We start from the raw sequence: 113,950 nt of genomic DNA on the forward strand, positions 1-113,950 counted from the left end.
AATCTTGCTATCGAATTAGGAGAAGACCCAGAACCGTGGATGATTGCGGCAATGCTAGAGAACAAGCATGAAGCCGCATTGATAGACAGGCTGCGATCACGCAAGCCAGAGTGGCGGAAGCTGTGAGATTCGAACTCACGGAGGGGATAAACCCTCGCCGGTTTTCAAGACCGGTGCCTTAAACCGCTCGGCCAAGCTTCCAGAGCTGCGTATTCTAACTGCGCGCAGCCGGGTTTTTTGTCAGGCGGCTTTCAGCATGCCTTTGGTTTCGATGAAAGTGATCACTTCCTGCAGGCCGGTCAGGTCTTTGAGGTTGGTCATGGCAAAGGGCTTCATGCCTTTGGGCGTGTTGCGCATGCGCTCGGTGTCAGCGCGCATCACCTCCAAATTGGCGCCCACGTGGGGGGCCAGGTCGGTTTTGTTGATGACGAACAAATCGCTCTTGGTGATGCCGGGGCCGCCTTTGCGGGGAATCTTCTCGCCGGCCGCCACGTCGATCACGTAAATGGTCAGGTCGCTCAGCTCGGGGCTAAAGGTGGCGGCCAGGTTGTCGCCGCCGCTCTCCACAAACACGATGTCGGCATTGGGGAAGTCCACCAGCATGCGATCGATGGCCTCTAGGTTGATGGAGCAGTCTTCGCGGATGGCGGTGTGCGGGCAGCCGCCGGTTTCCACGCCCATGATGCGCTCAGCAGCCAGCGCGCCGCTCACGGTCAGCAGGCGCTGGTCTTCCTTGGTGTAGATGTCGTTGGTGATGGCGACCAGGTCGTACTGGTCGCGCATGGCCTTGCACAGCATTTCGAGCAGGGTGGTTTTGCCGGAGCCCACGGGGCCGCCTATGCCTACGCGCAGGGGGGGAAGGGTCTTGGTGCGGTTGGCGATGTGGTGCAGTGCGGACATAGTATTTGCTATAAAAAAGTGAGCTGCTTGCGCAATGAATACGAAGGCTATAGCCTGATTAGGACCTAAAAAGCCTGGAGTACTGCACTTCGTGCTGACTACTCAGGATGGCCAGCATGGGGCTGAAGGCTTGGCGGGTGTCGTCGGTCACGCTCAGGGCGTCATCGACGGCGGCAGGAATCTCTGCGGTTAAGGCAGACAGGATGCGCTGCCCGGCGCTCTGGCCCAGCGGCACCGCCTTGATGGCGGCCTGCATCATGTTCTCGGCCCAGCCGAAGGCAAAGGCGAGCAGGCACTCGCGCACCGGTGCTTGGGTCGCACTTGCGGCCAGCGCAAAGGCGACCGGGTAGGTGGGCTCCTGGCGGGCGAGCAGGGCGATTTGTGCGGGTGTGGCGGTGGTGTGGTTCTTCAGCCACTCCAGCAGGCTTTTGCCCATTTGCTCGGTCTGGGCGCGCAGTTCGGCGCTCTCGCGCGTCTGTAGCACCCAGGCGTTGAGCTCGGCAATCCGGGGCTGGTCGTCTGCGCGCCAGGCGGCAATCGCTTGCGCCACCACCGGTAGCTCCGAGCGGGCCAGTGTCATGTGCAGCTGGTCGACCAGCCAGACGGATGCTTCACTTTCTGTAGCAGCTCGCGCAGTATCTACCGCGGCTTCCAGGCATTCTGAGTATGAAAAACCGCCAATGGGCAAGGCCGGGGAGGCCAGCCACATGAGCTGCATCAGGCTGCTGTCGAGCATGGTGTGATTCGTTTACTGGTCGCCGTGGTGGTGACCATGGTCATGATCGTGCCCATGGTTGCAGTCGGGGCCATGCACATGCGGCTTGGCTTGCACCGCCACTGGAATGCCGCGCAGGGTGGCAGCTGGCTTGGGCGCATGGTCATGGTTATGGCCGGCGTGGGAATGGCCGTGGTCATGCCCATGATCGTGATCGTGATCGTGTCCATGGTGATGCCCGCCGTGGTGGCCGCCGGTGGCATACGCCCCGTTTTCGGGCTCAAAGGCCTCGTCCACCGCGTTCACGATCAGGTGCATGGCGCGCAGCATGTCGGCCAGCACGTGGTCGGGCTCAATCTTCAGGTGGTCGGGCTGCAGCTCGATGGGCACATGGCGGTTGCCCAGGTGGTAGGCAGCGCGGATCAGGTCAAACGGCGTGCCGTGGTTGCGGCAGTGGGTGATCTTCAGCACCGCTTGCGGCGCGGCGTGGGCCACGATGAGCGAGCCGTCCTCGGCCACCAGCACATCGCCACCGCGCACCACGGTGCCACGGGGCAAAAACACGCCGATCTGGCGGCCCGCGGAGTCGGTGGCGTCAAAACGGCTTTTCTGGCGCACGTCCCAGTCCAGCTCGACGGTGGTGGCGCGCTTGACGAGGACCGGTGCCAGGCCTTGGCCTTGGGGGATGCATTTGGAGACTTGGAGCATAAAAATTCAGGAGTTCTAGTAGTTGGCCGCATTGTGGCGCAGGGGCGCCAGCACACTCAGGTAAGGGCCTTCGTCATGAACCGACTCCAGGGATCAATCTGGTAGTCCGCAAAAGGACCGCACTCCGCAAAGCCCTCGCTTTCATACAAGCGGTGTGCCGGGAAGAACGGGGCGTTGGTGCCGGTTTCCAAGCTGATGTGCTGCACACCTTGTAGGCGTGCAGCGGCTTCCATATGGCGCAGCAGTGCGCGCGCAACTCCTTTGCGTTCATGGCCTGCGGCGGTGCGCATGGACTTGAGTTCGGCATGCGCGGCACTGTGCCTTTTGAGCGCGCCACAGCCCATGAGGGCATCCCCGTCCCAGGCCGTCCAAAAGGTAATAGACGGATGGCGCAAGGCGTCCAGATCGAGGGCGTGCACGCTTTCGGGTGGTGAGTGCTGGTGCATTGCATCTAGGTGCACTTGCAGCAAGGCGGCAATAGCCTTGCCCTGCAGGTCATCGATGCGAATGTCCATAACGTGCAATCGGAAACTTCAGAACAAAAAGTACCGCTGCGCCATCGGCAACTTGACTGCTGGCTCGCAGGTCAGCAACTGGCCGTCGGCGCGCACGCTGTAGGTTTGCGCGTCGATTTCCATGGTGGGCAGGTAGCTGTTGTGCACCATGTGCTGTTTGCGTACGCCACGGATGTTTTTCACCGCACTCACGTTTTTGGCCAGGCCAAAGCGCTCCTTGATTCCGTCGTTCAAACCCGCTAGCGACACAAAGGTGAACGAGCCGCGGTGCAATGCGCCACCGAAGCTGCCGAACATGGGGCGGTAGTGCACCGGCTGCGGGGTGGGGATAGACGCGTTCGGGTCGCCCATGGCGGCGTGGGCGATGAAGCCGCCTTTCAAAATCAGAGCGGGTTTGACGCCGAAGAAAGCGGGTTTGTAGATCACCAAGTCGGCCCACTTGCCGACTTCGATGCTGCCCACTTCGTGGCTGATGCCGTGCGAAATCGCAGGGTTGATGGTGTATTTGGCCACATAGCGTTTGGCGCGGAAGTTGTCGTTGCGCACACTGTCTTCGGGCAAGCTGCCGCGCTGCGACTTCATCTTGTCGGCCGTCTGCCAGGTGCGGATGATGACTTCGCCCACGCGGCCCATGGCCTGGCTGTCGCTGCTCATCATGGAGATTGCGCCCATGTCGTGCAGGATGTCTTCCGCCGCAATGGTTTCTTTGCGGATGCGGCTCTCGGCAAAGGCCAAATCTTCGGCAATGCCCGCGTCCAGGTGGTGGCAGACCATCAGCATGTCCACATGCTCGTCCAGTGTGTTCTGGGTGTAGGGCATGGTGGGGTTGGTGGAGCTGGGCAAAAAGTTGGCTTGGCCTACCACTTTCAAGATGTCCGGGGCGTGGCCGCCACCTGCGCCTTCGGTGTGAAAGGCGCACAGGCCGCGGCCCTTGGTGGCCTCGATGGTGTTTTCTACAAAACCGGATTCGTTGAGCGTGTCTGAGTGCAGGGCTACCTGAATCTCGGTTTCGTCGGCCACGTCCAGGCAGTTGCTGATGGCGGCCGGGGTGCTGCCCCAGTCTTCATGCAGTTTGAGACCGATCACACCCGCGTTGATCTGCTCGTGCAGCGCCGCGGGCAAACTGGCGTTGCCCTTGCCGAAAAATCCGAGGTTCATGGGGAATGCATCGGCCGCTTGCAGCATGCGCTCGATGTTCCAGGGGCCGGGGGTGCAGGTGGTGGCAAAGGTGCCGGTGGCGGGGCCGGTGCCGCCGCCCATCATGGTGGTCACGCCGCTGGAGAGGGCCTCTTCAATCTGCTGCGGGCAGATGAAGTGAATATGGCAGTCAATGCCACCTGCGGTGACGATGTTGCCTTCGCAACTGATGATCTCGGTGCCTGGCCCGATGATGATGTCCACACCCGGCTGGGTGTCCGGGTTGCCGGCTTTGCCGATGCCCACAATGCGCCCGCCTTTGAGGCCAATGTCGGCCTTGACGATGCCCCAGTGGTCCAGGATGAGAGCGTTGGTGAGCACGCAGTCCACGGCGCCTTCGGCACGGGTACGTTGCGACTGCGCCATGCCGTCGCGAATGGTTTTGCCGCCGCCGAACTTCACCTCTTCGCCATAGCTGCCCGCAGCCAAGGTGTAGTCTTTTTCGACCTCGATGATCAGGCCGGTATCGGCCAGGCGCACGCGGTCGCCCGTGGTGGGGCCGAAGATTTCCGCGTAGGCGCGGCGTCCAATCGTTGCCATAGTCAAAGACTCCCTTGGGTCAGGCCGCGAAAGCCGTAAATCATGCGGTCACCGGCAATATCGACCAGCTCCACAGTGCGTTGCTGGCCGGGCTCGAAGCGCACGGCTGAGCCGGAGGCGATGTTCAGGCGCATGCCTTGCGCAGCAACGCGGTCAAAGCCGAGTGCGCCGTTGGTTTCGGCAAAGTGGTAGTGCGAGCCGACCTGGATGGGCCGGTCTGACTGGTTTTGCACCACCACCGTTACGGTGCGGCGGCCGGTGTTGAGCAGGTGCTCGCCGTCGTCAAGAATGAGTTCGCCGGGGATCATGGTCGGTGCCTCAGAGTTGGCTGAACAAATAAACGCCCGCCACACCCAGACTGCTGCCCACGGTAGCCAGCACAGGGGCGCTGCGCGCTGCCAACCAGCGGCGGATCGACAGGCCAACGCCCACACCGCCGAGGTGCAGTACCGCAGTGGTCAACACAAAGCCTGCTGCATAGCCGGCAAAGCCGGTCTGCGGGGTTTCCGCACCATGGGCCAGACCGTGCAGCGAGGCTGCGACCGCAACCAGGCCCAGCCCGAAGGCGGGGGGCATTGGCTTGGCGGCCACCACGAGCATCAGGCCGAACAGCGACACCGACAGGGCAATCGCATGCTCTAAGTAAGGAATCGTCACGCCGCTCGCACCCAGCATTGCGCTGATTAGCAGCGCCATCAGAAAGGTGGCGGGGCCTTGCCAGGCCTTGTGGGCGGGGAAAGCGCTCACCGACCACAGGCCTACGGCCACCATGGCGAGCAAGTGGTCCAGCCCGAAGGGGTGGGCCAAGCCTTCCATGAGACTATGGGTTCCATGGCCTGTATGGGCCATAGCCCCGGTAGATACTGCACCAGCAGCTATGAAAAGAAGAGCGGATTTCAGGATTTTGGACATTGCTTTCTCCGGGAAATGGGTGTTCATACGATCGGCTGGTGCACGGTGACGAGCTTGGTGCCGTCGGGGAAGGTGGCTTCCACCTGAATGTCCGGAATCATCTCGGCAATGCCCTCCATGACATCAGCGCGGGTGAGCACGGCGCGGCCTTCACTCATGAGCTGGGCCACGGTCTTGCCATCGCGGGCACCTTCCATCACGGCGGCGCTGATGAGGGCAATGGCTTCGGGGTAATTGAGTTTCACGCCACGCGCTTTGCGCCGCTCCGCCAGCAAGGCGGCGGTGAAGATGAGCAACTTGTCTTTCTCGCGGGGAGTGAGTTCCATGATCGGTCCGGTGTGTCTGCAGATGGTGCATCGTAAGCAAAGCCCGTGCCCTGTGGTGGTGCCATACGCCAAAGGCCGCAGGCCGGTGGCATGGAAACTGCACCCTGCAGGGGGTGCCTATCGACCTCCCCCCCCCGCCGACCCCTGAAGCGCCCGCCCAGCGGGTGGTCAAAATCCGTCGCGACTACAACAACTGGGTGGCCAGCGAGACCATGGAGGATTACGCCCTGCGCTTCACGCCGCAGCGTTTTCGCAAATGGTCGGAGTGGCGGGTGGCCAACACGGCGTTCGGCGCGGCATCGTTCTTGATTCTGGAAGCCGTGGGCGCCACGCTGCTGGTGCAATACGGGTTTGTGAATGCCTTTTGGGCCATTCTGATGACGGGGCTGGTGATCTTTCTGGCGGGCTTGCCTATCAGTGTGTACGCCGCCCGCTACGGGGTGGACATGGACTTGCTCACGCGTGGCGCGGGCTTTGGCTACATCGGTTCCACGCTCACCTCGCTCATCTATGCCTCGTTCACCTTCATCTTCTTTGCGCTGGAGGCGGCTGTTATGGCCTATGCGCTGGAGCTGGCGCTGGACATACCGCCCACCTGGGGCTACCTGATTTGTGCGGTGGTGGTGATCCCGCTGGTCACCCACGGCGTGTCCACCATCAGTCGCTTGCAGATTTGGACGCAGCCTATCTGGCTGGTGATGTTGGTAGTGCCATTCGGCTTTGTTTTGGTGCGCGACCCGCAGGCTTTTGTGGGTATCACGCACTATGCTGGTGAAAAAGGTCCGGCAGGGGGTTTCGATCTGCACTTGTTTGGTGCTGCACTCACGGTGGGTATTGCCCTCATGACCCAGATGGGCGAGCAGGCCGACTATCTGCGCTTCATGCCCCAGCGCACAGCCACTAACCGGGTCGCTTGGTGGACCGGGGTGCTGGTGGGGGGGCCGGGTTGGGTCGTGCTGGGCGTTATCAAAATGCTGGGGGGCGCCTATCTGGCCTATTTGGCCATTCAGCACAGTGTGCCGACCGACCGCGCCGTGGACCCCAACCAGATGTACCTGGCCGCCTACGAGTACGTGTTCCCCACACTGGGTTGGGCGGTCGCGGCGACGGCGGTGTTTGTGGTGGTGTCGCAGCTCAAGATCAATGTGACCAATGCCTACGCCGGCTCGCTGGCTTGGAGCAACTTCTTCTCGCGGCTCACGCACAGCCATCCCGGCCGGGTGGTGTGGGTGCTGTTCAACAGCGTGATTGCGTTCATGCTGATGGAGATGAATGTGTTTCAGGCGCTCGGCGAGGTGCTGGGCTTGTATTCCAACATCGCCATCGCGTGGATCATGGCCGTGGTGGCGGACCTGGTCATCAACAAGCCGCTGGGCCTCTCGCCCAAGGGTATTGAATTCAAGCGGGCGCACTTGTACGACATCAACCCCGTGGGCGTGGGAGCCATGGCCATGGCGTCGTTGTTGTCCATCCTGGCTTACCTCGGCCTCTTTGGGGAGCTGGCCAAGGCATTTTCGGCGGTGGTGGCCTTGGTCACCGCCATGGTGACGTCGCCCTTGATTGCGTGGTGGACTCAAGGCAAGTACTACCTTGCGCGCGCAAGCACCGGAAGTTTGGTCGGCCATGCGTTTTGCGCAGGTCAAGGAGGAGCCTGCGCAGCAGGCGGGGGACACGGAGCAAAGCGCATGGTCGTCCAAACTCCAGCGCCCGGTGGGGCGCCCCAAGTGCAGCGTTGCGTCATCTGCGAGCGCGAATACGAGGGGCCGGACATGGCCCATTGCCCGGCTTACCAAGGTGCCATTTGCTCGCTGTGCTGCACGCTGGATGCCCGCTGCGGCGACATGTGCAAACCGCACGCCAATCTGGCGACCCAGTGGTCGGGGGCACTGCGCTGGCTGCTCCCACGCCGCGTGTGGCCTTTTCTGGATACGGGTCTCGGGCACTTTTTGTTGCTGATGCTGGTGATTCTGCCGATCCTGGCCACCGTGTTTGCCATGTTCTACCAGCAGGAGCTGGGCAATCTGGCCAGCTGGTCCGGTTCGCGCGACGGAGTGGCAGCGGTGCTGCGCTCCGGCTTCAGCAAAACTTTTGCAGCACTTATGTTGATGTCGTGCATCGTGGCGTGGTGGCTGGTGCTGGCGCACAAGAGTCGCCAGGTGGCCCAGGAGGAATCCAACCGGCAGAGCCATTTGTTGTTGCAAGAAATCGAGTCTCACCGCCAGACCGATATGGCCCTGCAAGAAGCCAAGCGCGTGGCCGAGCAGGCCCGCCAAGCCGCCGAGGCTGCCAATCAGGCCAAGAGCCGCTACATCAGCGCCATCAGCCACGAACTGCGTACTCCGCTCAACAGCATCCTCGGTTACGCGCAGCTCATGGGGGAAGACGCGGCCATCCCACCCCACCGCAAGCAGGCGGTGAGCGTGATCAAACGCGGGGGCGAGCATCTGCTCTCGTTGATTGAAGGCACGCTGGACATGGCGCACATTGAGAGCGGCAAGCTCACACTCAATGTGAAGCCCATGCAGTTCGCCAACGGCATGGCCGAGCTGGCCGGCATGTTTGAGCTGCAAGCAGCGGCCAAGGGCCTGCAGTTTCAGTTCGAGGTACTGGGGAATGTGCCGGAGTGGGTGCGGGCGGATGAAAAACGCTTGCGCCAGATCTGTATCAACCTGCTGGGCAATGCCATCAAATTCACGGCCACGGGGAGCGTGCGCTTGGTGCTGCGCTATGCACGGGAGATGGCACACATCGAGATTCATGACACCGGGCCGGGCATGCCGGCCCAGGAGCTAGACCGCATTTTCGAGCCCTTCACCCGGGGCTCCACGGCGGCTTCGGGGGCTGCAGTGGCGTCCGGTGGCTCGGGCTTGGGGTTGACGATTGCCAAGATGCTCACCGACCTGATGGGTGGCGAGTTGTCTGCCACCAGTGTGCTCGGGCAGGGCTCGGTGTTCAAGGTGCGCTTGTTTTTGCCGGACCTGCACATGCCTGCTGCCAGCGCCCAGCGCTTGGCCGCCCACAGCAAGCCGCGCGTGGCCTACGCCGGGGCACGCCGCAAAGTGCTGGTGGTGGACAACGAAGAGGCCGACCGCGAGTTGCTGGTGAGCCTGTTGGAGCCTTTGGGTTTTGAAGTGCGCACTGCGGCCAGCGGTCACGATTGCCTGGACCTGTTGGCCGCCGGCCTGCAGCCTGATGTGGTGTTGCTGGACCTGGCCATGCCCGGCATCGATGGCTGGGAAACCCTACGTCGCATTCGGGGCTATGCGGCGCTGGGGGGCAGCCAGCCACAGGTGGCCATTGTGTCGGCCAATGCCTTTGACCGGGGGCTGGACAACGGTTTGGGTCTGCCGCCCGAGGACTTTATCGTCAAGCCGGTGCGCCACAGCGAGCTGCTGGACTGGCTGGAACGCCGGCTGGAGCTGGTGTGGGTGGACAAGCCCGCGCCTGAAACTCCCCGGCACACCGCCCCGCAAGTGGCAGACGGTGTGCAGCCTGTGGCGGTGGGCGCGTTGCCTGCCAGTGCCTGCCGCGCTTTGCTGGAGGTGGCGCGCTTGGGCTACTACAGGGGTGTTTTGAACCAGCTGCAGAGTCTGCAGGTGCAGCACCCCGAGTGTGCGGCCTTCATTGCGCAACAGGAGGCGCTGGCCCGCCAGTACCAGTTTGAAACCATGGCTGAACAACTGCAGAAAGTGCTCGATGCAAGCCCCGCTGATGAACTCCGTTGACCCGAGCGATGTTGCCCGTCTGGATGGCACGCTGGACCGTGCCAATAGCGATGTGGTGCTCATCGTGGACGATGTGCCCGACAACCTCTCGGTGCTGCACGATGCACTCGATGAATCCGGCTACACGGTGCTGATTGCCACCTCCGGCGAGGCTGCCTTGATGCGCGCCATGCAGGCGCTACCGGATGTGATTCTGCTGGACGCGATGATGCCCGGCATGGACGGGTTCGAGGTGGCTCGCCGCCTGAAGGCAGCCCCGCAAACCACCCACATTCCTATTATTTTTATGACGGGGCTTACCGAAACCGAATATCTGGTGGCGGCACTGGAGAGCGGCGGGGTGGACTACGTGACCAAGCCCATCAAGCCTAAAGAGGTACTGGCCCGCATGGGGGTGCACCTGACCGGCGCCCGCGAGCGGCGCCAGACCCGCAACGCCCTGGATGCCTTCGGCTACGCCACCATCACGGTGCGGGCTGCCGACGGGTGCTTGATGTGGCAGACCCCACTGGCGCGGGAACTGCTGGAGCGTTACTGCGGCACCCAGGCGCCCAACACGCCGCCTGACGTGCTGGGTTGGCTGCAAGGGTGTTTGCAGACACTCGCCCGGGGGGATGCGCCGGGCAAGCTCAGTCTGGAGCGCGGCCCCAAACGCTTGACCTTCCGTCTACACCAGCAGATCGGCGATAGCGATGCCGGGGGGGACTGGCTGATCGTGATGCGTGAGGTCTCGGACACCGCCGTCATTGAGGCCATGAGCCTGTCATTCAAACTCACCGCCAAAGAGGCTGAAGTGCTCTACTGGGTGGTGAAGGGCAAAACCAACAAAGACATTGGCGACATTTTGGGCAGCAGCCCGATGACGGTGAAAAAGCACCTGGAGCGCGTGTTTGTGAAGCTGGGCGTGGAAACGCGCACAGCGGCCGCGGGTATGGCCATGACACGGATACGGCAGCTGCATCCGCAGTTTGAGGGGTAAAAACGCAGGCCTAAAATCGGCCGCAAGGCGGGGCAATTTGCTCGCGCCAAGGGCTTGATGCCCTTTCCTTGGGGTGCAAATTCTCTTGAACTTTTCAACGCTAACTCGCATGAAACGCATTGCCCTCACTGGGTTGGTCTTGTTCGTTGTGTTCGCGGCGGGAGTGCTGACGGCGATCCAACGGGGCTGGGGATCAAAATTAGTGGAGGTGTCCGTTGAGAACAGAACTTCAGCTCAGGTCCAACTCGTAAAACTCAGCTACACCAGTTGTGGCGGCACGGGTTTGCTCCAACTGCAGGAACTCGCTTCCGGGACAAATCACGTTTTCAAGTTTTTGGTTTGCGGCGAGGGTGAATATGTTGTCGAGGTGGCCCTGGCCGATGGTCGTATTCTCAAATCCGGTGCGTATGTTGAAAGTGGCTATGCGACCATCGAGCAGATCGATGCAACCCAGATTCAATCCAAGTACAGAAGCTTTTGAGATCCCAATCGCTTTTTGTAGCGGCTAGGTGTCTGGGATCGCTTCGGCTGCGCTGACACTGCGACAATCCCGCCATGAGCACCGATTCCGCCCCGCCAAACCCGCCCGCCAAGCAAGCCAACAACCCGCTGCATGGCAAAACCTTGGAGGCCATCGTGACCGAGTTGGCCGATTACTACGGGTGGGACGGGTTGGGCGAGCGCATTCCGGTGCGCTGCTTTACTTTCGAGCCCAGTGTGGGCTCCAGCCTCAAGTTTTTGCGCAAAACCCCCTGGGCCCGTGAGAAGGTGGAAGGGCTGTACCTGTTCATGCTGCGTGAAATACGCCGTTCAGGGCGCTAGGCCGCACCGCTGGTCGCTTTAGATAGGTTTTAGCGGGCGGCTCCGGGAACTCGACAATTCAACTTTTTTGAATCAAGTCATCAATTTGATTCAAAAATGAGAAATTGATGCGCCCCTAGACTGCAGGGCATGGCATCTAACCACACCTCCTCTTTCGACGCAGGCACCAAGCGCTATAGCCTTACAGCCATCGTGCTGCATTGGGTGCTAGGGCTGGCCTTGATCGGCATTTTTGCAGTCGGCATCTACATGACCGATCTGCCGTTCTCACCGACCCGTTTGAAGCTGTACAACTGGCACAAATGGGCCGGCGTCACCATCTTGGCACTGTCGGTGTTGCGCTTGTTGTGGCGCTTGACGCACCGTCCTCCGGCATTGCCCGGCAAGATTGCCGCAGCCATGCCAGCTTGGCAGCACTGGGCCCACCACGGTACCCACCATGCCTTGTATGCGCTGTTTTTTCTGGTGCCCCTGATCGGCTGGGCTTACAGCTCTGCTGCGGGCTTCCCGATTGTGGTGTTCGGCGTGCTGCCCTTGCCTGACTTTGTTCCGGCGGACAAGGCGCTGGCTGAAATGATCAAACCTTTTCATGAACTAAGTGCGTTTGCCTTGATCGGACTAGCCGGTCTGCACATTGCGGCAGCGCTCAAGCACCAGTGGGTTGACCGCGACGGCCTGATCAACCGCATGTTGCCGGGCCGGAACTGACCTCTTTATTTGATTGGATTTGACATGATGGTTTCCCGCGCATTTCTGGCCACAGCCTTTGCAGCTTCTTCCTTGATGGGCGTCTCTGCTTTTGCCCAGCAGAAGCTGGTGCCCGCACAGAGCGAGATTGTTTTTGTGAGCAAGCAAATGGGCGTGCCGGTGGAAGGCCGCTTCAAGAAGTTCGACGCGCAAATCTCCTTCGACCCCGCCAAGCCCGACACCAGCAAGATCGCCTTCACCGTAGACATTGCCAGCGCCACGCTGGGCGTGCCGGAAACCGATGCCGAGCTGCCACGCCCCAACTGGTTCAACACCGCCAAGTTCCCGCAGGCCACCTTTCAGTCCACCGCCGTCAAAGGCTTGGGCGGTGGCAAGTTTGAGGTGAGCGGCAAGCTCGCCATCAAGGGCAACAGCCGCGACGTCGTGGTGCCCGTAGCCCTCACGCAGAGCGGCGCCAACACCACCGTGACCGGCACGTTTGCGCTCAAGCGCCTAGCGTTCAAGATCGGCGAGAACGAGTGGGCTGACACCTCCATGGTGGCCGACGACGTGCAAGTCAAATTCAAGCTCGCGCTGACCGGCGTGGGCAAGCTGTAAGTTGTTTTTTGTTTTTTCCCCAACCGTAAATCAGGAGTTTTCTATGCGTACTTCCCTCATTGCTGCCGCTTTGGCACTGTCTGCTTTCGCCGGTGCTGCCAGCGCCCAGTCCGCGACTTACGCGCTCGACTCTTCGCACACTTTCTCCAGCTTTTCGTACAACCACTTCGGTTTGTCCAATCAGCAAAGCCGTTTCAACACCACTACCGGCACCGTGACTTTTGACAAAGCTGGCAAGACCGGCGCAGTGGACGTGGTCATCGACATGAAAACCGTGGACACCGGCTCTACAGTGTTCAATGGCCACATTCAGGGCGAAGACCACCTCGACACCGCCAAGTTCCCGACTGCCACTTTCAAGTCCACCAAGGTGGTGTTTGAAGGCGACAAGCCGTCTGCAGTGGAAGGCAACCTGACCATCAAGGGCATTACCAAGCCAGTGACCCTGAAGCTGACTAACTTCGTGTCCACCACCCACCCGATGAACAAGAAAGAAGTCATCGGCGCCAACGCCACCACCATGATCAAGCGTACCGAGTTCAACGCCGGTAAGTTCGCTCCTTACGTGGGTGACGACGTGACCATCACCATCGCGCTCGAAGCCATCAAGCAGTAATTTGCCGACAGGCCGCGCTTGCGCGGACTGACAAAGAGGCCCGCCGGAAGGCTGGCCTTTTTTTATGGAAAATAGAGCGTTAGCCCTTGATTTATATGCGTATATAGCTATATATTTGATAGCAAAAACTCTCCCGCCGGATCTCCATGACGCTCTCAGATTTCCCCCAAACGGCTCCTTTGCTGCTCGCGCGTGCACTGCGCTGCAGCGCAGGCCCCCAGCGCTTGTGGGGCCCGATGGATGTGCAATTGACGGCGGGTGTGACCTGGGTCACGGGCGGGGAAGGGCGTGGCAAAACCAGCCTGCTGCGCATGCTGGCAGGTGACCTGGTCGTGCCGGGCAGCCACTTGCAGCTTGCCGGCACCGGCCTGCAAAAGGAACCCGCCCAGTACCGCAAGAAGGCGTTCTGGATGGACCCTCGCACCAGCGCGTGGGACCAGTCCTCGCCTTTGCAATTCTGGGAGCAGGGCAAGCGCCTGTGGCCGCTTTGGAATGCCGAAGTCTGCCGTGCGCTGGCCACGACCCTGGGGTTGGACGAGCACCTGGCCAAGCCGCTGTACATGCTGTCTACCGGCTCCAAGCGCAAGGTCTGGATTACAGCCGCCTGCGCCAGCGGCGCAGAACTGACCTGTATGGATGAGCCGTTCGCCGCGCTGGACAAAGGGTCCATCCGCGCCATTAGCGGCTTGCTGGAAGAAGCGGCCAGCGGCAGCTCGCGTGCCTGGGTTGTGGCCGACTACGAGCCGCCTGCGGGAGTGTCTCTCGCAGCCACGATTGATTTGGGCGAATAAGCCCGCAGAACAAGGAGTTGATGATGACCACCCGCATGCCCACCTATTTCATTTCCCACGGCGGTGGCCCCTGGCCCTGGATGGACGACATGCGCAGCATGCTCGCCACACTGGAGCAGAGCCTGGCCGATATGCCGGCGCAAATAGGGCGCACTCCCAAAGCCATTCTGATGGTGACTGCGCACTGGGAGGAGCGGGCTTTTACATTGGGTTCCAACCCGGCACCCGGCATGGTGTACGACTATGGTGGTTTTCCGGCGCACACGTATTCGGTGGTCTACCCCGCACCCGGAGCCCCTGAGTTGGCAGCGCGGGTACAAGGCCTGCTTGAAGCCGCCGGCTTGCCGGTGGCGCTGGATGCGCAGCGCGGCTACGACCATGGCACCTTCGTGCCCTTGGCTGTGATGTACCCCGAAGCCCGGGTGCCCGTGTTGCAAATGTCACTGCGTGCTGGCCTCGACCCCGCCGAACACATTGCCCTGGGCCGCGCATTGGCGCCGCTGCGTGATGAAGAGGTGTTGATTGTCGGCAGCGGGCTGAGCTATCACAATTTGCGCAATTTCGGGCGGCAGGCCCAGCAGCCCTCGCAGGCATTTGACGGTTGGTTGCAAAGTGCCATGCAGGCCGCGCCGGACGCGCGGGCTCAGGCGCTGGTGCAGTGGGAGTCGGCACCGTCAGCCCGCCTGTGCCATCCCCGCGAAGAGCATTTGCTGCCCCTGATGGTGGCGGTAGGCGCCGGCTACGACGATGCGGCCACCTGTGTCTACCACGACGCCCATGTGTTCGGGGGTGTCACAGCGTCGAGCTTTTGCTTCGGCGATATGGCGACCCGGACCTGATCCGCAAAGCCCTTGGTGGGCGCGACCCGGGAGCTACGGAAGAGGCGCCATTCAGGCAGCGACTTCTTCCGTCCTCTGCCTATCCAGCAGGCCCAATGCCAAGGCACAGATGTGTGTAGTGCGGGCGAGTTGCTGATTTCTCTCGGTCAGGGCTTGATGCTCCAGGATAACAGTTTTGACGTTCAGCCCCACAGCGGTAGAGCGACCCTTTTCGAGCTGGCTTTCGATCACCTTGATCTTGAGCTCATTGTTGAAAGCAATGTGCTTGGCGTCTGACATCCTGTCTTTGATGCGCTTGCGGCAAACCGCCAGCCAATCAGCATCGTGCTGCATTACGTCACTGAGTTGTTTGAGAATGAGCGCGCGGGCAGCTTGTTGGAGCGTGTCGGGGGCGCTGAGCGCTGGCGCGGGTTGGTCGGACATCATGTTAGATAGAGGCGGAGGTTAGCTCGAAGCACCTACCCTATCGCAAGCTCCCCCAAGCAGGAAGACCAAATGTTCCGGGTTGAACAATCAGAGTTTTTTTCCGGTGGATTGTGCGACTTAGTTGACAGTAACAGGCCAGCCGAGTCCTCAATCTGTGTGGCATTAGCCGCTGCGCTGTCCGCCCTGGGGCTAAGTCACAGGGCTAGTAGCTGCTGTCGGAAGATGACTTGTTGGCCATGAACGGCGGTTGCCGGCCCACGGTTTCTTCCAGCATGATCAGCTCGACATCGCGGTGGTTGATGACGGGGGCCGGGCGGAACACGGCGGGCCCCGTTTCACTCCCGATGTACAGCGGCATGTCGTGATAGCGGGTGGTCAGGCTTTTGACTTGGGTGGCGTCGGCCAGGGGCCGGATGTCTGCGGTGCCGTAACACAGGCAAAAGTAGAGGCGCTGCTCCTGCGTTTCCATGTAGCAGGCGGTTCCGCGAATGCCGATGGTCGCCACCGCGGTCTCAATGCGCTTGGGCCCCGGGCCGAACACGGCGAGCGCCTTGCCGGTGACAAGTCGTAGCACTCCCACCAGCCCTTCCTGCGCAAACTGCATGGTGCTCTTTTCCCGCATGAGGTAAGCGTTGTTGCCCATCACATAGACCACCTCGCTTTGCGCGCCGGTGCTGATGGTGTCGCCCGGCATGACGATCTGGTCTAACTTGGCGGGCTGCCCATTGAGTAGCACCTCGCCCACCACGCGCCGCACGCCAGTGACCAACGGGAGGCGGCCCATGGCCAGCGCATTCACTAGGCCCCCCAGGCTGCTGAAGGCGATGCTTTTGGAGATGAATTGACGTCGGGTCATGGTGTGGACTGAAGTTGCAATGGCGGGAGCAGAGATCGGAGTCAATGCACACAAAGAGCCCAACCCTACCCACTTTTAACGCGAGCGTCCAGTGAGCTGTTTGTCGACTCCTGTGAGTTACGGGTGTACGCCACTAGGCGTATTTCCGGTTCGGTCGGGCAAACCTACAGTCACTCCATCGCATCACAAAACCTCATCCCGAGAATGTTTTGCGACTTGCGAGTCTGTTTTGTTTAACCCCGGAGAAGCCCACATGCAACGTCGATTTACTTTGAAGGCACTCACCGCTGCCGTCGCTCTCACCACCTTGTCTGCCGTGCCTGCAATGGCTGCTGACACGATCAAGGTCGGTATCCTGCACAGCCTGTCCGGCACCATGGCCATTTCTGAAACCGTGTTGAAAGACACTGTGTTGATGGCGATTGACGAAATCAACGCCAAGGGTGGCGTGCTCGGCAAGAAGCTGGAACCCGTCATCGTGGACCCCGCTTCCAACTGGCCTTTGTTTGCAGAAAAGACCAAGCAGTTGCTGACCCAGGACAAGGTCTCGGTCATCTTCGGTTGCTGGACCTCGGTGTCCCGCAAGTCGGTGTTGCCTGTGGTGGAAGAGTTGAACGGTTTGTTGTTCTACCCCGTGCAATACGAAGGCGAAGAGCTGTCTAAAAACGTGTTCTACACCGGCGCTGCGCCTAACCAGCAAGCTATTCCCGCTGTGGACTACCTGATGAGCAAAGAAGGCGGCGGCGCCAAGCGTTGGGTTCTGTTGGGCACCGACTATGTGTACCCCCGCACCACCAACAAAATTCTGCGCGCCTACCTCAAGAGCAAGGGCGTGAAAGAGTCCGACATCGACGAGAAATACACCCCTTTCGGCCACTCTGATTACCAGACCATCGTGGCTGACGTGAAGAAGTTCTCTGCCGGTGGCAAGACCGCTGTGGTGTCCACCATCAACGGTGACTCCAACGTGCCTTTCTACAAAGAACTGGGCAACGCGGGCTTGAAGGCCAAAGACGTGCCTGTGGTGGCTTTCTCGGTGGGTGAAGAAGAGCTGCGCGGCGTGGACACCAAGCCACTGGTGGGTCACCTGGCTGCCTGGAACTACTTCCAGTCCATCAAGAACCCGGCCAACACCGAGTTCATCAAGAAGTGGTCTGACTACGCCAAGGCCAAGGGCATTGCCGGTCACAAAGACAAGCCTTTGACCAACGACCCGATGGAAGCGACCTACATCGGTATCAACATGTGGAAACAAGCCGTCGAGAAGGCCAAGTCCACTGAAACCGACAAAGTGATCGCCGCCATGGCGGGCCAGACCTTCAAGGCACCAAGCGGCATCGTGTCTAAGATGGACGAGAAGAACCACCACTTGCACAAGAGCGTGTTCATCGGCGAAATCAAGGCCGACGGCCAGTTCAATGTGGTCTGGAAGACACCCGGCCCCGTGAAGGCCAAGCCATGGTCTCCGTTCATCGAAGGCAACGATAAGAAGCCTGACGAGCCTGCAAAGAAATAAGGCGTAGGCAGGGAGAGGCTAGCGTTTAGCCAGAGCCGCCACAGCCTTGAAAAGGGCGTGGCGGCTTGTTGTTTTTACCCCGGAGAGATTGGCGTATGCCAAAACGAATACTTCAACTGCTCACCATCGCTATGCTTTTGATATCTGCTCGCGCACATGCGCTGAGCGCTGATGAGGCAAAAGCCATTACATCCGGTGAGAGCGATGCACGCGTGGCGGCACTGCAAAAAGCAGTGGAAAGCGCGGATGAACGCACCGTGCGTTTCCTTCAAGCGCTCTCGGACGATGCGGTCAAACTCATAGGCGACGTGCCGGTCATGCTGGTGGACGGCAAGGGCGTAGACCCAGTCACCCAGGCCGAAGTCGCGGTGCCCGACACCGCTGAAGACGTGATGAATAACAACCGCATGCGCGGGGAGCTCGATACCGCCCTGGCGGCTGTGAAATTGCTGTCGCCCGATATCGCTATCCGGCGCGCTGCCATCCAGACTCTGGGGGGGCAGGTCGATGTTGACAAACTCCCTTTGCTGGAAAAGGCCTTGGCCTCAGAAACCCAGGCTGACCTGAAAGCACAGTTGCAGCAACTGCGTGCTGCCGCCATGCTGGGTAGCGAGAACACGGCCCTGCGGCTGGAAGCGGCCACCCTGTTAGGTAGCAGTGCCCAAGCCGCCACCAAGACTCTGTTGGTGGAGCGCCTGCAGGTCGAGACAGACGGAGCGGTGAAAGTGGCCCTCCAGAAAAGCCTGGGCGCGGTCGAGGCCCGTTTAGCTTGGGGCGACCGTTTGGGGGCCATCTTCAGTGGGATCAGCCTGGGCTCCATCCTGCTGCTGGTGGCGCTCGGTCTGGCGATTACCTATGGCCTGATGGGCGTGATCAACATGGCCCACGGCGAGTTGATGATGATTGGTGCCTATGCCACTTATGTGGTGCAGGTGCTGTTCCAAAAATACCTGCCCGGCGCGTTTGACTGGTACCTGCTGGCGGCCGTGCCGGTCGCGTTCATGGCGAGCGCCTTGGTCGGTGCGGCGCTGGAGCGCAGCGTGATCCGTTTCTTGTACGGGCGGCCCCTTGAGACCTTGCTGGCGACCTGGGGCATCAGCCTTATGCTGATGCAACTGGTGCGCACCCTGTTCGGCGCACAAAACGTGGGAGTTGAAAACCCGAGCTGGATGAGCGGCGGCGTGCAATTGCTGGGCAACCTGTCCTTGCCCTACAACCGGCTGGTGATCGTCGGCTTTGCGGTGGCGGTGCTGGTGGGGGTGTGGTTTCTGATTGAGAAGACACGGCTCGGCTTATTTGTCCGCGGAGTTACCCAGAACCGGCCTATTGCAAGCTGCATGGGCGTGAATACCGCCCGGATTGACACTTACGCCTTTGCACTGGGCTCCGGCATTGCCGGTCTGGCGGGTTGCGCGCTGAGCCAGGTGGGCAATGTGGGCCCGGACTTGGGGCAAGGTTACATCGTGGACTCGTTCATGGTGGTGGTGTTGGGCGGTGTGGGTCAACTCGCCGGCACCGTATATGCCGCCATGGGCTTGGGCGTTTTGAACAAGTTCTTGGAAGGCTGGACCGGCGCCGTGCTGGCCAAGATCGCCGTGCTGGTCTTCATCATCGTCTTTATCCAGAAGCGTCCGCAAGGCATATTTGCCATGAAGGGCCGGAGCGCAGAAGCATGAGCAATATCACCTTACCCACTCCCCAACCCCTGTTGACCCGCACCGGCTGGGCGGCTTGGCTGGCCGCTTTGATCGTGCTGTGCGCCCTGGTGCCGGCGCTGAACCTGATGGTGCCCGAGGGCAGCGCACTCCACCTGAGCGACTTTGCCGTCGCACTCACCGCCAAGATCATGTGCTACGCCATTTGCGCGCTGGCCATGGGCTTGATCTGGGGCTACACCGGCATTCTGAGTCTGGGCCACGGTTTGTTTTTTGCGCTCGGCGGTTACGCCATGGGCATGTACCTGATGCGCCAGATCGGCTTGGATGGCAACTACAAAAGCAATCTGCCGGACTTCATGGTGTTTCTAGACTGGAAAGAGTTGCCCTGGCACTGGGCGCTGTCCGGCAGCTTCGGGGCCACGCTGTTCCTGGTGGTGGCGGTGCCCGGCTTGGTCGCCTTTGTGTTCGGCTACTTTGCCTTCCGTTCGCGCATCAAGGGGGTGTACTTCTCCATCATCACGCAGGCGATGACGTTCGCTGCCATGCTGCTCTTCTTCCGCAATGAAACGGGCTTTGGTGGCAACAACGGCTTCACCGACTTCAAGCGGATTCTCGATATCCCCATCGCCACCACCAGCATGCGCATGACGTTGTTTGTCATGACCGCGGTCACACTGCTCGTGTTCTTCTTGATGGCCCGCTGGCTGGTGGGCAGCAAGTTCGGCCGGGTGCTGCAGGCCGTGCGGGATGCTGAAAGCCGTGTCATGTTCAGTGGCTACTCCACCTTGGGCTACAAGCTCACCATCTGGACCATCTCCGCCATGATGTGTGGTGTGGCCGGGGCGCTGTATGTGCCGCAGGTCGGCATCATCAACCCCAGCGAAATGAGCCCTGCCAATTCGATCGAGATTGCCATCTGGGCCGCAGTCGGCGGGCGTGCAACACTGATCGGCCCCATCATCGGCGCCTTCATCGTCAACGGCGCCAAGAGCTGGTTGACCGTGACGTACCCTGAGTTCTGGCTGTACTTTCTGGGGGCTTTGTTTATTGGTGTCACGCTGTTCCTGCCCGATGGGGTGGTGGGCTTGATCAAAAAAGTGAAGGGAGGGAAAGCATGACTCCCGATCTGTTGGAACAAGGCGCCCGCCGGGTCGAGGCCCGTATGGCAGCGATGTCGCAAGCCACAGCACAAACCGAGTCCGGAGGCCGCACAGCAGGCTTCGGCCGCCTGGCCAGCCAAGGCGAGGTGGATGTGACCCACGGGCGCATTCTCTACCTGGAGGATGTGCATGTCAGCTTTGACGGCTTCAAGGCCATCAACGGGCTGAGCCTGGACATTGCCCCCGGCGAGCTGCGCTGCATCATCGGCCCCAATGGTGCGGGCAAGACCACGATGATGGACATCATCACCGGCAAAACCCGCCCCGACACTGGCACCGTGTTTTTTGGCAGCACCATCGATTTGCTGCGCTACAAAGAGTCCGAGATTGCCCAGTTGGGTATCGGCCGCAAGTTCCAAAAGCCCACGGTGTTTGAGCAACTCACCGTGTTTGAGAACCTGGAGTTGGCCTTGAAGACCGACAAGGGGGTGAAAGCGTCCATGTTCTTCAAGCTTGACTCAGCGCAGCGTGACCGTCTGGCAGACATCTTGCACACCATTCACTTGGCAGACAGTGTGGGCCGGCAGGCCGGCAACTTGAGTCACGGCCAGAAGCAGTGGCTTGAGATCGGCATGCTGCTCATGCAAGACCCCAAGCTGCTGCTGCTAGACGAGCCGGTGGCCGGTATGACAGATGAAGAAACCGAGCGCACTGCTGAGCTGTTCTTGAGCTTGAAGGGCAAGCACTCGCTCATGGTGGTGGAGCATGACATGAGCTTTATCCGCACCATCAGTGACATCGTGACCGTGCTGTGTGACGGCTCGGTGCTGGCACAAGGCACGCTCGACCAGGTGCAAGCCGACGAGCGTGTGATTGAAGTCTATTTAGGCAGATGAAAGCCCCCACGCTCCACCGTTGCACGGGTCGCTGCCCCCCGCGGGGACTAATTTTTCTTGGGGCGGCCCTGCGAAAAATTGCACATGTAAGTGAACACTATGCTTGAAGTAAAAAACATCAACCAGTATTACGGCGGCTCCCACATCCTGCGGGATGTGAGCTTGGAGGCCGAGGTGGGCAAGGTCAAGGTCATTCTGGGGCGCAACGGGGTGGGCAAGACCACGCTGCTCAAGTCGCTCATGGGGCTGGTGCCTATCAAGTCCGGCACCATTTCGATGGATGGCAAAGACATCCACAAACTCACCCCTTACGAGCGGGCCCGATTAGGCATTGGTTTTGTGCCGCAGGGCCGCGAGATCTTTGCGCGGCTGACGGTGGAGGAAAACCTCCGCATGGGCCTGGCCTACAAGCCTGCGGGCACGCCGATTCCGGCGGAGTTGTTCGAGCTGTTTCCAGTACTGCAGCAAATGTTGCATCGCCGTGGGGGTGACCTCTCGGGTGGTCAGCAACAGCAGTTGGCGATTGCACGTGCGCTGGCGGCAGGCCCCAAGGTGCTGATTCTCGATGAGCCCACCGAGGGCATTCAGCCCAGCATCATCAAAGACATTGGCCGGGTGATCCGCATGCTGGCCGACCGCGGCGACATGGCCATCTTGCTGGTGGAGCAGTACTACGACTTCGCCCAGGAACTGGCAGACAACTACATCGTGATGGAGCGCGGCGCGGTGCTGGCGCGTGGCATGGGCCAGAACATGGAAGTTGACGGCGTGCGCGGCCTGGTGGCGATTTAGCCGCCGGGCACCACAACTTCGGGCGCGCTGACATCTGCCGGTGCAGGTGCAGCCGCCGACTTCATGTACTCCGGCGCTACGCGCTTGCCGGTGCGCAGTACCAACCCGCCGGCTTGCCGCTTCTGTTCGCCCATCGATGCGCGATTCACGATGGGCCCGCACCGGGTTTTGAGCAATTGCACCTGCTCTTGCAGCTCCTGCGCGGTCTTTATCTTGGCGGAGTGCTTATTGAGCAGTTGGTAGGCGTTGTCGATCAAGCGCGAGTTCAGGGTGTCCCGGCCATGCAGGATCAAATTTTTGACTGCGTTGGTCGGGTCTCCACCCAGGCTGAGTGCCATGGCGGTTTCGGCAAACTCCAGCACCTGGGTCTGGGCCAGGCGCAGGCGGTCGGCATAGGGTGGATGGGCCGAGGCGTTGGCCGCAAGCAATTCCGTGAGAGAACGGTTGCTGCAAAAACGGCGGCCAATGACATCAATGGTTTCTTCCAACTCATTGAGTTGAATGGCCTTGGCCGTGAGCTGCGACATCAGGGCCACCAGGTTACCCGCGGATTCAAAGTCAAATTGGGGTTCCCGCACCGCCTGGGTCATTTCCCGGACGGTGTCCACAGATTTGGCAAATTGATGCTGCTGAATCAGGTTCAGGGCCTCCACTACCGCAGCCAGCCGGTGCAAGCGCTGGTTGTTTTCGTCTTTGTCGATCAGGCGCAAGAAATCGTCGTAGCAACGTTGCAAACCCTTGCGATCTACTGAAACAAGGCGGGTGAAGGCCAACATCACCAGCGTCTGCGCATCAAACATTTTGGACTCCAAGCCCAAACGGGTTGTGCGGTCCAGCAGTTTCTCGGCTTCCTCCAAGTCTCCGGAGTAGTAGGTCATCATGGCCAGGTTTTGCAAGCGGCTGATGGAAGACGGTGTGAGCGTTGCCGCCATCTTGTAGGTCTCCAAGGCCTTGTCGAAGCGCCCCAGCTCAAACTGTGCACGGCCCATGACGTCGTAGGCGTCGGCATAGTTCGCGTCCTCGCCCAGTAGCTTTTCCAGCGTCGTAGTGGCTTGGTTGATTTGCCCTGCATCCAGTTGTGCCCGGGCTACGCCCAGCTTGGCCCACGGCAAAGTTTTCGCGGTGACGACGGCCTTATAGAGAGTTTGCGCCTCCAGCGGGCGGGCCAGTCGCAACAGCAACTCTGCCCCCACCCGGGCGGCATAGAGCCAGAAAGGGCCACGAGTCTCAAAGCGCTCCAGGCACAAACGCGCAGCCTCTTCAAATCTTTCTTCTTCAATGGCCGTGAATATGGCTTGCAAAGACACCTTGCGCAAGCGGGCGGCCACCAGGCGATCCCCCAGCTGGGTGGCCTTGTGGGGCTTGAGCATGTAGCCGTCCAGTGCGGACTCTGCGGCCTCTGCCACCTTGGTGTAGGTTGCCTCCGAGGTGATCATGATGAACACGGTGGAGAAAGGCAGTAGCTGGTTACGCCGGAGGTCGTCCAGCAAGTCCTGCCCCGACATGGCATCCGTGGGGAAGTGCTGCTCGCAGAGCACAAAGTCAAAGGTACGGAACTCCAGCTGGCGCCTGGCGTCCACGGCACGGGCGGCCTGGGCGACTGACGCAACACCGAAGTCGCGCAACTGCGAGACCAGAATGGAGCGGGACGTGGGGTTTCCATCCACGACCAGCGCGGTGCAGCTTGAGAAGTCGGTGTCAATCGCGGCCATTGGGAGCATTATGTGTGGCCAGACTGCGATTGACCAGCGAACTTACATGGCCCAGATCCGCGGATCCGTCCCCGCCATCTCCCAGGCATGGCGGCGCCATTGCTGGCGAACGGTGCGCAAGAGTTGCATGGCGGGCTCTACGGTGGGAGCCAGTACCCGCAGTACCAGCGTCCGGGTGTTGGGGCTGGTGACGCCGCCGGTGGGCGCCAGCACATGGTCTTGCAAACTGGCCCGCGCGAGGTCTATCAGCGCCTCTTTGTCAGCACGGCTCCAAGGAGTGCCGCTGGCAAAAAACAAGGTGGCCAGGCAGCGGTTGCCCGCGAGCCCGGTGGGGCCGTTCATAAGGCGCTGGTCTTCGGCATGCAGGCAACCACGCTCCAGCCAGATTCCGGGAATTTCCAGGTGCTGCTCAAGGCTGCCTTTCAGAAACGGTAATTGCGCATGGGGCAGGCCCAGTGCGGTCACATCCCAGCCGATACATTGCGCGCCGGGTGCGAGCTTGAGTTCTAGGCGGTTGATGGCGTTACACGCGTCGTAGCAGATGGCTTCCAGCGGCAGCCACTCCAGGCGCGCTCCGGCGTCAAGGTTCAAGCGTGTGGTCTGGGTAGCAACGGGTCCATCCGAGCGGTAAAAGCGGGTTGCACCCGGGGTGGTCACCAGCCCGTGTGCGCCCGGCCCGACCGATACATGAAGCTCCAGCGTGTCGCCACCCACCAAGCCCCCGGGCGGGTGCACCAATACGTTGTGGCAAATGCCATCGCCTTCAGGGTAGAGGCTCTGCAAAATCCGCAGGGGCCCGCTATGGTCATAGCGGGCCACGCAGCGTTGGTTTTCGACCTGGTAGTTAAGGTTTAAACGGGCATGCCAAACCATGGGTCAATGGTTCTGCGAGCCACGGTGCGCCCAAGCGGTAGTGTGCTTTTCAATGGCGCTAAACAGTTCATACATCACCATGGCCATGGCACCCACGACCACCAGCCCGGCAAAAGCCAGACCCATCTGCATGGCGGAGCCCGCGCTGATCAGCAGGTAACCGATGCCTTCATTGGCGGCGGTCATTTCGGACACGGTGGTGCCTACAAAGGCCAGCGTGATGGCAACTTTGAGCGAGCCATAGAAGTAGGGCATGGAGCGGGGCAGACCCACCTTCACGAGCACGTCCCAGCGCTTGGCACCCAGCACTCGCAACACGTCTTCCAGCTCGGGCTCCAGGGTGGCCAAGCCGGTGGCAATGTTCACCATGATGGGAAAGAAGCTGATGAGGAACGCTGTCAGGATGGCCGGGCCCACGCCGATGCCGAACCACACCACGAGGATGGGCACAAACGCCGCTTTGGGCAAGGCATTGAAGGCCGTCATGAGCGGGTACACCGCCGCATAAGCCAGGCGCGAACTGCCGATCACAAAGCCCAGCAACACACCCACCACAATGGCAATGCCGAAGCCCGCCATGGTGACCCAGAAGGTGCGCCACGCGTGGCCGGCGATGATGCCCTTAAACTCCCAGAACTGGGTCCAGATGCGCCAGGGGCTGGGGAATACAAACTCCGACACGTCCAGCACGCTGCACAGTAGCTGCCACAGCGCAATGAAAAACACCAGCAGCACCCAGGGTGCCCAGGCTTCAATTTTTTTACTACTCATGGGCTGCCTTATTGGGTGATTGCGCCAGAGGCCGCAGGCGCTGTCGAGCGCATGGCGCCGATGTGGCCGCGCAGCTCATGCACGATGTCGGTGAACTCTTTGGTGTAGGTGATCTCCAGGTCGCGCGGGCGGGGCAGATCGATCTCACGTTTCACCACAAAGCGACCGGGGCTCTTGCTCATCACGTATACCGTGTCCGCCAGAAACACGCTTTCGCGCAAATCGTGCGTCACCAGAATCACGTTGAATTGCTGCTCGGTCCAGAGGTCCCGCAAGATGCACCACAGCTCCTCGCGGGTGAAGGCATCCAACGCGCCGAAAGGCTCGTCCAGCAGCAGCATTTTGGGTTCGTGGATCAGCGCACGGCAAATGCTGGCGCGCTGCTGCATGCCACCCGAGAGCTGCCAGGGGAACTTGTCTTCATAGCCGCCCAAGCCCACTTTTTGCAAGAGTTTGCGTGCGCGTTCTTCGTATTCCTTGCGCTTGGCTTTGAAGTTGCTGCGGTAGGGCTCCACAATTTCCAATGGCAAGAGCACGTTGTCCACCGTGGTGCGCCACGGCAGCAGCGAGGGGGCTTGGAACGCCATGCCGGAAATCTTCAAGGGGCCGGTCACCGGCTCGTTGTCGATCAGGATCTTGCCCTTGGAGGGCATTTTCAAGCCGGTGGTCAGCTTCATGAAGGTGGACTTGCCGCAGCCCGAAGGGCCGACGATCGCGATGAACTCACCTTTGCGCACCTTGAGGTCGATGGCTTCGACCGCAAAGTGATTTTGTTTCAGCAGTTCATCGTTATAGGCAAGCCAGACATCCTGAAAGTCCACAAACCAGGGGGATGCGGGCGCAGTCATGCTTATTTCTTAGGCAGGATGTTGAGTTCTGCCTTGGAGGGCAGGTAAGCGGCGCTCCAAACCACATCGGGGTTGATGCGGGTCTTGGTGTTGAACGCATCAGACACTTGCGACGCCATCAGCGACAAGCGCGGCCCGTTGACCTGACCGAAGCCTTCAGCGCGGGCATTGGCGCTGTTGATCACCGTGTCAATGGCGAGCTTCAGGCGGCGGGTTTCGAGGTCGGCGTTGATGATGCCGTCACGCGCTTTCACATCGGCAATGGCGGCGCCGGGGTTGGTGATCACGTCTTTCGCGCCCTTGGTGAAGGCTTGCAAAAACGCCTTCACTGCCGCCGGGTTTTCTTTCAAAATTTTGGGCGATGCAATGATGGCGTTGCCGTACAGCTTGACCCCGAATTCCGGGTAAGGCAGCACCACCACGTCTTCGGCTTTGACACCGCGCGCTTCCAGGTTGAGCAAAGAGGTGAAAGTGAAGCCGGTGATGGCGTCCACATCGCCGCGCGCCAACATGGTTTCACGCAAAGGCGGGTCCATGGCCGTCCATTGCACGCCGGTCACATTGTTGGCTTTAGAAAAAATCGGGAAAGCGCGGCGGCCGGCGTCAAACACCGGTGCGCCCAGTTTTTTGCCATTCAGGTCCGCGGGTGTTTTGATGCCCGACTTCTTGAGTGCCATGACCGAAGCCGGGGTGTCGTTGTAAACCATCATCACCGCGATGGGCTTGTTGGGCGCGTCAGGGTTGTTGGCGTGGAACTCCATCAGAGCGGCCAGGTCGGCAAAACCCATGTCATAAGCGCCAGAGGCCACGCGGGTCACCGCGCCGCCGGAGCCGTTGCCTGCGTCAATGGTGACGTCGAGCTTGGCATCTTTGAAGTAGCCCTTGGCGGCAGGCGTCAAAAACAAGGCGGACGGCCCTTCAAAGCGCCAGTCGAGTTGGAACTTGATGGGCGTGCTTTGGGCCAAAGCAGAACCTGCAGCCAGCGTGGCTGCGGCGAAGGCAATGGCGTGGAGAAACTGGCGTTTTTTCATGGGTTTTTCCTTCAAGGTATGCGGATGTAAACGGACTAGCAAGAAGAATGCCCAATTCTGGGGCGTTTCGAATCCTGATTCAATGGTTCCGGCTCGGGAGCCCGCCGGAGTGGGTCTTAGTGAGCGTCTGATTGCTTCGCGGCCTCAACCGCTGCTGTTTCGTCAGCCTTGGCGCCATTGAAATACAAATTCAGCAGCACAGCGCTGAGCGAGGCGAGCAAAATGCCCGACTCGATCAGGGGGTGGATGCCGTGGGGCATCCACTGCAAGTACTTCGGTGCAATCAGCGGAATCATGCCGAAGCCGATGGAGACTGCAACGATAAACAGGTTGTTGCGGTTGCTCTTGTAATCCACCGCCGCCAGGATGCGAATGCCGGTGGCTGCCACCATCCCGAACATGACGAGGCCTGCCCCGCCCAGCACGAAGGTGGGCAGCGACTCCACCAGCGCCGCCATTTTGGGCACCAAGCCCAACAGGATCAAAATTACGCCGCCCGCCACACAGACGAACCGGCTTTTGACTCCTGTGACGCCCACCAAGCCCACGTTTTGCGAAAAGCTGGTGTAGGGGAAGGTGTTGAAAATGCCTCCGATCAAGGTGCCCAAACCATCGGTACGCAGGCCGGCGGTTAACATTTTTTGGTCTACTTTCTTGCCTGTCATGTCCCCCAGCGCGAGGAACATGCCGGTGGACTCGATCATGACCACGATCATCACCAGCGTCATGGTGAGGATCAGAATGGGGTCGAATACCGGAGTCGCAATTTCAAAGGGCAGCACCAGGTCAAACCAGCCCGCCATGGCCACCCGGCCAAAGTCCATCAGTCCGGCAGCAGTGGCGACAACGCCGCCGATGATGATGCCGAGCAACACCGAAATGTTGGCGAGAAAGCCTTTGGCATACTTGGCAATCAACAAGATGGATACCAACACGATGGCTGCGATACCAATGTGAGGGAGCTGCGCATACTTGGGATTGGGCACGGTGCCCACGAGACTCAGACCAGCAGGCAGCGGGGGGATGGCGCCTGAGCCAGCGGCTTGCTTGGCTGCAGCCAGCCAGGCCAGATGTTCTGGGCTGGGAATGCTGGGCGCTGTCGGCCCGAATGGATTGCCGAAGATCCAGTTGATGCCCACGCGCATCAGGCTGATACCAATGACTGCAATGATGGTCCCGGTGACGACTGGCGGAAAAAACCGCAGCATGCGGCTGATGACCGGCGCAATCAGGATAGAGATGACCCCCGCACCGATGATGGCCCCGAAGATCAGGCCCGCCCCCTGTGCCCCGGGGTTGCTGTTGGCCATGGCGACCATAGGTGCTACCGAGGCGAAGGTGACGCCCATCATGACCGGGAGTTTGATGCCGAACCATTGGGTCGCACCGAGCGACTGAATCAAAGTCACGATACCGCAGCAAAACAGGTCCGCCGAGATCAGCATTGCGACTTGCTCGGGGCTGAGTTTGAGGGCGCGGCCCACGATCAGCGGCACGGCCACAGCCCCCGCATACATCACCAGCACATGTTGCAGCCCCAGGGCCGAGAGTTTGCCTGCGGGCAGGACTTCATCCACGGGGTGGACGTTGTTGGACATAGCGATATCTCCTGGTGAGGTTGCCTTTGCCATGCGGCTTGGGCAGGTCTACGGGCTTGCAAAAAACTGTATACACATTTTGTATACAAAAATTACAAGCCCTTAGCGGGGAAACCCTCGGACCCGGAGCGGGCGTGTTTTACGCCGTGTGCAGCAAGTCCAACAGCGTGCGCGCCACCACCTTGGTGGCTTTACGCAGGTCGTCCAAGCTCACGCGCTCATCCGCCCGCTTGGCGTGCGACTCCAGCACCGTGCGCGGGCCCGCGCCGTAGATCACGCCGGGGATACCGCGCTCGGCAAACAGGCGCACATCGGTGTAGAGCGGGGTGCCCATGGCGGGGATGGCTTCGCCAAACAAGGCCTCGCCGTGTTTTCGTAGCGCATCCACCAAAGGCTTGTTGCCGGCCAGGGGGCGCATGGAGTTGGCCAGCAGCAGGCGTTTGATATCGACCGTAATGCCGGGCAGGTGGGCTGCTGCATCGGCAATCACCCGGCGCACCGAGGCTTCGACCTCTGCAGGGTTTTCTTCGGGGATCATGCGGCGGTCAAGTTTGAATACCACTTTGCCCGGCACCACATTGGTGTTGGTGCCGCCTTCGATGCGGCCCACATTCAGGTAGGGGTGGTTGATGCCGTCCACCTCCGAGGTCACTTGCTTGTAGAGCGTGTTCTGGGCGTACAGCGCGTTGAGGATGTGCACCGCGCCTTGCAGGGCGTCCACACCGGACTCGGGGATGGCGGCGTGGGCCATCTTGCCTTGCACGGTCACTTCCATTTGCAGGCAGCCGTTGTGGGCGGTGATGACTTGGTAAGAGAAACCCGCCGCCAGCAACAAGTCCGGCTTGGTGAGGCCTTTTTCCAGCAACCAGCCGGGGCCGAGTTCGCCGCCAAACTCTTCGTCGTAGGTGAACAGCAGCTCCACGCCGCCCTTCAGCGGCAGGCTCAGCGATTCGAGGGCGCGCACGGCAAAGGTGTAGCTCGAAAAGTCGCTCTTGCTCACGGCGGTGGCGCGGCCGTACAGTTGGCCGTCGGCGATCTCGCCGCCGTAGGGGTCATGGGTCCAGCCTTCGCCGGGGGGGACCACGTCGCCGTGGGCGTTGAGGCCGATGATGATGCCGCCTGCCGAGTAGGGGCGGCGCACCACCAGGTTGGTGATGCTTTGCATGCCGGCGGCCTGCACATCGCTGGCGGGTACGCTGTGTTTCTCAGCCTGCAGTCCCATGGCAGCCAACAGCTCGGCGGTGCGCTCGGCGTGGGGGGCGTTGTTGCCGGGCGGGGTGTCGGTTGGCACGCGCACCATTTCTTGCAGAAAGCGCACTTGCTCGTCAAAGTGCGCGTCAATCCAGCTGTCGAGTTGTTGGTATGGGGTGGTCATGGGGGGTCAAACATTCAGGCCGCGTGGGCCAGTTGGTGCAGCAGATGGCTAAAGGCATCGACGGCGAGTTGCATGTCGTCGCTGGTGGTGGATTCCAGCGGGTTGTGGCTGATGCCGGAGTTCAGGCCGCGCACAAACAGCATGGCCTGGGGCATGATTTCATGGAGCTTCATGGCGTCGTGGCCGGCGCCGCTGGGCATGCGGTGCAGGGGCACGCCCAAGGCAGACACGGCAGCCTTCCAGCGCTGTTGCCATTCGGGGGCGCTGGGCGCGGCGCTGGCTTGCATGGTGCGGGTCAGGCTGTGGTGCAGGCCGCGGCGCTCGCAAATCAGGCGCAAGCCGGTGAGCACCTTGGCTTCCAGGGCATCGCGCTGCGCATCCGACGGAGCACGCAAGTCCAGAGAAAAAGTGCAGCGCCCCGGCACCACATTGATGGAGCCGCTTGGAACATTCAGTTGGCCTACGGTGCCGACCGAGTCGCCATCTTGGGTGGCGCAGTGTTCCACCAACAGCATCAGCTCGGCCACCGCCACTGCCGCGTCGCGGCGCTGGCCCATGGGGGTGGTGCCGGCGTGGCTGGCCATACCGACGATTTCGCCCACATAGCGCACGCTGGCGTTGATAGAGGTCACGATGCCCAGCGGAATATCCAGCGCATTGAGCACCGGGCCTTGTTCGATGTGAACCTCGACAAAGCCCTGGTAGTCGGCAGGGTTGCGGCGCAGCGCGGGTATGGCGTTCACGTCCAGCCCGGCATGGGCCATGGCCTCGCGCATGGAGATGCCGTCCGCATCCGTCTGGTCCAGCCACGCGGGGTCAAAGTCGCCGGTGAGTGCGCCCGAGCCTAAAAAGGTGGCCTTGTAGCGCTGGCCTTCTTCCTCGGCAAAGCCCACTACCTCCAGTGCATAGGGCAGGCGCTGGCCTTGGGCCTTGAGCGCTTGCACGCAGGCCAGCGGCACATAGATGCCTAAGCGGCCGTCGTATTTGCCGCCGTTGCGCACCGTGTCATAGTGGCTGCCAGTGAGCAGAGTTTTAGATGTTTTAGGGCTTTGGCCCTCGTCCCGATTGTTCGAGTAGCTATCACTTTCATAGCGGCCGATCACATTGCCGACTGCGTCGATAGTGGCGCTGTCGCAGCCCGCGGCCAGCATGTCCGCCTGAATCTGGCGGGCGCAAGCACGGTGCGCGTCGGTCAGGTAGGTCACGGTCAGCTGGCCGGTGCCGGCGTAGGCCGCGTCGGTGTGCCGTGCCAGCGCTTCTTGCCAGTCCCACACCTGGTGGCCTTGCACTGGCGAGTAGCCGAACTTGTCGTTGAGGCGGATTTCGGCAATGCGGTGCACGTTGCGCAGGCACTCGGCCAGCTCAAACTCGGGGTGTCCCTGCACCCGGCGCTCCAGGGTGGCAATGATCTCGGCTTTGGGGAGGCCCATGCCGCGCGGGCCGCGCACCGCCAGAATGAAGGGGAAGCCGAACCGCGCGTTGTACTCGGCGTTCAAGTGCTGAATGTTCGCAAACTCCGCCGGTGTGCAGTGGGTGAGGCCGGCCTTGCTCTGCTCGTTAGTGCTCTCGGCGGTGAGGCTGTTGTCCACCATGGCCTTGCCCGCCAGCTCAGGGTGGGCGCGCAAGAGCGCAAGCTGTGGCTCGCGCCCGGCAGCGGCTACCACCTGCACCATGGCGTGCTTGAAGGCGGCGAGTGACACAAAGGGGCGCTGCTGGAGGGCGCTCTCCACAATCCACGGCGAGTGCTCGTACAAGCCGTCCAGCCGCTGCGCTGCCTCTGCGAGCGGCAGGGTATTGAGTTGCTCCAGAGTGAGCAAGCTGGTGGTGCTCATGCAGCCTCCCCGGGGAAGGGGTGCACGGTTTTCCAGTGGCGCGCAATATCAATGCGCCGCGCCACCCACACGTGCTCGTGTTGGCCGATGTGGTCCAGAAAGCGCTGCAGCGCCGTAATGCGCCCCGGGCGGCCCAGCAAGCGACAGTGCATGCCGATGCTCATCATCTTGGGGGCATTCAGACCGTCGGGGTCGCCTTCTGCGTAGAGCGCATCGAAGGTGTCTTTCATGTACTGGAAGAACGGGTCGGCATGCGAGTAGCCCTGGGGCAGCGCAAAGCGCATGTCGTTGCAGTCCAGCGTGTAGGGCACGATGAGCTGGGGCACCACGCTGCCGTCGGTCTTTTGCACCTGCATCCAGAAGGGCAGGTCGTCGCCGTAGTAGTCGCTGTCGTATTCAAAGCCGCCGTAGTCCGCCACCAGGCGGCGGGTGCGCGGGCTGTCGCGGCCGGTGTACCAGCCCAGCGCACGTTCGCCGGTCAACTTTTCGATGGCGGCCATGCCCAGTTGCATGTGCTCGCGCTCAGTGGCTTCGTCCAGGTTCTGGTAGTGGATCCAGCGGTGGCCGTGGCAGGCAATCTCGTGGCCCAGCTCCACCAACCTGCGGGTCAGCTCGGGGTAGCGCTCCAGCGCCATGCCCACGCCGAACACAGTGAGTGGTAGGCCACGTTTTTCGAACTCGCGCAGGATGCGCCACACCCCCGCGCGGGAACCGTATTCGTAAATCCCCTCCATGCTGATGTGGCGGTCGGGGTAGCTGGCGGGGTTGAACATCTCTGACAAAAACTGCTCAGAGCCCGCGTCGCCATGCAGCACGCTGTTTTCGCCGCCCTCTTCGTAGTTCAAGACAAATTGCACGGCCACACGGGCCTGGCCGGGCCACTGGGAGTGGGGCACGTGTTCGCCGTAGCCTTTCAGGTCGCGGGGGTAGGCTTGGGTGGTGTCGTAGGTGGGGTTCATAAAGATTCGTCAGGGGGCAAGGTCAGGCTGGCTTCTACATGGTGCAGGTGCTCGTCCATGAGCTGCAGGGCCAGGGCTTCGTCGCGGGCTTCGAGCGCGTCCACCAGTGCGGCGTGTTCTTCGTGAGAGTGCGCTGCCGACGCGGTGGACTGGTACATGAGCGTGATCAGGGAGCAGCGGGAGAGCAGTTCCATGAGCATCAGCGCCAGCACGTCATTGCCCAGCAACTCGGCCATGCGTACATGGAAGTCGCCCAGCAGCTCGGTGCGGGAACTGATGGACCCTGCCAGGACGGCTTTTTTCTCTTCCGCGATATGGTGGCGTAGTGCATCGATATGGTCGGGGTTGTCCGCCGCAATGAATGCACGGACCATGCCCGCTTCCAGCATGCGGCGCACGGCAAAGACTTGCCGGGCCTCTGCCGCAGAGGGCGATGCCACGAAGGCGCCCCGCGCCGGCTCCATACGGATCAGACGGTTGCGCGAGAGCTGAAAAAACGCCTGCCGCACCAGCGTGCGTGAGACGCCGAATTGATCTGCCAGCTTTTGCTCAGCCAGTTTGGTGCCGGGAGCGAGTTGGTGGTCCACGATGGCGGCGGTGATCGCCTGCACGATGAATCCGGTGGTGGTGGTCTCCATGCAAGCATGATACCGAGAATGCTTAAAAGTGTATACACTTTGCAATTTTCAACGCAAAGGAAGCGCCATGGGCTTGAGCACACACGTACTGGACACCATGCACGGCACCCCCGCAGCGGGCATGTCGGTGGCGCTCTACACCACGCAGGGCGAGGTGGCGACCCTGGTGAAAAGCTTTGTGTTGAATGCCGACGGCCGCAACCCGGACGGCCCGCTGTATGACAACGCGAGCTTGCGGGTGGGCACCTACCGGCTGGTTTTTGATGTGGCGGGCTACTTCAAAGCCCGCGGAGTCACCTTGCCGGAGCCCAACTTTTTGAACCGTGTAGCGCTGGACTTCGGCGTAGCCCATGTGGACCAGCACTACCACGTGCCCCTGCTGGTGAGCCCGTGGAGCTACTCCACGTACAGGGGCTCTTGAACATGGGAGCCAAGGTTTCGCTGCTGGGCCGCCCCGAGGCGAAACGCGCCCCCTTGGGGGGCAGCGACCCGTTCAGCGGCGGAGCGTGGGGGCTACAGTTGGCCTTCAGTCAGCGTATCCAATTGAAAACGCCCGCTTTTGTGCCACAACCAGGTGTCGGTGTAAGTGACCTTGCCCATGCGCACCGGCGCGGGGTAGGGAGCTGCCGCGCGCACCGAGCGCTCGATGTCGGCCATCACCTCCGGCGCATGGCTGGGCGCGCGCATCCAACGGATGTCGGTCACCTGCCCCATGCGGTCGATGTCGACCTGCAAGACGCCCACCGCATACAGCAAGGGCGGCATTTTGCCGGTGAAGATGCGTTTCGAATTCTTGGCGTAGAGGTGTCCGGCGGCATCGCGGCGGTAATCCCGTGGCGTAGCGGCTTGGGACTGCAGTGCAGGTTGGGCCTCCGGCGTTACTACGGGCGGCGGAGCCTTGGGAGCGGGTGCAGCTGCCACGGGGGGCACTACAGGTGCTGGAGCGGGCGGGGTGACATTGCAGGCGCTGAGCGCTGCCAACACAGTGGCGCCCAGTGCAAGACGGGCACTGTTCCAAGGGGAAGATGGCAGGGAACAGATCAAACGGGACATGGCAAAACTCCTAGTTTTTTTACGCTGGGGTACTGTGCCGCAAAAACCGGATTGCCGACCTATCGTAAGCCCTCAAAAGGTATCTGTTTGTGAGCAATTTGGCAGCTTTTTTGAGCGCATTGCAGCACCAGACCGCGGTGTTGGTGACTATTACTGCCGCCCGGGGCTCCGTGCCACGGGATGCCGGTGCCTGGATGGCTGTTTTGCCGGCCGCTCTGCTGGGAACGATCGGTGGAGGGCGACTGGAGTTGGATGCAGAAGCCAGTGCACGCGAAATGCTCGCTGCCCACGCGAGCGGACAGTTGGTGGCCCCCAGGGACTTGCGAATTGCCTTGGGCCCGAACTTGGGGCAATGCTGCGGCGGCGAGGTGATTGTGAGGTTTGAGCTCGTGCAGGCAGCCGATGCACACGAATTGCGCAGTCGGTTGGCGCCGGCCTTGTGGCCCTTGGGGCTGTTTGGTGGCGGGCACGTCGGTCAAGCGCTGGTGCAAGTCTTGGCACTGCTACCGTTTGAGGTGACCTGGGTGGACAGCCGCGACGGCGTGTTCCCCCCTGAGCTGCCGCCGCGGGTGCGGTGCGAGCACTCGGACCCCGTGCAGGCGGCGGTCGCAGATTTGCCCGCCGGTAGCCGGGTGCTGGTCATGAGCTTCAGCCATGCCGAAGACCTCGATATCGTGGCGGCCTGCCTGGCCCGCCAGCGTGTGCGGGGGGATTTGCCCTATATCGGACTCATTGGCAGCAAGACCAAATGGGCCACTTTCTCCCGCCGCCTCGCAGAGCGCGGCTTCACCCCGGAGGAGCTGGCGCATGTCACCTGCCCGATCGGGGTGCCGGTAGCCAAAGACAAACGCCCTGAAATCATTGCGGTCGCGGTAGCGGCCCAACTCTTGCAAGTGGTAGACGCCGGCACGCCCGAAGGGGCTGCGGGCGCTGCCGGAAGACCAAAAAACTGAGGAGATCACCGGATGGAAAGCTATTTACTCGACTGGGCCAACCTGCTGTTGCGCTGGGTGCATGTCATCACCGCAATTGCCTGGATAGGCTCCTCGTTCTACTTTGTGTTTCTGGACAGCAGCCTGACCCCGCCGGAAGACGAGGGCTTGAAGAAGCAGGGCGTGAGTGGCGAGCTGTGGGCAGTGCACGGTGGCGGCTTCTACCATCCGGTCAAGTTCGCCGGCGCCCCGCCTAAGTTGCCGGGCAATTTGCATTGGTTTTATTGGGAGAGCTACAGCACCTGGCTGACCGGCTTCGCCCTCTTCACGGTCTCCTACCTGTGGAGTGCGGGAACCTACCTGATCGATAAGTCGGTCATGGCCTGGCACCCGCATGCCGCCATTGTCGTGGCGCTGTCATTCCTGGTGGTGTTCTGGCTGGCGTACGACGGCATCTGCCGGGTCTTCGGGCAGCGCAAAAACGGCGATACGGTGGTGGGCGCCTTGGTGGCCGTGCTGGTGTGTATTGCGGCCTACCTGGCGTGTCACTGGTTTGCCGGGCGCGCGGCATTTTTGCTGGTCGGCGCGATGATGGCCACCGCCATGAGCGCGAACGTGTTCTTCTGGATCATCCCTGGGCAGCGCACCATGGTGAAAGACATGGCTGCAGGCCGGCCGGTTGACCCCATTCACGGCAAGCGCGGCAAGCAGCGCAGCGTGCACAACACCTACTTCACGCTGCCGGTGTTGTTCGCGATGTTGAGCAACCACTACAGCTTTACCTACAGCCACCCGCAAAATTGGTTGGTGCTTATCGTCATGATGTTTGCGGGCGCCGCCATCCGTCAGTTTTTTGTACTGCGCCACGGCTACAAGCTGGGTCGCAACAGCCACCCTTGGCCATACGCCGCGGCGGGTGTGGTCGCCATCATCGGCATGCTGGTGTGGCTCAAGCCAGCGCCACCCGCGAACCCGCCGGTTGCTATGAATTCAGGAGCTGCTAGCGTAGATTCGGCGGGGACTGCAGCCACTATTGGCTATAAAGAGATACAGCCGGTGCTGGAGCAGCGTTGCTACATGTGCCACGGCGCTGCGGTGCAAATGAAAAACGTGCGCCTCGACTCGCCGCAGGCCCTGAGCAGCCACGCCCAAGCGGTTTACCAGCAGGTGGTGGTGAGCAAGATCATGCCCATGAACAACTCCACCAACATCACGGACGCGGAGCGCGATACCGTGAAGCGCTGGTTTGAGGCGGGCGCGAAGGTCGAGTGAGTGTTTCAGCGTTGTGCGGTTGCCAGCCGGAGTGCCAGACCCACAAATACCACGCTGGCGATGCGATTGAGCACCCGCTGAGCGCGTAGTGATCGTTTGAACACTTGACCAAAACCCGCAGCAAACCACGCCACGGCGCTGAAGGTCAGCAGCGCCGCGAGCATAAAGACGGCACCCAGCAGCACGATCTGCCACGCCATGTCGCCACGGGCAGGGTCAGCAAACTGGGGGAGGAAGGCCAGAAAGAAGATCGCTACCTTGGGGTTAGTGACATTCATCACGACGCCCCGCAGATAGGTTTGCACAGGCGTCATGGCACCGGTGTCAGCGCTGTCCTGGATGCCGACGGGCGCATTCCAGGCACCCCAAGCCAGCCACAGCAAGTACCCGGCGCCCACTAATTTGAGTGCAGTGAAGGCGGTCGTTGATGCTGCGAACACGGCGGCCAGGCCCAAGGCCACTGCAGCGGTGTGGAACAGCAGGCCGCTGCACAAGCCCAGCACGACCAGCAGCCCAGCGCGCCGCCCGTGAACCGCGGAATGCAACAACACAAAGACATTGTCCGGGCCGGGTGACAAGGCCAGCAATACAGAGGCCGCAAAAAACGTGAGCGTGGTGTCCAGAGCTAGCATGGCAGAGTGCCGCAGGCGCGGCCAAGGAGGGCAGGGGCTGCCATCCTAACGCCTGACGCTGAGCTCAATTGCCGATGATGGAGAGCAACTCTTCGCGAGTGTTGGGATCCGCCATGTACTTGCCGTATAGCGGGGCCATGCGGCGCACCATGGGTGCCACGTCTTTCACGCGCACAAATTGCACGCCTTGTTTGCTGGCAGTCTCTACCGCCGAGGCCACGCGTTTGTTCCACAGCTCGCGCATCACCAAGGCGGACTCGCTGCCTGCCTTTTGAAAGGCCGTCTTATCGGCTGCGTTCAGACTGGCCCAGAGTTTGGTGGAGACCACCAGAGCTTCGGGTGAAATCACGTGCTGGGTCATATAGACCGACTTGGCCACCTTGTAGTGGCCGGTGGATTCGAAGGACGGCATATTGTTCTCAGCACAATCCACCTCGCCTTTTTCAAGTGCGGCCATCACATCTTTGAAGGGAAGGTCTACGGGAGTTGCACCCAAGAGCTTCACCATTTCCGAGAAAACCTCAGTGCGCACCCGTATGCGGGTGCCAGCTAGGTCTTTGAAGCTGTTGATAGGGCGGTTCACACAATAGAACGAGCGTGCTCCTCCGTCGTACCAGCCCAGCACCACAAAGCCGGCTGCCTGAAGCTTGGCGGCAAAGCGTTCGCCGAGTTTGCCGTCCAGGTGCTTGAACATGTGGGCTGAATCGGTGAACAAGAAGGGTAAATTCAAAGCTCTGATGCCAGGGGCGGCATCAGACAGAGGGCCTACGCTAAATTCCGCCAGATCGATCTCGCCGGACTTGAGCATCTGCACGGCCTTGGGCTGGTCACCCAAGGTAGCGTTAGAAAAGATCTCTACCTGGTAGCGACCTTGGGTACCTTGGGCTACCAGGCTGGCAAAGCGTTTCAGCGCTTCGGTCACCGGGTAGCCGTCAGGGTGGATGTTCCACGCACGCAATTTGGTTTGCGCTTGGCCGGTGGTGCCCACCAGCAGCAGGCAGGCGAGGACCAGGTATCGCCATGGTGTGCGCGGAATCATCGCATCAGCCCTTGGCGACTTCGTGGGCACCCATGATTTCGAGTGCGCGCACCAGCGCTGAATGGTCCAGGCCGGCCATGTCGTTGGCGGCACACACTTGCATCAGCTGCGCAGCACCAGCGGTCTGGGGCAATGCCAGGCCCATGGCTTTGGCGCCACTCAAGGCCAGGTTCAAGTCTTTCTGGTGCAGGCTGATGCGGAAACCGGGGTTGAAGGTGCGCTTGACCATGCGCTCGCCGTGCACTTCCAGAATGCGCGAAGCAGCAAAACCACCCATCAGCGCCTGGCGCACTTTGGCAGGGTCGGCACCGGCTTTGCTGGCAAACAGCAGGGCCTCGCCCACGGCGGCAATGTTGAGCGCCACGATGATCTGGTTGGCCACCTTGGTGGTCTGGCCGTCGCCATTGCCGCCCACCAGGGTGATGTTTTTGCCCATGAGTTGCAGCAGGGGCAGCACCGTGTTGAAGGTGGCTTCTTCAGCGCCCACCATGATGGTCAGGCTGGCCGCCTTGGCGCCGACTTCACCGCCGGAGACGGGCGCGTCCATGTACTGGCAGCCCAGCGCGTTGATCTTTTGGGCAAACACCTTAGTGTCAATAGGCGAGATGGAGCTCATGTCGACCACCGTCTTGCCAGCGCTCAAGCCCTCCGCTACACCGTCAGCACCGAACAGCACAAGTTCCACGTCGGGCGTGTCGGGCAGCATCAGAAAGATGATGTCGGCCTTTTGCGAGACCTCTTTGGCGCTGGAGCAGGGCTTGCCGCCGGCTTGCACCAGAGCCTCGGGCACGTCGCCCTTGGTGTTCAGGTAAACGGTGTGGCCGGCAGCCAGCAGGTGCGCCGCCATAGGGTTGCCCATGATGCCGAGGCCGATAAATCCGAGAGTAGTCATAGTGTTGAAGTGATGGAGTGAAAAAGAAGTGGTGGAGCCAAGGAGGCTGGATCGGAGCGCGTGCTGCGCAGGTCAAGGAGGAGCCCGAAGGGCGGGGGACACGGAGCAGAACGCGCTCCGACCCAGCCTCCGTCCCCGCGAAGAGAATCAGCCGAGGTATTTGTCCCGCAAAGCCTGTGTAGCGTTGCGGAACAGCCCGAGGTCGCTACCCACGGCCACAAAGGTTGCGCCCATCTCCATATAGCGGCGCGCATCAGCCTCCACGGGCGCGAGAATGCCCGTGGGCTTGCCGGCGGCCTTGGCCTGGGCAAACACACTGGCAATCGCCTCCTGCACCTCGGGGTGGTTGGCGTTACCCAAGTGGCCGTAGCCTGCTGCTAGGTCAGACGGGCCGACAAACACACAGTCCACCCCCGGCACTGCGGCAATGGCGGCCGTGTTGGCCACCGCCTGGCGGCTTTCAATTTGAACCGCCACGCACATGTGCTGGTTGGCTTCTTGAAAGTAGTTGGCAATCGAGTTGTAGCGGTTGCTGCGTTGGGCCACGGACACACCCCGCATGCCCTCTGGGGGATAGCGGGTGGCGGACACGGCCAAGGTGGCTTCGTCTGCGGTTTCTACAAAAGGCACCAGGAAGTTGTAAAAGCCCGCATCCAGCAAACGCTTTATTTCGATGGGGTTGTTGCAGCTGGGGCGCACAAACGGGGCGCTGGGGCTGTCCTTGAGCGCCATGAGTTGGGGCACGAAGGTGATGACATCGTTGGGCGAATGCTCACCGTCCAACAAAATCCAGTCGAAGCCGGCCACGCCCAGCACTTCGGTGGTGATGGGGCTGGCCAGCGATGCCCAGCAACCGATCAGGCGCTTGCCTGCGAGCAAGTCTTGCTTGAACTGGTTGGGGAAGGGGCGGTAAGGGGTGGGGTAGGACATGGTGGGGCCTTGTGGTGTCGGGGTGTGGGGTCGCTCAGTAGATGCGGCTCAGGTGATCGGTGCCGGGTTGAACAGCACCAGGGAGTTGTGCAATTTCCAGTGTTCAGCCCAGGTCTTTTTGCGGCCGCTGGCCACTTCCAGCATGAGGTGGAAGAGTTCCCAGCCGGTGTCTTCGATGGTGGCGTCGCCGTCGGCAATGCGGCCGGCGTTCACGTCCATCAGGTCGTGCCAGCGGCGGGCCAGGTCGGTGCGGGTGGCCACCTTGATGACCGGGCATTCGGCCAGGCCATAGGGGGTGCCGCGCCCGGTGGTGAACACATGCAGGTTCATGCCCGCAGCCAACTGCAGCGTGCCGCAGATGAAGTCGCTGGCGGGGGTGGCCGCATAGTGCAGTCCTTTGTGCTCCAGCTTCTCGCCCGGCGACAGCACACCGCTGATGGGCGCGGTGCCGGACTTGATGATGGAGCCCATGGCTTTTTCGACAATGTTGGACAAGCCACCGGCCTTGTTGCCCGGTGTGGTGTTGGCACTGCGGTCCGCCTGGCCGCGGCCCAGATAGGCGTCGTACCAGGCCATCTCGCGGGCCATGGCATCGGCAATCTCGGGACTGGTAGCGCGGGCGGTCATTTGTTCGATGGCGTCGCGCACCTCGGTGGTTTCCGAGAACATGACGGTGGCACCGGCCCGCACCAGCAGGTCGGTGCAATAGCCGACTGCGGGGTTGGCGGTCACGCCCGAAAACGCATCACTGCCGCCACACTGCACACCCACCACCAGCTCGCTGGCGGGAATGGTTTCGCGGCGGCGGGCGTTGAGGCGCTCCAGATGCGGCACGGCACTGGCCAGCACCGAGTCGATCATGCTCATGAAGCCCACATGCTGCTCGGCCTGCAGGCACACCACATCGAGTGCGGGGATGGTTTGACTGTAAAATTGACCTGTAGCCCCCGTATTGTCTGCATGGGTAGCTACTATTTCGATAGCGCGTTGCTCCGGTGGAAACAGCCTTTCGGGTTGCAGCTTTTCACAGCCGAGGCTCACCACCATCACCTCGCCGCCGAAGTTGGGATTTTTGGAGATGTTGCGCAGCGTGCGAATGGGGATGATGGCGTCGGGCGCGTCGATCGCCACACCGCAGCCATAAGCGTGCTCCAGCCCAATCACGTCGTCCACATGCGGGTAGCGTGGCAGCAGCTCGGCCTTGATGCGCTGCACCGCAAAGTCGACCACACCGGCCACGCACTGCACAGTGGTGGTAATAGCCAATATATTGCGCGTGCCCACTGAGCCGTCAGCGTTGCGGTAGCCCTCGAAGGTGTAGCCCTCCAGCGGCTCGGCCTTCCAGGCTTGCGCGGTGGCTTTGGGCAGGTCGGTCAGCGCGCGGGCCTCGGGCATGTGCAGCAGGCGCTCGTGCACCCAGGCGCCGGCGGCAATGTCCTTCAGGGCATAGCCGATCGGCACGTTGTAGCGCAGCACTGCAGCGTCTTTGGCAATGGCGCTCAGAGCGACCTTATGCCCTTGGGGCACGCGGTCTACCAGCGTCAGGCCATCGGACAAGACGGTACCCGCAGGCAGGCCACCATCGTTGGCCACAATGGCCACGTTGTCGGCCGCATGCATGCGGATGGTGAGCGGTGGGCGTGGGTTGGGTGCAGACATGGCGTTCAGAAACGGGGTTTGATTTGCGTCCACTCCGGGCGGTAGCGCTGCATCTGGGCCACATCGTTGCGGGTGCGAATGCGGCAGTTCTTGAAGGCCTCATGCAACTCGGCCAGCTTGTGCTGGTCCAGCTCCACACCCAAGCCTGGCTTGTCGGTGAGGTGGACGCAGCCGCCCACAATCGGCACCTTGCCGCCCACCAAGACCTCGTCGCTTTGCCACGGGTAATGGGTGTCGCAGGCGTAGCTCAGGTGCCCCACGGAGGCGGCCAGATGCGTCATAGCCATGAGGCTGATGCCCAGGTGCGAGTTGGAGTGCATGGACAGACCCAGCCCGAAGGTCTGGCAGGTTTGGGCTAGCTCCTGGGTGGCACGCAGGCCGCCCCAGAAGTGGTGGTCGCTGAGCAAAATCTGCACGGAGTTGAGCTCGATGCTGCGCTTGAGCTCCGCCCAATTGGTGATGACCATGTTGCTGGCTAAAGGCATGCCGGTGGCTTGGTGCAGTTCGGCCATGCCTTCCAGCGTGGGCGTGGGGTCTTCGTAATACTCCAGCGCGCCGCGCAGCTTATTGGCCACTTTCAGGCTGGTCGCCATGCTCCAGTTGCTGTTGGGGTCGATGCGCAGGGGCTGGTTGGGGAAGGCGGCCTTGAGCGCCAAAATGGCGTCGGCTTCCTCCATGGGGTCGAACACACCGGCCTTGAGCTTGATGCTCTCGAACCCGTACTGCCCAATCATCTGGCGTGCCTGCTGAACAATTTGTTCGGCATTCACCGCTTCGCCATAGGGGTCGGGTGCGTACTCGGGGTCCACCGCGGCATTCCACTTGTAAAACAAATAGGCCGAGTAGGGCACTTTGTCGCGCACGGCACCGCCCAAGAGTTCCACCAGAGGGATACCCAAGGTGCGCGCCTGCAGGTCCATAAAGGCGACCTCAAACGCCGAGAACGCGCTGGTCACCAGGTTGCTGGCGAGCGAGCCGGGTGCCAGCTCCATCTCGATGTGGCCGGTGTTGACTTTGGGCGCCAGCGCCTTGAGCCGGGCCAGCATGCCGTTGACATCAAACGCCGACAAGCCCACCAAGCTGGGTGCTGCACGGGTCAGCAGGCCCAGCACCGGTGCGTCGCCATAGGTTTCGCCTAGGCCCACTAGGCCGTTGGCCCCCACCACCTCAATGATGGAGCGCAAGCCAAAGGGCTCGTGCACCCCCGCCGCATTGAGCAAGGCGGGGTCTTTGATGGCGATCGGGGTGACCCGGACTGCAGCGATCTTCATGGTGGCTTACTTCAGCAGTAAGTTAGGCAGCCACAGGGACAGCGCAGGGATGTAGGTCACAGCCATCAGCACCAGCAGCAGGGCACCGAAGAACGGGAACAGTGCTTTCACGACCTTTTCAATCGGTAGCTTGGCGACCGCTGCACCCACGAACAGCACACCGCCCACGGGTGGGGTGATCAGGCCCATGCCCAGGTTCACCATCATGATCATGCCGAAATGCACCGGGTCCACGCCCATGGTTTTGACGATAGGCAGGAGGATGGGCGTCATGATCAGGATCAGCGGCGCCATGTCCATCAGCGTGCCCAGAACCAGCAGCAGGATGTTGATCATCAGCAGCACGGTGTACTTGTTGTCCGAGATACTGGTGAACAGACCCGTGATCATGGTGGGGATCTGCATCAGCGTCATGATGTAACCGAAGCTGGCCGCAAAGCCGATCAGGATCATCACAATGGCCAGCGTCTTCACCGTGCGGTGGACCAGCTTGGGCAGCTCATTCCACTTGTAGTCGCGGTAGATGAACATGGTGACGAAGAAGGCCCACACCACCGCAATGGCGGCGGACTCGGTCGCGGTAAACACGCCGGACAAAATGCCGCCCAGAATGATCACCATGGTCATCAGGCCCCACAGTGCGTCTACGCAGATGCGCAAGGCTTCTTTCATGGGGATGCTGCGGCCTTTGGGGAAATTGCGTTTCTTGGCAATGAACAGGCACATGATGGCCAGCGTTAGGCCCAGCAGCAGCCCAGGCAACACACCGGCCAAAAACAGTGCAGCAATGGACACCGAGCCACCTGCTGCCAGCGAATAAATCACGGCGTTGTGGCTGGGCGGAATCAAGATGGCCTGCACCGAGCCGCTCACGGTCACCGCAGTAGCGAAGTCACGGGGGTACCCTTTTTTCTCCATCTCCGGAATCAGCACCGAGCCGATGGAGGCCGTGTCCGCCATGGACGAACCTGAGATGGCGCCGAAGAAGGTAGAGGCCAGGATGTTCACCAGCGACAAACCGCCGCGCACGAACCCCACCAGCACTTCGGCAAATGCCACCAAGCGGCGGGACATGCCGCCTTCGGCCATGATGGCGCCTGCCAGCACAAAGAAGGGAATGGCCAACAGCGAGAACTTGTTCACGCCACCGGCAATGGCAATCATCACCGCGTCATAGGGCAGGTCAATCCACCAGGCACCAATCAGGGCCGACAAGCCCAAGGCATACGCCACGGGCATTCCAATGATCATGAGCACCAGGAAGGAGCCCAATAGTACAAGCGCGTCCATCAGATGGCCTCCGGTTCTTCAATAGCGTGGTCAAAAGTCACGATGGCACGTGCGTGCTGCGAGCCGAACACCAGGTGTTCGACGATGAAAATGAGGGTAAAAAATCCGCCCAATGGCACAGGTAGGTAGGTGGCGCCTACGGGCATCCACGGAATTTCTCCGATGTTCTGGCCCCAGGTCTCCATGCACAGCTTGGAGCCATAGAACGTCATGAACAGGGCCACGACCACCATCAGGGCGTGCACTACATAAGCAGATACTTGGCGCAGTGCGGGTGGCAGGCGGTCGGTGACCATGGCCACGGCAATGTGTGAGCCTGCGCGGTACGCCGCCGCAGCACCCAAAAACGTAAACACCACCATCAACAAAATGGAGATGGGCTCGGGCCACTGGGAGCCGGTTCCCAGCACGTAGCGGGCAAAAATGCCCCAGGGAATGATCAGCGACATCACAAAGATAGACCCGCCTGAGAGCCAGATACAGGCGGAGTAGAGCGCATCGCTCCAACGCAATAGAGTGTTTTTCATGGGATTCCAGAAGACGGTACCGAGGGTGCCCGGCTCTGCGGGCACCCTATCCAAAGTGCTTGGATTTACTTGGTCGCGGCGATGCGTTGCATCAGATCGGTGAACTTGGTGCCGTATTTGGCGCGCACCGGTGCGGTGGCGTCAAAGAACAGTTTTTGATCCACAGGTACGAACTCCACACCGGCAGCCTTGAGCTTGGCGGAGTAGTCTTCTACGCTCTTGTCCCACAAGACGCGTTGTTCCATCTGGGCTTCGCGGGCCAGTTTCTTGACCAGGGTCTTATCGTCAGCCGACAGCTTGTCCCATGCCACTTTGGACATCACCAACAGCTCAGGAATGATCAGGTGGTTGGTCTGGGCGTAGAACTTGGTGCCGGTGGTGTAGTGGTTGCTGGTGAACATGCTGGGTGGGTTGTTTTCCGCACCGTCAATCACGCCGGTTTGCAGCGCGCTGAACACTTCACCGTAAGCCATGGAAATGCCATTGCCACCCATGGCGTTCATGGTGTCCACAAACAGGGGGTTGCCCATCATGCGCACCTTGATGCCCTTGAGGTCAGCCGGTGTCTTAACCAATTTCTTGGTGTACAAGCTGCGGGCGCCGCCGTCCATCCAGCCCAAGCCCACCAGGCGGGCGGGGCTGGCAGTGACCTTGTCCAGCAATTCGGCGCCGATGGGGCCGTCGATCACTGCGCGCATGTGGGGAATGTCGCGGAACACGAAGGGCATGTTGAACACGTCAACATCAGGCACCACGGGGCCGACCACACCCAGGGAGATGCGCACGATCTGGATCGCACCGATCTGGGCTTGCTCTACAGCTTCTTTTTCCTGACCCAGCACGGCGCCGGGGAACATTTGCATCTTGATGCGGCCACTGGTGGCGGCTTCCAGCTTCTTACCCATGTTTTCTACCGCCACCACAGTGGGGTAGCCAGCGGGGTGGGTGTCTGTGGCTTTGAGCACCATGTTCTGGGCGTTTGCGCCCAGGGTGCTGCACAGGGCAATAGCGGCTACGGCGGAAGCCACAAAAGTTCTACGGAAAGTCATGCTTGTCTCCTCTTCGGGATGGTTGGTTTGAAAGAACGGAAAACTATCGAATGGGAAAACGGGAAAACAAAGGCTCCGGCAGGCCCTGCACACCGAGCTCCAGTACCAGCAAGGCGCCGTCTAGCGTGGCGTCGAAGCCGGCTGCCGGAGTGGCAGGGCGGATGGAGGTCACAAACAGGTGGCGCAATTCGGGGCCGCCAAAAGCGCACATGGCAGGTTTGCTCACGGGTACTGCAATGGACTGCAGTAGCGTGCCCTGTGGGCTGAAGCGGTGCACCAGGCCGGCGTCGTTGGCGCAGATCCAGTAGCAGCCTTCGGCATCGACGGCCGCACCGTCCGGCCTGCCGGGCAGGGCTTGCATGTTGACCCAGGGCTGTGCAGCGCCCCAGGTGCCCGATGTGGTGTCGAAGTGGTGCTGGGTAATCTGCTGGCGGGTCGGGTGCGAGTCCGACAAGTACGCGGTTTGTCCGTCCGGGCTGAATGCCATACCGTTGGGAGTGATGTAGCCAGTCAATACCGGTCCGCGCAGGCCTGATTCGTCGAGGCCGTAGATACCGCCGGCCGGGCTGGCAAGCCCTATATCGCGCACCATGGTGCCCACCCAGAAGCGGCCTTGGCGGTCACAACGGCCGTCGTTGAAGCGCATGCTGGGTTGCGGGTGGGTCACCGGTGTCAACAGGCTGACGCGGGCCAGCGGTGGGTCGCCGAGTGCCACTTCGAACACACCGGTTTCCATGGCGGCAATCAAAGTGCCGCGCGCACTTAAGGCAATGCAGCCCACTCGCTCCGGGAGCGTCCAGGTGCTCTGGTGGCGATTGGCCCAGCTCAGCCGGTGAATAAAAGGCCCTTCGATGTCAACCCAATAGAGGCACTGGTTGGCCACCGACCATACAGGGCACTCGCCCACTTTGTCGCGGCTGATACTGACGGCCTCTACGGCCACGGTGTGAACAGACACGGGTGCCTCAGGCAGTTTTCTTGGGTGGCAGGTGGGCCGTCATGGGCTCGCCCTGAAACAAGAAACCACCGCCCTGGTAAATGACGGCAGGATCGGTGATGTCGGGTTCCGGTGTGCGGGCATAGACGGCTTCGCGGAAGGGGTTTGAGCTGTCTTGCGGCACATAGCCCACATGGCGAGCGGCGCTGTTGTCATACCAGACCACGGCGTTATCGGACATGCCGAAAATCGCGGTGTGGCCCAGCACAGGCGTGGTCAGGCAGGCGGTGACCAAGCGGTGCAAATCGTCAAAGCTCAGCCAGCTGGCCAGCATGCGCCGGTCTTTAGGCTCGGCAAAGCTCGATCCGATGCGCACGCACGCGGTTTCAATGCCATAGCGATCGAAATACATGCGGGAGAGGTCTTCGCCAAAGGCCTTGCTCACGCCATACAGGCTGTCGGGGCGGGCGGGGTGGTTGAGCGTGATGGTTTCGCTCTGCTTGTAGTAGCCGGTCACATGGTTGGAGCTGGCGAATACCACGCGCTTCACGCCGTGTTTGCGGGCCGCTTCGTACAAGTTGTACACGCCCAAAATGTTGGCCTGCAAGATGGGCTCAAAAGGGCCCTCTACCGATATGCCGCCGAAGTGCACGATGGCGTTGACGCCTTGGACCATAGCGTCCACGGCTGCTGCATCGGCCAGATCGGCCAGAACGACTTCTTCCCCCGCTCCGGCAGGCCCGAAAGCGCTACGATCAGCGAGGCGCAAAACCTCGCAATTGGCCTTCAGCCGGTCGCGCATTGCAGTGCCCAAGCCGCCTGCGGCGCCGGTCATCAGCAAAGTGTGGTGTACTTTGATTGTCATGAAATGGTGCGCTGAATTGTCAGTTGTATGTTGTCTGATGTGTTAAATTGTGGTCATCGGTTCAGGCCGCGTCAAGGACTTTTCTATGGAACTAGTGCAAACCCCTAGAGCGCCGGCAGCGTCCGGCATGGCATCAGACGCCACGGAAGCGGTGCGCCCCCGCCGGGCCAAAGGTCTGGTGAATGAGGTCGTCGAAAGCCTGACAGCGAGCATTCGCGAAGGCGCTATCAAGCCGGGCGAAAAGCTGCCCACCGAAACAGAAATCATGGGGCGGTTTGATGTCAGCCGCACGGTGATTCGCGAGGCGATTTCGCGCCTGCAAGCCAACCGCTTGGTAGAAACACGGCACGGTGTGGGCACCTTCGCTCTGGCCCCGCAAAGCAGCGGCAATTTCCAGATTGCCGATTTCGACTTTGCGACGGTGGCCGACGTGATTGCCCTGCTGGAGCTGCGGATTTCGTTGGAGACTGAGGCCGCAGGCTTGGCCGCCCAACGCCGCACGGAGGCCAACTTGGCGGCCATGCAGGCCATGCTCGATGCGTTCCAGAAGTCCATTGAAGAAGACTCGGACGCGGTGCCCTCCGACTTCAGCTTTCACTTGGAAGTCGCCAAAGCCACAGGCAACCGCCACTTTGCCAACTTGATGACCTACCTGGGCACCATGATCATTCCGCGCACCCGCATCAACACAGCCAGCAGCGCGCCGGAAGGGCGTCTGGCTTATCTGCGCCGGGTGCATGGTGAGCACGAATACATCTTCAACGCCATCCGCAATCAGGATGCCGATGCCGCCCGTGCGGCCATGCGCACCCACCTGGCCAATAGCAAAGACCGGCTCAGAAAGTCACAAACTGAACCGGTTTAGTTGTATGATGTCCTATATGTAGGGGCGCCGCCTACCCATTCATCAGAGCGCCCCGCTGAGGAGACTGACCATGACTGCATCTGAATCCAGCGCCACTCGCGGCGCACCCACCGTTACCGCCTTGCGCGTCATCCCCGTGGCCGGGCATGACGGCATGTTGATGAACCTGAGCGGCGCCCATGCACCGTTTTTCACGCGCAACATCGTTATCCTGACGGACAGCAGCGGCAACACCGGCGTGGGCGAAGTGCCCGGCGGCGAGAAAATCCGCCAGACGCTGGAAGACGCCGCCGCCCTCGTTGTGGGGCAATCAGTAGGTAACTACAACGCCATCCTGAACCGCATGCGCGAAGCTTTTGCGGGGCGCGACAGCGGCGGCCGTGGCCTGCAAACCTTTGACTTGCGCATTGCCATTCACGCCGTCACCGCAGTGGAAAGTGCTTTGCTCGACTTGTTGGGCAAATTTCTGGGTGTGCCCGTAGCCGCCTTGTTGGGCGACGGCCAGCAGCGCAGCAGCGTGGCGGTGCTGGGCTACCTGTTTTATGTGGGCGACCGCAATGCGACTGACCTGCCGTACGCCAGCGAGCCCGACCAGGCCGATGACTGGAAACGCCTTCGCCATGAAAAAGCCATGGACGCTGACGGTGTGGTGCGCCTGGCCGAGGCCGCTTTTGCGCGTTATGGTTTTCAGGACTTCAAACTCAAAGGCGGCGTGCTGCGTGGTGAAGAAGAGGTGGAAGCCATACGTGCGCTGCATGCACGCTTCCCCGAAGCCCGCATCACCCTGGACCCGAACGGCGGCTGGCTCCTCAAAGACGCCATTCGCCTCACCCGCGACTTACATGGCGTGATGGCCTATGCCGAAGACCCCTGCGGTGCCGAAGGCGTGTTTTCCGGCCGCGAAGTGGTCGCCGAGTTCCGCCGCGCCACCGGCCTGCCCACGGCCACCAACATGATTGCGACCGACTGGCGCGAGCTGGCGCATTCGTTGGCCCTGCAGTCGGTAGACATTCCGCTGGCCGACCCGCACTTCTGGACCATGCAGGGCTCCGTGCGTGTGGCGCAGGTGTGTGAGACCTGGGGCCTGACCTGGGGTTCGCATTCCAACAACCACTTTGATGTGTCGCTGGCCATGTTCACCCATGTGGCGGCGGCAGCGCCCGGCAAGGTCACGGCCATTGATACCCACTGGATCTGGCAAGACGGCCAGCGCCTCACCAAAGACCCGCTGCAAATCGTGGGCGGCCAGATCGCCGTGCCCACCACGCCCGGCCTGGGTGTGGAGCTGGACATGGTGGAAGTGGAGAAGGCCCACCAGCTGTACTTGCAGCACGGCCTGGGCGCACGGAATGACGCCATGGCCATGCAGTACCTGATTCCGGGCTGGACGTTTAACCCCAAGAGCCCCTGCCTGGTTCGCTAGGCCTTTACCGGCTCCTGCTGTGGAGTTTGAAGCCAAATCGGCCTCTGGCCCTCGTGGAATATGCGCGAGTAGCTCCTATTTCAGTAGCAAAATCGCGTCATTCACGTGGGTTGCTGCGCGGCTGGGGTCAGTGGATGGCAGCCGCAGCCAGCTGCAGCGCCAGCCGGTTGTGCCTTTCCATCAGCGGGCCCAAGGCCACCGTTTCCAAATGCCCATCGCGCACCACCACCTTGCCGTTGACGATCGTGGTGTCAGCCTGCGGGCTGGCGCACAGCAGCAGGCTGCCCAGCGGGTCGTGCACCGCGCCGCCGGCAAAGCCCAGCGTGTCCAAGTCCCACAGCACCAGGTCGGCACACATACCCACCGCCAGGTAGCCAATGTCTTGGCGGCCCAGCACCTGCGCGCCGCCGCGCGTGGCCACGCCCAGGGCGTCGCGCACGGTCATTTCGGCGGGGCCGAGGTCGCAGCCAAAGAAGGTGCGGCGCTCGCCGTTGGGCAGCACACGTTCTTCAGGCGGCTGCATCGCGCGGCCCACACGGGCCAAGAGCAGGGCCTGGCGGGCTTCGTTGAGCATGTGCGCGGCGTCGTTGCTGGCGCTACCGTCTACGCCCAAGCCCACCGGCACGCCGGCGTTGAGCATCTTGCGCACGGGCGCAATGCCGCTGGCCAAGCGCATATTGCTGCACGGGCAGTGGGCCACGCCAGTGCGGCTGGCGGCAAACAGGCTGATGCCCTCATCGTCCAGCTTCACACAGTGGGCATGCCACACGTCGTCGCCCAGCCAGCCCAGGTCTTGGGCGTATTGGGTGGGTGTGCAGCCGAATTTTTCGCGGCTGTAGGCCAGGTCGTGGTCGTTCTCGGCCAGGTGGGTGTGCAGCCGCACGCCTTGGCCTTTGAAGCTTCGCGCCAGCAGCGCAGCCTCGCGCATCAGGTCGCGGCTCACGCTAAACGGGGAGCAGGGGGCCAGCGCCACATTCAGCATGGAGCCCCAGCTCGCATCGTGGTGCTGCTCGATCAGCCGCTGGCTCTCTTTGAGGATGAAGTCTTCGTTTTCCACCACCCGGTCAGGTGGCAGCCCGCCTTGGCTCTGCCCCACACTCATGCTGCCGCGCGTGGCGACAAAGCGCATGCCGATCTCGGCCGCCGCGCCAATGCTGTCGTCCAGCCGCACGCCGTTGGGGTAGATGTAGAGGTGGTCGCTGCTGGTGGTGCAGCCGCTCATCAGCAGCTCGGCCATGGCAATCTGCGTGCTCACCTGCACCATCTCAGGGGTCAGGCCGGCCCAGATGGGGTACAGCCCGCGCAGCCAGCCGAACAGCTCTGCGTTTTGCACGCCGGGTATGGCCCGCGTCAGGCTCTGGTACATGTGGTGGTGGGTGTTCACCAAGCCGGGGGTGACCAGGTGGTGGCAGGCGTCAATCACCTCGTCGGCCTGCAGCGCCTGCGGCGGCAGATCGGCCGAAGCGCCGATAAAGGCGATGCGGTTACCCTCGATGTAAATGGAAGCGTCCCGCAGCTCGGTGGATGGCGCCGGGTCAGCGGGGACGAACGTGGCCGCATCGAATGTCGCCTTATCAAATGTCGCAATAGCGCGCGCGTTGTGAATCAGCAAAGTGCCCATGAAAATGTTTCTCCGTCAAACAAGTGTCCCACCTTGAGAGGTGGCTCCTGTCGAGGCCGAATCCCACTGGCCGGCCGTATTGGCCACCAGAGGCGAGCACCACGTCGCCGCGCATCCCGGGCTGTGCTGTTGCGTAAAACGCCCCTGAATTCTGCCCCAATTGTTCTTGCCCCAACGACTTTTGCACCAAGCGATGACCATGCCAAGTACTGAAACTCACTCTTCAGCGCCTGCCCCCTCTCCAGCGCACTTCTCTGAACTCGCCCCCCGCGAGCTGCTAAGCCAGTTGTACTGGGCTGCAGTGCGCCAAGCACTGCCTGCGCACACGCTGGGCGCGTACCTGCCCGAGCCGCCCAAGGGGCGCACGCTGGTGCTGGGTGCAGGCAAAGCAGGTGGCGCCATGGCGCACGCGCTGGATGCGCTGTGGCCCCAAAACCTGCCGATGTCGGGGCTGGTGGTCACCCGCTATGGCCACACGCCACCGCTGCCCGCAGACGCAGCGCCCGCCCGCATCGAGGTGGTGGAGGCTGCCCACCCTGTGCCGGACGCCGCCGGCCTCGCCGCCGCGCAGCGCATTCTGGCGTTGACCGAAGGGCTCACCGAAGACGACCTGGTCATTTGCCTGATCTCCGGTGGCGGCTCTTCCTTGCTGACGCTGCCTGCGCAGTGGGAGGTGGATGGTGTGCAGGCCGGCATCAGCCTGGAGCTCAAGCAGCGTATCAACAAACTGCTGTTGGAGAGCGGCGCCAGTATTCAAGAGATGAACTGCGTGCGCAAGCACCTCTCCGCCATCAAAGGCGGGCGCCTGGCAGCGGCCTGCTACCCCGCCCGAGTGGTGACGCTGCTGATCAGCGATGTGCCCGGCGACGACCCCAGCGTGATCGCCAGTGGCCCCACGGTGCCTGACCCCACTACCTGTGCCGATGCGCTATCGATTTTGAAGCGACTCGCGCAATATTCATCGGGGCTAGAGGCCGATTTTGTCCTGAAAGCGCTGGAATCGGGCGTACTGGAAACGCCCAAGCCCGGTGATGCCGTGTTTGCCAACAACACCGTGCACCTGATTGCCACCCCCCAACAGTCGCTGGAGGCGGCGGCCGACGCGGCCCGCGCCATGGGGCTCCATGCCTACATCCTCAGCGATGAGCTCGAAGGCGAGTCCCGCGAAGTCGGCAAAGTGCATGCAGCCTTGGCCCGCACGGCGGCGCACCGCTCCGCATCCAGTCAGCAGCCGTTTGCCAAGCCATGTGTGATTTTGAGTGGCGGGGAAACCACCGTCACCATCCGCCCGCGCCGCGAAGGTGCTCCCCGTGGCCGGGGCGGGCGGGCCGGGGAGTTTTGCATGGGGCTGGCCCAGGGCCTGCAGGGCCAAGCCGGCGTGTGGGCATTGGCGGCTGACACCGATGGCATTGACGGCGTGGAAGACAACGCGGGAGCCATGGTCACCCCGGACACCCTGGCGCGCGCCGCTGCTGCTGGCGTGGCACTGGCCGACTGCCTGGACCGCAACGACGCCGTGGGCTTCTTCGAGCCGCTGGGCGACCTGTTCACCACCGGCCCTACCCACACCAATGTGAACGACTTCCGGGCTATGTTGGTGCTGTAGGCGCCGCCGAGTTGGGCGGTCGGGTCATCAAAGGCAGGTAAAGTTCAGGGGTTCACCACACTCGCGCGACGAGGGAGCCCCTAAAAATGACAACACCGACCACTATTTTGTTGACCGGCGGCGCCGGGTACATCGGCAGCCACACCTACGTAGCCTTGGTGGAGGCCGGATACCGCCCGCTGATTCTGGATGACTTTTCTAACAGCGACCCCGAGGTCTTGCAGCGTCTGCAGCAGATCACCGGGCGCGAAGTACTCTGCCACCGGGGTAATGCCCGCGATGCCGCGACCTTGGAGGCCCTGTTGACCGAGCACCAGGTGCAAGCCGTGATTCACTTTGCGGGCTTCAAAGCAGTGGGCGAGAGCGTGGCCCAGCCGCTCAAGTATTTCGAAAACAACCTGGGCAGCACCATTGCGCTGCTGCAGGCCATGGCCAAGACGGGTTGCCACAAACTGGTGTTTTCCAGCAGCGCTACGGTCTATGGCGACCCGGCCTCGGTGCCCATCACCGAGTCCTTTCCGCGCAGCCATACCAACCCCTATGGCCACACCAAGCTGGTCTGTGAGGACATGATCGCGGCGCAGTGTGCCGCACAGCCCGCGCTGCGCGCAGGTGTACTGCGCTACTTCAATCCGGTGGGCGCCCACCCCAGCGGGCTGATCGGTGAAGACCCCTCCGGTATTCCGAACAACCTGATGCCTTTTGTGACCCAGGTCGCAGTGGGCAAACGCGCCCGCTTGCAGGTCTTCGGCGGCGACTACGCCACACCGGACGGCACCGGCGTGCGCGACTACATCCACGTGCAAGACTTGGCCCAGGCCCATGTGGCCGCTGTGCGCAAACTACTCGCCGGAGGCGATTCGTTTACTGTCAATGTAGGCACCGGCCAGGGCTACAGTGTTCTCGATGTGGTGCGCGCTTTTGAGCAGGCCAGTGGCCAACCGGTGCCCTACGACGTAGTGGCCCGCCGCCCGGGCGATGTGGCGCAGTGCTATGCGGATGCGGCAATGGCCAAGGCCACGCTGGAGTGGGAGGCTGCGCAAAACCTCCAATCCATGTGCGAAGACTCTTGGCGTTGGCAGAGCCGCAATCCCGACGGCTACCGCAAGGCCTGAGGCGCGTGCCTTCCGGGCCCCGGGTGGGGCTTACTGGAGCATGAAGGTTTCATACTCCAAGCTCTCCAGCTTGCGGCTCAGTATCCAGATGCCGGTCAGCACGGTGACCAGCATCGCCAGAGCGAAACCATAGCCAAACCATGCGGCACCCAGGTGTAGGGTGATGCCGGTAAACACTGCGTTGCACAGGGGCAGCATGGCCGTCAGCAAGACCACCGCGCGGCGTTGGTCGAGGTAAAAGAGAATGTTCAAAATCCCCAGTAGCACGACCTGCAGGGCAGCGCCCACCACGTCAACGTACAGCAGCGGCAAATAGAGCGTTGAAATGCCCAGCGCCGGCAACACCACGCCGCCGGCCGCAAAGGTAGAGAGCACGGCAATGCCCTGAATTTTGGCAATATCAAACAAGCCCCGGCGCACGTGGTAGACCATGTGGTTGCGCATGCGCTCGATGTAGTCCAGGGTCGCACCTTCGCGAACAGCGTTGTAAAACTTGACGTAGTACTCCACGAAGTCGGTCTCAATACGCACCAGAAAAATAGCCATCCCCGGGATAACCGACAGGTAGGACAAAAAGATCGGGAAGTCGTAAATCACGGAGGCGTGCAGCGGCCCGATCACCTGCTGCCCGGTACCGGGGAAATACCAGAACATCAGCTTGTCAATCCACGCACCGAGGTTGAACAGGAATCCGGTGGCCATCAGGCTGGTGTACATGGCGCCGCGCTTCCAGATGTCAAAGGCCACAAAGCGGTCTGATTGGTAGTGCCGGTACACCAGGTAGACCATGCCCATCAGGAGCAGGTAGTGCCCGAGAACAAAGCCGAGCAACAGCCCCTCCAGACCCAGAGGTCCGCGCAGCAGCAAGGCGAGCCCCAAGGTCGCGCTGTAGCCCAGAAAAAACATGCCCACAATGGCGCGGTAATGCTTCAGCCCGGTGAGGAAAACGGTCGCAATCCAGATGGCCGACATGACCCCCAGGCCCATGACAAACAGCAAGCGGTAGAGCACCGATTGCTCGGGGAAAAAGAGCGCAACACAGGGCAAGGCCACCAGCATGCTGACCCCCATGACGACTAGGATCAGCCCGTTGAAATTGGGGAGTATGGCGGCCTCGTCTTTGGCAAAGGTGCGGTCGGCTACAAAGCGTGTGAACGACAGTTGAACCAGGCCGGTGCTGATCAGTGAGATCAGGAACAGGTAGGTCACGGTCACCTGAAACTGCGACACACTGACCCGGGGCGACGCCACCCCCGCACTCAAAAGGCCGATCAGCATGATGCCCACAATGGACAACACCCAAGGCCCGGAGCTGATGATCCCGGCGAAAGCATAGGCCTGTAGCAAACCTGCATAGGTTTGCTTTTTCAAGAGCTTGCGGAGTTCGAAACCTATGCCTGCCATGCGAAGTTCTTGTCGTAAAGGGACCGGTACCGGTCGAACATGATGTGCTGGGCGTAGTATTTTTCAACCCGCCGGATGCCTGACTCGCGGGCGCGTTGCCATTCGGCGGGATCACCCAGCAACTCCAGCGTGGCTTCCGCCATGGCCTGGGGGTCGGCAATCCGCACTACCCGCCCGGAGGCTCCCAAAGCCTCGTCGTCGCCCGGCAAGCCGTAAACGAGTTGGCGGCAAGAGCCCACATCGGTGCTCACGGTGGGCACGCCTGCGGCATAGCCCTCCAAAATGACCAGAGGAAGCGCCTCGCTGATAGAGGTGAGGACCACCAGACCGACTTGGGGAAGCAACTCGGTGAGCTTTTGGAAACCCAGAAACTTGACGGTGTTTTCGAGTCCGAGTTGGGCCACCAGATCGCGGCACTCTTGCGCGTATTCGGGCGACTCGTCCTCGGGGCCGGCAATCCAGGCTTCCACCCCGGGCATGCGGTTGGCAATGATGCGTGCCGCCCGGATATAGGTCTTGATGTCTTTGATCGGCACCACACGGCCAATCAGGCACAAAACTTGTGGCGGACCCTCCGGCCAGTCGCGGCGCAGGGCACCGAACTTTACAACGTCGATTCCGTTGGCAATGTTGGAGGTACGCTCTTGGGGTGCGCCGTCGAGCAACTGCCGTTGCCGGTTGGCCTCGTAGAGCGCCACGATATCGTTCGCCGCCTGGTACGTAACGTAGCCGAGGTGCTCGAAAAACCGGATCCACAACTGCCGGAAATAACTGACCCGTGAGGGGTCGTGCTCAAACACACTGCGGTTGTCTTTGATCCACTGCGCTTGGTAGAGGTCGATCTTGCGCTCTTTGACGTAGATGCCGTGCTCACTCAGCATAAAGGGGCGCTGGTTCCGGTGCTTCAGCAGGACACCCAGAATGCCGGCATACCCGGTGGAGACGGCGTGGTAGATACGCGCTTTAGGCGCACGAACCGCGACCTCGCGCAGCCCCCAGAAAGGCCGGTGGATGGTGCGCACGGTCCAGAAGTAGTCGACAAATGAGGGGTCGGTGCTGCGGCTGCGGTAGGTTTTTTTGATGTAGTTCCACGACTCCTCGCTGTAGAGGAACATGTCATGGCTGAGCATGCCGCCGGGGCCCGCTTCGTTCATCATGCTGGCGAAAAGGTGCGGGCACTCGGGGTGGCGCAGATCGTTCTCAAACATATGGTGCATGCGCTCCACCAGCTCCATGCTTTTGGCGGGGGCTTTGGCACGTACGATCGGCGGGGGAGCCTCTTCTTCGTAGAGGTAGGCAGTTTCCAGATGGACCAGATTGGGGGGCAATGCGTAGCGCATGGGCCCGTAGTCCTGTTTGCGGCTACCCAGAAAAATAGCGCCGAAGCGGATGTCGGGGAAACCCAGAATGATTTGCTGCACCCAGCTGGAGACCCCCCCGGACACAAACGGGAAAGTGCCCTCCAGGAGAAGCATGACGTCGACCTGATCTGCCTTTGGCAGCACGGGCTCAGATGTGGGGGAGGTAGTTGCGGTCACTGCGATGGGGGAAGTTGTCTCGTCCGGTCCAAATGTCTACAACGGCCCGGGTACGGGAGGCGACGTTGAGTTTCTCCAGGCGGAGCAGGGATTGTTTGACTTGGGTGAAGTCGCGCCGTTGGTAGGCGAGTTCGGCCACATAGGGCACGGCGGACACCAGTGGATGGCCCAGGGCTATCGCGTGTTCAATCGCGATCTGAGCGGGTGCATAGTCGCCGATGGCCAGCAAGATGCGGCCTTTGAGAAACAGCATGGCGGCATCCGGCTCAGGCTCCAGGGCGAGTGTGGCGTCGACGTACTGCAGCGTCTGGTGCAGGATGTGTTTTTTCAGCTCACCTTGGGCGAGCGAGGCGTAAATGAGCTCCCAGTGCAGCTCCGCCAAGTGCCGCAAGCACGTGTGTCGCTGCGCATCGCTTTCTGCCTGATCCAATTGGCGCCGTTCGCGCTGGATGTCTGCGTTGATCTTTTTTTCCTCGGCATCGAGCATGCCGAAGGCCACCAGACGCACGTCGTCGGATTGGTCACTCAGCAGCTCATCCAGGATGGGGTTGGCGACGCGGGTGGGAATCGACTGCAGCGTCATCAGCGATTGAAGCCGGATGGCGCTGGGCACATGGGCATTCAGGCGCGAGCGGATTGAGCCTTGACCGCTGCGGTTGACGTCTTTGGCTTGCATGTCAAATTCGGGGAGCGGTACTGTCACAGGCTCGGGCGGGGCATCGCCCAGCGACTCTTTCCGGAACGTCGTCCAGATGATGAGCAGCATCCCGACTGCGCCAATCAACGGCGCGACAAACGCAAAAAGAAACAAGAGCAACCACACGGCGACGCGGGGCCGCAGGTACTTGTGGGGCAGCAGCACATAACTGCCGGATGCCACGATGGCGCTGGCCAGTGCGTGCAGCGCCAGCATGGCCAGCAACGCTGGCAGGGTTGACTCATGCAGGAGCGGACTCAGGAACACGCCCACTTCAATGGCGATGGCCGCCCAGGCCCACTTCAGCGTGAACATACAGGCGCGCTCACGGTGCGAGTTGGGTGGTCAAGGCCTGGACCGGGTCTTCGAGGGCGAAGTCGATGGTGTGCAGGCGGACTTGAAGACTTTGGATGTTTCCATGAAACCGCTGTTGTAACCAGTCATCAATCCGTTGGATAAAACCCTCCATGGCCGAGTCCGAGGCAAACGGCATCAGCACGACCACCGCGGGCAGCCCGCGAATCTGCGTTTGCCAGTACAAATCCAGCCCCCGCTTGACACGTACAAACTCGGCTGTGATTTCGGGGCCGAGCGCTCCCTCAAAGGTCATGATCACTACATGACTTGACAGGCCCACCGAGTGATGAAGCCGATTCATGCGGACCAACTCCTCTGCAAACTGGGCCGGCATGCCCGTCAGCGCCTGTTGGACTTTGTGGGTATCCGGGCCGATCCGGACGTTGTCTGCGTAATAGGCCAGGATCACCGACATCATTTGCAGGTTCTCAACAGTCAGCGAGAAAAACGGGATGCGGGTCACCACCAGCACTCCCAATATGGTGTCGTTGCCGGCTACCAGCGGGGCCACTATCAAAGGGCTGTCGGGGTCAGAGGTACTAATGTCTTCGCCGGCGATGTGCACCAGAGCGCGCGTTTCCAGCGCCTTCTCAAACAACACATTGCCGGGCAGGAGGGGCAACGGGTCTCCAATTACGGCCAGAGCCGGGCCCAATTGAGGCGCCGTGTCCGGGTCCCTCACGGCATACAGTGTGGCGGATTCCAAGTTGACATATTGCGACAGCAACTGCAACAAGCTGTTGGCGGCCGGCATGGGCTCATCGTGCGGGGCAGGTTGCATGGCCATGCTGCGCAGGCGGGCAAGCGCATCGCGCAGTGAGCCCGGCCGGATCAGCATTTCCTGTTCAAGGCGATCGTGGGACAGGTTCAGCAGCAAATGCCGCTTGGTGAGTCGTGACAGCCGCTCGGTCACGTACAGGTAGGTTTCTTCCATGCGGGCATTGCGGTCCCGCCACACATCACTGAACTCTCCGCAGACCATGACCAGGACGCCGGCCCCGAAGAAAAACCGGAAGGCAAAGGCGTCTTCAACACGCCCTAAGGCGCTGGCCACCAGCCAATTGATGATCAGCGGAATACTGCTGAGCAAACCGGGGGAAACGCCGTAGCGCAGTGCGATCAGTACCGGTGCAAACCATAGCCAGGGGAAGTGGCTTTGAGAAAGCATGGGATCTTCCGCACTGATCCACCACCCCACGGCAATGCCGATCAGGGGGATAAGAATAACTTCGAGCCACTGGTCCCGAGCCATCACAGGATCGGGCGCCAGCCGATGGGCACTCACGAGTTTTCTGAACCAGCCGGTCGAAGAAGGCGCTCCCATAGACAACTTACTTGGCAGGTACTGCTGCGGGCAAAGGCAGGCTGGTCAGCGCATCGCGCATGACGGCCTGCGCCACACCGGACAGGGCTTGCCGGCTCCAGCCGCTGCTGGCGGCAGCGCTGCTCCAGACCACCTGTTCGGTGACCAGATCGGTAATTTTGAGGGTGATGCCGACTGCGGGCTCACCGTCTAAGCCCACCTTGTAGCGCCACTCTTCAACGCTCCCGCTCACCGCGTAGCGGACGCCTGAGCCCCGGGCCCACACGGTAGCTTCTTCAGAGAGTTTGCGCTCCGAGGGCTCAAACAAGCTGTCTCGCGACAGGGTGGCGGGATACATTTTGAGCCCGCTCACGCCACGCTTGCGCAACAGGTGCTCCAGCAAGGATTCAGCGCTCAGCGCTGCCTGGGGTGTATCGGTGTTGTTGGTCAGCGGAAGCACTGCCCAGGAGGCATTGGCATCCAGGCTGCCCCGACCGGTGTTGGATTCAATGGTGCTTGCGCAACCGGCCAAGGCCAGCGCAGCGGTAGACAGGAGTAAGTGAAATCTCATAATGTTGCTCTTGGTTAAAAGTAATTCCGGTATCGCACGGTTAAGGTTTTGCTGGGGCTGCTGCTGTTGGCCAAACCGCTACTGTGTTGAAGCTCTATGCGCATCAGGTCGCTACCGAGCAAAGAGCCGGCCACGCCGAATTGCGAGGTGTAGCCGTCGCCCGCCTGGGAGTCGTTGCGCACGCACATTTCCCCGAAGGGCCTCCAGCCGCGACTAAATCCGTTCTGTAAGCTTTGCCCGCCCAGGTTCTCGCCCATGCCCATGCACAGACCCCAGCTGGTGCTGCTTTCCGGTAGGAAGTAGTTGCTCGCGAGTACGGAGCCACTCGCGACAGCTTGCTGAAAGGCCGCGGGGTAGCGCAGCATTGCCGCCGCAGGAAGCGCGCTTGAGGGTTCGAAGATTTGGCGCTGCACCGTGGCCCGCAAGCGCCAGTCAGGGTAGTCCATTCGCAGGCGGTAGGCCATTTCCAGGTCTAGTGACTGTCCGTGCCCGAGTGACTCGCCGAACGAATCGTAAAACCGTTTGACCGCTGGAGTGGCCTGAACGCTGAAGCGCTTGTCCAGCGGGACACGCAAGCTGGAGCTGAGGCTGTCTTCCACGCCCACGACTTGCATGGCGGGACTCACTGCACTGGAAGCACCGATGTTCAGGTTGTTGGCCCATTGCCATCCGTGACTGAGCTGCAGTGTCTGTCCGAGTTGCAGGCCGCTCTGCAGCGCGAGCTCGCGGCGTTGCGTGAGGGCAAAACTCCCGGACTGCCATGGACTAGACCACTGAATTCCCAACCGTGTCAATTGGTCTTGGTCAGCGTCATTCACCAGGGTTTGTAGTGTCTCGTCGCCAGCGCTTTGCCGTGCCCGGCTCCATTCAGCGGTTGCCCGGTAGCCCGTCTGCAGGGGCCACTGGAGTGCAAGGCCAAGGCGGCTCTGGTGGAGCAAAGCGCTGCTTTCGCTGTTGATGGTGGTGTCAACAAAGGCCGCTTGGCCGCTGGCATGCTGGCGAAAGCGGTCGTACAAAGCTTCGTCATTCGGGCTGCGAACCATGCCGTCGAAAGCGGTGCTGATTGCCTGAGCGTGCAAATGTCTTGCCCGCTCCATGTCGTATCGGTTGTAAATCGGCAGGGTGTTGTCCCGAGACTGCAGCAAGGTGTCCATCTCGGCGATATCGCCGGTTTGCAACGCTACCTGTGCCCGACCCCACACCGGCGCCTGCTGTTGGAAGCGCCTGGCCATCCAAGTGCGCGCATTGGTGAACTGCTCACTGCTGATAGCCCACGCCAACACGAGCTCCGCAGCCTCAGTGTCGCTGGCATCGGCGGGTAGGGTCTTGAGCATTCCTACCCATTGGCGGACCTGCTTGAGTGCGGGGTCCCCCGGCCGGTTGAGCAAGGCAAGCCGTAGCATCGTCCGCCACTCCGCGCTCTGGTTCTCTCCGACTTTGGCAGCGTTCTCGCTCGGGAATTTTTCACGGAGGGTAAGCCAGGCATGGCGACGAACCCGTGCCGCCATACCGGCTTGTTGGTTGCGCTCCAGCGAGTCGGCATAGTTCAACAACAGAAAAGCGTCCTGGGGCGCTTTGGACAGACTGCGTTGGTACCAGTGCAAAGCCTCACGCTGCTGGCTCAGCGTCAGGTGGGCAGCCGCAAAGGCGGGCCAGTAATCAGCATCGTTTGAGCTTTTCTGGTAGTGCGACAGGACGTGGCTTAATTCTGCGGTTCTCCGTTGCTCTATCAAAAACCACAAGCTACTCAACCCTATGGCCTTGGACAGCGGGTCTATCGCCATGGCGCGGCGCAAATCAGTCCACGCATTCTCGGTCTGGCGCATGCCCTGTGCATAGCGAGCCCGCAAGAGAAGAAATTGGCTGGACTTCTCTGCTGCAGTGAGTGCAGGGCCTTGGAGCATGGCCATCGCTTCACCCATGCGGCGCCAATTGCCCATGCCGGCATACCGCTCCAGCGCCTGCACCAGCAGAGGAAATAAAGCAAAGCGCCGATAGCCCTCCATGGCCATGAGGGCCGCCTGTTCGGGTTCGGCAGGATCGATCAAGGACACCAGCCGCGACCAGTCGTCCCCGGTAGCCGAAGTACTTTTGACGTAGCTGCCATAGGCTGTGCGGGCGATATCGACCTGTTGCAAATCCCAGGCGACTTCGCCCATCAATCGCCAGAACTCGGATGCTTCCTGCGGCACGCGGGCCTGATTGCGCTGCATAAATGCAAGTGCCTCCGGTAGTCGATTGCTGCGCACATACAGCATGACCACATCCAGCGCCGCCGCCAGCGAAAACGTGTTGTTGGGGTTATCTAAAACCTGCAATTGAAGCTGCAGCGCGCGCGCGTCGTTGCCTTGATTTCCCGCCAGTCGCGCAGCGAATTCGAGCAGTTTCAGGTCACTATGCTGACGATATTGTTCTTCGAAGAACTGCGAACCCTCAGCAGGTTGTGCCGACTCCTCATAAAGTTTCAACACTTCAAGTGCTTCTGGTCCGCTGAGTGTGCGCCGCTTGGCCACCACAGCCCATGCATCGATGGGAACCTGGAGGTCCGCCATCTGCCACGCCAGCCGGGTGACTTGGGACAAGGTATCGGTATCCCGCGCCCCTTGCCGGAACAGAAAGGCCCACTGTTGCGCTGCGATCTGCGGCTGCTGGGTCCATTCGGCGACTCGTGCAAGACGAATTCGCCACTCGCGGTTCGAGGGCGAGCGCGTGACAGCAGCTTGTGCAATTTGCAGGGCCGGGGTCAGGTCGCCTGTACTCAGGAAGACGCTGTAGGCCAGAGCCATGTCGTCCGGATTCATATTGCGCAGCGGGGGCATCGAGGCCGGCTGATCCGCCCGTCGGGTCGGGCGCTCGGGAGTTTGCACAGGCGCTTGCGCCATGGCGGCCGGCACAGGCACGCGAGGGGTGGGTGCCGGGGGTGGCGAGTTGCTTGTGTCTCCTGTCGCCAGCGTGGGTGCAGCCGATGCGCCCACGGTCCAGTTGTTGCGGATCAATGCCTCCGGCCGCAGCACTGCGACGCGCAGCCGTGCGCCGGGAATTCCACCGCCCGAGAGGGCTTTGCGGGCCTCCTCGGTGTTATTCCAGAAACCCGCACGCAGCGTGAACTGGACACCACGTTTCTCAACCCGCAAAAAGGGCAGTTGACGGTACTGTTCGTACAGGGGCTGGAGGTCTTTGAGTTGCGTACTGCTGGCTATCTGCAAAGACTGATAGTCCTGCCCCGGGATGGGCGACTCTCGCGCCTCTTGCCCCGTGGCGGCGCCACACAGGGGGGCCCATATCAACACCCAGGCCTGATATCGGTTCACGGTTGAACTCCGTCGGTCTGGTACATCAGGGATTTGGCATAGGCATTGGCTTCAGCGGGGTTGCCGGCTGCCAATGCGATACGCGCGAGGTAGCGCAAGGTCGTGCGATCGTGGGCCAGTGACCCGATGTGGGTGCGGGCAGATGTCATGGCACTGTTGTAGAACCCGCCAGCCATTAAAGTGTCCACACCTGCCGCAAACAACACGCGTTGCTCAGCCAAGGTCTGGGTTTTGTCTTGCGCTAGAAAGTAGTACCGGGCAGCCTGCTCGTAGTTGCCAGTTGCCAACGCGTTGGCTGCATACGTTTTCAGGGCTTGGGCAACGTTGTCGATTTGAATTTTCTCGATAAATTTCAAGCCGAGATCTGGCCGGTCCAGCCGGAATGCCAGGTCAGCAAACTGTTGTGCCATGGGCTCCGACATTGTGTCGTCCAGTGCCGGGTTGATGAATGCCGACAAGCCTTCACGGAGGCTTGCAAGTTGAGCGTTGCTCCATTTTTTTTGCAAATGCGAGCTATACGCCTTCAGCAAAATTGTCCGTGCTGCGGTTCGCTGGCGCAGGTCCCCGTCGGCGGCGGTCGGAAGCAGCATCAACAGCAAGGTCGGGAGGTCTAGTTTTTCTTGTTGAACCCGTGCGAGAAGCAGCGCGACATCGAGGTTTCCCGCGCTCGCTTTGTACAGGTTCTGAATGTAGGACAAGGTGAGTTCATCGAGAGCTTCTTGCTCGTAAAGTTTGGCGACCAATTCTTTGCGTGGAAACACCACCACCAGCAAGGTGAGGACCATGAATCCGATCAACAGCAATTGCCAGCCTGTTGCGAGCTTCAGGCGGGGTATCTCGCCATCAATTCCGGCATAACGCTTCGAGCGAAGGGGCAGCATGTTCAGTCAGTTCAAAATGTGAAAGGGCACCGTCTTGCCGTTGGGGAGTGAGTTTTCTACCTCCGCTTCGAACCTCGCAGTGTTGGACGTTTTGCAGGGTGATTCGCAGTGGGGCATGACCACTCAAACCCCAGCGTGCGCTCTTGGCGCTGATGTCAGAAGTCGTCACCCTCGCATTGGCAGACACCAATAATGGGCGTTGATCCTGTCCATCGGCGTTGCTCACCCAGCTCACTGTGTCTGCAGACAAGTGGACGAACCGTTCTCCCGTACCGGTGGTGTGCCCTGCAATGCCTCGACTGGCCTCTAAGTTTGGGGTGGGCACTGAGGCAGGCAGCCGGAAGCTGCGCAGCGACTTGGCGCCACGAATCTGCCAACCGTCTGCGGTGCGGGCAATAGATAGATTTTGAAAATCTGCGACCTTGCGGGCATAGTCCGCAATATGGACAGGGGTCACCGGCTGGCCCATCGCGTATCGAAAAATCTTTTCTAAAGTCTGAATGCCGGCGCGCTTGGTGGCGAGATAGGTGTGGAAGTAAATGTTGATGGGCTTGAGCCGACGGGGTGACCCTGTGAGCTCAAAAGTCTCTATGACCCGTTCGAACTCGTAGTACGGGCCTTGCCAGTTATTGGTGTAAACATTTTCATTCTGGTTGGGGGCAAAGACTTGAAATCCCCCGTCGCGCTGCAGTCCCAGGCCTTCCATGTAGGTGACGCTGGGGTTGGACCGGGTCGCTACCGTATCTCCTCCGTTCATATTGACGAGGCCCGCCGCCGCCACGGCGCGTAGCGCCTCGCTGGTAGGTATGCAGTCCCCCGTCCATAAAAATACTTCCACTTTTTTACCGAGGGGCGCGAGGCGTCGTTCAATGTAAGCAATGGAGCCGTCTATTTCCCGTTTCACATTAAAGCGGTAGCCGGGAATTCGCAGGTTGTAACTGTCCACACCCTCTGCGCTGCTCGCCTTGTACCAAAAGAAGGGGTGGGAGTAACTGTGCGACGCGATGGCCACATGGGGTTCTGCAAAAATATCCCGGGCGACCTTCTCTGCCAGCCCGGACAGGCCCGGGTACAAACCATCTGGAGCCACTTCCGCCTCGATCACCGAGATGGTCATAGGTATCGGGTACTGGCGCACGATACGGTCCCGCACTACCTCGCCGGCGATAGGAAAGCCGGGTGTCTCTGAACGGCTGATGAAACCGTCGCCATCCATATGCACCATGAGCATGCGTTTGCCGGTCTCGGTGGTGGTGTCCGGGACGGGCATGTCCGGCAGTTGAAGCGCCTGACTCAGGAAATCAAAAGGATTGACGACCCAGCGGCTTCCGAGGTCTCCCGGCAACACCGAGGTAACAAATGGGGGGCTCACATAGCCGCCCCACGGGGTGATCGCTGCGGCCATTTGCGTCTGCGCGCCTTGGGCAAGGGTCAAGAGCGGCTGCGCGTCTTTGACGGCAAGCCCGACGAAGCTGTCCAGCGCTGGCGTAGGGCTTCGCTCAAACCCCATGATTCCACTTTGCTGGGTCACGGTGATAGGCGCGATCGCACCGGATGTCGGGGTGATCGAGATGCCGAGGCTGCTGCGCAAGCCGTTATCCAAAAGTGAGGCGGGCATGTTGAGCCAGGCGACCGGCACGGAGTCTCGGACCTGTTTCTGGAGCCAGTTCGAAAGGTTTTGCGCCTGGCCGGGAGTGCCAGCGGTGTTTTGCCAGATGGCAATGCCTGCATACCTGCCTTTGAGCGGGTAGGCCGGAAGCCGGCTGGCGTCCACGAACTCAGGCACGTACCCCAGGTAGTTCAGGGGGAGTGACAACATCCGCACTGGATCAAGGTAGCGCAATGCAGCTTCGTTGGTAGGCGTGCTATGAACCACAAGAACCTTGCGGGGCATGGCTTCCACATTCCCCACGCCGACGCTCATCAGATCCGGCGTCGTTACCCACGGGATGTAGCCCAGCGCTTTGATTTTGTCGGCGGTGCTGCGTGCCAGGGCCCGTTCATGGGCCGGAACATAGTCGATTGCAAGTACCGGTAGTTTGTAGGTGTCTTTGACGATATCGAGCTGGCCGAGGAGCCATTGACGATCAGCTTCCGGCACGATTCTGAAGTTACTTTTTCCTGCGTCGTACCCTTGAAACACGGATTCCGCAGCGACCATGCTGACGTGCTGGTGGGTTTTCCCCAGAATTTCAAAACCACGATTGAAAATCAGCCGCGCCTCGGGGTACTGCCGCTTGACTTCGCGCACGAGCTCCACCAAACCTGCCTCTTGGGCGGCACGGGCTTTCGGCGTTTTGGCAAAGAGGTGGTAGGAGTCCAATGTGTCAAAAAAGAAGCTCCGGTAGCCGGCCACCCACAGCGGCTTGATGACGCGGTCGGAAAAAAATGCTGGCCACATTGCTTGGGACTGGTCAATCAAGCGACTGCCCCAGTCTTTGTTTTCACCATTGAGCCAGCCCGTTGGAATGGCTCCGGCATAGGGGCGGGAAGGTTGTACTTCGCCGACGGACACATAAGCCGCCAATTCTCGGGGGCCGGACGCCACTGTGCGGGGGGACGGCACGTGGCCGGGATCCACCACGACCGTGTCAAACGATCGCAGGAGCTCCCAAGGCGGCGAGGCCCCGTAATACAGCGCGACGGATGGCACTGCAGCTTGGGCATAGGCGGCACAGGTACATACCGCGAGTACAAAGGCAAAAATTTTTTTCATTTGTGATGGAGGTCCGGATTCCCCGCAGGCCGTCCGGCCGACCCGACGCGGTGCGCTCTGAGGCGATCCGTCGCAAGTTGACAAGCTGATGTGTGACGCGCGCAATCTTACGTGTCGTTACATCTGGCTTTTTGTCGCCGGCCCTTCAAAAACCGGGTTTTTTTCACGTTGTGGCGATTTATTTTGCGCACCGGGCAGTCACTTCTCTTGATCTGTCTCAAAGTGAACGGCGTTGCGGGCGGGCACTATCAAGCCATCATGTCCATCCCCTCCCACTCTGTTGTTCCATTTCCTGCGACCGCCAACCCGGAGCGCTTCGCGGCGGGCAGCCTGCTCATGCGCCGTGGCGATGAGACCACCAATGCGTGGTTTCTGGAGAGTGGCTCGGTGCTCAGCGGCATCACCGGAGACATCGGCAACCGCGATGAACTCCTGGAGCACCAGCTGGGACAAATGGACGGACCGTGTTGGCTGAATCCGACGGCGGCGGTACTGTCCTTGCCGGCAGTCATGGACGTGGTGGCCTTGACCCCCGTGTCGGTGCGCAAACTCCCTCTCGCAGAGTTTCAGGCCGGCCTAGTGGCTAACCGGCAGCTTTGCGGCGCGGTGCTGCAAGGTGTTGCCCACGCCCACCGGGAACAGACCGAGTTGGCCGTGAGTCGTTTGGCCAAAGGGGCCGAAGCGCGCTGTGCTGAGTGGTTGTTGCAACATGCGGAATCCACCGACAAGGGGGAGTGCGCGGTGCAGCTGCAGCAGCGCAAACGCCTGATTGCCGCGCAACTGGGCATTGCGCCGGAAACGCTCTCCCGGGTGTTTCGCCACCTGCGGGAGCGCAAGCTGATCAATGGCTCGGGCCGCACGGTGAATCTCGTGGATCCCGGCGGTTTGCGGTCCTTGGCCGGGGTGTAGGCGTCGCTTACATGTCGCAGCATTTTTGCACGGGTGCGGCTGCGCATAGTTGCTACATTGCAGCAGTCTCACCTACCGATGCTTTTATGCACAAACTGCTCAAGCTGTGGATTTTTCTCTTAACCCTGAGTATCTGGCCCGTCGCCACCGTGATCTTCCTGGTCGCCGTGGCATGGTCGGCCCCGGGCAGTGAGGGATGGCAACTCTGGCTATTGCCGAGTGGCATGGGCATCGCCATGTGGGGCGGAGCCCGGGCATTGGGCGAGGGCGGAGTCCGCTGGCCGGCATTCCTGGTCGCTCATTTGCCGCGTGAAGCGTGGTTAGTCTGGGCCCGCTTTGGCGGGTGAAGAGCAGGCCCAAAGCTTTCGCGCTCAGTTCTTGAGCGCTTTCAACACGTTTTCAGCCGTAGCCGGTGCCGTGAGCTGCACCGTGGCTCCCGGGCCCTTGGCCTGGGCGACTGCAGCAATGGCACGGAAGGTGTCCGCTATCTCGCAGGCCAGCCGTTGGCTGAGCATGCCGCCGAGAAGCCTGCGCAGCAGGCTTTGGCCACGAGCCCATAGTTGTTGCCCTACTGCAGAGCTGATGCCATGACTCTCAATGGGGAGCATGTTTTATTGCTCCGTGGAATAGTCAAGAAAGGCTAGAAATGGACTTAGATGCCAAGTGCTCGATCGGTTCCGGCTTGTGCAAATAAAACCCTTGCGCAAAGTCAATCCCTAAAGCTTGCACACGTTGCAACACAGCGTCGCGGTCCACGTACTCGGCAACAGTCTTTACGCCCACTACGTGTGCCACATCCACAAAGCACCTAACAGCCGCATCATCCAAAGGGTCGTCCACCAGGTCCTTAATGAACTGGCCATCAATCTTGAGATAGTCCACTTTCAGTGTTTTGAGGTAGCCGAACGACGATGCACCCGCACCGAAGTCATCCAACGAGATACGCACCCCCAACGCCCGCACTTGTTCAATGAACAAAGCGGCATCTGCCATATTGGTAACCGCTGCGGTTTCTGTAATTTCAAAACACAAGCGCTGGCAAATGCCGGGTGCAAGGGCACTCAACTTTTCAATCACTTGCCGATGGAAAGCCCTGTCACCGACAGATTGGCCCGAAAAATTGACACTCAGGGTTTGTACATTGGCTTGGTCTGCATATTGCTCCAGCCAAGCTGTCGCATTGCGTAGCACCCATCGGTCAATGCGTGAAATCAAATTAAACCGCTCCGCCGCAGGAATGAAGGCTGCCGGGCTAATGATGCTGCCATCTTGGTCGACCATGCGCAGCAACACCTCTGCGTGCGTGCCGTGGTCACTATCGGCCAAAGGTGTAATGCGCTGGGCATACAGGACAAACCTGTCTTCATCCAATGCGTGTTCGATACGCGTGGTCCACTGCATTTCACCGTGCCGCTCGCGCAAGGCTTGGTCCGTGTCAAACCAGGTGTGCACACGGTTTCGGCCAGCCTCTTTGGCGGCATAACACGAGGTGTCTGCTGCTTGCATCACGGCCGCAACGGTGGCCAACGCATTGGTCACAGCGACCAGGCCGATACTGGTTCCGATACGGAAGCGCCGTCCATCGTGCAAAAACCGGAACTCCTCCATGCGGTCGCAAATCTGTTGCGCCACGCGCAGTGCCTGCTCGCTGGTGCAATGGTCCAACAGTATGCCGAACTCATCGCCCCCTAGCCGCGCAAGGGTGTCACGCGAGCGTACCGACTCACCCAGCAGTTTGCTGACCTGTTGCAGCAGTTGGTCGCCCGCCGAATGACCACAGGCGTCATTGACCAGCTTGAACTGGTCCAAGTCGATGAACATCAATGCGTGCTGGCTTCCGTCTTCGTGGGATAGCTGCAGAAGTCGGCGAAGGCGCACCTCAAACTCAGCGCGGTTGAATAAGCCCGTAAGCTCATCATGGGTCGCGCGAAATGTCATTTCACCCGACATGCGACGCTGCTCAGTCACGTCATGGAACACCAATACAACGCCCAGCACTTCTCCGGTCTCCGACCGGATGGGCGCTGCTGAATCTTCGATGCCGAACTCTGCGCCATGCCGAGAAATCAGCAAGGTGTGGTTTGCCAAGCCCACGATCTTGCCTTGCTTAAGACACGTATCCACCGGGTTCTCAGTGGGCAAGCGGGTCTGCTCGTTGACGATGTGAAACACTTGGGCGAGCGGACGGCCGATGGCTTCAGCGCTAGACCAGCCGGTCATGCGCTCTGCCACCGGGTTCAACCAGGTGACGCAGCCTACTGAGTCGGTGGTGATGACCGAGTCGCCAATGGACTGCATGGTCACCCGCAGCAACTCATTTTGTTGTGCCAGCGCTGCTTCTGCGTGGCGCTGCTCGGTGACATCCCAATTGACACCTACCATACGCACGGCCTGGCCTGAGGCATCACGCTCAACCTTGGCTGCCGATCGAATGAAATGAACGCTTCCGTCGCTCCAGACCACGCGAAACTCCGGCTGAAAGTCGCTCAAGCCATCAATGGCATCCTGCATAGCGGCCTCGGCTCTCGGTTTGTCGTCCGGGTGCAGGTGTTTGGCCCACAGTTCATAGGCGCCAGTTGCGTCGGTAGGCGGTAGGCCGTACAACTGGTACATCTCTTCACTCCAGATCAAAGATCCGTCAACCAGGTTGTAGTCCCAAACACCAATGCCACCCGCTTGTGTGGCGAGTTGGAGCCGATTGCGGATTTCGCTTAGCTTCTGCCGTTGCAGGTAAGTTGCGGTAATGTCCTGAAAGGCACCCACGATGCGTCGGGGCGCGTTATTCGCAAACTCCACATGCCCCACGGCACGTGCCCAAAGGCGTTTGCCGGTTGCAGTAATGAGTGGTAGCTCAAGGTCCCAGCCTTTTCCCGAAGACATGGCCACCTGCACCGCTTTTTCAATGACCGGGCGCGCATCTGGCGCATAGAAATTAATGGCTTCGCTCAAAACAGGCTGATACCCGGTTTCCACCTCGTGAATTCGGCAAGTCTCGTCGGACCAAACCACGGTGCCGGCAAGAATATCCACCTCCCAGCCGCCCACGCCGGCCAAGCGCCCGGTTTGGTTCAAAAACTCCTGGCTTTTGCGAAGCTCTTCGCTCTGGCGCTTGCGCGCTGTGATGTCAACGCGGATAGAAACATAACGTTCAATGGCGCCGTCCGCACCCCGCAGTGGCGCGATGGTGCTGTCAACCCAATACAGCTCGCCGTTTTTTGCGCGATTGCATATTTCGCCCCGCCAAGACTCACCGAGCTTTAAGGCGCGCCACATGGCTCCAAAAAAAGCAGAAGGTTGGGTGCCGGAATTGATGATGCTGTGGTTCTTGCCGATCAGTTCTTCCCGGCTGTAGCCACTGATAGCCACGAACGCATCGTTGACCTCGGTGATTGCCCCGTCAAGATCCGTAAAAGACACGATACTGTGCTTCAAAATAATCGAAAGCAAAGACTCGTTGACGTGCTTGGCCGCAGATTTCTCGGTGATGTCTTCCACAGTACCCACGTACCCGGTGCACACACCTTGCGCATCCACGGTCTGTTGGGCGGTGCTGTGCACCATACGCAAAGAAGCGCCGGGCTGGTGCAAGCGAAACTCCATGGCGAAGGTTTGGCCTGACTCAGCACCCGCTTGCCATTGGGCAAAAACAGCTTGTTTGTCTTCGGGGTGAATGCTGGCGGTCCAGCCGGTGCCAAGGCTTTGTGCCTCAGTTAGACCATAAATGGCTTGCCATCTGGCATTGGTATACACACAGGCCCCACTCGCATCGGTGGCATAGATACCCAAAGGTGACGCTTCACTGAGCGCACGAAACCTTGCTTCGCTCAGCCCTCGATCTAATGCGACCTGGCGGGACTCTAGGGCCAGTACTGCTGCACGCGCCAAATTGCCTAACACCTCACGTTGCATGGGACTCAGCCCGCCCGGTTCACGCCCAATGACGCACAAGGTTCCCATACGTGCGCCATTGCTGAGCGTCAATGGCGCCCCCGCATAAAAGCGAATGTTCGGGTCGCCGACTACCAGGGGATTGTCTGCAAACCGCAGGTCTGCCAGCGTGTCTTGCACCTCAAAAATGCCGTCCCCCAAAATGGTGTGGGCACAGAACGCAGCATCGCGCGGCGTCTGGGTTGCGGTGCCCAGACCGTAGTTGGACTTAAACCATTGCCGGTCAGAATCCACCAAGCTCATGAGGGATATGGGCATGCCGCAGACTTGCGCGGCAGCACGGGTCAAGCAGTCAAACTGCTCCTCCGCTTGGGTATCCAAGATACCCAATTGGCGCAGCGATTCAAGACGCTGCTGCTCATTGACTGGTATCTGCGCTGGTTGCATGCGAAAGCCTCTTGGTGTCTCGGTGTTCGCATGATCATAGCCAGAATCCCAATATTCGCGATGGGATCATTCCCCTGCACTTGGGTGGGTAGGGCCCGTGCTTCAAAATGAAACTTCAGTCTTCGAGAGCGCGCAGCACATTTTCTGCCGTAGCCGGTGCCGTGAGCTGCACGGTGGCGCCCGCGCCCTTGGCCTGAGCCACCGCATCGCGTAGGGCTTCGAACACGCTGATGCCGAGCATGAAGGGCGGCTCGCCCACGGCTTTGCTGCCGAACACGTTGTCCTCCACATTGGGCTCGTGCCAGAGGTCCACCTTGAAGTGCTCGGGCACATCCGCCGCGGTGGGGATTTTGTAGGTGCTGGGCGCGTGGGTGCTGAGGTAACCCTTGTCGTTCCAAACCAGTTGCTCGGTGGTGAGCCAGCCCATGCCCTGCACAAAGGCGCCTTCAATTTGCCCCACGTCGATAGCGGGGTTGATGCTGCGGCCCACGTCGTGGAGGATGTCTACTTTGAGTACACGGCTCTCGCCGGTCAGGGTGTCGATCACCACTTCGGTGCACGCTGCACCATAAGCGAAGTAGTAGAAGGGCCGGCCCGTCAGCGTCGTCTTGTCGTAATGGATTTTGGGCGTGCGGTAAAAGCCGTCGCTCCAGAGCTGGATGCGGTTGGCATAGGCCATTTTCACCACGTCGTCGAAGCTGCGGGTGGTGCTGGGCGAGAACACTTCGCCATGCTTGAAGCGCACTGCGCCTGCGCCACAGCCATCGAGCCCCGCCACAAAGGCGGCCAAGTTGTCGCGCACATTGCGGGCGGCAAACTGGGCGGCGCGGCCGTTGAGGTCGGTGCCCGCGCTGGCGGCGGTGGCCGATGCATTGGGCACCTTGCTGGTGTCGCTGGCGGTGCTGAGCACCCGGCTAAACGGCACACCCAATTCGTCCGCCACGATCTGGGCGACCTTGGTGTTCAGGCCCTGGCCCATCTCGGCGCCACCATGGTTCACCTGCACGCTTCCGTCGGTGTACACATGCACCAGCGCACCGGCTTGGTTGAACAGCGTGGCCGTGAAGCTGATGCCGAACTTGACCGGCGTGATGGCGATGCCGCGCTTGAGCACCGGGCTGGTCTGGTTCCATGCCGAAATGGCCTCTACCCGTCGCCGGTATTGCGCAGACAGCTCTAATTTTGATAGCAGGGGTTGGAGGATGTTGTCCTCTACCGTCATCTGGTAGTGGGTGGTGTCGCGGCGATTCGCAGTGCCGGGAATAGTCTCGTCGCTGTACAGGTTGCGCATGCGCACATCCAGCGGGTCCATCTGCAGGGCCCGGGCGATGTCGCCCATCACCGCTTCAATCAGCACCACGCCCTGCGGGCCGCCGAAGCCACGGAAGGCGGTGTGGCTCTGGGTGTTGGTTTTGCAGCGGTAGGAAATGATGTCCACATCCTGCAGGTAGTAGGCGTTGTCGGTATGGAAGATGGCGCGGTCCGCCACCGGGCCGGACAGGTCGGCGCTGAAGCCGCAGTTCACGGCCATTTGCAGTTTCAGGGCGGTCAGGCGGCCGGTATCGTCAAAGCCCGCGCTGTATTCATACGCAAAGGGGTGGCGCTTGCCGGTGACCATGAAGTCGTCGTCCCGGTCCAGCCGCAGCTTTACGGCGCAGCGGTTCTTGGCCGCTGCAATGGTCGCCCACACAGCCAGATGGCCGGCTTGCGTTTCCTTGCCGCCGAAGCCGCCGCCCATGCGCCGGCACTCCACCTTCACCGAGTGGTTGTCGATACCCAGCGCGTGGCTCACCCAGTGCTGCACTTCGCCGGGGTGCTGGGTGCTGCTGTAAACCAGCCACTGGTTTTGCTCTTGCGGCAGCACATAGGCAATCTGGCCTTCCAGATAAAAGTGCTCCTGCCCGCCCACCTCTAAAGTGCCGTGCAGGGTATGGGGTGCGCTTTTCAGGGCCGCATCCGCATCACCGCGCCGCACATTGACCGGTGGCAGCACAAAGCTCTTTTGCCGGATGGACTCGTGCACCGACAGGATGGCCGGCAAGGGCTCGATGTGCAGTTGCACTTTGCGGGCGGCGTGCCGCGCCTGCATCACCGTTTTGGCAAGCACCACGCCCACCACCTGGCCGACGAACTGCACCGTGTCCAGGGCAAACACCGGCTCGTCCCCCGCAAAGGCGGCCAGCATGGGGTCGCCGGGAATGTCGTCGGCCAGCACCACATCCACCACGCCGGGCATGGCGCGGGCGGCTGTGCTGTCCACGCCCAGCAGCTTGCCGTGCGCGTGGGTGGAGAGAATGGGCGCGGCATACAACGTGCCGCGCACCTCGGGCAGGTCGTCGATGTAGTGCACCGCACCGGCCACTTGGGCTACGGCGCTTTCATGGAACTGGTTGACGCCTGCGGCCGGGCCGCGGGCTTGGGGCGCGGCTTCCAACACCGTGGGCGAGAGGGTGGGCGCCAAAGAGGGCAGGGTGGATGGGGTGCTCATGCGGTTTCTCCTTGGAGCACAAAGCTTTCCAGATTAATGGCCGTGAGGCCCTGGCTCTCCAGCCAGTAGCGCTGCAACAGGTTGCCGAGCACTTCGGTACGGTAGGCGCTGCTGGCGCGCATGTCGGAAATCGGGCTGAACTCGCCTCGCAATGTGGCTTGGGCGGTTTTCACCGTGGCGGCGCTCCACACTTGGCCCAGCAAGGCCGCCTGGGTTTTAACGGCCCGTACCGGTGTGGCGGCCACACCGCCCACCCCGATGCTGGCGTGGGTGACGATGCCGCTCTCAATATGCAGGTTCAGCGCGAGACAGACGGCGGAAATGTCATCTTCAAAGCGCTTGGAAATTTTGTAGACACGTGACCGCTCATGGGGCAGGGCCTTGGGCACCTTGATCCAGGCCAGCACTTCGTCGCGCGCCATGACGTTCTGGCGGTAGCCGGTGTAGAGGTCTTCCAGGGGCAGTTCGCGATGCACGGCTTTAGCCTTGCTGCCTTTGCCGCGCCAGGCCATCAGCACCACGCTGGTACCCAGCGCAATCAGCAGGGGCATGGAGTCGCCAATCGGCGAGCCGTTGGCCACGTTACCGCCCAGAGTGCCTGCATTGCGCACCGGCAGTCCGGCAAAGCGGCTGGCAAAAGTGGCCAACTGCGGCCGGTCCGCCACCAGGGCAGCAAACGCGTCGGTCAGGGTGACGGCGGCGCCGATGGCCATGTGGTGCGGGTACTGCTCCACGCGCCGCAGCTCGGCGACTTGAGTCACATCGAGCACGCGGGGAAAGTCTTTGTGCATCTTGGTGACCCACAGGCCCACATCGGTGCAGCCCGCGACGATTTGCGCCTTAGGGTGCTGCGCCCGCGCTGCCAGCAGTTCGGGTAGGCTGCGGGGCAAAATATAAGCAGAATCGGCCTCTAGCCCTCGTATTTGTTGCGCGAGTAGCTCTAATTTTGATAGCGTTTGCGCCTCGTCAGAGGGCAGGGCGGGCTGGCCGAGCATGGTCTGGGCGGCGTCCAGAATCGGGCGGTAACCGGTGCAGCGGCACAAGTTGCCGCTCAGGGCGTGCAGCGCGTCGTCCCGGGTGATGGGTTGGCCGGCATGGGCATGGTGGCGGTACAGGTCAAACAAGCTCATCACAAAGCCGGGGGTGCAAAAGCCGCATTGCGAGCCGTGGCACTGCACCATGGCTTCCTGGGCGGGGTGCAAGCGCCCGTCGTCAGCGGCAATGTCTTCTACCGTCCACAAGGCCCGGCCGTTCAGGCTGTGGGCCATCTTGATGCAGCTGTTCACGGCCTTGGTGTGCAGTTCGCCGTCGACCGATTCGCCCACGACCACGGTGCAGGCCCCGCAGTCCCCTTCGTTACAGCCCTCTTTGGTGCCGGTGCAGTGCAGGTCGTCGCGCAGCACTTCCAGCAGGGTGCGGGTGGGGGGAACGTCGTGCAGCGTGACGATTTCGCCGCGGCGTACAAACTTCAGTGGAGTGGTGGTCATGGGTGTTTCCTCGTGCGGGAGGGTAATCCGGCTGTTGTTCCGTTTCCATACGCATTAGCATATGGGTCCAATTGAACGCTGTGTATGAGAGACCAATCCCTTTTCGACAAGATAGACCTTCATTTGATCAGGGTCCTTCATACCGTGTTAACTGAGCGCAGCGTATCCAAAGCCGCCATCCGTCTGGGCATGCACCAGCCGGCGGTCAGCGCGTCGCTCAAACGTTTGCGTGACTTTGCCGGCGACCCTTTGTTGGTGCGCTCCGGCTCCGGCATGGTGCCCACCGAGACGGCGCTGCGCATGCTGGAGCCCAGTGCCAGCATTTTGCGTGCCGCCGAAATGCTGTTCTCCGATGCGCGCGGTTTCGAGCCCGATGCCGCCCGCAACACCTTCCGGCTGGCGGCGAGTGACTACCTGGACCCTTTATTCCTACCCCGCCTGGTGGCCCAGATTAAAGAGAAGGCCCCGTTTGCAGAAATTGAGATCCACCCGCTCACGGGTGCCGCCGACTACCGCACCTTGCTGGCGCAGGGCGATATTGATGTAGTGATCGGCAACTGGCCGCAGCCACCGGATGATTTGCACCTGGGTCGCCTGTTTGGCGACGAGGTGGTGTGCCTGGTGTCCAACAAGCATCCGGCGGTGCGCAGGGGCTGGGACCAGACGCAGTGGCTGGAGGCTGAGCACATTGCCCCCGGAGCCACCCACCCGGGCGCCAAGGGCGTGATTGATGAGCATTTGACGGGCCTCGGTCTGCAGCGCCATATCGTGGCGCGATGCCCGCATTTCGGCCTCATACCCGGCATGGTGGCATCAACCTTGCTGGTGCTGACCACCGGACGCCAATACTGCGAACGCTTTGTCGACACGCTGCCAGTCACTATATTGCCTTGCCCTGTGGAGTTCCCCCGCATGATGTACTACCAGCTTTGGCATGCCCGCACGCACACCAGTGCGTCCAATAAGTGGTTGCGCGAGCGCATCAAGTCGGTGGCCGCTGAGCTCCGTAAAGAATAAATACAAACACAACTGTCCGTATGGAACCCCAAACCCCTTCGAATGCCGTGCCCCGGCTGCAACTCACCGGCATCACCAAGGCCTACCCGGGTGTCATCGCCAATAGCGATGTCTCGCTCACGGTGCTGCCCGGCCAGACCCATGCGGTGCTGGGCGAAAACGGCGCCGGCAAATCCACCTTGATGAAGATCATTTATGGCTCCATCAAACCCGACGCGGGCCAGGTGCTGTTCAACGGCAAGCCCGCCAACATCCGCAACCCCAAAGAGGCGCGGGCCTTGGGCATCAGCATGGTGTTCCAGCACTTCAACCTGTTTGACACCATCACCGTGGCGGAAAACGTGTGGCTGGGTCTGGACAAGGCGCAAAGCCTAGAGCAGGTCACCGCCAGCATCACCGCCAAAGCAGCCGAGTACGGCCTGGACATCGACCCCGGCCGCCCGGTACACACGCTGAGCGTGGGCGAGATGCAGCGGGTCGAAATCATCCGCGCTTTGCTGACCAACCCGCAGCTCCTGATTTTGGACGAGCCGACCTCGGTGCTCACGCCGCAGGCGGTGGAAAAGCTGTTTGTGGTGCTCAAGAAGCTGGCCGCACAGGGCTGCAGCATTTTGTACATCAGCCACAAGCTGCACGAGATTCGTGAGCTGTGCAATGCCTGCACCGTGCTGCGCGGTGGCAAAGTCACCGGGGTGTGCAACCCGGCCGAAGAATCCAACGCTTCTCTGTCCCGCTTGATGATCGGCGCAGAGCCACCTCAGTTGGAGCACCGCCCCCAGCAGGCGGGCTCACCGGTGCTCACGGTCAAAAACCTGAGTTTGGCCCGCGAGGACCAGTTCGGCGTCGACCTGAATGGCATTTCGCTCACGGTGCATGCGGGCGAGGTGGTGGGCATTGCGGGTGTATCCGGCAATGGCCAGAAAGAGTTGCTCTACGCCTTGTCGGGTGAAGATGTGCGCACACCCAAGGGCAGCGTCACCATGGGCAAAGCGGACGTGTCCGCCCTGCACCCCGGCGGCAGGCGCAAGCTGGGCCTGCACTTTGTGCCCGAAGAACGTTTGGGCCGCGGCGCGGTGCCGACGCTGAGCCTGGCCCAAAACATGTTGCTGACCCGCACCGAATCCATCACGGCGCCCAAGTTCGCTGGCGGCTGGATCCGGGTGCGCCAGCTCGAAGACCATGCGGCGCGCATCATCAAGTCTTTCAACGTCAAGGCCAACGGGCCCACGGCAGCGGCGCGCTCGCTCTCCGGCGGCAATTTGCAGAAGTTCATTGTGGGCCGCGAGATCGATGCGGCGCCCAAGCTCTTCATCGTGTCCCAGCCCACCTGGGGGGTGGATGTGGGGGCGGCCGCGCAGATTCGCGGTGAAGTTCTGGCGCTGCGCGATGCCGGCTGCGCGGTGCTGGTGGTGAGCGAGGAATTGGATGAATTGTTTGAGGTGAGCGACCGACTGCATGTGATTGCACATGGCAAGTTGTCTCCCTCGGTACCGGTGGCGGAAGCCACGGTGGAAAAGATCGGGGAATGGATGAGCGGACTGTGGGACAACTCGGGCGCAACGGCAAAGGTAATGGCCACGGTGGAGGTGGCCCATGGCTAAGTCCGGACTGAAACTGGAGGCGCGGCCTCAGCCTTCCAAAGCCTGGAGTTACGGCTCCCCCCTGCTGGCGCTGGTGGTCACCGTCATCATTGGCGTCATCTTGTTTGCGGCCCTGGGCAAAGACCCGGTGCGCGGCCTGCTGGTGTTCTTCTGGGAACCCATCAAAAGCGGTTATGCGCTGGGCGAGCTAGTGGTCAAGGCCACGCCGCTGCTGGTGATCGCTTTGGGCTTGGCGGTGTGCTTTCGCTCCAATGTGTGGAATATCGGTGCCGAAGGCCAGTACATCATTGGCGCGATTGCAGCGAGCGGCGTGGCCTTGTTGGCCGGGAAGACCACCGGTGGCTGGATCGTCGTGCCGGTGGTGCTGGCCGGCATCGCGGGCGGCATGGTCTGGGCGGGGCTGACAGCCTTCTTGCGCGACAAATTCAACGCCAATGAAATTCTGGTGAGTCTGATGCTGGTGTACGTGGCGGTACAGGTTCTGGGTTACCTGGTGTATGGCCCCTGGAAAGACCCCTTGGGCTACAACTTTCCGCAAACCAAGACCTTTGAGGCTGCCACCCGTATTCCGCGCTTGTTTGAGGGTTCACGCATGAGTATCGGGGTGGTGTTGGCCCTGATCGGTGTGGCCGGTGTCTGGATCTTTCTGTTCCGTACCCGTGCCGGCTTTGCCCAGCAGGTGGGCGGGCTGGCACCGGCAGCTGCGCGTTACGCCGGGTTTTCATCCCGCAAAGCGCTGTGGACGGCTTTGTTGGTATCCGGTGGCATGGCCGGTTTGGCCGGTGCGCTGGAGGTAGCCGGCCCGATCGGACAACTCACGCCCTATGTGCCGGCAGGCTACGGCTTTGCGGCCATCATCGTGGCCTATGTGGGGCGCTTGCATCCCGTGGGCATGGTGTTCTCGGCGCTGCTGATGAGCATGTTTTATATCGGCGGCGAGTTGGCCCAGTCCCGTTTGGGGCTCCCCAAATCGCTCACCGGCGTGTTCCAGGGCTTGCTGTTGTTCAGCTTGTTGGCCTGCGACACTTTGGTGAATTACCGCCTCAAATGGGTCTCCGCCGCAGGAGGTAAAAAATAATGGATGCCTACGCACTGCTGATTGCAGCCACCCTGAACGCCGGTACCGTGCTGGCCATTGCCTCGCTGGGGCTGCTGATCAATGAAAAGGCCGGTATCGTGAACCTCGGTGCCGAGGGCATGATGCTCTGCGCCGCCATTGCGGGTTTCGCCGCCGTGGTGCACACCGGGAGCGATGTGGCCGGTTTCATGGCCGGTATTACGGCGGGGGCTGTCATGGCTGCCATCTTTGGCGTGCTGGTGATCTGGCTCAACACCAACCAATACGCCACGGGCCTGGCGCTCAGCCTGTTTGGTGCAGGGTTTTCGGCTTTCGCCGGAATCTCCTACGTGCAAGAGAAAATGCCCGAGCGCCCCAGTTTTGCGATTCCCGGCCTCTCGGACATCCCCTTCATCGGTCCGGCCTTCTTTAAGCACCACCCTATGGTGTACCTGACGGTGCTGTTTGCGCTGGCTTTGATCTGGGTTTTGTACCGCACCCGGGCCGGTTTGATTTTGCGAAGCGTGGGCGAGAGCCCCGAGTCCGCCCATGCGCTGGGTTATCCGGTACGCGCCATCCGGCTGGGGGCGGTGGTGTCCGGTGGGGCCTTGTGTGGTTTGGCCGGTGCCTATATTTCCGTTATCTACACCCCGCTGTGGGTGGAGGGCATGGTGGCCGGCAAGGGCTGGATTGCGCTGGCGCTGACCACCTTTGCCACGTGGCGCCCGGCACGGGTGTTGCTTGGTGCCTATTTGTTCGGCGGCGTGACCATGTTGCAGTTTCACTTGCAGGGTGCCGGCGTCGAAGTGCCCAGCCAGTTCTTGACCATGTTGCCGTATCTTGCGACCATCGTGGTCTTGGCCCTGATTTCGCGCAACCCGCGCTGGATACGGATTAACATGCCTGCTTCTATCGGCAAGCCGTTTTATCCGGGCTCCTGATGCGCGAAAGTTTCGTTTTTCATCCCTCGTTTTTTTATAAGGAAGTGACATGACAGATTTGCACAAACGCTCCTTGCTGAAGGTAGCGGCCCTGACGGCCGTGGCCGGCGCTGCCTTGGTTGGCTGCGGCAAGAAGGAAGAGCCGGCTCCTGCGCCCGCACCGGCACCGGCTGCTTCGGCACCTGCGCCCAAGCCAGAGCCATTGAAGATTGCGTTCGCCTACGTCGGCCCTGTGGGCGACGGCGGCTGGACTTTTGCGCACGACAACGGCCGCAAAGCCCTGGAAGCCGAGTTCGGCGACAAAATCGTGACCTCTTTCGTCGAAAACGTGCCTGAGTCCGCTGACGCGGAGCGCGTTATCCGCGAAATGGCCAGCAGCGGCAACAAGCTGATCTTCGGCACCACCTTCGGTTACATGGAGCCCATGCTCAAGGTGGCTCCTGAGTTCAAGGACGTGAAGTTCGAGCACGCCACCGGCTACAAACAAGCCGAGAACATGCGCACTTACGACAGCCGCACCTACGAAGGCGCGTACATGGCGGGTGTGATTGCCGGCAAGATGACCAAGTCCAACACCCTGGGTGTGGTGGCTTCGATCCCAATTCCTGAAGTGATCCGCAACATCAACAGCTTCACCTTGGGTGCACAGAGCATCAACCCCAAAATCAAGACCAAAGTGGTCTGGGTGAACGGCTGGTTTGATCCACCGAAAGAAACTGAAGCCGCAACATCGCTGATCAACGGCGGTGCTGACGTCTTGTTCCAAAACACCGACTCTCCTGCTGTCTTGAAGACCGCAGAAGCCAAGGGCAAGCGCGCCTTCGGTTGGGACTCTGACATGACTGCCTACGGCCCCAAGGCCCACTTGGCATCTGCCGTGATCAACTGGGGTCCTTACTACATCTCCGCGACCAAGGCCGCGTTGGACGGCTCTTGGAAGGGCGGCACCGGTTCCTGGCTGGGCGTGAAAGATGGCGCGATCGACATCGTGTCTATTGCTGAAGACGTGCCTGCTGAAACCAAGGCCAAGGTTGAAGAAATCAAGGCCGGTCTGAAAGACGGCACCTTCTCCATCTGGAAAGGTCCTCTGAAAGACAGCGCAGGCAAGGAAGTCTTGAAAGACGGCGAAACCGCTGACGACAAGTTCCTCTCCGGCGTGAACTTCTACGTCAAGGGCGTGGAAGGCAAGGTTCCCGGCGCCAAGTAATGGTGACCCGGTAGCTGAAAGGGCCGCCCTGTGCGGCCCTTTTTTGTTCATGCGTCAACCGTAGAAAAACATGGAAATTTTGAAAGAGGCCAGCCTGTGGCACCCCGTGGCCGCAAGTGATGCCCTACAGGCTGACCCACTGGGCGTGCAATTGCTGGGCGAGGCTGTGGTGTTGTGGCGCGATGCCACAGGCCAGGCCCACGCTTTGGCCGACCAGTGCCCGCACCGCGGCGCTAAGTTGTCGCTGGGGCGTGTGTGTGGCGGGCGGCTGGAGTGCCCCTACCACGGCTGGCAGTTTTCTGGCGATGGCGCGTGCCGGCATGTGCCTGCACTGCCGGACTTTGTGCCGCCGTCGGGCCACGCTGCGCGCGTGTATGCCGCGCAAGAGCGCTACGGCCTAGTCTGGGTGCAATTGCAAGCAGACACCAGCCACACGGTGCCTGAATTTGCCGCCGAAACCGACGGCCAGTTGCGCAAGCTCAACTGCGGCCCCTACGATGTGGCTACCAGCGCGCCACGCATCATCGAGAATTTTTTGGACATGGCGCACTTCGGCTTTGTGCACGACGGCTGGCTGGGCATGCGCGCGGCCCCCGCGATTGACGACTACACCGTAGCGCCCACGCCCACTGGCTTGCGCGCGACCCAATGCAAAGCCTGGCAGCCGCAGAGCAATGTGCACTCCACCGCCCCTGCGCAGGTGGAGTACACCTATGAAGTGGTGGCCCCCTACACCGCCGTGTTGACCAAGGTACCCGATGCGGCCAGCGTGGCCTTGCAAGGGTTTCGTGAATCTATTGCGCTGTTCATTTGCCCGATAACACCAGAGACCAGCCGGGTCTGGTTTCGTTTGGCCATGGCCGACTTCGAGTCGCCCGACACCAAACTGCAAGATTTTCAGCACACCATCTTCATGCAGGACAAGCCGGTGCTGGAGTCACAGACCCCGAAGCGCCTGCCCTTGGATGTGCGCACCGAAGCACACACTGCGGCCGACAAAGCCTCGTCCGCCTACCGCCGCTTTTTAAAGCAAGAAACAATCACTTTTGGAGTCTGCTGATGACCACCTTTCCTACCGTTCCCACCGTTGCAGCGGACCGCATGCCCGCACTCCTGCGCGCCATGCCCAAAGCCGAGCTGCATATGCACATTGAAGGCTCGCTGGAGCCCGAGCTGATGTTCGCTTTAGCCAAGCGCAACAACGTGCCGCTGCGCTTCCCGAGCGAGCAGGCGCTGCGCGATGCGTATGTGTTCAACAACCTGCAAGAGTTTTTGGACATCTACCACGAAGGCACCATGGTGCTGAAGACCGAGCAGGACTTCTACGACATGACCTGCGCCTACCTGGCCCGCGCGCAGGCCGACAACGTGCTGCACACCGAAATCTTTTTCGACACCCAAACGCACACCGGCCACGGCCTGAGCGCCGACGTGGTGATCAAAGGCCTCTACCGCGCCTGTGCCGATGCACCGGCCAAGTTCGGCATGACGGCTTCGTTGATTTTGTGTTTCTTACGCCATCTGAGCGAAGAGGAAGCCTTTGAATGCCTGGAGCAAGCACTGCCCTTGCGTGACAAGATCGTGGGCATAGGCCTGGCGTCCAGCGAAGTAGGGCACCCGCCCGAGAAGTTCGCCAAGGTGTACGCGCGCGCCAAACAGCTGGGCTTCCGGCTGGTGGCCCACGCGGGCGAAGAGGCGCCACCCGCCTATATCTGGAGCGCGCTCGATGTGCTCAAGGTCGAGCGCATCGACCACGGCGTGCAGGCCATTCACGACGCGGCGCTGATGCAGCGCTTGGCTGCCGACAAGGTGCCACTCACCGTGTGCCCGCTGTCCAACCTCAAGCTGCGCGTGTTCCCCACACTGTCCCAGCACAACATTGGCACCATGCTGGACGCCGGCATTGTGGCCACCATCAACTCTGACGACCCGGCGTACTTCGGTGGCTACCTGAACGAAAACTTCACCCAGACCTTTGCGGCCCTGGGCCTGAGCGCCCAGCACGCTTACACCTTGGCCCGCAACAGCTTTGACGCCAGCTTCATTGACGCGTCGCTGCGCCAGAAGTATGTGCAGCGCTTGGATGGAGTGTTTGAAACCTTCCGTTAATAGTTAGTCCAGTGGCTCCCACCGGCCCCCGGGCTGCAGTTTGGTGCCAAATCGGCTTCTAGCCCATATAGCAACTGCGCGGGTAGCTATCAAATAGATAGTATTCGCCGCGCTGTATACCGTTGACAGGCCCGCACGGTAAAATCCCCCGCAAGGCCCGCTGCTCCGGCGGGCCTTGTTGTTTGTGTTCCGGAGCCATGTAGAGGACTACCATGTACAAAAACCTCGTGCCCCCACGCTGTGGGGTGTGCCAGCACGCGTGCCTTGGGGCCGCACCGCAGTCGCTTTCCTCCGGGAGCGCTGCATGACTTACCAGGTCAAAGAAATCTTTTACACCTTGCAGGGCGAAGGCTCGCACGCAGGGCGCCCGGCCGTGTTCTGCCGCTTTGCCGGCTGCAACCTCTGGACCGGCCGCGAGCAGGACCGCGCCACCGCCGTCTGCCAGTTTTGCGACACCGACTTTGTGGGTACCGACGGCACCTTGGGCGGCAAGTTCCGCACCGCGCAGGACTTGGCCGAACGCATTGCGGCGCAGTGGCCTTCTGACGACCATGCACACCGCTTTGTGGTCATGACCGGCGGTGAGCCGCTCCTGCAGGTCGACACCGCGCTCATCGACGCGCTGCACGCCTTGGGCTTTCAGATCGCCGTGGAAACCAATGGCACGGTGCTGGCGCCCGAAGGCATCGACTGGATTTGCGTGAGCCCCAAAGCCGGCTCGCAGTGGATTCAGCGCCAAGGCCATGAGCTCAAGCTGGTCTGGCCGCAGCCCGGCATCTCGCTCGAGGAGTGTGAGGCGGCGGACTTTCAGCACCGCTACCTGCAGCCCATGGACAACATCTTGCGCGCAGACAACACCCGCGCTTGCATCTCCCATTGCATGCAGCACCCGGCGTGGCGCCTGTCCCTGCAAACCCACAAAATCACAGGCATCCGATGACCCAAGCACCCGCCATACCGCTCCCCCGCAGCTGCGAGGTCAGCCAGAAGTTTTTCTTCGACGCCGCCCACACTCTGAAACGCACGGTGGATGACGCTGAAGAGATCGCCGGAAGCCGCCGCATCCACGGCCACACCTACCACTCCGAGGTGACGGTGACCGGCAACGCCGATGCGGACACCGGCATGGTGGTGGACCTGGGCCACCTGCGCAATGCGATTGCCGTGCTGCGTCCCCGCCTGGACCACCACTTGCTGGACGAGGTCGAGGGCCTGGGCCCCGGCACCTTGGAGAACCTGGCTGCCTTCATTTGGCGTGCAATGGCCGCTGAGTTTCCGGGCCTGTCGCAAGTGCGCGTCTGGCGCGATGGCATCGGCGACAGCTGCACCCTGCGCGCCCACTGATTGTCCGCGCTTGGTACAGACATTGCTGCTACGCCACCTCCTGCGTCTTTGAAGCTCACCACCATGAACGCCTACCGCGCCTCCCTCCTCTGGTTTGCCCCCCGCAGCGAGGGCGTGGCCCGTGCCCTGTATGAGCAAGACGGCCTGCTGGTCGTCGGGCCTGACGCCCACGGCCGCCAAGTGGTGCAGGCCATCGGTGCGTACAGCGCGGTGGCCCAGCAGTACCCGCAGGTGCCGGTGCAGCATTTTCCCGGCCGCATGATCGCGCCGGGCTTTATCGACCTGCACATTCACTACCCGCAGATCGACGTGATCGGTTCGCCCGCCAGCGGTTTGTTGCCGTGGCTCGAGAACTACACGTTTCCGGAAGAAAATCGCTTCTCAGCCCCCGAGCACAGTGCGCAAGCAGCTACGTTTTTTGTAGCGGAGCTGTTGCGCAACGGCGTCACCACCGCGCTCACTTTCGCTACCTCACACCCCGAGTCGGTCAATGCCTTGTTCACCGAGGCGCAAGCCCGACGCATGCGCCTGATCACCGGGCTGGTGCTGATGGACCGCCACGCCCCGGACTACCTGGTGAACCAGGGGCAGGGCGGTGTGAGCGGCACCGAGCAAAGCCTGCGCGATACCGAGTCGCTGATCCAGCGTTGGCACGGCGTGGACCGCTTGGGCTACGCGATTACCCCGCGCTTTGCCCCCACCAGCACCGACGCCCAGTTGCGCGGCGCGGGCGAGTTGGCCCAGCAATACGGAGATGTGTGGATCCAGAGCCATGTGGCCGAGAACAAAGATGAGATCACCTGGGCGCGCGAGCTGTTCCCGGCGTCCCGCTCCTACCTCGCCACCTATGACGATTTCGGCCTGATGCGCGAACGCGCCATCTACGCCCACTGCATCCACTTTGATGACGACGACCGTGCCCTTATGCGCGACACCGGCGCGGCTGCGGCCATCAGCCCGACCAGCAACCTGTTTTTGGGCAGCGGCTTTTTCGACTACGAAGGCGCAGACCGCGTGGGCTACCAGTACGGTCTGGCCAGCGATGTGGGCGGCGGCACCAGCTTCAGCCCCTTCCACACCATGCTGGCCGCGTACTACGTGGGCCGCGAAGGCCAGACCAAAACCGGACTCTCGCTCTCGCCCCAACACCTGTGGTGGCAGCACACCGCGGGTGCCGCGGCGGCCTTGGGGCTGGACGGCGCGAACGGCGGTCCCGCAGTGGGCAACCTGCTGCCCGGTTGCGAGGCCGACTTTGTGGTCCTCAACCCCCAAGCCACGCCCTTGCTGGCTCGCAAGACGGCGCTGGCGTCTAACCTCGACGAGCTACTGTTCAGCCTGATCGTGCTGGGCGACGACCGCCTGGTCGAGAAAACTTTGATTTCACAGGACTTGAAATATGCGTAAGTTCGCAGCTTGTTGGTCGGTTGTGTTCGCTTTAGGTTTGCTGGCTGGGTGCGGCCCCAGTAGCTTCCTCGCTCGGGCGCAAGAGATTTGCAACAAATACCCGACACCAGACGCCAGAGCCGAATGCGAGCAACGAGACAAGCAGACGCAAGCTGCGATGCAGCACCAGAAGGCGCAAGACGCACGCGAACAGCAAAGTCGAGAAGTCGGCGATGGCCAGCCGTCTGGCAGTTTGTGCTTTGTGCGAAAGTCAACCGGGGAGCGCGTCTGCCCTAACTGAGCCTTTGCACAGTAGCAGGTGGCATCGGGCACCGTCATGGCGCGCCAGTCGCGCCCAGATCGCCCTGTAGGCGGTGCTAGACTGCCCGAAACCACCGCATGCTATGAAAAACGACTCTCTGATTCACTGGCATTCCATGTTCATGGGCGTAGCGCTCCTAGCGGCCGCACGCTCCAAAGACGCCCGCAAGCGCAACGGCGCCTGCATCGTCGGCCCGGACAACAAAATCTCGGGCGTGGGCTACAACGGCCTGCCCCGCGGCTGCGACGATACCGACCCCCACTACTGGCAGGACGACGACACCGACCCGCTGAACTCGCGCCACAGCTACATCGTGCATGCCGAGCAAAACGCCATCCTGAACTGCACCACGCTGCCACTGCATGGTTCTACCATCTACGCAACGCAGTACCCCTGCCCACGCTGTGTGCAGTCCATCATCCAGGTGGGCATCAAGCGCGTCGTGTACCTCGACAAAAAAGCGCACCAGGACCGGGTGAACGGTGCCTCTGAAAAAATGCTGGCCGATGCGGGGGTGGAAATCGAGTCCTTGCAGGCTTTGCAGCCAGAGTCCGCTGAATGGTCAGCGGAACTGGCGAAGTTCATTGAAACCTCCACGTCTGCTAGATAGAGCAGATTAGAGCTCGACAGATCGTGACAGCGGAATTGAGATCCCAGACTTCAGCGCTTCCAACAACGAGACCTCAATACGGCCCTTACTCTGACAAGGCAGTTGTCGGACGGTTTGTATTGTTGGGGCCATTGCCTGCCGCGTTGCTGCCTTGGAGTGTTATGGGTTTCCTTGGCAATTGGAGCGACTGGCGCGTCGCATTCATGTGGATGCCTTCGACCTATTTGGCAGGCGCAATTCCTGCACTGATTGCCGGACTCATTTTCTGCAAAGTCCGTCAACTGATTCCTTGGGCAGGTAGACGTCGCAATGTGCTGCTTCATGCCGGTGTGGGTGCATTGGTGGGTTTGCTTACAGGTGCATCCGTCTACTTGATGTTTTTCGACCTAGGCTCCGATTTGACTTTGTTAGAACGCATGATTTCAGATTGGTGGCCGCTGGGAGCGCCCGGTCTTGCTGGCGGTGCTCTGGCTGGTACTTTCATTGGCGCTGGGCGGAGCCTGTTTTTTGCTGAAGATTCGACCTGCTGACGCTGTTTCCGCAAGCAGACCAAGAGATCACATAAAGGAAATTTCTATGAAATGGGAAGGTAACCGCCAGTCCGACAACGTCGAAGACCGCCGCAGCGGTGGTGGGGGCGGGGGCTTCAGTGGCGGCGGAGGGCTAGGCCCTTTGGGCGCGCTGCTGAGTGGTCGCTTGGGCGTGGGCACTATCGTCATCGCCTTGCTGGGGGGATGGGTGCTGGGTATCAACCCCCTGACCATTTTGAATGCCTTGAGCGGCGGCGGAGCGCCTACCGCGCAGGTGCAGCAGGCACCGGCCCAACGCCCGCCGGCCGATGACAAGATGGCTCAGTTTGTGTCCACCGTGCTCGCAGATACCGAAGACGTGTGGGGCGAAGTCTTCACCAAAGGCGGCGCCACGTATCGCAACCCCAAGCTGGTGCTGTTCCGCGGCACCACGCCAACGGCGTGCGGCCAGGGCCAGAGCGCCATGGGCCCGTTTTATTGCCCTGCTGACCAAAAGGTCTACATAGACCTCGGTTTTTACGAAACGCTGCAAAAGCAATTGGGCGCGCCCGGTGACTTTGCGCAGGCGTATGTGATCGCCCACGAGGTAGGCCACCACGTGCAAAACCTGCTGGGCATCAGCGCCAAGGTGCAGGAAGCCCGAGGCCGCGCGAGCGAGGCTGAAGGCAACGCCTTGAGCGTGCGCCTGGAGCTGCAGGCGGACTGCTTTGCCGGCGTCTGGGCGCACCACGCCAACAACGCCCGCCAGCTGCTCGAAGAGGGCGATGTAGCCGAAGCCATGAATGCCGCCGCCAAAATCGGCGACGACGCTCTGCAACGTGGCGCAGGCCGAGCGGTGGTGCCTGATAGCTTTACCCACGGCAGCAGCGCACAGCGCCAGCGTTGGTTCGACAAGGGCCTGAAAACCGGCAGCGTCAAGGGCTGCGATACGTTTTCCAGCCGCACTTTGTAGGACTAGGGGATAATCGGGGTTTGCCCTGACTTCCTTTGGGCGACCCGCTATCGGATGGATAGCACTCTTTATGGCTATGCCTTACCGATTTGATTACTGAATTGACTCCCACTCCCGTGAACTCCAACGAGCTCACCTCGGACACTCCCACCATGGCTTTCGCCCAGCTGCAGCTGGCAGACCCTCTTGCCCGTGCTGTGGCGGAGATGGGCTACACGACCATGACGCCCATCCAGGCGCAGGCCATTCCCGTGGTCCTGACCGGCAAAGATGTGATGGGCGCTGCCCAGACGGGCACCGGTAAAACCGCTGCATTCGCGTTGCCCCTGCTGCAGCGCATGATGAAGCACGAAAACGCTTCCACTTCGCCTGCACGCCATCCGGTGCGAGCCCTGGTATTGCTGCCCACCCGTGAGTTGGCAGACCAGGTGGCCCAACAGGTCAAGCTGTATGCCAAGTACACCAACCTGCGCAGCGCCGTGGTGTTTGGAGGGATGGACATGAAGCCTCAGACCCTGGAGCTCAAAGCCGGCGTCGAGGTGTTGGTGGCCACCCCGGGCCGTTTGCTGGACCATATTGAAGCCAAGAACGCCGTCTTGAACCAGGTTGAGTACGTGGTGCTGGACGAAGCGGACCGCATGCTGGACATCGGTTTCCTGCCGGACCTGCAGCGCATCTTGAGCTACCTGCCCAAGGCCCGCACGACGCTGCTGTTCTCGGCGACCTTCTCTCCCGAAATCAAGCGCCTGGCCAACAGCTACCTGCAAAACCCGGTCACGATTGAAGTGGCGCGCTCGAATGCGACTGCTTCCACGGTGGAGCAGCACTTCTACCGGGTGAACGACGACGACAAGCGCCACGCGCTCTTGCAGATCGTGCGCAGCAAGCAGATCAAGCAAGCCTTTGTGTTCGTGAACAGCAAGCTCGGCTGCGCCCGTTTGACCCGCTCCCTGGAGCGCGACGGCCTGCGTGCTGCAGCCCTGCACGGTGACAAGAGCCAGGACGAGCGCCTGAAGGCCCTGGATGCCTTCAAAAAAGGCGAGGTCGATTTGCTGGTCTGTACCGACGTGGCCGCCCGCGGCCTGGACATCAAAGATGTGCCCGCCGTGTTCAACATGGACATTCCGTTCAACGCAGAAGACTATGTGCACCGCATCGGCCGCACCGGTCGCGCTGGAGCCTCTGGCCTGGCGGTGAGCTTTGTCGGCGGCGGCAACGATGCCCGTCTGGTGGCGGATATCGAGAAGCTCATCAAGACCAAAATCGAGCTGGAAGCGGTGGAGTTTGACGAAGACCGCCCGGACATCCGCACCCAGGGCCGTATCAATGATGGCCGTCGCCTGTATTCCGAGAGCGGCGAGCAAGCTCGGGGTCCGCGCAGCGAAGGCCGCGGTGACAGCCGTGGAGATGGCCGTGGCCGCAGCCACAGCAATGAGCGGGACGACGCTTACCGGACCCGCGCTCACCGCGACTATGGCCGTCCGGCGCCCGCGCCACGGGATCCCTTTTTTGACAAGCCTTACGAGCCCACCGCACCGGCAGCCGAAGTGGCAGCACCCTCGTGGGAGTCATCCGGCAAGTCCGCTGCGCGGGGCATCTCGGCCAACATCAAGCCCAAGCGCAAGGTTGCTGCCTTGTTCAAGGCGGCCTGAAACCGGCGGGTGTTGCAGGTGTGCCTTAGTCCCCGGGCTCCTGGGACTGGGCGCACCGCACTTGCATCAATTCAGTCGACAGGCCTCCCTGCGCGGCTGCGCTAACCCGCAACGCGCTGAGGCAACCTCCCCACACACAGCCGCTGTCCAGAGCCCAGACATCCGGCCGGGCTAGCCAGCCCAGGGTCGACCAGTGCCCGAAGGCCACGATCTCACGGGTCGTCTGGCGTGCCGGGGTGTCAAACCACGGTACATATCCGTCGGGCGCAGCGTCCAGACCGCCGGAGTGCTTGAACTCCATCGCACCACCGGGCGTGCAGTAGCGGAGCCGGGTGAGTGCATTAACGATCACCCGCAAGCGGTCAGGCCCGGTGAGCGAGTCGCTCCACGCGTCGGGGCCGTTGCCGTACATGTCCTGAAAGAATTGGTGTGCGTCGGGCGCTTGCAGCGCTGCTTCGACTTCGCGTGCTAGTGCTATTGTTTTAGTAGCTGTCCAGGCAGGTAATACGCCGGCATGCACCATTAAGAGCTCTGAATTCCCGACCTTTTCCAGCAGGGCCATTTTTTGATGCCGGAGCCAGTGCAGCAGGGCGGGGGCATCTTCCGCTTCCAGCAAAGGCGCCAGCGTGTCGCGCTTGCCCGGTTTGCGAACGCCGTAGCTCACTGCCAACAGGTGCAGGTCGTGGTTGCCGAGCAGGCAGCGGGCTGCATCGCCGTAGCGTTGCAGCCGTCGCAGCACTTGGGCAGACTCAGGGCCTCGATTGACGAGGTCGCCCAACAGATAGAGCGTGTCACGGCTGGGGGAAAAGTCGATGGTGCGGGTGAGCTGTTCCAGCGCGCTGTCGCAGCCCTGAACATCACCGATAAGGTACATTGCCATGTCTCGATTCTCGCTTGCCCCTCATGGATTTTTTGCTCATTCTGGTTCTTACCTTGTTGAACGGCGTTTTTGCCATGTCGGAGCTGGCGCTCACGGCCAGCCGCAAGGTGCGTTTGCAAACCATGGTGGAGGCCGGGGACAAAGGGGCCAAGGCGGCGCTGGCCTTGTTGGACAACCCCACCCAGTTTTTGTCGGTGGTGCAGGTGGGCATTACCTCTATCGGTATGTTGAACGGCATCGTGGGGGAGGCGGCCTTTAGCGATGGGGTTGCCCGTTGGCTGGAGAGCCAGTTTTCGCTCTCAACCCGGGTGGCTGAAATTTCTGCCACCGCACTGGTGGTGACCGGCATTACGTTCATCACCATCTTGTTCGGGGAACTGGTGCCCAAGCGAATCGGGCAGCTGTATCCGGAAACCGTAGCACGGGCACTGGCCATTCCCATGACCTGGGTGGCCACGGGGGCCAAGCCTTTTGTGCGCTTGCTGTCGTATGCAACCCATGCCACCTTGCGCTTGCTGCGGCTCAACGCCAGCGACAACCGCGCAGTGACCGAAGAAGAAATATCTGCCAGCCTCGAAGAAGGGGTGGATGCCGGCATCATCGAGGAGCACGAGCACCAGATGGTGCGCAATGTGTTCCACCTGGATGATCGCCCGCTGACCAGCATGATGCTGCCCCGGGTCGATATCGCCTGGATGGAGGCCAACCTGACGGTGGCACAAGCGCTGGCGCTGGCCGGCGATACCCGCGACGGCAATGGCCACTCCTGGTACCCGGTGTGCCGTGGGTCGCTGGAGAATGTGGTGGGGCTGGTGAGCGTGTCCCGCCTTTTGGCCATGGGCGCGTCGTACACGGGCACGGTGGATTCGCTGGCCGAGCAGGCGGTGTTTGTGCCCGAAACCCTGACGGGTATGGAGCTGATTGAGCAGTTCCGGGTACGGTCTGCCCGCATGGTGTTTGTGGTCGACGAATACGGCGTGGTGCAAGGCCTGATGACTCCGCACGACCTGCTGGAAGCTATTACCGGCGAGCTTCAGCCCGACGCCAAAGACGACGCCTGGGCCACCTTGCAGGACGACGGCCAATGGCTGTTGGACGGCCTGATGCCGGTCGGCGAGCTCAAAGTCCGCCTCGACATTGAAGACGAACTCCCCGACGAAGAGCGGGGCCGGTACAACACGCTGGCGGGCCTGCTGATGGCGGTGACAGGCCAGCTGCCACAGCCCGGTGCCCGCATTACTGTAGGAGGCTGGGTGTTTGAAGTGCGAACCCTGGAGGGCCGCCGCATTGACCAAGTGCTGGCCTCCAAAGAAACACCTGCCTGACGCTGCAGGGCCTACAGGCGGCCCATGAGCCGGTAGGCGAGCCAACCGACGTACTCATTGAGTCCCATCTGCCAGTCTGTCACACCCTCTTGGAGGGAATAACGTGACCAGTTGATGGGGGACTCCGCCCGGAAATCTACCGGGTAGGCCGTGACATTCCAACCGGCTTTTTCGAACGTGGCCTTGGCGCGAGCCATGTGCCAGGCCGAAGTCAGCAGCAGCCACCGGTTCTGCGGATTCACGCCCGGCAGCTCTGCGCTCAGCACCGCGTTTTCGTAGGTGTTGCGGGAGGCAGCCTCGTAACGGACCTGCCCTTCGGGGATACCCAGGCTGTCATAAAACCTGCGGGCTCGTTCGGCCTCGCTCGGGCCGCCGCCTTGCGGGTCACCTTCACCTCCGGTGTAGATCAGCGGCAGGCCAGGGTTTTTCAAGGCCAGTGCGGCCGACACGGCCAAGCGCTCACCGCCGCTATTGAGCAGGGGGTGGCTGTGCTGCTCTTGCAAGCGCCCGGCGGCGGTGCCACCGCCCAGCACCACTACCCCTGCATAGCCGGAGAGGTCGGCGTTCAGCGCGATCTCAGGGTAGGGCGCCTCCAGCTTGCGGATGAGCAAGTCCGGCAGGGGCATCCATCCGGTCAACACCAATAGCACTGCACTCCAGCCCAATGCAGGCCGAGCGATGGCCGGGCGCCGGCGGGCCACCAGCCAGCTCACAGACAACACCAGCAGCAGCCAGAACAGAGGCTGGGTGACCCAGGCGATGAGCTTGGAAAGAATAAACATAAAAACTATCGAGATGAGATGTTGATAGAAAGTATTGTTGTCTGCGCTGAGGCAAAAACAACACTAAAAACGTAATTTTCGGTAAAGTCGCATTAAATGTTTATTTATATAATTTCAAATGAAGAAAACAATTCTGACAGTTGATGATGGCGACGGAATACGCCGCTTGATTCGTATGACTCTTGAATATATGGGTTTTGAGGTACTGGAGGCTTCTAGTGGAGCCCAGGGCCTGGCTATGGCGCGTGAGCACCGACCAGATTTGGTGTTGATGGATGTGCGAATGCCAGGGGTCAACGGAATCACTGCTTGTGAGGCTATGCGCGCAGATCCTTTTTTGAAGGCAATACCTGTCGTCATGCTATCAGCAGCCAATCAGCCGTCGGATGTGGATGCGGGACTCGCGAGCGGTGCGGCTGCGTACCTGATGAAGCCATTTGAACCCGTCGAAATGATTCAAATCGTCACACGGTTGATCGAAGAGGCTGATCCAGGTTTTGCCCATCTGCCGGGCATCGAGTAATGACGGCGCGATTGAAGTGAGTGGCGTGTTCAAGCGTTTTCCTCTGGTTCATGGGTTCAGCCCCGAGAGTCGAGGTCGGAGCAAAAGTGCTCTGGGGTTTTTGTTGAATAGTCCAAATTAACGCAATTAATGTTTTATTTAAATAGTCATTGCTTACCTCTCCTTGTCGATGTCTCGGCAGTGTTGGGCGATGTAACCGGAGTACGTTGACATGAACAATGAACGCGATGTTTTAACCACCCAGCAGGCAGCCAAAGTGTTGGGGCTCTCGACCACTTCGGTCCAGAAGATGGTGATCAACGGGGAGCTCGATGCGTGGATCACGCCGGGCGGGCACCGCCGCATCTTCCGCAGCAGCGTGGACCAGTTGCTCAACTCGCGCAATGTGGGTCTTGCGGGGGTTACCAGCACCCGGCCACTACGCATTTTGTTGGTGGAAGACGATGCGGTACAAATCGCTTTTTTCAAATCTCTGCTCGCTCGCATCGGGCACAAGGTGCAGCTCACCATCGTGAACCAGGCCAACCAGGCGCTGGCCCATGTGCGGGCCATGAAGCCCGACCTGCTGGTGACTGACCTGGTGATGGAGCCTATGGACGGCTTTACCCTAGTGGAGTCGCTTTTCAAGGAACCCGATCTGCTGGGGCTCAACATCATTGCCTTGTCTGCCATGTCGCCGCAAGACATGGAAGGCGCTGCGCGCCTGCCAGACCGGGTGGTGCGCTACCAAAAGCCCTTAGGTGCAGACCGCCTATGCGGCTATCTGGACGCACTCACCGTGCGGCTGCTGGAGTGTGAGGCCGAGTGAGTTGCTTAATTGCTATCAAAAAGGCAGCTGCTTGCGCATGTTCTATCTGGGCTAGAGGGCTATTTAATGATGAATCTGCATTGTCAACATTAGATAGCCGCAGCATTGCTCACGGTGGATGATGTCTCCCTGCTGCTGTGTGAGCAGCCCGAAGTGCACACCGAAGCCCACGCTCTGCGCGCGCAGCTGCACATGCTCCAACAATGTGTGGAGGGCATGGACGAGGCAGTGTGGACCTGGTCGCCGAGCGAAGGCCTGCAGCCCATGAGCCGCCGCGCGTCGGAATGGTGGGAGCACGCCGATGCTGCGGAGCAAGCGGACATGCTGGCGTGGGTGGTCTCGGTGCCGCTTAACGGTGCGGCATCCGCCGAGTGCGATCTGGAGTGGAGCGCGGCAGGCCGCCGGGTGTTGCACGCCCGCTGCCTCAGCGACGAGCACCCCGGCCCCAGACCCGCCGCGTGTACCTCCGCGATATCACCCAAGCCCGGGATGTGGACCGGATGAAGAGCGAGTTTCTGACGGCTGCGGCGCATGAATTGCGCACCCCGCTGGCCAGTATTTTCGGTTTCACCGAACTCATGCTGGTGCGCCAGCTGCACCCCGACAAGCAGAAAGAACTGCTGGGAACCATTCACCGCCAGTCCCGCTCGCTGATCGACCTCATCAACGAACTGTTGGACCTGTCCCGCATTGAAGCGCTGCAAGGCCAGGACATTCACATTGCATCCTGTGAGGTTGCCACGCTGGTGCAGAGCACCCTGGCAGCGTGGTACTACAAGCCGGAGCTGCACGAGCTGGACTGCGATTTGCGGCACGGCGCCTGCACGGTGCGGGCCAACCTCGAGAAAACCCGGCAGGCCTTGCTGAACGTGTTGTCTAACGCCGTCAAATACTCGCCACGCGGGGGGCGCATTACGGTGCGCACAGCGCTGCGGGGCGTGAATGGCTGCGCCCAGTTGGGCCTGATCGTGCAGGACCAGGGCATCGGCATGACAGAAGCCCAGTCGGCGCGCGCTTTTGAGCGCTTTTACCGCGCGCACCCCTTAGGCGACATTCCCGGCACCGGCCTGGGCCTGAGCCTGGTGGGTGAAATCATGCAACTCCAGGGCGGCGAGGCTGAACTCTCCAGCACACACGGGCAGGGCACCACCTTGACCTTATGGCTGCCTTTGCAAGAGCCTGACGGCGTGCACTGAACGCTATGCGAAAAATCACCAGCAACAGCGAACTGATGACCACCCGGGAGGTGGGCGAAGTGCTGGGCGTGGCCGTGCGCACGGTGCAGCTCTGGGCGGAGTCCGGGGTGCTACCGGCCTAGCGCACCTCAGGCGGTCACCGCCGGATTGCACGCAGTGCCGTCGAGCGTTTGACCCGGGAGCGCGCGGACATGTTGGCACCCACCGTGCACCAACCTGCATCCCCCAGCACGCGGCCTTTGCGCTTGCTGGTGGTGGAGGACGATGCGGACCTGCGCAAGCATTTCTCCATGGTGGTGGAGGGCTGGAGCTTTCCGGTCGAACTCAGCACCGCGCAAGACGGCTTTCAGGCTTTGGTGCGCATTGGCCAATGGATGCCCGACATGGTTATCACAGACCTCAATATGCCGGGCATGAACGGTTTTGAAATGGTGCGCTCCCTGCGCCAGGGCGGCCCCAGTTTTGCAGACCTGCAAGTGGGGGCTGTCACGGCGCTGAGCATGGGCGATGTGGCCGACCGCGGAGGCTTGCCCGAGGGCACTGTGGTGTTCCAGAAGCCGGTGGATTCTGGTGCCATCGAGGCGCTGGCCCGCACCCGACAGCAGCACCTGCGTATTGACTAGGCGGGGGGTACTAGCGGGATCCACAAGCTGGCCACAGTTCCCCGGCCCAGCTGGCTTTGCAACACCGCACGGCCCTTGTGCAGCTCGGCAATCTCTTTGACAAGGCTCAGCCCCAGCCCGGTGCCGGGAATATTCCCTGAAGCGTCTGCGCGGTAGAAGCGCTCAAAAGCGCGCTCGAGCTGTTCAGGGCTCATGCCGATACCCTCATCCCGCACATCAATCACGGCGTAGTGTTCGCCTTCCCACTGGTCGGTGCGCACTGCCAGTGTCACGTCGCAGCCCTGAGGGGAGTACTTGAAGGCGTTGGCCAGCAGGTTGGTGAGCGCCTGTTGCATTTTTTCAGGGTCCATGAGCACCTGCAGTTCGGGCAGGGGAGCCAAGAGGACGGGGCGATCGGTGTCCTTGAGTATCAGCCCCAGGACTGAGCTTTGCACCATGTCGGCCAAGGGTTGCGGTGTGATCTGCATGTCCAGCCCGCCGCGGGACTCGATGCGGGCGAGGTCGAGCAACTCGTTGAGCATTTTGACCAGCAAACCCGATTGTTTATGGATGGTGCGCAGCATGTCGTCCTGGCGCTCTTCGGTGAATTTGCGCCGGGTCAGCAGCTCCGAGAAACCAAAAATACTGACCATCGGAGTGCGCAGTTCGTGGGCGGCCGCGGTCAGAAACTCGCTCTTCATGCGGTCCACCTGGTCTTCGTGGGTGACATCTCTGAAGTACAAAATCGTTTCGCGCCGGCCCGCTTCGTTGCGGCGCGAACGGGCCTGCACCACGCGCCGCTGGGGGCGCGCCAGTTGCAGCTTTTCTTCCCAAGAAGCATCGGGCTGGTCGCCCCGCATGACGGGCAGGGCCTGGGTTTCATCGCACAGCGCGGTCAGCGCCTGTTCAAACTGCGAGAGGTTGACCGCGTTCTGCTGGTGCTTGCTCAATCCAGTCATGCGCTCAAACGCAGGGTTGGCAAACACCAGCTGGTCACGGGCATCAAACATCACAAAGCCATCTGGGCTGAGGCTGAAAATCGCATCCAGCTGGGCACGGCGCTCTGCCATGGCCTCTTCGGCCCGCACCCGGGCGGTGATGTCAGACACGATGCCCACAAAGTGGGTGAGGGTGCCTTTGTCAGACATCACGGGAGAGAGAGAAACCTCCGCAATCTGCAGCTCACCGTTCTCCAGCTCGCGGTGAATCGTGACATTGGTATTGCGGTGCTCCCGCACGGCCAGTGTGAGCTCACGCACACCCGGGTCGTCGGCGTTTTTGCCGCGAAGCAAGGCTAGGCTCTCACCCAGAATGTCCCAACGCGGGAGGTTGACGAATTTCTGGAACGCGTCGTTGACGTAAACGATGGGCTGATGCTCCATCTTCCCGTTGGTGATGAAAACCGCGTTGTGGCTACTGGCCAGGGCGCGCTCATAGAGCTCGGAGGTCTCCTGGGCCGCGCGCTCATCAGTCAGGTCGCGCACGATGCAGGCATAGCGCAAGGTTTTGTCGTCTTTCACCTCGCCCAAGCAGATTTCCACTGGAAACGGAGTGCCGTCCGCCCGGGTTCCCATAAAGTCGTGGCGGGTGATGCGGCTGATGCTCAGCACATGCTCCATGCCTTGGCCGAACATTTCGTGCAGAGCCCCGGCATTTAGGCCGGGCACGCAGCACTCGATGGATTGGCCCAAAATTTCTTCTTCCGAGCGACCGAAGATACTGGTGGCTGCGGGGTTGGTGGTGGTCACCCGGCCGAATTCATCGAGCCCGATGATGGCCTCAGCCGCCGTGTTCACAATCGCTTGCACCCGGTTGACCTGCGCGGCCATGCCCCGGCTGGCCTGGTTGATGGCCGATTGCAGTAGATGCACTTCCACGCTGGATTTGTGGAAGGTAACCTCTTCACCCATGTGCAGGGGAATCTGGGCTGCGAACTCGGTCAGCATCCGCACAGGCTCCAGCGCCTTACTAATGATGGTGTGCAGGCACAGCATCACCACCACCATCAGGCCCAGCGCCACCCACAAGGACTGCAGCCAGAGCCGCCGCAGGTCGTTGTTGCGCTCGTCCAGACTGGTGTCTACCCGCACCCACACGTTGTTGAGGGTGTTTTCTTTGTCGACTTCCTGCCAGGCGGAATAGCGCTCTACCTCCTTGCCGCCAACAGGCAGGCCCAGACTCACCTGGGCTGCGGGTAAGCGCTGGCCGGTGTCCACATGCACGCCATCGCGTGCGCGGGTCACCTCCATCAGGTTTTCACCGTTGGGCCGGTAAATGCTGATGCGCTCAATGCCGGGGAGCTGTATGGCATCAATGGCGCTAGACTGCAGGCCACTCACCCGCTCGGCAATCAAGGCGGCTGAACTGCTGCCGGCCACCATGCGGGCGACCGAGGTGGCGTTGGTTTGCGCGATGCGTAGCGTTTCTGCCGCAATGCGTTGGTAGGCGTAGGCGCCGTAGAGCAAGGTGAGCAGCAGCATCACCACAAGGGTGCCTGCCATGATGAGGCTACCGATCCGGTAGGGTGGCAGCACCCTGCGTCGGATAGCAGACAGGCCGTTGGCGGGACCCATGGCAGTGGCTCTGTGGAGTTAGGGAACCAGCCGGTCGACGGTGTCGAGCAGCTCTATCGGGCTGAAGGGCTTGACCAGGTAGGCGTCGCAGCCCGCCTCATGCCCACGCTCCACATCGGCCTTTTGCCCCCGCGCGGTCAACAGAATGACCTTGGTCATGCTGCCCAGCGTCGGGTCGGCTTTTACTTTTTCACAGACTTGGTAGCCATCCAATGCGCCGGGCATCATCACATCCAGCAGGATGAGCTGTGGGCGCAATTTCTGGGCGACTATCCAGGCGGTTTCTCCGTTGTCAGCCTCATAGAGGTCGAAGTCTTCGCTCTCCATGGTCATCACGATCAGTTTGCGGATATCGGGCTGGTCATCCACGATGAGGGCTTTGCGTTTCATGGTGCGTCTTCCTTCTTGCGACGTTGCATCAACTGAGCCAGGTCAGCGGCGTAGCGCTGGGCCTGTTCCATATCTAAATTGGCCTGGCCGCGCTGCGGCGCGCCGGTGGGAAACTGGATCATCACGCGGGTGTCTTCACCGTCGACGATGAACATCCGAATATTGCCGCCATGCAGGCCCACGATCCGGTTGACCAGCGGGAGCCCCAAGCGGCCGTTGGCCTGCGTCGGGCTGCGCGCTACAAACAGGTCGCGGGTTTCAATGCCTTTGTTCTCCGGGGCGATCGCACCCTGGTTGCGAACGCTGATCAACACATGTTCACCCGTGAGCGTGTAGCTGATCTGCACCGAGCAATCCAGCCCGCCTTTCACCTCGCGGCGTGAGTGGGTCATGGCGTTGTCAAAACACTCGTAAAGCGCCCGTTTGATCAGGCGCGCGTTGCCATAGAGCGCTGGGAGCGTGCTGCCGGGCGGCTTGACTTCGAAACGCACTTTGGCCTGCACGGCGCGAGGCTTCAGGTCTTCCAGAGTCTGGGTTACCAAGGCCCCGAGGTCCATGCGGTCATCCATCTGCATGGCTTCTTCTCCGAACACTGCCAGCAGGTCGGCCAGGCGGCGCAGTCGCTCTTTCAGCTCGTCGGCCGCCAGTTCGAGGCGATTGCCTTCTTCGCTCTCCGGCAAGGAGCCCAGCAGTCCGCTCAGCTTGCGCATAGGGGGGCCGACCTCATCTTGCAGCAGCTCAATGATCTGGTCGAGTCCCATGCGGCTTTGCACCCCCGGGCCGGCGTGGGCTTCTTCTTTTTCTTCGGCTTGCGCGACGAAGGCAATGTCCAGCCCGGAGGGGCCGGCCATGAACATGCCCTTGATTTTCTTGCCATCCGCCACCCCGACTTCTGCGGTGTAGGGCAGTTTGACCCTACCAAGGGCAATTGCCTGTGCGAGGTTTTTGATCACGACACGCCCGCTCATCGCCTCCACGGGCTTGCCCGGATGCAAGCGCGCTGCCCGGTTGGCAAAGGTCGCCATGCCGTTCACGCCAAAGGTAATCAATGGCAAGGGCATTGCGTCAAACAGCGCATTCACCGACGGTTGATGGAAGTTGGTAGCCATGGTGCAGGTCCCGTAAATCTGTCTGATTTTTCGCTAATGTATCAAATTTATCAAAAAATACAAGAAAGATGAAAAATAAACCATTTAAGTGTTTTTATTGCCTATGTCATCAGATAATTCAAGTCTCGGGCTTTATTTGTCGTTTTTTGTGTAATTTAAATATTTATACCAAATAAGTTGTATTTGGCGTATTATTCGGCATTGATGTCCAACAAGGAGTGATTCATGCGTGCTTTTGTGACCCGTTGTGTGCTGTCTTCGGTGGCGACTGTCTTGCTTTGGGGCACTGCGCCGGCCCATGCGTTGGAACCGGTAAAAGGCAAAGTCATTTTGACCATTTCCGGCAAGGTCGGGGAAAAAAACACTCCGGATGGTGCGGCCTTCGACATGGCCATGCTGGAGAAGCTCCCCATGCAAAAATTCAGCGCACAGACCCCGTGGGACAAAAAGCCGATTGCGTTTGAAGGCCCTTTGCTCCGCGACGTGCTGGCTGCAGCCAAGGCCAGTGGCACTACCTTGAAAGCTGCTGCACTGAACGACTACCAGACCACTATTCCTGCGGACGATGCCAATAAGTTCGACATGATCCTGGCCTACAAAATGAACGGCGAGTTGATTCCTGTGCGGACCAAAGGCCCCCTGTTCATCGTGTACCCCTTCGATACCAAAGCTGAGTTGCGCTCCGCAACCTACTACGAGCGCTCTGCCTGGCAGCTGAAGTCCTTGAAGGTCGAATAACGACACTTCGCCCACTCCCTGGAGTGCCTATGTTCAACACCACGCCCATGCGCCTGCGCCGGCTGCTTCTGCTGCTGGCCACTGTTGTGTCGGTGGCCATCGTCGGGGTGTTGATGCAGCAGGCCTTCGGTGAGCTCCGCGATGCCCAGCGGCGTCAGGCGGCGTTTAACGAGTCGTTTGTGCCTTCGGTGCACCAGTTGGAGCGCGAATATTTGCGCTTTTCGCACCAGCTCGCAGGGGCGAGTCAAAGCGCTGTGCCCGTGGACCTTGACGCACTAGAGTTTGGTTTGGACCTGTTGCGCAGCCGGATCGATGTGGTGGACAACGCACTCGCCGCTGCCGCCTTTCGCGAGACCCCTGAATTCATCGCTGCACGGACGCTCATTGCAACTTCGGTACGCAATGTGGGTAGCACTCTGGATCGCCGTGCTAGAAGCGCCGTGGACTGGGCCCCCACAGCCCTTGAAATGCAGGCCTTGGCCCCGGCCATGAACGCGCTCACTATGCGCGCCTCGGTGCTCGCGAGCAAAGAAGAGGAGGCTTTGTTACTCCATCAAGTGAACGATGCACGCAGCAAAATGACACTGATGGGCGCCTTGCTCGCGCTGCTGCTGGCCTCGGCAGCCACTATCGGTTTGCGTCAAACCCAGGTGGAGCTGGACCGGGTGCGCCAGGTAAAACTCAATGCGCAAATGCGCGAAGCCAATGCCCACGCCGATGCCGTCAATGCCGGCAGGTCCCGGTTTCTGGCCAATATGAGCCACGAATTGCGGACTCCCCTGAACGGCATGCTGGGCATGCTCAGCCTGCTGGGGTCCACCCCAGTGAACGCCCAGCAGGAGGACTACATCCAAACCGCCATGCGCTCGGCCAAACATTTACTGAGTTTGCTCAACGATATTCTGGATGCGTCTGCCCTCGAAGTCGGCAAGATGACGCTCAAACCGGAGAGCGTTCATCTCCCGTCATTGGTATCAGAAGTGTACGCGCTGATGCGGCCTGTAGCCCTCGAAAAGCGTCTGGTGCTGCACGTGAAGCAAGACCCGACCTTGCCCTTGTGGGTACTGGCCGATGGAACCCGCGTGAAACAGATTTTGGTGAACCTGCTATCGAATGCCCTCAAATTCAGCGAGCGAGGTACGGTGTTACTGGAGGTTTGGCCTGTGCTCCATGAGGGCAAGCTCGACACGGCTGAGCTTTGCCTGGGTATCCGGGTGACCGACGAGGGAATGGGCATGTCCGCAAAGGTACTGGACAAGCTCTTTCACCGTTTCGAGCAGGGTAACGCCAGCAGCGCACGCCGCCATGGTGGCACCGGTCTAGGCTTGGAAATTTCCCGCTGTCTCGCCCGCCACATGGGGGGAGATATAGAAGCTGCGAGTACCGAGGGAAAAGGCAGTGTGTTCACCGCCACTTTGCGGTTGCCCTTGAGCGCACCGCCTACCGAGCAGACCACGGACTCGATGGCCATACGCCGGGAGCCCGGCATTCCGGGACTGAAGCTGGTGGTCGCGGAAGACAACGCCATTAACCGCAAGTACATGGCGGCGCTCCTAAAGAACATGGGCCATACGGTGCGCTTTGCGGAGCACGGCGGATACGCGGTCCAAGAGGTTCAGAAAGAGCTACCGGACCTGGTTTTGATGGACCTGCACATGCCCGAGGTCGATGGACTGCAGGCTACAGAGGCCATTCGCCAATTGCCGGCCCCTTATGGAACTCTGCCCGTCATCGCGCTCACAGCGGACGTGTTTGAGCAGTCCAAAGACCGTGTCCATGCCGCAGGGATGGATGGCTTTTTGTCCAAGCCGGTGAATGTGCATGAACTCGAAAAAATGCTGGTGCGCCGGTTCGGCAGCCGGGGCGCGTCGCTCGCCGTGCAAGCGCCGGTGGTTCCGGTCAGACCGGCCGCCGCCGAGCCCGCCGCGCAGCCGGTGGCGCCCGCAGCAGACGCATCTCCAGCGCCCGCTGCAGAGCCTGTGGCAGCGGAGCTTTTGGCTGTGGAGCCGGCACCGGTTGCCCGGCAACCGCGCCGGCGCTTCCGTCCGGGCGATGTGGCAGAGCATTTGAATATGTCCATGATCGGCGACCTGTGTGTGGGGGTGACCTTGCAGGGCTACCAATCGCTGCTGGATGGCGCCATGCGCACCGACGCCCACTGCTATACCGACTTGTTTCGGGCGCTGGAGGCTGTTGAGACCACAAAGCTACTGGAACTGGGCCATTCGTTCAAAGGTGTGTCCGCCAGCCTCGGCCTGGCCGCACTCTCGCGCATGGCGCTCACCATTGAAAAGAAGGGCCATGAATTTACAGCCGAGCAGTGCCGCGAACATGCGGATGCACTGCAGGAATGCTGGAACACCACCCATGCCATTTGCGCCCGGATGGGGCTGATTGCGTAGTCTTGAAAGCACGGCGATGGTGAGTGCTCTTTTGGCAAGTGCGTCAGTGCCTACAGTTTTGGTGGTGGACGACAGCTCGGCGTTGCGGCAACTCACTGTAGGTGTGTTGCGGCGGGTGGGCTACACGGTGTTGGAGGCCTCCGACGGTCGCGAGGGGCTGGACACCGCTCTGCGCGAGCAACCGGATCTTATTTTGTGCGACATCCACATGCCGGTGCTGGACGGTTGGGACTTGGTGCGCGAGGCCCGCAGCAGCGAGGCCCTGGGAACCACCCCGGTGTTGATGTTGACCTCGGACAACGACCGGCTCAGCGTACGCCGCGCCATGGCAGCCGGTGCCGACGACTACCTCACCAAACCCTGGACCCAGGCGGAACTGTTGTCCGCGGTGACCTCGCTCCTGGAGAAAGCGGAGCGCTATAAAGCCGATGCCGTGCGCTCGCAAGACCAACTGCGCTCCGCCGTGTTGGCCACCATTCTGCACGAATTGCGCACGCCCATGGTAAGCCTTGTGGGGTCCACCGAGTTGCTGCTGACGCGTCGCAATCGCTATAGCCCGGAGCGTGTACAGGGCATGCTGGAAGACGTGCACCGAAGCGCGCAGGCCCTGACACGCACGATCAGCCGCATGATGGACTGGGCGGAGCTCAGTGGCGCGGGCGCAAGCAGTAACACGGCGCCTGTGCTCCACCACCTACCGGTTACGCAGGCCATCGAGGAGGTGCTGGGCAGCAGCGCTTTTGCCAAGGAGGTGCAGTCTGTGCTGAAGGTGCCGCCGGAGACGCAAGGTGGTGTCTTTGCCAGCCATCCCGTGCAAGTGCGTTTGGAGGCCTGTCACGTTCAGTGTTGGGGGCCGGACTTTTACAAGGTCATGACAGAGCTGTTGGTCAACGCGCTGCGCTTTTCAAAACCCGGCCGGCCAGTCGGCGTTACGGGGAAGGCCATCGGGCACGAGCTGTACCAACTGGAAATCGCTAACTTGGGCGTGGCCATGCCGGAGAGGTTTATTGCCCAGATCGGAGCCCTGTCCCAGGCTGATCGCGATTTGCACGAGCAACAAGGCATGGGCCTGGGCTTGGCGATCGGTCAACTGGCAGCCAAGCGCAATGGGGCCACCCTGCAAGTGACTCGGTTTGACGGCATGCCCACCGTCGTCAGGCTGGTTTTTAGAACTGCCAAAGTGCGCGCTGATGCCTTGCCGGGCAGCCAAGCCCAATCCATCAGCGATTGCGCATGACCCATAAAAAAGCCCGTTATCACCGATAACGGGCTTGCGATGCCGAGGGCTCTGAGGCTCAGGACTAGCCGGCGTGTTCTGCGTGATACCGCACGACGCGTTCCACTTCATTCTTCGAGCCCAGCACCACGCTCACCCGCTGGTGCAATTGGGTGGGCTTGATGTCCAGAATGCGTTCGGTACCAGTGGAGGCCGCGCCGCCGGCTTGCTCAATCAGCCAGCCCATGGGGTTGGCTTCATACATCAGGCGCAGCTTGCCGGGCTTGCCGGGTTCGCGCTTGTCCCAGGGGTACATAAACACGCCGCCACGGGTCAGGATACGGTGCACATCGGCCACCATGCTGGCAATCCAGCGCATGTTGAAGTCTTTGCCGCGCGGGCCTTCTTTGCCTTCCAGGCACTCGTCGATGTAGCGCTTCACAGGTGCGGCCCAGTGGCGCATGTTGCTCATGTTGACGGCGAATTCCTGGGTGTCTTCGGGCACGCGCACGTTTTCCTGGGTCAGCACAAAAGAGCCTTGTTCGCGGTCCAGGGTGAACATGTCTACACCATCACCCACGGTCAACACCAGCGTAGTCTGGGGACCGTAGATGCAGTAACCGGCAGCGACCTGGCGGTGACCGGCTTGCAGGAAATCCTGCTCGCTCACTGTGGGGCATTCGGGGTCTTTGATCAACACACTGAAGATGGTGCCGATGCTCACATTCACATCGATGTTGCTGGAGCCGTCCAGCGGGTCAAACATCAACAGGTACTCGCCTTGCGGGTAGCGGTTGGGCACGGTGTAGATGCCTTCCATTTCCTCGCTGGCCATGGCTGCCAGGTGGCCGCCCCATTCATTGGCTTCGATCAGCACCTCGTTGGCAATGATGTCGAGCTTCTTTTGAATCTCGCCTTGCACGTTTTCGCTTTCGGCGGCACCCAGCACGCCACCCAAGGCACCCTTGGTCACCGCCAGGCTGATGCTTTTGCAGGCGCGCGCCACCACTTCGAGCAGCAGGCGGAGCTGCGGAGGAATGGTGCCTTGGCTGCCATCGTTCTGGCTGCCGCGCTGTTTCTCGATGAGATAGCGCGTGAGCGAAATTCTTTGTGTCATGTGAAGTCCCTAAGTTTTTGAAAATCAGTCAGCCAAGGCGCGGTCTACGACTTCGCGCACATCGTTGCTCAAGTCGGCTTTGCCTGCTACCCGGGCCAGCGCTTCGCGGGCCGCAGAGCGGTAAGGTTCGGCGAGTTTTTTCCAGCGGTCCAGTGCGCGCGCCAGGCGGGCGGCGACTTGCGGGTTGATGGCATCCAGCTCCATCACCCTGTCGGCCCAGAACACATAGCCTGCTGCATCCGCCCGGTGGAAACCGCCGGGGTTGGCGCTGCAGTAGCTGAAGATCACGCTGCGGGCGCGGTTGGGGTTTTTGAGGTTGAAGTCTGCATGCGCCATGAGTTGGCGCACAGCAGGCAGCACCTGGCCACCGCGGTCGCTCGTGCCTGCTTGCAGGGCAAACCATTTGTCGAGCACCAGCGCTTCGTCTTTGAACAAGGCATGGAAGCGGGCCAGGGCGTTGGCAGCCAAGGCGTGGCCGCTGTTCACCAAGGCTTGCAGGGCGTTGAAACGGTCGGTCATGTTGCCGGCGTCTTTGAAGCGCTGCAGCGTCTTGCCGGGCCACAAGCTGTCACCACTCTGGGTGGCGGCCAGGCACAAGAAGTTGAGCGCCATGCCAGCCAGGGCGCGGCGGCCGCTAGAGAGCGGGTCGGGGCGGTAGCCGCCGTTGCCCTCGTGCTCGGCAAAGGCCCATTCCCAGTCGGCGTGCAGGGCGGTTGCCAGCTGCAGGCGCATGGCTTCGCGCACCGCGTGAATGCGCTGTGGGTCCACCACATCGAGCTGCTCAGCGATATAGGTTTCTGAAGGCAGGGTCAGCACCAGTTCCTTGAATGCCGCATCCAGAGTGGGGTGACGCAATACCGAGCGCATGGCGGAAATATAGGCATCATTGAGGGGTTTAGCCCCGGTGGAATCTGCGCTAGTAGCTATGGAATTGATAGCACTTCGCAGGGCCAAGCGTTGGCCGGCTTCCCAGCGGTTGAAGGCATCGGTGTCATGGGCCAGCAGGGCCAAGAGCTGCGCATCGGTGTAGTCAAAGTCCAGCACCACCGGTGCGGAGAAACCGCGCAGGATAGAGGGCACGGGCTCTTCGGCCACGTTCTGGAAGGTGATGCTCTGGCTGACTTCGGTCAACACCAACAGGTGGCTGTCGCCCGCCGTCTGGCCGTCCAGGGTCCAGGGCAGCGCGGTGCCACTAGCGGCACCCACGAGCCCCAGGCTCACCGGAATGACAAAGGGCTCTTTCACCGGCTGGCCGGGAGTGGCCGCGCAGCTCTGGCTGAAGCGCAAGGTGTAGGTCTGGGCCGCAGCGTCGTACTCGCCCTGTGCTGCCACGCGGGGGGTGCCCGCCTGGCTGTACCAGAGCTTGAACTGGGGCAGCAGTTTGGCCAACGCGGAATCCGGATTGGCGTCGGCTATGGCTTGCGCGAAATCGTCACAGGTCACCGCCTGGCCGTCAAAGCGCTCAAAGTAGAGCGCCATGCCTTTGGCAAAACCGGCACGCGAGGTCAGGGTCTGCATCATGCGGACCAGCTCGGCACCTTTTTCGTAAATGGTGACAGTGTAGAAGTTGTTGATTTCCAGGTAGCTGTCAGGCCGCACCGGGTGGGCCATGGGGCCCGCGTCCTCGGGGAACTGGGCGGTGCGCAGCACGCGCACGTCTTCAATGCGCTTGACCGCGCGGGCGCTGGGCTCGGCGCACAAGTCCTGGCTGAATTCCTGGTCGCGGAACACGGTCAGGCCTTCCTTCAGGCTCAGCTGGAACCAGTCGCGGCAGGTGATGCGGTTGCCGGTCCAGTTGTGGAAGTACTCATGCCCCACCACGCTTTCGATGTTGCTGTAGTCCACATCGGTCGCCGTGGCCTGGTTCGCCAACACGTATTTGGTGTTGAAGATGTTCAGGCCCTTGTTTTCCATGGCTCCCATATTGAAGTCACTGGTGGCCACTATCATGAAGCGCTCCAGATCCAGCGGCAGACCGAAGCGGGCTTCGTCCCAGGCCACGCTGGCCATCAGGCTGTTCATAGCGTGCTCGGTCTTGTCCAGGTCACCCGGGCGCACAAACACCTGCAGCAAATGGTCTTTGCCTGCGCGGCTGGTGATGCGCTGCTCGCGCGCCACCAGTTGGCCGGCCACGAGGGCGAACAAATACGATGGCTTTTTGTGCGGGTCTACCCACTTGGCAAAGTGGCGGCCGTCCTCCAGCGCGCCGCTGTCTACCAGATTGCCGTTGGACAGCAGCACGGGGTATTTGGCCTTGTCGGCACGCAAGGTCACGGTGTACATGGCCATCACGTCCGGGCGGTCCAGGAAGTAGGTGATGCGGCGGAAGCCCTCTGCCTCGCACTGGGTGAAGAAGGAGTCGTTGCTCACATACAAACCCATGAGCTTGGTGTTTTTCACCGGCACGCAGGTGGTGAAAATTTCCAGCGCAAAGGGCTCGTTGCCTTCGGGCAGGTTTTCCAGCACCAGCTGGTTGCCGTCCATTTTGAAACTGGTGCCTTGGCCGTTGACCAATACGCGGGCCAGGTTCAGCTCCTCGCCGTCCAGACGCAGCGGCTGGGCCTGCACGTCGGGGTTGCGGCGCAAGCTCATCTTATTGAGCACGCGGGTCTTGGACGGGTCCAGGTCAAAGCTGAGGTCGACGGTGTCGATCCAGAATGCGGGGGCGGTGTAGTCGCCGCGGTGAATCACGGCGGCAGGGCCCGAGGCCTCACGAAGATGCGACATGGTGTGTCTCCAAAAAGCGGGATGCCATCAAGGCGTGGTAATCGGGAACGACAGCCAGCACGTGCGGGCCCGTCAGTTCATCAGGGTGGTGGCTGCTGGCAATGCCCACCGCGCGCATGCCGGCGCGGCGCGCGGCTTCGATGCCCAGCGGCGCGTCTTCAAACACGATACAGCGCTCGGGCTCCACGCCCATGCGGCGCGCAGCTTCCAGAAAAATGGCCGGCTCGGGCTTGCCCGGCAAACCTTCGTCGCCCCCCACCGTGGTGAGCGGCGGAACGCGCATTTGCAGGTGCCGGTAGGCAAAGACCTGGTTCTGGCGGTCGCCCGCCGTACCCACGCCCAGCTTCAAGCCACGGGTGTGGGCGTGGTCAAAAAACGCCTTGAAACCCGCCACCTCAGCAAATATCGGAGAAAACAACTCGCGGTACACCGCTTCTTTGACGTGCACATGGGCCATAGCCTCATCTTCCGCCATGTCAGGCCGGCCGAACAGGATGCGCATGCACTCCACCCCGGTGCGGCCGGTGGTGCGGCGCATGACGTCGCTGATGTCGACGTCCAGCCCCTGGCGCTGGGCAAATTCTTCCCAACTGCGCTTGTGGGAGGGCATGGAGTCGATCATGGTGCCGTCCATGTCAAAGATGAGGGCTTGCACCATTTAGATACCTTGTTTCAGAGAGGCTTGGATGAACACATCCAGGTCACCGTCCAGCACCTTTTGGGTGGCAGACACTTCCACGTTGGTGCGTAAGTCCTTGATACGGCTGTTGTCCAGCACATAAGAGCGGATCTGGTGGCCCCAGCCCACGTCGGTCTTGGTGTCTTCCAGCTTTTGCTGCGCTTCTTGCTGCTTGCGCAACTCAAAGTCATACAAGCGCGAGCGCAAGCGTTTCCACGCCACGTCCCGGTTGCTGTGCTGGCTGCGGCCGTCCTGGCACTGCACCACGATACCGGTGGGGATGTGGGTCAGCCGCACCGCAGAGTCAGTTTTGTTGATGTGCTGACCACCGGCGCCGGAGGCGCGGAAGGTGTCGGTGCGCACGTCGCTGGGGTTGATCTCGATCTCGATGGAGTCGTCAATCTCAGGGTACACAAACACCGATGCAAACGAGGTGTGGCGGCCGCCCGAGCTGTCGAACGGGCTCTTGCGCACCAGGCGGTGCACACCGGTTTCGGTGCGCAGCAGGCCAAAGGCGTACTCGCCTTCGATCTTGATGGTGGCACCCTTGATACCGGCGGTGTCGCCGTCGGTGATGTCTTCCACCGTAGCCGTAAAGCCTTTGCGCTCCGCGTATTTCAGGTATTGGCGCAGCAACATGCTGGCCCAGTCGCAGGCCTCGGTGCCACCGGCGCCGGCCTGGATGTCCAGGAAGCAGGGCAGGGGGTCGGCCGGGTTGTTGAACATGCGGCGGAATTCCAAGCCTTCGATGATTTCCGCCAGCTTGGTGGTTTCGGCTTCGATGGTGATCAGGCCATCTTCGTCGCCGTCTTCCTTGCTCATCTCAAACAACTCGGTGTTGTCCGAGAGGTTGCTGGTCAGGTCGTTCAGGGTGACGACCACGCCATCGAGCATCTTTTTCTCTTTGCCCAGCTCTTGGGCTTTCTTGGGGTCGTTCCAGACCGAGGGGTCTTCTAACGAGGCATTGACCGTGCGCAGGCGTTCAGCTTTGGCATCGTAGTCAAAGATACCCCCTGAGTTCCTGGGTCCTGCTGGTCAGGTCTGCCAGGGTGGTGCCGATGAGGTTGATGCGTTCTGCTTCCATGGTGCGGGTCCTGCTTGCTGTGTATATGGTTAACCCGCTATTTTAGGTGCCATCACCCCACGCGAGTTTGGCTGGCAAAGGTGACCACGTGGTCGACCTCGGGCCGGATGCCGATCCACTCCCCGATCCGGTGGTCATGGTGGCTCGGCACATGGGCCATGACCGTCTCCCCGGAGCGCAATTCCAGGGTGTAAAGGAACTCATTGCCCCGGAAGGCTTTGTTCACAATGCGGGCCTGTACCTCGGAGGCATCGTCGTGCACGATGTCGTCGGCCCGCAGCAAAATATCGCAGGGCCCCAGGCTCAGCCGGTCCTGCTCATGCTGATGGATGCCATGCAGCTCCCCCAAAGGCGTCACCACATGTTTGTGGGTGACACCGTTTTCTTCGTGCAGCTCCACACGTGCTGCCGTAAACACACCGTGGCCGATAAAGTCCGCCACAAAGCGGGTGGCCGGGCGGTGGTAGAGCGTGTAGGCGTCCGCCCATTGGTGGAGCTGGCCTTGGTGCATTACCCCGATGAGGTCGCCAATCGCAAAGGCTTCCAGCTGGTCGTGGGTCACAAACAGGGCGGTGGCGCCCGCGGCTTTCAAAATCGCGCGGAGCTCCTGGGCCAGCCGCTCACGCAAGTCCACGTCGAGGTTAGAAAACGGCTCATCCAGCAACAGCAGCTTGGGCTGGGGCGCCAAGGCTCTGGCGAGTGCGACCCGTTGCTGCTGGCCGCCGGAGAGTTCGTGGGGGTAGCGGTGGGCGTGCTCGGCCAGTCCGACGAGGCGCAACACCTCTTGCACCCGCGCCTGGCGTTCGCCTGCAGGCAGGCTGTGAATGCCAAAGGCGATGTTCTTGCTCACATCCATGTGGGGAAAGAGCGCGTAGTCCTGAAACACCATGCCCATTTGCCGGTGCTCGGGGGGGAGGGCATGGCCTTCGCCGCTCACGGTTACTCCACCCAGCGAAATGCGGCCTGCGTGGGTGGCTTCCAAACCGGCAATAGCCCGCAGCAAGGTCGTCTTGCCGCAGCCGGAGGGGCCGATCAACACACCGATTTCACCGGCGCGCAAGCCGAAGCTCACGCCCTCCACCGCCAAAGGGCGGGAGGGCAGATAGCGGACGCTAAGGTCTTGGAGTTCGAGGTACATAGGCAAAATTGTAGATACTTACAATTCTCATTCCGAGCCGCGGGGTCCCCCGGGGTGCCTCATTCAGACCCGTCAGCCTGTGATTTCCCGCTTTATCCAACCTTACGCGCCGGGTCTCCGTCGTTTACCTGCCATTGTGGCTTTGTGCTTGATCGGCGGTCTGGTGTCTTTGCCCATCTTGGCGCTGGTCGCGGCCGTGTTGCAGTGGGATGGCCCCAGCGCGGCCTTGCTGCGGGAAATGGCGCAGTCGGTGCTGGGCGACTATGTGTGGACCACGGTGGTGCTGAGCGCCACCGTGTCCGTGGGGGTAGCGGTCGTAGGAACTGCATGTGCGTGCGCCGTGACCTTGTTTGACTTCAAGGGGCGCAGGCAGTGGGAATGGGCCTTGCTCCTGCCCCTGGCCATGCCTGCCTACGTGGTGGCCTATGCCTATACCGACTATTTGCAATTCAGCGGGCCCGCCCAGACCTGGTTGCGCGCGACCTTCGGGCTGGAGGGGCGGGTGCTGCCGGAGGTGCGCAGCCTGGGCGGCGCAGCGCTGGTGTTTGTGTGCACCCTGTACCCCTATGTGTATTTGCTGGTGCGTGTTGCGCTGCTGGAGCGCGCCGCCCACCTGATGGATGCAGCCCGACTCATGGGGGCCTCGCTAGGCCGCCGGGTGGCCACAATTGCGGTGCCGCTGGCGCGCCCTTCCATCATTGCGGGCGTGGCGCTGGCACTCATGGAGACGCTGGCGGACTACGGGGTATCGAGCTACTTTGGTATTCAGACCTTCACCGCGGGCATCTACAAAGCGTGGCTGGTGCTGGACAGCCGCATCGCAGCGGCCCAGCTGGCCACGGTGCTGCTGGTCTTGGTGGCACTGCTCCTGCGCCTGGAGCAGCACGCCCGTAAGCGCATGCGCTACGCCAGCACCAAAGGCCGCCGGGCAGCGGCCCAGCCGGTGGCTTTGAGCGGCGGACGTGCCGCCTTGGCGACGGCCGTGTGTGCGTTGCCCGTCTTGCTGGGCTTTGTGTTGCCGGTCCTGTTTATGTTGCGCCCACTTTGGCTGGCGTGGGGCGCGGAAGACACGCCCTTGCCGTGGGCCGGCTTTGTGGGCTGGAGCTTGAACAGTTTCAAGCTGGCGGCGAGCACGGCGGTGTTGGCCGCGGCCATTGCTTTGGCGCTGGCGTTTGCTGCGCGCCGCACGC

At 61.2% G+C, this 113,950-nt stretch carries 102 protein-coding genes and 1 tRNA gene (1 of these 103 cut by a window edge); 47 read left to right on the forward strand and 56 right to left on the reverse strand.

The features are described 5' to 3' along the window. Positions 1–111: 111 nt before the first annotated feature. The 9 genes from QZW03_RS13510 to QZW03_RS13550 form a co-directional block, all read right to left on the reverse strand. A tRNA-Ser gene (locus tag QZW03_RS13510) sits at positions 112–201 on the reverse strand. 39 nt (positions 202–240) lie between these two features. Further along, positions 241–900: an urease accessory protein UreG gene (gene ureG, locus QZW03_RS13515; RefSeq protein ID WP_296510532.1), complete on the reverse strand. Its 660-nt coding sequence runs from the start codon at positions 898–900 to the stop codon at positions 241–243. Positions 901–958: 58 nt separating this feature from the next. Beyond that, a complete protein-coding gene (locus QZW03_RS13520; protein WP_296510533.1) occupies positions 959–1,636 on the reverse strand; it encodes an urease accessory UreF family protein in 678 nt (225 codons plus the stop codon). A 12-nt stretch (positions 1,637–1,648) separates the two neighbouring features. Beyond that, positions 1,649–2,323 carry an urease accessory protein UreE gene (ureE, locus tag QZW03_RS13525; RefSeq protein WP_296510534.1) on the reverse strand — a complete coding sequence of 225 codons (675 nt, stop codon included), beginning with the start codon at positions 2,321–2,323 and terminating at the stop codon, positions 1,649–1,651. A gap of 56 nt (positions 2,324–2,379) precedes the next feature. Continuing rightward, positions 2,380–2,838, reverse strand: a complete 459-nt coding sequence (locus QZW03_RS13530; protein ID WP_296510535.1) for a GNAT family N-acetyltransferase — start codon at positions 2,836–2,838, stop codon at positions 2,380–2,382. 18 nt (positions 2,839–2,856) lie between these two features. Next, positions 2,857–4,575, reverse strand: coding sequence for an urease subunit alpha (gene ureC / locus QZW03_RS13535; protein WP_296510536.1), 1,719 nt, complete (start codon positions 4,573–4,575; stop codon positions 2,857–2,859). Between the two features lie 2 nt (positions 4,576–4,577). After that, on the reverse strand, positions 4,578–4,883 hold the full coding sequence (locus tag QZW03_RS13540; protein ID WP_296510537.1) for an urease subunit beta: 306 nt from the start codon (positions 4,881–4,883) through the stop codon (positions 4,578–4,580). A 10-nt stretch (positions 4,884–4,893) separates the two neighbouring features. Continuing rightward, positions 4,894–5,487, reverse strand: coding sequence for a HupE/UreJ family protein (locus QZW03_RS13545; RefSeq protein ID WP_296510538.1), 594 nt, complete (start codon positions 5,485–5,487; stop codon positions 4,894–4,896). A 23-nt stretch (positions 5,488–5,510) separates the two neighbouring features. Further along, positions 5,511–5,813 (reverse strand): urease subunit gamma, encoded by a 303-nt coding sequence (locus QZW03_RS13550; protein WP_296510539.1) that lies wholly within the window; start codon positions 5,811–5,813, stop codon positions 5,511–5,513. Between the two features lie 212 nt (positions 5,814–6,025). On the opposite strand from QZW03_RS13550, the gene QZW03_RS13555 reads away from it, so the two are divergent. The 9 genes from QZW03_RS13555 to QZW03_RS13595 all read left to right on the forward strand — a co-directional run bounded on the left by QZW03_RS13555 (position 6,026) and on the right by QZW03_RS13595 (position 14,890). Beyond that, on the forward strand, positions 6,026–9,538 hold the full coding sequence (locus QZW03_RS13555; protein WP_296510645.1) for an ATP-binding protein: 3,513 nt from the start codon (positions 6,026–6,028) through the stop codon (positions 9,536–9,538). Beyond that, positions 9,525–10,517, forward strand: a complete 993-nt coding sequence (locus QZW03_RS13560) for a response regulator transcription factor (protein ID WP_296510540.1) — start codon at positions 9,525–9,527, stop codon at positions 10,515–10,517. The genes QZW03_RS13555 and QZW03_RS13560 overlap by 14 nt, the downstream gene beginning before the upstream one ends. Before the next feature lie 109 nt (positions 10,518–10,626). Beyond that, positions 10,627–10,998, forward strand: coding sequence for a hypothetical protein (locus tag QZW03_RS13565; RefSeq protein WP_296510541.1), 372 nt, complete (start codon positions 10,627–10,629; stop codon positions 10,996–10,998). Between the two features lie 74 nt (positions 10,999–11,072). Next, positions 11,073–11,339, forward strand: coding sequence for a VF530 family protein (locus QZW03_RS13570; RefSeq protein ID WP_296510542.1), 267 nt, complete (start codon positions 11,073–11,075; stop codon positions 11,337–11,339). A 129-nt stretch (positions 11,340–11,468) separates the two neighbouring features. Next, positions 11,469–12,047: a cytochrome b gene (locus tag QZW03_RS13575; RefSeq protein WP_296510543.1), complete on the forward strand. Its 579-nt coding sequence runs from the start codon at positions 11,469–11,471 to the stop codon at positions 12,045–12,047. A gap of 27 nt (positions 12,048–12,074) precedes the next feature. Further along, on the forward strand, positions 12,075–12,644 hold the full coding sequence (locus tag QZW03_RS13580; protein ID WP_296510646.1) for a YceI family protein: 570 nt from the start codon (positions 12,075–12,077) through the stop codon (positions 12,642–12,644). 43 nt (positions 12,645–12,687) lie between these two features. Then, positions 12,688–13,260 (forward strand): YceI family protein, encoded by a 573-nt coding sequence (locus QZW03_RS13585; protein WP_296510544.1) that lies wholly within the window; start codon positions 12,688–12,690, stop codon positions 13,258–13,260. Positions 13,261–13,406: 146 nt separating this feature from the next. Next, positions 13,407–14,051: an ATP-binding cassette domain-containing protein gene (locus tag QZW03_RS13590; RefSeq protein WP_296510545.1), complete on the forward strand. Its 645-nt coding sequence runs from the start codon at positions 13,407–13,409 to the stop codon at positions 14,049–14,051. 20 nt (positions 14,052–14,071) lie between these two features. Further along, entirely contained in the window at positions 14,072–14,890 is an 819-nt protein-coding gene (locus QZW03_RS13595; protein WP_296510546.1) for a class III extradiol ring-cleavage dioxygenase, read from the forward strand. Between the two features lie 51 nt (positions 14,891–14,941). Here QZW03_RS13595 and QZW03_RS13600 read toward each other — a convergent pair whose 3' ends face one another. Next, on the reverse strand, positions 14,942–15,313 hold the full coding sequence (locus QZW03_RS13600) for a hypothetical protein (RefSeq protein ID WP_296510547.1): 372 nt from the start codon (positions 15,311–15,313) through the stop codon (positions 14,942–14,944). 205 nt (positions 15,314–15,518) lie between these two features. After that, a complete protein-coding gene (locus tag QZW03_RS13605; RefSeq protein ID WP_296510548.1) occupies positions 15,519–16,172 on the reverse strand; it encodes a FecR domain-containing protein in 654 nt (217 codons plus the stop codon). Between the two features lie 253 nt (positions 16,173–16,425). Between QZW03_RS13605 and urtA the strand changes: the two genes are divergently transcribed. From urtA to urtE, 5 genes are all read left to right on the forward strand, one after another. Further along, complete coding sequence (gene urtA, locus QZW03_RS13610) at positions 16,426–17,688, forward strand: urea ABC transporter substrate-binding protein (protein WP_296510549.1); 1,263 nt, start codon at positions 16,426–16,428, stop codon at positions 17,686–17,688. 95 nt (positions 17,689–17,783) lie between these two features. Further along, positions 17,784–19,364, forward strand: a complete 1,581-nt coding sequence (gene urtB, locus QZW03_RS13615) for an urea ABC transporter permease subunit UrtB (protein WP_296510550.1) — start codon at positions 17,784–17,786, stop codon at positions 19,362–19,364. Next, a complete protein-coding gene (gene urtC / locus QZW03_RS13620; RefSeq protein WP_296510551.1) occupies positions 19,361–20,464 on the forward strand; it encodes an urea ABC transporter permease subunit UrtC in 1,104 nt (367 codons plus the stop codon). The genes urtB and urtC overlap by 4 nt, the downstream gene beginning before the upstream one ends. Next, entirely contained in the window at positions 20,461–21,342 is an 882-nt protein-coding gene (gene urtD, locus QZW03_RS13625; RefSeq protein ID WP_296510552.1) for an urea ABC transporter ATP-binding protein UrtD, read from the forward strand. Before urtC ends, urtD begins: the two co-directional genes overlap by 4 nt. A 99-nt stretch (positions 21,343–21,441) precedes the next feature. After that, the gene (urtE, locus tag QZW03_RS13630; protein WP_296510553.1) at positions 21,442–22,134 is read left to right on the forward strand and encodes an urea ABC transporter ATP-binding subunit UrtE; all 693 of its coding nucleotides are present in this window, start codon (positions 21,442–21,444) and stop codon (positions 22,132–22,134) included. Here urtE and QZW03_RS13635 read toward each other — a convergent pair. From QZW03_RS13635 to QZW03_RS13680, 10 genes are all read right to left on the reverse strand, one after another. Then, positions 22,131–23,846 (reverse strand): response regulator, encoded by a 1,716-nt coding sequence (locus tag QZW03_RS13635; protein WP_296510554.1) that lies wholly within the window; start codon positions 23,844–23,846, stop codon positions 22,131–22,133. The two genes, urtE and QZW03_RS13635, sit on opposite strands and share 4 nt — an antisense overlap. A gap of 42 nt (positions 23,847–23,888) precedes the next feature. After that, complete coding sequence (locus tag QZW03_RS13640) at positions 23,889–24,719, reverse strand: urease accessory protein UreD (protein ID WP_296510555.1); 831 nt, start codon at positions 24,717–24,719, stop codon at positions 23,889–23,891. Between the two features lie 3 nt (positions 24,720–24,722). Beyond that, entirely contained in the window at positions 24,723–25,490 is a 768-nt protein-coding gene (locus QZW03_RS13645) for an ABC transporter permease (RefSeq protein ID WP_296510556.1), read from the reverse strand. An 8-nt stretch (positions 25,491–25,498) separates the two neighbouring features. Continuing rightward, a complete protein-coding gene (locus QZW03_RS13650; RefSeq protein WP_296510557.1) occupies positions 25,499–26,338 on the reverse strand; it encodes an ABC transporter ATP-binding protein in 840 nt (279 codons plus the stop codon). A gap of 2 nt (positions 26,339–26,340) precedes the next feature. Continuing rightward, positions 26,341–27,369, reverse strand: coding sequence for an ABC transporter substrate-binding protein (locus QZW03_RS13655; protein WP_296510558.1), 1,029 nt, complete (start codon positions 27,367–27,369; stop codon positions 26,341–26,343). Positions 27,370–27,485: 116 nt separating this feature from the next. Next, positions 27,486–28,967 (reverse strand): nucleobase:cation symporter-2 family protein, encoded by a 1,482-nt coding sequence (locus QZW03_RS13660; RefSeq protein WP_296510559.1) that lies wholly within the window; start codon positions 28,965–28,967, stop codon positions 27,486–27,488. Between the two features lie 139 nt (positions 28,968–29,106). Beyond that, a complete protein-coding gene (locus tag QZW03_RS13665; protein WP_296510560.1) occupies positions 29,107–30,342 on the reverse strand; it encodes an ArgE/DapE family deacylase in 1,236 nt (411 codons plus the stop codon). Between the two features lie 14 nt (positions 30,343–30,356). Then, entirely contained in the window at positions 30,357–32,174 is a 1,818-nt protein-coding gene (gene uraD, locus QZW03_RS13670; protein ID WP_296510561.1) for a 2-oxo-4-hydroxy-4-carboxy-5-ureidoimidazoline decarboxylase, read from the reverse strand. Next, positions 32,171–33,133, reverse strand: a complete 963-nt coding sequence (gene puuE / locus QZW03_RS13675; RefSeq protein WP_296510562.1) for an allantoinase PuuE — start codon at positions 33,131–33,133, stop codon at positions 32,171–32,173. Before puuE ends, uraD begins: the two co-directional genes overlap by 4 nt. After that, entirely contained in the window at positions 33,130–33,771 is a 642-nt protein-coding gene (locus QZW03_RS13680; RefSeq protein WP_296510563.1) for a GntR family transcriptional regulator, read from the reverse strand. Before QZW03_RS13680 ends, puuE begins: the two co-directional genes overlap by 4 nt. Before the next feature lie 67 nt (positions 33,772–33,838). Here QZW03_RS13680 and uraH point away from each other — a divergent pair, with 67 nt between their 5' ends. Beyond that, positions 33,839–34,192: a hydroxyisourate hydrolase gene (uraH, locus tag QZW03_RS13685; RefSeq protein ID WP_296510564.1), complete on the forward strand. Its 354-nt coding sequence runs from the start codon at positions 33,839–33,841 to the stop codon at positions 34,190–34,192. 92 nt (positions 34,193–34,284) lie between these two features. Here the strand turns inward: uraH and QZW03_RS13690 are convergent, their stop codons facing one another. Beyond that, on the reverse strand, positions 34,285–34,824 hold the full coding sequence (locus QZW03_RS13690) for a hypothetical protein (RefSeq protein ID WP_296510565.1): 540 nt from the start codon (positions 34,822–34,824) through the stop codon (positions 34,285–34,287). 89 nt (positions 34,825–34,913) lie between these two features. Between QZW03_RS13690 and xdhC the strand changes: the two genes are divergently transcribed. After that, entirely contained in the window at positions 34,914–35,777 is an 864-nt protein-coding gene (gene xdhC / locus QZW03_RS13695) for a xanthine dehydrogenase accessory protein XdhC (protein ID WP_296510566.1), read from the forward strand. 12 nt (positions 35,778–35,789) lie between these two features. Further along, entirely contained in the window at positions 35,790–37,028 is a 1,239-nt protein-coding gene (locus QZW03_RS13700; RefSeq protein WP_296510567.1) for a urate hydroxylase PuuD, read from the forward strand. Positions 37,029–37,033: 5 nt separating this feature from the next. On the opposite strand, the gene QZW03_RS13705 is transcribed toward QZW03_RS13700, so the two are convergent. The 11 genes from QZW03_RS13705 to QZW03_RS13755 form a co-directional block, all read right to left on the reverse strand. Next, positions 37,034–37,660: a LysE family translocator gene (locus tag QZW03_RS13705; protein WP_296510568.1), complete on the reverse strand. Its 627-nt coding sequence runs from the start codon at positions 37,658–37,660 to the stop codon at positions 37,034–37,036. Positions 37,661–37,724: 64 nt separating this feature from the next. After that, a complete protein-coding gene (locus QZW03_RS13710; RefSeq protein WP_296510569.1) occupies positions 37,725–38,699 on the reverse strand; it encodes a TRAP transporter substrate-binding protein in 975 nt (324 codons plus the stop codon). Between the two features lie 4 nt (positions 38,700–38,703). After that, the gene (locus QZW03_RS13715; RefSeq protein WP_296510570.1) at positions 38,704–39,591 is read right to left on the reverse strand and encodes a 2-hydroxy-3-oxopropionate reductase; all 888 of its coding nucleotides are present in this window, start codon (positions 39,589–39,591) and stop codon (positions 38,704–38,706) included. Positions 39,592–39,738: 147 nt separating this feature from the next. Beyond that, a complete protein-coding gene (gene garL / locus QZW03_RS13720) occupies positions 39,739–40,521 on the reverse strand; it encodes a 2-dehydro-3-deoxyglucarate aldolase (protein WP_296510571.1) in 783 nt (260 codons plus the stop codon). A gap of 48 nt (positions 40,522–40,569) precedes the next feature. After that, the gene (garD, locus tag QZW03_RS13725; protein ID WP_296510572.1) at positions 40,570–42,180 is read right to left on the reverse strand and encodes a galactarate dehydratase; all 1,611 of its coding nucleotides are present in this window, start codon (positions 42,178–42,180) and stop codon (positions 40,570–40,572) included. Between the two features lie 5 nt (positions 42,181–42,185). Then, the gene (locus QZW03_RS13730; protein ID WP_296510573.1) at positions 42,186–43,451 is read right to left on the reverse strand and encodes a glucarate dehydratase family protein; all 1,266 of its coding nucleotides are present in this window, start codon (positions 43,449–43,451) and stop codon (positions 42,186–42,188) included. A gap of 6 nt (positions 43,452–43,457) precedes the next feature. Beyond that, positions 43,458–44,741, reverse strand: coding sequence for a TRAP transporter large permease (locus QZW03_RS13735; protein ID WP_296510574.1), 1,284 nt, complete (start codon positions 44,739–44,741; stop codon positions 43,458–43,460). Then, complete coding sequence (locus QZW03_RS13740; RefSeq protein WP_296510575.1) at positions 44,741–45,268, reverse strand: TRAP transporter small permease; 528 nt, start codon at positions 45,266–45,268, stop codon at positions 44,741–44,743. The genes QZW03_RS13735 and QZW03_RS13740 overlap by 1 nt, the downstream gene beginning before the upstream one ends. A 65-nt stretch (positions 45,269–45,333) precedes the next feature. Continuing rightward, positions 45,334–46,317, reverse strand: a complete 984-nt coding sequence (locus QZW03_RS13745) for a TRAP transporter substrate-binding protein (protein WP_296510576.1) — start codon at positions 46,315–46,317, stop codon at positions 45,334–45,336. A 43-nt stretch (positions 46,318–46,360) separates the two neighbouring features. Continuing rightward, on the reverse strand, positions 46,361–47,275 hold the full coding sequence (locus QZW03_RS13750; RefSeq protein ID WP_296510577.1) for an SMP-30/gluconolactonase/LRE family protein: 915 nt from the start codon (positions 47,273–47,275) through the stop codon (positions 46,361–46,363). A gap of 7 nt (positions 47,276–47,282) precedes the next feature. Continuing rightward, positions 47,283–48,119, reverse strand: coding sequence for an NAD(P)-dependent oxidoreductase (locus tag QZW03_RS13755; RefSeq protein WP_296510578.1), 837 nt, complete (start codon positions 48,117–48,119; stop codon positions 47,283–47,285). A gap of 85 nt (positions 48,120–48,204) precedes the next feature. Between QZW03_RS13755 and QZW03_RS13760 the strand changes: the two genes are divergently transcribed. After that, entirely contained in the window at positions 48,205–48,984 is a 780-nt protein-coding gene (locus QZW03_RS13760) for a FadR/GntR family transcriptional regulator (protein ID WP_296510579.1), read from the forward strand. A 70-nt stretch (positions 48,985–49,054) separates the two neighbouring features. Beyond that, positions 49,055–50,407, forward strand: coding sequence for a glucarate dehydratase (gene gudD, locus QZW03_RS13765; RefSeq protein WP_296510580.1), 1,353 nt, complete (start codon positions 49,055–49,057; stop codon positions 50,405–50,407). 127 nt (positions 50,408–50,534) lie between these two features. Here the strand turns inward: gudD and QZW03_RS13770 are convergent, their stop codons facing one another. Further along, the gene (locus QZW03_RS13770) at positions 50,535–52,028 is read right to left on the reverse strand and encodes an 8-oxoguanine deaminase (RefSeq protein ID WP_296510581.1); all 1,494 of its coding nucleotides are present in this window, start codon (positions 52,026–52,028) and stop codon (positions 50,535–50,537) included. A 193-nt stretch (positions 52,029–52,221) separates the two neighbouring features. On the opposite strand from QZW03_RS13770, the gene QZW03_RS13775 reads away from it, so the two are divergent. Next, positions 52,222–53,634 (forward strand): glycerate kinase, encoded by a 1,413-nt coding sequence (locus QZW03_RS13775; protein WP_296510582.1) that lies wholly within the window; start codon positions 52,222–52,224, stop codon positions 53,632–53,634. Positions 53,635–53,720: 86 nt separating this feature from the next. Further along, the gene (galE, locus tag QZW03_RS13780; protein ID WP_296510583.1) at positions 53,721–54,749 is read left to right on the forward strand and encodes a UDP-glucose 4-epimerase GalE; all 1,029 of its coding nucleotides are present in this window, start codon (positions 53,721–53,723) and stop codon (positions 54,747–54,749) included. Positions 54,750–54,779: 30 nt separating this feature from the next. On the opposite strand, the gene pelG is transcribed toward galE, so the two are convergent. The 8 genes from pelG to QZW03_RS13820 are packed head-to-tail and all read right to left on the reverse strand — an operon-like array spanning position 54,780 to position 67,527. Beyond that, complete coding sequence (gene pelG / locus QZW03_RS13785) at positions 54,780–56,153, reverse strand: exopolysaccharide Pel transporter PelG (protein WP_296510584.1); 1,374 nt, start codon at positions 56,151–56,153, stop codon at positions 54,780–54,782. Next, a complete protein-coding gene (gene pelF, locus QZW03_RS13790; protein ID WP_366481728.1) occupies positions 56,141–57,691 on the reverse strand; it encodes a GT4 family glycosyltransferase PelF in 1,551 nt (516 codons plus the stop codon). The genes pelG and pelF overlap by 13 nt, the downstream gene beginning before the upstream one ends. Continuing rightward, positions 57,663–58,703 (reverse strand): hypothetical protein, encoded by a 1,041-nt coding sequence (locus QZW03_RS13795; RefSeq protein ID WP_296510585.1) that lies wholly within the window; start codon positions 58,701–58,703, stop codon positions 57,663–57,665. The genes pelF and QZW03_RS13795 overlap by 29 nt, the downstream gene beginning before the upstream one ends. 10 nt (positions 58,704–58,713) lie before the next feature. Further along, on the reverse strand, positions 58,714–60,069 hold the full coding sequence (locus QZW03_RS13800; protein ID WP_296510586.1) for a PelD GGDEF domain-containing protein: 1,356 nt from the start codon (positions 60,067–60,069) through the stop codon (positions 58,714–58,716). A gap of 7 nt (positions 60,070–60,076) precedes the next feature. After that, positions 60,077–60,619 (reverse strand): penicillin-binding protein activator LpoB, encoded by a 543-nt coding sequence (locus QZW03_RS13805; RefSeq protein ID WP_296510587.1) that lies wholly within the window; start codon positions 60,617–60,619, stop codon positions 60,077–60,079. Positions 60,620–60,633: 14 nt separating this feature from the next. Then, positions 60,634–63,930, reverse strand: coding sequence for a tetratricopeptide repeat protein (locus QZW03_RS13810; protein ID WP_296510588.1), 3,297 nt, complete (start codon positions 63,928–63,930; stop codon positions 60,634–60,636). After that, the gene (locus QZW03_RS13815; protein ID WP_296510589.1) at positions 63,927–64,811 is read right to left on the reverse strand and encodes a hypothetical protein; all 885 of its coding nucleotides are present in this window, start codon (positions 64,809–64,811) and stop codon (positions 63,927–63,929) included. Before QZW03_RS13815 ends, QZW03_RS13810 begins: the two co-directional genes overlap by 4 nt. Then, positions 64,774–67,527 (reverse strand): endo alpha-1,4 polygalactosaminidase, encoded by a 2,754-nt coding sequence (locus QZW03_RS13820; protein WP_296510590.1) that lies wholly within the window; start codon positions 67,525–67,527, stop codon positions 64,774–64,776. Before QZW03_RS13820 ends, QZW03_RS13815 begins: the two co-directional genes overlap by 38 nt. A 258-nt stretch (positions 67,528–67,785) precedes the next feature. Between QZW03_RS13820 and QZW03_RS13825 the strand changes: the two genes are divergently transcribed. Next, the gene (locus QZW03_RS13825) at positions 67,786–68,436 is read left to right on the forward strand and encodes a Crp/Fnr family transcriptional regulator (RefSeq protein WP_296510591.1); all 651 of its coding nucleotides are present in this window, start codon (positions 67,786–67,788) and stop codon (positions 68,434–68,436) included. Positions 68,437–68,522: 86 nt separating this feature from the next. Beyond that, positions 68,523–68,783, forward strand: coding sequence for a hypothetical protein (locus QZW03_RS13830; RefSeq protein ID WP_296510592.1), 261 nt, complete (start codon positions 68,523–68,525; stop codon positions 68,781–68,783). A 24-nt stretch (positions 68,784–68,807) separates the two neighbouring features. Here the strand turns inward: QZW03_RS13830 and QZW03_RS13835 are convergent, their stop codons facing one another. The 4 genes from QZW03_RS13835 to xdhA all read right to left on the reverse strand — a co-directional run bounded on the left by QZW03_RS13835 (position 68,808) and on the right by xdhA (position 76,746). Continuing rightward, complete coding sequence (locus QZW03_RS13835; protein WP_296510593.1) at positions 68,808–69,044, reverse strand: hypothetical protein; 237 nt, start codon at positions 69,042–69,044, stop codon at positions 68,808–68,810. Between the two features lie 22 nt (positions 69,045–69,066). Beyond that, entirely contained in the window at positions 69,067–72,771 is a 3,705-nt protein-coding gene (locus QZW03_RS13840) for an EAL domain-containing protein (RefSeq protein WP_296510594.1), read from the reverse strand. A 115-nt stretch (positions 72,772–72,886) separates the two neighbouring features. Then, positions 72,887–75,259: a xanthine dehydrogenase molybdopterin binding subunit gene (xdhB, locus tag QZW03_RS13845; protein WP_296510595.1), complete on the reverse strand. Its 2,373-nt coding sequence runs from the start codon at positions 75,257–75,259 to the stop codon at positions 72,887–72,889. Then, on the reverse strand, positions 75,256–76,746 hold the full coding sequence (xdhA, locus tag QZW03_RS13850; protein WP_296510596.1) for a xanthine dehydrogenase small subunit: 1,491 nt from the start codon (positions 76,744–76,746) through the stop codon (positions 75,256–75,258). The genes xdhB and xdhA overlap by 4 nt, the downstream gene beginning before the upstream one ends. Before the next feature lie 84 nt (positions 76,747–76,830). Between xdhA and QZW03_RS13855 the strand changes: the two genes are divergently transcribed. From QZW03_RS13855 to QZW03_RS13920, 14 genes are all read left to right on the forward strand, one after another. Further along, on the forward strand, positions 76,831–77,763 hold the full coding sequence (locus QZW03_RS13855; protein WP_296510597.1) for a LysR family transcriptional regulator: 933 nt from the start codon (positions 76,831–76,833) through the stop codon (positions 77,761–77,763). A gap of 20 nt (positions 77,764–77,783) precedes the next feature. Beyond that, positions 77,784–79,364 carry an ABC transporter ATP-binding protein gene (locus QZW03_RS13860; protein WP_296510598.1) on the forward strand — a complete coding sequence of 527 codons (1,581 nt, stop codon included), beginning with the start codon at positions 77,784–77,786 and terminating at the stop codon, positions 79,362–79,364. Then, positions 79,357–80,442 (forward strand): ABC transporter permease, encoded by a 1,086-nt coding sequence (locus QZW03_RS13865; RefSeq protein WP_296510599.1) that lies wholly within the window; start codon positions 79,357–79,359, stop codon positions 80,440–80,442. Before QZW03_RS13860 ends, QZW03_RS13865 begins: the two co-directional genes overlap by 8 nt. Beyond that, positions 80,442–81,362, forward strand: coding sequence for an ABC transporter permease (locus QZW03_RS13870; RefSeq protein WP_296510600.1), 921 nt, complete (start codon positions 80,442–80,444; stop codon positions 81,360–81,362). The genes QZW03_RS13865 and QZW03_RS13870 overlap by 1 nt, the downstream gene beginning before the upstream one ends. A 49-nt stretch (positions 81,363–81,411) precedes the next feature. Next, positions 81,412–82,569: a BMP family ABC transporter substrate-binding protein gene (locus tag QZW03_RS13875; RefSeq protein WP_296510601.1), complete on the forward strand. Its 1,158-nt coding sequence runs from the start codon at positions 81,412–81,414 to the stop codon at positions 82,567–82,569. A 79-nt stretch (positions 82,570–82,648) separates the two neighbouring features. Continuing rightward, the gene (locus QZW03_RS13880) at positions 82,649–83,629 is read left to right on the forward strand and encodes an aromatic ring-hydroxylating dioxygenase subunit alpha (protein WP_296510648.1); all 981 of its coding nucleotides are present in this window, start codon (positions 82,649–82,651) and stop codon (positions 83,627–83,629) included. After that, complete coding sequence (locus QZW03_RS13885; protein WP_296510602.1) at positions 83,629–84,678, forward strand: adenosine deaminase; 1,050 nt, start codon at positions 83,629–83,631, stop codon at positions 84,676–84,678. Before QZW03_RS13880 ends, QZW03_RS13885 begins: the two co-directional genes overlap by 1 nt. Before the next feature lie 304 nt (positions 84,679–84,982). Further along, the gene (queE, locus tag QZW03_RS13890) at positions 84,983–85,618 is read left to right on the forward strand and encodes a 7-carboxy-7-deazaguanine synthase (protein WP_296510603.1); all 636 of its coding nucleotides are present in this window, start codon (positions 84,983–84,985) and stop codon (positions 85,616–85,618) included. Then, positions 85,615–86,022: a 6-carboxytetrahydropterin synthase gene (locus QZW03_RS13895; RefSeq protein WP_296510604.1), complete on the forward strand. Its 408-nt coding sequence runs from the start codon at positions 85,615–85,617 to the stop codon at positions 86,020–86,022. Before queE ends, QZW03_RS13895 begins: the two co-directional genes overlap by 4 nt. A 63-nt stretch (positions 86,023–86,085) precedes the next feature. Next, complete coding sequence (gene guaD / locus QZW03_RS13900; RefSeq protein ID WP_296510605.1) at positions 86,086–87,426, forward strand: guanine deaminase; 1,341 nt, start codon at positions 86,086–86,088, stop codon at positions 87,424–87,426. Between the two features lie 383 nt (positions 87,427–87,809). Continuing rightward, entirely contained in the window at positions 87,810–88,337 is a 528-nt protein-coding gene (locus tag QZW03_RS13905; RefSeq protein ID WP_296510606.1) for a dCMP deaminase family protein, read from the forward strand. A 161-nt stretch (positions 88,338–88,498) separates the two neighbouring features. Further along, complete coding sequence (locus QZW03_RS13910; protein ID WP_296510607.1) at positions 88,499–88,867, forward strand: hypothetical protein; 369 nt, start codon at positions 88,499–88,501, stop codon at positions 88,865–88,867. A 46-nt stretch (positions 88,868–88,913) separates the two neighbouring features. Beyond that, positions 88,914–89,819, forward strand: a complete 906-nt coding sequence (locus QZW03_RS13915) for a neutral zinc metallopeptidase (RefSeq protein ID WP_296510608.1) — start codon at positions 88,914–88,916, stop codon at positions 89,817–89,819. 152 nt (positions 89,820–89,971) lie between these two features. Continuing rightward, complete coding sequence (locus QZW03_RS13920; RefSeq protein ID WP_296510649.1) at positions 89,972–91,471, forward strand: DEAD/DEAH box helicase; 1,500 nt, start codon at positions 89,972–89,974, stop codon at positions 91,469–91,471. Between the two features lie 25 nt (positions 91,472–91,496). Here the strand turns inward: QZW03_RS13920 and QZW03_RS13925 are convergent, their stop codons facing one another. After that, the gene (locus QZW03_RS13925; RefSeq protein WP_296510609.1) at positions 91,497–92,351 is read right to left on the reverse strand and encodes a symmetrical bis(5'-nucleosyl)-tetraphosphatase; all 855 of its coding nucleotides are present in this window, start codon (positions 92,349–92,351) and stop codon (positions 91,497–91,499) included. A 23-nt stretch (positions 92,352–92,374) separates the two neighbouring features. Here QZW03_RS13925 and QZW03_RS13930 point away from each other — a divergent pair, with 23 nt between their 5' ends. Continuing rightward, on the forward strand, positions 92,375–93,676 hold the full coding sequence (locus QZW03_RS13930) for a hemolysin family protein (RefSeq protein WP_296510610.1): 1,302 nt from the start codon (positions 92,375–92,377) through the stop codon (positions 93,674–93,676). An 11-nt stretch (positions 93,677–93,687) separates the two neighbouring features. On the opposite strand, the gene QZW03_RS13935 is transcribed toward QZW03_RS13930, so the two are convergent. After that, on the reverse strand, positions 93,688–94,458 hold the full coding sequence (locus tag QZW03_RS13935; protein ID WP_296510611.1) for a YdcF family protein: 771 nt from the start codon (positions 94,456–94,458) through the stop codon (positions 93,688–93,690). A 118-nt stretch (positions 94,459–94,576) separates the two neighbouring features. Between QZW03_RS13935 and QZW03_RS13940 the strand changes: the two genes are divergently transcribed. The 5 genes from QZW03_RS13940 (at position 94,577) to QZW03_RS13960 (ending at position 97,608) form a co-directional block, all read left to right on the forward strand. Further along, on the forward strand, positions 94,577–94,981 hold the full coding sequence (locus QZW03_RS13940) for a response regulator (RefSeq protein WP_296510612.1): 405 nt from the start codon (positions 94,577–94,579) through the stop codon (positions 94,979–94,981). A 211-nt stretch (positions 94,982–95,192) separates the two neighbouring features. Beyond that, positions 95,193–95,789, forward strand: a complete 597-nt coding sequence (locus QZW03_RS13945; protein WP_296510613.1) for a response regulator — start codon at positions 95,193–95,195, stop codon at positions 95,787–95,789. A 114-nt stretch (positions 95,790–95,903) separates the two neighbouring features. Beyond that, the gene (locus tag QZW03_RS13950) at positions 95,904–96,293 is read left to right on the forward strand and encodes a hypothetical protein (protein WP_296510614.1); all 390 of its coding nucleotides are present in this window, start codon (positions 95,904–95,906) and stop codon (positions 96,291–96,293) included. Then, positions 96,248–96,985 (forward strand): HAMP domain-containing sensor histidine kinase, encoded by a 738-nt coding sequence (locus QZW03_RS13955; RefSeq protein ID WP_296510615.1) that lies wholly within the window; start codon positions 96,248–96,250, stop codon positions 96,983–96,985. Before QZW03_RS13950 ends, QZW03_RS13955 begins: the two co-directional genes overlap by 46 nt. 191 nt (positions 96,986–97,176) lie before the next feature. Next, a complete protein-coding gene (locus tag QZW03_RS13960; RefSeq protein ID WP_296510616.1) occupies positions 97,177–97,608 on the forward strand; it encodes a response regulator in 432 nt (143 codons plus the stop codon). Here the strand turns inward: QZW03_RS13960 and QZW03_RS13965 are convergent. Genes QZW03_RS13965 through QZW03_RS13975 form a run of 3 tightly spaced genes read right to left on the reverse strand, consistent with a single transcriptional unit; the run spans position 97,605 to position 101,659 of the window. Next, a complete protein-coding gene (locus QZW03_RS13965; protein ID WP_296510617.1) occupies positions 97,605–100,160 on the reverse strand; it encodes a PAS domain S-box protein in 2,556 nt (851 codons plus the stop codon). The genes QZW03_RS13960 and QZW03_RS13965 overlap by 4 nt on opposite strands. An 18-nt stretch (positions 100,161–100,178) precedes the next feature. Next, entirely contained in the window at positions 100,179–100,550 is a 372-nt protein-coding gene (locus QZW03_RS13970) for a response regulator (RefSeq protein WP_296510618.1), read from the reverse strand. After that, complete coding sequence (locus QZW03_RS13975) at positions 100,547–101,659, reverse strand: HAMP domain-containing sensor histidine kinase (protein ID WP_296510619.1); 1,113 nt, start codon at positions 101,657–101,659, stop codon at positions 100,547–100,549. Before QZW03_RS13975 ends, QZW03_RS13970 begins: the two co-directional genes overlap by 4 nt. 225 nt (positions 101,660–101,884) lie before the next feature. Here QZW03_RS13975 and QZW03_RS13980 point away from each other — a divergent pair, with 225 nt between their 5' ends. The 3 genes from QZW03_RS13980 to QZW03_RS13990 are packed head-to-tail and all read left to right on the forward strand — an operon-like array spanning position 101,885 to position 106,036. Beyond that, a complete protein-coding gene (locus QZW03_RS13980; RefSeq protein WP_296510620.1) occupies positions 101,885–102,397 on the forward strand; it encodes a molybdopterin-dependent oxidoreductase in 513 nt (170 codons plus the stop codon). A gap of 29 nt (positions 102,398–102,426) precedes the next feature. Then, positions 102,427–104,799, forward strand: a complete 2,373-nt coding sequence (locus QZW03_RS13985; protein ID WP_296510621.1) for a response regulator — start codon at positions 102,427–102,429, stop codon at positions 104,797–104,799. Positions 104,800–104,845: 46 nt separating this feature from the next. After that, complete coding sequence (locus QZW03_RS13990) at positions 104,846–106,036, forward strand: hybrid sensor histidine kinase/response regulator (RefSeq protein WP_296510622.1); 1,191 nt, start codon at positions 104,846–104,848, stop codon at positions 106,034–106,036. A 64-nt stretch (positions 106,037–106,100) separates the two neighbouring features. Here QZW03_RS13990 and QZW03_RS13995 read toward each other — a convergent pair whose 3' ends face one another. From QZW03_RS13995 to QZW03_RS14015, 5 genes are all read right to left on the reverse strand, one after another. Further along, positions 106,101–107,132, reverse strand: a complete 1,032-nt coding sequence (locus tag QZW03_RS13995; RefSeq protein WP_296510623.1) for a class 1 fructose-bisphosphatase — start codon at positions 107,130–107,132, stop codon at positions 106,101–106,103. A 24-nt stretch (positions 107,133–107,156) separates the two neighbouring features. Then, entirely contained in the window at positions 107,157–109,859 is a 2,703-nt protein-coding gene (pepN, locus tag QZW03_RS14000; protein WP_296510624.1) for an aminopeptidase N, read from the reverse strand. Further along, positions 109,843–110,517: an HAD family phosphatase gene (locus QZW03_RS14005; RefSeq protein ID WP_296510625.1), complete on the reverse strand. Its 675-nt coding sequence runs from the start codon at positions 110,515–110,517 to the stop codon at positions 109,843–109,845. Before QZW03_RS14005 ends, pepN begins: the two co-directional genes overlap by 17 nt. Further along, a protein-coding gene (gene prfB / locus QZW03_RS14010) for a peptide chain release factor 2 (RefSeq protein WP_296510626.1) occupies positions 110,518–111,622 on the reverse strand; the annotation gives its coding sequence in 2 pieces (ribosomal slippage) (positions 110,518–111,540 and positions 111,542–111,622; 1,104 coding nt in all). A gap of 52 nt (positions 111,623–111,674) precedes the next feature. Beyond that, positions 111,675–112,760 carry an ABC transporter ATP-binding protein gene (locus QZW03_RS14015; protein ID WP_296510627.1) on the reverse strand — a complete coding sequence of 362 codons (1,086 nt, stop codon included), beginning with the start codon at positions 112,758–112,760 and terminating at the stop codon, positions 111,675–111,677. Between the two features lie 79 nt (positions 112,761–112,839). Here QZW03_RS14015 and QZW03_RS14020 point away from each other — a divergent pair, with 79 nt between their 5' ends. Further along, on the forward strand, positions 112,840–113,950 hold the 5' portion of the coding sequence (locus QZW03_RS14020) for an iron ABC transporter permease (RefSeq protein WP_296510628.1). Its footprint extends 542 nt past the window's final position; 1,111 of the gene's 1,653 nt are visible here — the first part of the coding sequence; it begins with the start codon at positions 112,840–112,842; its stop codon lies beyond the right edge, outside the window.

It is taken from the genome of Rhodoferax sp. (genome assembly GCF_013297935.1).
Lineage (GTDB): Bacteria > Pseudomonadota > Gammaproteobacteria > Burkholderiales > Burkholderiaceae_C > Allorhodoferax.

Excerpts from the sequence above, each read along its gene's own strand:
- ureG (WP_296510532.1), bottom strand. The coding sequence starts at position 900 with ATGTCCGCACTGCACCACATCGCCAACCGCACCAAGACCCTTCCCCCC.
- QZW03_RS13520 (WP_296510533.1), bottom strand. The coding sequence starts at position 1,636 with ATGCTCGACAGCAGCCTGATGCAGCTCATGTGGCTGGCCTCCCCGGCC.
- ureE (WP_296510534.1), bottom strand. The coding sequence starts at position 2,323 with ATGCTCCAAGTCTCCAAATGCATCCCCCAAGGCCAAGGCCTGGCACCG.
- QZW03_RS13530 (WP_296510535.1), bottom strand. The coding sequence starts at position 2,838 with ATGGACATTCGCATCGATGACCTGCAGGGCAAGGCTATTGCCGCCTTG.
- ureC (WP_296510536.1), bottom strand. The coding sequence starts at position 4,575 with ATGGCAACGATTGGACGCCGCGCCTACGCGGAAATCTTCGGCCCCACC.
- QZW03_RS13540 (WP_296510537.1), bottom strand. The coding sequence starts at position 4,883 with ATGATCCCCGGCGAACTCATTCTTGACGACGGCGAGCACCTGCTCAAC.
- QZW03_RS13545 (WP_296510538.1), bottom strand. The coding sequence starts at position 5,487 with ATGTCCAAAATCCTGAAATCCGCTCTTCTTTTCATAGCTGCTGGTGCA.
- QZW03_RS13550 (WP_296510539.1), bottom strand. The coding sequence starts at position 5,813 with ATGGAACTCACTCCCCGCGAGAAAGACAAGTTGCTCATCTTCACCGCC.
- QZW03_RS13555 (WP_296510645.1), top strand. The coding sequence starts at position 6,026 with ATGGAGGATTACGCCCTGCGCTTCACGCCGCAGCGTTTTCGCAAATGG.
- QZW03_RS13560 (WP_296510540.1), top strand. The coding sequence starts at position 9,525 with ATGAACTCCGTTGACCCGAGCGATGTTGCCCGTCTGGATGGCACGCTG.
- QZW03_RS13565 (WP_296510541.1), top strand. The coding sequence starts at position 10,627 with ATGAAACGCATTGCCCTCACTGGGTTGGTCTTGTTCGTTGTGTTCGCG.
- QZW03_RS13570 (WP_296510542.1), top strand. The coding sequence starts at position 11,073 with ATGAGCACCGATTCCGCCCCGCCAAACCCGCCCGCCAAGCAAGCCAAC.
- QZW03_RS13575 (WP_296510543.1), top strand. The coding sequence starts at position 11,469 with ATGGCATCTAACCACACCTCCTCTTTCGACGCAGGCACCAAGCGCTAT.
- QZW03_RS13580 (WP_296510646.1), top strand. The coding sequence starts at position 12,075 with ATGGTTTCCCGCGCATTTCTGGCCACAGCCTTTGCAGCTTCTTCCTTG.
- QZW03_RS13585 (WP_296510544.1), top strand. The coding sequence starts at position 12,688 with ATGCGTACTTCCCTCATTGCTGCCGCTTTGGCACTGTCTGCTTTCGCC.
- QZW03_RS13590 (WP_296510545.1), top strand. The coding sequence starts at position 13,407 with ATGACGCTCTCAGATTTCCCCCAAACGGCTCCTTTGCTGCTCGCGCGT.
- QZW03_RS13595 (WP_296510546.1), top strand. The coding sequence starts at position 14,072 with ATGATGACCACCCGCATGCCCACCTATTTCATTTCCCACGGCGGTGGC.
- QZW03_RS13600 (WP_296510547.1), bottom strand. The coding sequence starts at position 15,313 with ATGTCCGACCAACCCGCGCCAGCGCTCAGCGCCCCCGACACGCTCCAA.
- QZW03_RS13605 (WP_296510548.1), bottom strand. The coding sequence starts at position 16,172 with ATGACCCGACGTCAATTCATCTCCAAAAGCATCGCCTTCAGCAGCCTG.
- urtA (WP_296510549.1), top strand. The coding sequence starts at position 16,426 with ATGCAACGTCGATTTACTTTGAAGGCACTCACCGCTGCCGTCGCTCTC.
- urtB (WP_296510550.1), top strand. The coding sequence starts at position 17,784 with ATGCCAAAACGAATACTTCAACTGCTCACCATCGCTATGCTTTTGATA.
- urtC (WP_296510551.1), top strand. The coding sequence starts at position 19,361 with ATGAGCAATATCACCTTACCCACTCCCCAACCCCTGTTGACCCGCACC.
- urtD (WP_296510552.1), top strand. The coding sequence starts at position 20,461 with ATGACTCCCGATCTGTTGGAACAAGGCGCCCGCCGGGTCGAGGCCCGT.
- urtE (WP_296510553.1), top strand. The coding sequence starts at position 21,442 with ATGCTTGAAGTAAAAAACATCAACCAGTATTACGGCGGCTCCCACATC.
- QZW03_RS13635 (WP_296510554.1), bottom strand. The coding sequence starts at position 23,846 with ATGGCCGCGATTGACACCGACTTCTCAAGCTGCACCGCGCTGGTCGTG.
- QZW03_RS13640 (WP_296510555.1), bottom strand. The coding sequence starts at position 24,719 with ATGGTTTGGCATGCCCGTTTAAACCTTAACTACCAGGTCGAAAACCAA.
- QZW03_RS13645 (WP_296510556.1), bottom strand. The coding sequence starts at position 25,490 with ATGAGTAGTAAAAAAATTGAAGCCTGGGCACCCTGGGTGCTGCTGGTG.
- QZW03_RS13650 (WP_296510557.1), bottom strand. The coding sequence starts at position 26,338 with ATGACTGCGCCCGCATCCCCCTGGTTTGTGGACTTTCAGGATGTCTGG.
- QZW03_RS13655 (WP_296510558.1), bottom strand. The coding sequence starts at position 27,369 with ATGAAAAAACGCCAGTTTCTCCACGCCATTGCCTTCGCCGCAGCCACG.
- QZW03_RS13660 (WP_296510559.1), bottom strand. The coding sequence starts at position 28,967 with ATGTCCAACAACGTCCACCCCGTGGATGAAGTCCTGCCCGCAGGCAAA.
- QZW03_RS13665 (WP_296510560.1), bottom strand. The coding sequence starts at position 30,342 with ATGACCACCCCATACCAACAACTCGACAGCTGGATTGACGCGCACTTT.
- uraD (WP_296510561.1), bottom strand. The coding sequence starts at position 32,174 with ATGAGCACCACCAGCTTGCTCACTCTGGAGCAACTCAATACCCTGCCG.
- puuE (WP_296510562.1), bottom strand. The coding sequence starts at position 33,133 with ATGAACCCCACCTACGACACCACCCAAGCCTACCCCCGCGACCTGAAA.
- QZW03_RS13680 (WP_296510563.1), bottom strand. The coding sequence starts at position 33,771 with ATGGAGACCACCACCACCGGATTCATCGTGCAGGCGATCACCGCCGCC.
- uraH (WP_296510564.1), top strand. The coding sequence starts at position 33,839 with ATGGGCTTGAGCACACACGTACTGGACACCATGCACGGCACCCCCGCA.
- QZW03_RS13690 (WP_296510565.1), bottom strand. The coding sequence starts at position 34,824 with ATGTCCCGTTTGATCTGTTCCCTGCCATCTTCCCCTTGGAACAGTGCC.
- QZW03_RS13700 (WP_296510567.1), top strand. The coding sequence starts at position 35,790 with ATGGAAAGCTATTTACTCGACTGGGCCAACCTGCTGTTGCGCTGGGTG.
- QZW03_RS13705 (WP_296510568.1), bottom strand. The coding sequence starts at position 37,660 with ATGCTAGCTCTGGACACCACGCTCACGTTTTTTGCGGCCTCTGTATTG.
- QZW03_RS13710 (WP_296510569.1), bottom strand. The coding sequence starts at position 38,699 with ATGATTCCGCGCACACCATGGCGATACCTGGTCCTCGCCTGCCTGCTG.
- QZW03_RS13715 (WP_296510570.1), bottom strand. The coding sequence starts at position 39,591 with ATGACTACTCTCGGATTTATCGGCCTCGGCATCATGGGCAACCCTATG.
- garL (WP_296510571.1), bottom strand. The coding sequence starts at position 40,521 with ATGTCCTACCCCACCCCTTACCGCCCCTTCCCCAACCAGTTCAAGCAA.
- garD (WP_296510572.1), bottom strand. The coding sequence starts at position 42,180 with ATGTCTGCACCCAACCCACGCCCACCGCTCACCATCCGCATGCATGCG.
- QZW03_RS13730 (WP_296510573.1), bottom strand. The coding sequence starts at position 43,451 with ATGAAGATCGCTGCAGTCCGGGTCACCCCGATCGCCATCAAAGACCCC.
- QZW03_RS13735 (WP_296510574.1), bottom strand. The coding sequence starts at position 44,741 with ATGGACGCGCTTGTACTATTGGGCTCCTTCCTGGTGCTCATGATCATT.
- QZW03_RS13740 (WP_296510575.1), bottom strand. The coding sequence starts at position 45,268 with ATGAAAAACACTCTATTGCGTTGGAGCGATGCGCTCTACTCCGCCTGT.
- QZW03_RS13745 (WP_296510576.1), bottom strand. The coding sequence starts at position 46,317 with ATGACTTTCCGTAGAACTTTTGTGGCTTCCGCCGTAGCCGCTATTGCC.
- QZW03_RS13755 (WP_296510578.1), bottom strand. The coding sequence starts at position 48,119 with ATGACAATCAAAGTACACCACACTTTGCTGATGACCGGCGCCGCAGGC.
- QZW03_RS13760 (WP_296510579.1), top strand. The coding sequence starts at position 48,205 with ATGGAACTAGTGCAAACCCCTAGAGCGCCGGCAGCGTCCGGCATGGCA.
- gudD (WP_296510580.1), top strand. The coding sequence starts at position 49,055 with ATGACTGCATCTGAATCCAGCGCCACTCGCGGCGCACCCACCGTTACC.
- QZW03_RS13770 (WP_296510581.1), bottom strand. The coding sequence starts at position 52,028 with ATGGGCACTTTGCTGATTCACAACGCGCGCGCTATTGCGACATTTGAT.
- QZW03_RS13775 (WP_296510582.1), top strand. The coding sequence starts at position 52,222 with ATGACCATGCCAAGTACTGAAACTCACTCTTCAGCGCCTGCCCCCTCT.
- galE (WP_296510583.1), top strand. The coding sequence starts at position 53,721 with ATGACAACACCGACCACTATTTTGTTGACCGGCGGCGCCGGGTACATC.
- pelG (WP_296510584.1), bottom strand. The coding sequence starts at position 56,153 with ATGGCAGGCATAGGTTTCGAACTCCGCAAGCTCTTGAAAAAGCAAACC.
- QZW03_RS13795 (WP_296510585.1), bottom strand. The coding sequence starts at position 58,703 with ATGTTCACGCTGAAGTGGGCCTGGGCGGCCATCGCCATTGAAGTGGGC.
- QZW03_RS13800 (WP_296510586.1), bottom strand. The coding sequence starts at position 60,069 with ATGGGAGCGCCTTCTTCGACCGGCTGGTTCAGAAAACTCGTGAGTGCC.
- QZW03_RS13805 (WP_296510587.1), bottom strand. The coding sequence starts at position 60,619 with ATGAGATTTCACTTACTCCTGTCTACCGCTGCGCTGGCCTTGGCCGGT.
- QZW03_RS13815 (WP_296510589.1), bottom strand. The coding sequence starts at position 64,811 with ATGCTGCCCCTTCGCTCGAAGCGTTATGCCGGAATTGATGGCGAGATA.
- QZW03_RS13820 (WP_296510590.1), bottom strand. The coding sequence starts at position 67,527 with ATGAAAAAAATTTTTGCCTTTGTACTCGCGGTATGTACCTGTGCCGCC.
- QZW03_RS13825 (WP_296510591.1), top strand. The coding sequence starts at position 67,786 with ATGTCCATCCCCTCCCACTCTGTTGTTCCATTTCCTGCGACCGCCAAC.
- QZW03_RS13830 (WP_296510592.1), top strand. The coding sequence starts at position 68,523 with ATGCACAAACTGCTCAAGCTGTGGATTTTTCTCTTAACCCTGAGTATC.
- QZW03_RS13835 (WP_296510593.1), bottom strand. The coding sequence starts at position 69,044 with ATGCTCCCCATTGAGAGTCATGGCATCAGCTCTGCAGTAGGGCAACAA.
- QZW03_RS13840 (WP_296510594.1), bottom strand. The coding sequence starts at position 72,771 with ATGCAACCAGCGCAGATACCAGTCAATGAGCAGCAGCGTCTTGAATCG.
- xdhB (WP_296510595.1), bottom strand. The coding sequence starts at position 75,259 with ATGAGCACCCCATCCACCCTGCCCTCTTTGGCGCCCACCCTCTCGCCC.
- xdhA (WP_296510596.1), bottom strand. The coding sequence starts at position 76,746 with ATGACCACCACTCCACTGAAGTTTGTACGCCGCGGCGAAATCGTCACG.
- QZW03_RS13855 (WP_296510597.1), top strand. The coding sequence starts at position 76,831 with ATGAGAGACCAATCCCTTTTCGACAAGATAGACCTTCATTTGATCAGG.
- QZW03_RS13860 (WP_296510598.1), top strand. The coding sequence starts at position 77,784 with ATGGAACCCCAAACCCCTTCGAATGCCGTGCCCCGGCTGCAACTCACC.
- QZW03_RS13865 (WP_296510599.1), top strand. The coding sequence starts at position 79,357 with ATGGCTAAGTCCGGACTGAAACTGGAGGCGCGGCCTCAGCCTTCCAAA.
- QZW03_RS13870 (WP_296510600.1), top strand. The coding sequence starts at position 80,442 with ATGGATGCCTACGCACTGCTGATTGCAGCCACCCTGAACGCCGGTACC.
- QZW03_RS13875 (WP_296510601.1), top strand. The coding sequence starts at position 81,412 with ATGACAGATTTGCACAAACGCTCCTTGCTGAAGGTAGCGGCCCTGACG.
- QZW03_RS13885 (WP_296510602.1), top strand. The coding sequence starts at position 83,629 with ATGACCACCTTTCCTACCGTTCCCACCGTTGCAGCGGACCGCATGCCC.
- queE (WP_296510603.1), top strand. The coding sequence starts at position 84,983 with ATGACTTACCAGGTCAAAGAAATCTTTTACACCTTGCAGGGCGAAGGC.
- QZW03_RS13895 (WP_296510604.1), top strand. The coding sequence starts at position 85,615 with ATGACCCAAGCACCCGCCATACCGCTCCCCCGCAGCTGCGAGGTCAGC.
- guaD (WP_296510605.1), top strand. The coding sequence starts at position 86,086 with ATGAACGCCTACCGCGCCTCCCTCCTCTGGTTTGCCCCCCGCAGCGAG.
- QZW03_RS13905 (WP_296510606.1), top strand. The coding sequence starts at position 87,810 with ATGAAAAACGACTCTCTGATTCACTGGCATTCCATGTTCATGGGCGTA.
- QZW03_RS13910 (WP_296510607.1), top strand. The coding sequence starts at position 88,499 with ATGGGTTTCCTTGGCAATTGGAGCGACTGGCGCGTCGCATTCATGTGG.
- QZW03_RS13915 (WP_296510608.1), top strand. The coding sequence starts at position 88,914 with ATGAAATGGGAAGGTAACCGCCAGTCCGACAACGTCGAAGACCGCCGC.
- QZW03_RS13920 (WP_296510649.1), top strand. The coding sequence starts at position 89,972 with ATGGCTTTCGCCCAGCTGCAGCTGGCAGACCCTCTTGCCCGTGCTGTG.
- QZW03_RS13925 (WP_296510609.1), bottom strand. The coding sequence starts at position 92,351 with ATGGCAATGTACCTTATCGGTGATGTTCAGGGCTGCGACAGCGCGCTG.
- QZW03_RS13930 (WP_296510610.1), top strand. The coding sequence starts at position 92,375 with ATGGATTTTTTGCTCATTCTGGTTCTTACCTTGTTGAACGGCGTTTTT.
- QZW03_RS13935 (WP_296510611.1), bottom strand. The coding sequence starts at position 94,458 with ATGTTTATTCTTTCCAAGCTCATCGCCTGGGTCACCCAGCCTCTGTTC.
- QZW03_RS13940 (WP_296510612.1), top strand. The coding sequence starts at position 94,577 with ATGAAGAAAACAATTCTGACAGTTGATGATGGCGACGGAATACGCCGC.
- QZW03_RS13945 (WP_296510613.1), top strand. The coding sequence starts at position 95,193 with ATGAACAATGAACGCGATGTTTTAACCACCCAGCAGGCAGCCAAAGTG.
- QZW03_RS13960 (WP_296510616.1), top strand. The coding sequence starts at position 97,177 with ATGTTGGCACCCACCGTGCACCAACCTGCATCCCCCAGCACGCGGCCT.
- QZW03_RS13965 (WP_296510617.1), bottom strand. The coding sequence starts at position 100,160 with ATGGGTCCCGCCAACGGCCTGTCTGCTATCCGACGCAGGGTGCTGCCA.
- QZW03_RS13970 (WP_296510618.1), bottom strand. The coding sequence starts at position 100,550 with ATGAAACGCAAAGCCCTCATCGTGGATGACCAGCCCGATATCCGCAAA.
- QZW03_RS13975 (WP_296510619.1), bottom strand. The coding sequence starts at position 101,659 with ATGGCTACCAACTTCCATCAACCGTCGGTGAATGCGCTGTTTGACGCA.
- QZW03_RS13980 (WP_296510620.1), top strand. The coding sequence starts at position 101,885 with ATGCGTGCTTTTGTGACCCGTTGTGTGCTGTCTTCGGTGGCGACTGTC.
- QZW03_RS13985 (WP_296510621.1), top strand. The coding sequence starts at position 102,427 with ATGTTCAACACCACGCCCATGCGCCTGCGCCGGCTGCTTCTGCTGCTG.
- QZW03_RS13995 (WP_296510623.1), bottom strand. The coding sequence starts at position 107,132 with ATGACACAAAGAATTTCGCTCACGCGCTATCTCATCGAGAAACAGCGC.
- pepN (WP_296510624.1), bottom strand. The coding sequence starts at position 109,859 with ATGTCGCATCTTCGTGAGGCCTCGGGCCCTGCCGCCGTGATTCACCGC.
- QZW03_RS14005 (WP_296510625.1), bottom strand. The coding sequence starts at position 110,517 with ATGGTGCAAGCCCTCATCTTTGACATGGACGGCACCATGATCGACTCC.
- QZW03_RS14015 (WP_296510627.1), bottom strand. The coding sequence starts at position 112,760 with ATGTACCTCGAACTCCAAGACCTTAGCGTCCGCTATCTGCCCTCCCGC.